The following is a 114,264-nucleotide window of genomic DNA, read 5'->3' as shown; positions in this document are numbered from 1 at the left end:
GTGGGTGCCGCTGGAGAACATGGAGGTCACCGGCAACACGGTGATCGACGCGTTGCTGTGGATGAAGGCGCACCTGGACGAAACCGGCTGGCAACCGCCGGCCGGCTCGCCGCTCGCGGCTCTGCCCCGGGAGGGGCGGCTGGTGTTGATCACCGGGCACCGCCGGGAGAACTTCGGCAAGGGCTTCGAACACATCTGCCAGGCCATCACCATCCTGGCCGACAAGTACCCCGAGGTGACTTTCGTCTACCCGGTACACCTCAACCCACAGGTGCAGCAGCCGGTGCATGCGCTGCTCGGCGGGCGCCGCAACATCCACCTGATTGCGCCGCTGGACTATCCGGCGTTCGTCTGGCTGATGGACCGTTCACACCTGATCCTCACCGACTCCGGCGGCATCCAGGAGGAAGCACCGTCACTTGGCAAGCCGGTGCTGGTGATGCGCCGCACCACCGAGCGGCCCTCGGCCGTGGCGGCGGGCACGGTGCGCCTGGTGGGTACCAGCGTGGCGGGCATCGTCAGCGAGACCAGCCTGTTGCTCGACGATGCCGAGGCGTACCAGCAGATGAGCCGGGCCAGCAACCCCTATGGCGATGGCCACGCCAGCGAGTACATCGCCGAGCACCTGGTTTTCTGGTTGAACGAGCAGTACGGGAATGCCGGTGCATGAGTCTGGAACTGGTCAATGTCCTGGTTTACGCCCTGTATGCCCTGAAAGTCCTCGCCACCGTGCTGGCCGTGCTGATGCTGGTATTTGGCCTGGATGACCTGTTCATCGACATCTTCTACTGGCTGCGCCTGCTGATCCGCCGCTACCGCATCTACGGCAAGTTCGAGCGCGCCGACGAGCAGCGCCTGTTCGAGAGGGCCGAGCAGCCGCTGGCGATCATGGTGCCGGCCTGGCAGGAGGTCGGCGTGGTCGGCGAGATGGCCCGTCTGGCGGCCTCGACCCTGGACTACGAGAACTACCAGATCTTCGTCGGCACCTACCCGAACGATCCGCAGACCCAGGCGGACGTGGATGCCGTGTGCCTGCACTATCCCAACGTGCACAAGGTGGTCTGCGCGCGACCGGGGCCGACCAGCAAGGCCGACTGCCTGAACAATGTGATCGACGCCATCCTGCGTTTCGAGGTGGATGCCCGGGTGCAGTTCGCCGGCTTCGTCATGCATGACGCCGAGGACGTTATCTCGCCGCTGGAGCTGCGCCTGTTCAACTACCTGCTCGGCGAGGGCAAGGACATGGTGCAGGTGCCGGTCTACCCCTTTGCCTCGGAGTTCGGCGGGATGACAGCCGGGCACTATGTCGACGAGTTCGCCGAGAGCCACGGCAAGGACGTGGTGGTGCGCGAGGCACTGACCGGCCAGGTGCCGAGCGCCGGGGTCGGCACCTGCTTCAGCCGCCGGGCGATCAGCGCCCTGCTGGAGGATGGCGACGGCATCGCCTTTGACGTGCAGAGCCTCACCGAGGACTACGACATCGGCTTTCGCCTCAACCAGAAGGGCATGACGACTATTTTCGCCCGTTATTCGGTGGAAGATCCGAAGCTGGCCCTGAACCGCAACTGGGCGCTGGGCATGGACCGCCATTTCGCCCAGGTGATCTGCGTACGCGAGCATTTTCCGCGCACCTTCCAGCACGCGGTGCGGCAGAAGTCGCGCTGGATCACCGGCATCGTCTTCCAGGGCACCACCAACCTCGGCTGGAGCTCCAGGCTGGCGCTCAACTACTTCCTCTGGCGAGATCGGCGCGGCCTGTTGGCCTTTGGGATGGGCTTTCTGGTCAACCTGCTGTTCCTCGTGCTGCTGGCCATGTCGCTGATCAGCCTGCTGGTGCCCGAGGCCTGGCACTTCCAGTCGATCATTACGCACAACCGCTTCCTATCGGCGTTACTGCTGATCAATGGCGTGTTGCTGGTCAACCGGCTGTTCCAGCGTTTCTGGTTCGTCAGCCGTTACTACGGCGTGGTCGAGGGGCTGCGCTCGGCACCGCGCATGGTGTGGAGCAACGTCGTCAACTTCTTCGCCAATCTCAAGGCGCTGCGCCAGGTCATCCAGGCCGGCGACTCGCGCCGCGTCGCCTGGGACAAGACCACCCACGAGTTCCCGACCATCGGTCGGGCGCAGCACGTGCCGTTGGGCCACCGGCTAGTCGAGCGGGGGTTGATCAGCGAGGCGCAGCTTGAAGCGGCGCTGACCAGTCCGATCCGCAACCATCTGGGCCGCGAACTGCTGCTGCGCGGGCTGATCGATAGTCAGCAATTGCTGCAGGAATTGGCCGAGCAATTGGACATGGAGGCGATGCCGCTCGACCCCTTTACCCTGACGCCCCAGCTCATCGCCCAGCTGCCGCGCAGGCTGGCGTTGCGCTACGCGGTGCTGCCGGTTGCGGAGGAGGGCGACTGTCTGGTGTTGGCCAGCGAGTGGCCGGTCGGCCAGGTTTCGCTCGGTGCCATCAGTCGCCAGCTACAGCGCCCGGTGCGCTGCTGTCTGGCGCCGCAGGGCCGGGTGGTGCTCGGTCTGCGCCACTGGTATCCCGGTCACCATCAAGCCGCTGAAGTCCGTGAGGTTTTGCAGATACTGGAGCGCCGCCATGAGGATGCCGTACTGATGGAGCGCATCTGTTTGCACCAGATACAGCTCGGCGAGCTGCTGCAGGTGCGCGGCCTGGTGCCGCCGTCGCTATTCCGGCAGGCCCTGATTGACTTCGACGCGGAACGCGCGCCCTTGGGCGAGCACCTGATCGCGCGTGGCCTGATCAGCCGGGAAGTGCTCGAGCAGGCCCTGCAGACGCAGGCCGCTGAGCAGCACGCGTCCTGGCTAATCGCTCGGGAGGCCGCATGAAGCGCTGGCTGGCCGGCACCCTGGCGATGATCCTGGCGGGAGCGGTGAACGGCGCTGGTTGGCCACTCAGCGACTTCCAGCAGTTCCGCAGCTTTCCCTACATGGACCGTGCCTACCGCGAGGCCGATCGGCAGAACTGGGCGGAAGTCGAGCGGCTGACGCGCTTCCTGCTCGGCAAGGTGCCGAACAACGGTGAGGCTCGCGCCCTGCTGGTGCGTGCGTTGCTCGAACAGAAGCGTTTTGCCGAGGGCGATGCGCTTGCCGGCGGGCTGGACTCAAACCGTCTGGAGGACCTGCGCCTGGCCTGGATCGCCGAGGATCCTCCAGGCCACGACCAGGTGGACGCCTGGCTGGCCAAGGCCGATTCGGTGGATCGCCAGCGCCTGTGGCGGGCCTACAGCCTGGCCTTGGCGCGGCGCGCCGGCCCGCAAGCGGCCCTGGACTGGTTGCGCCGGGTGCCGAATAGCGACGATGGCCTGGCCCTGCGCCAGGCCCGGGCGGTGCTGGCCGAGCAGTTGCAAGACAGCCAGACCACCATCGACGAACTGGCGCCGTTGGCCGCGCGCCGGGAACTGTCCGCCGCCAGTTGGCGACGGCTGGCCAATGCCTATGTGCAGCGCCTGGACGAGCGCGATCTCGAACAGTTGCTGCGCCAGGCGCCTTACGAGCGTGACGCCGTGACTGCTCGACGGGCGCTGGCCGAGCGCGCCATCGCCGCCGGCGACGCGGAGCTGGCTGGGCGCTGGCTGCAGAGGCTGCCGGCCGACGAACAAGATCTCCCAGCCGAGCGGCAGCGGTTGTGGGAACTGGCCCGGCAAAGCGGCGACAGCGCCCTGGCGCGGCGACTGAGCAACGAGCTGCAACACCCCTGTCTGGAGACCGCCGAGTGGCTGTCCGGCCATGACCGTGAGGAAGCGCTCGACCAGTTGCACGCCTGCAACCCGCAGGCCGACCCACAAACCTGGCTGGTCCTCGCCCAGCGCCTGCAGGCGGATGGTCTGCTCGAGCGCCAGCATCTGCCGGAGCCCTGGGACACGGCGCGGCGCGAGCGGCTACTGGAAGTCTGGCAGCAGCAGGGCCGCAGCGACCGCGCCCTGGCCTGGCTGGCCGCCCAGCCGCAGACCCCGGCGACCCTGCGCCGGCGCGCCGAGTTGCTGCAGCGCGAGGGTCGCGGTGGTGAGGCCGAGGCGTTGTGGGAGCGCAAGTACCGGCAGACCGGCAGTCTCGCGGCGCTCGATCAGGCCAGCTACCTGGCGCTGCGCGCCGGCCAGGACGCGCATGCGCAACGCCTGCTGGAAGGCGCCTTCGACCGCCATGCCGGGCGCCTGCCAGCAGCACCGCTGCAGCGGCTGGCCGGACTCTACGCCAAGGTCGACACGCCACTGGACGCGCCTCGCATCGAGCGCCTGCTGGCGCACGTTGACCCGGCCGCGCGGGCACAGCTGCTCGGTCGTCTGGCCGAGGCCGGGCGCTGCGACCTGGTGCGCCGGCAGATCCCGGAGCAACCGAGCGAAACCGGCGAGCTGCGCGCCCTCGGCCGCTGCTCCATGCCTGAGCGCCCCGGAGCGGCGGTGGTCTACTACCAGGCCGCGTTGCAGCGCGGCGACCGGGACAGCCGCCTGCCGCTGGCCTACGCCCTGGAGGCCGCGGGGGATGCGCCGGGCGCCTGGCGTCTCTGGCAGGGCTTCGGCGACCGCGAGCTGAACGACAACGCGCGCCTGACTGCCAGCCGCAGCGCCTTGGGTGCCGGCGACCCGCAGGCGGCCGAACGGCATTGGCAGCATGCCCGGCATGCCGCCGCCGACGACTGGGCGCTCGGTGCGGCCATCGCCACCGCTCAGGGCGACCCGCAGCTGGCCCTGCAGCGCCAGCGCGAAGCCCTGCAGCACCGGCCGCGTGCCGAGCATTACTACGTCGCCGCCAACCTTGCGCAACAGGCCGGCGACCCGGCGCAAGGCAACGCCTGGCTGGTCGAGGCGATGCGCCTGGCGCCGGACCAGCCGCGCTACCGCGCCGACTACGGCATGCGCCTGGCCGGTGCGCCGACCCCAGCGGAGCGGCGCCTGGCGATCCCCTACCTGGAGCAGGCCAGCCGCGACTACCCCGAGGATTACCGCCTCGCCGAGACCCTGGCCTGGCGCTACGCCGAAGCCGAGGACGGCACCGCCGCGCGCCGCGAGCTGCGCCGGGCGATCGACCTGGAGCAGCAGCCGGTGGCCGGCGCCGATGAGTACGGCAGCCTAGAGGCGCGCCGCTACCGCCAACGCCGCGCTCACCAGGCGCTGTCACAGCGCGACAACCTGACCTTGGCCAGCGTCTGGTCGCCGGCCGGGATCGCGACCTACAGCGTGCCGCTGCCCAACGACCAGACCGGCGAACGCCGCCGCGCCGCCGCGCAGAACGTGCAGCAGGCGATTTGGGATCACGCCCTTGGCGACGAGCCGAGCCGCGATGGCCGCAGTCTGTCGGTATATGGCCGGGTGCTGGCCGGTTCCGCCGGGCGCAAGCTCTACAATCAGTACCTCGGTGCCGGCGTCGGCCTGCGCTACAAACCGTTCGGCGACTACAACCTCAACCTGTACGGCGAGCTGTACAAGCAGAACCAGGACCCCAGCGAAGGCAACCCGGACGAGGTCTTTGCCGGCCAGCGCTGGAACACACTGTGGACGCCGAAGAAGTTCGAGCGCGAGATTCGCCAGCGTGACAAGTACTTCCAGACCTCCACCGACTATCTACTGCGCGCCAGCGCGTCGTTTCTCGATCAAGGCGATTACCGCAACGACTGGCGCGTCGACGAGAGCGACTGGAGCGAGCGCTCGCTCTATCTGGATGCCGCCTGGTGGACCAAGGCCGGCGACCATCAATGGCTGTCGCGCTTCCAGCAGGGGCATGCCTGGAAACTACCGGTCGACTCGCCGCAAACCCTGATGCCCTACGGCTTCGCCGAGTTCGCCACGCAGGACCCGGACAACGCTTGGCGCCAGGACCTGCGCAGCGGCGTCGGCCTGCGCTGGCAATACTGGTACGGCGACGACCGTTACAACGCCTACCGTGCCCACGTCACGGTGCGCAGCGAGTACCAGCTGGGGCTGGGCGGCAATCTCTATGAACGAGCCAATGGCTGGCTCCTGGGCGTCGAGGTGAGCTTCTGATGCGCCGACTACTGTTTGGCCTGACCCTACTGCTTGCGCTCGCCCAGGCGCGGGCCGAGGAGCACCTGTTCTACCAGCCGCTGAACGCGGATGCGGCGCTGTCCCAGGAAGACTGGACGCAGCTCTGGCAAGCCAGCGCCCAGCAGGGCGTGCGTACTCTGGTGGTGCAATGGAGCGCCTATGGCGATGCCGATTTCGGTGGCCACGACGGCTGGCTGGCTCAATCGTTGCGCGAGGCCCGGACTCAGGGCCTCGAGCTGGTGCTCGGGTTGTATATGGATCCGGACTATTACCAGCGTCTGAACGGACTCGACAGCGCCGGCCTGGCCTCCTACTGGCAGTACCAGCTCGGTCGCTCGCTGGCGCTGCAGCAACGCTTGCGTCAGGACTGGCAGCTGCCGGTGGCCGGCTGGTATCTGCCGCTGGAGCTGGACGATCTGAATTTCCATGCGCCGGAGCGGCGCCAGGCGCTGCACGCCCAGCTCAAGGACTTCGCCGGCCAGCTGGATGCGCCACTGCACCTGAGCGCCTTCACTGGTGGCCGGCTGGCGCCGCAGGTGTATGCCGGCTGGCTGGGCGGGCTGGGCGAGCTCGGCATCCAGGTCTGGTGGCAGGACGGCGCCGGCACCGCCCGCCTGGAGCCGCTGGTGCGCCAGGCCTACGAACGGGCGCTGCCGTGCACGGTCGGCGTGGTGCGCGAGGCGTTCCGCCAGACCAGCACGGAAGGACAGCCGTTCGCCGCGCAGCCCGCCAAACCCGGCGCCCTGGACACCGCTTGCCGGCGGGTCGCGGTGTTCGAGTTGCGCTATCGACCCTGGGGCGCGCGATTGCGCAAATGATGGGTATCGCTGCGCTCAGACTACGCGTCCCGACCCATCCTACGATCTGCTCCGGTATTCCCAAGCGGCGCGGGGAGCGATCGAGGCTTGCGTAGGGCGGGTGCAACCCGCGTGGCAGCTTCGGCAAGGCACAGCGCGGGTTGCACCCGCCCTACATACTCAACCCGTCCTACGGTCTACGGTCGCGAACAGCCGACGCTCTTGTAGGTTGGGTTGAGCGCAGCGATACCCAACACAGCCGTGTTCAGCCCAGGTTGCTTGCCTTGGCGGCCTGCGCCTCGGTCGGATAGAGGCTTTCCAGCAACTCGGCGAAATGCCGTTCGATCACCGGGCGTTTGAGTTTCTGGGTCGGCGTCAGCTCGTCCTCGTCCTGGCTGAGCAGGCGCGGCAGCAGGGCCCAGGCCTTGATCCGCTCGACCTGCGCCAGCTCGGCGTTGACCGCATCGATATGCGCCTGCAGCTCGGCCCGCAGCGCCGGCGCCTGCAGCCAGTCGGCATAGTCGCCGCCCAGCCTCTGGCGGCGTGCCCAAGCGGCCAGGCGCTCGGGATCGAGGGCGAGGAGGGCGGCGAGGTACTTGCGGCGGTCGCCATGCACTAGCGCCTGCTCGACCAGCGGCTGCTGCTTGAGGCGCGCCTCGATGGCGGTCGGCGCGATGTTCTTGCCGCCGGCGGTGATGATCAGCTCCTTCTTGCGTCCGGTCAGCCACAGGTAGCCGTCCGCGTCGATCCGGCCGAGGTCGCCGCTGCACAGCCAGCCGTCGGCGCTGAAGGTCTCGGCGGTCTTCTCCGGCTGGCCGAAATAGCCCTGGAACACCAAGGGCCCGCGCACCAGCACCTCGCCATCGTCGGCGATGCGCAGCTTGGTGCCCGGCAGCGCCTTGCCGACCGAGCCGGCCTTGGCGATACCGGCTTCGTTGCTGGTCAGGAAGGCGGTGGATTCCGACATGCCCCAGCCTTCACACAGCGGCAGGCCGAGCGCGGCGTAGAACTCCACCAAATGCGCATCCAGCGGCGCACCGCCGCCGACCAAGGTGCGGATGCGCGGGCCGAACAGCTTGCTGCGCACTGTATCGAGCACCAGACGGCGGGCCAGCCAGCCGCTCAGTGCGTTGCCCTGGCCGCGGGCGCGCCGTGCCCCGGTCGCTAAGGCCCAGTCGAACAGGCGCTGCTTGCCGGGCGGCAGGGCGGCGCGCTGGGCCATGACCGCGGCGTGGAACTTCTCGAACAGGCGCGGCACGCTGCCGAAGAAGTCCGGCTGCACCTCGGCGAGCGCCCGCTGGATGTCGTTGAGATCTGGCACATAGGCGGCCTGGGCGCCGGCCCAGAGGCGCTGGTAATGGCCGATCACCCGTTCGCCGACATGCGCCATGGGCAGGAAGGAAACGCTGGTATAGCGCCCGGTTGCTGCCTGGTACTGGCTGATGAAGGCCAGTAGATTACTGTGGCTGAGCATCGCCGCCTTCGGCTCGCCGGTGGTGCCGGAGGTGAACACCAGGTTGGCCAGCGCCTGTGGGCCGAGTGTCCGCCAGCGCTGTTCCACCTGCTCGGCGGGGATAGATTCGGCGCCGGCGCGGAACTGCTCGAGAGACACATGGCCGCTGCCGGCCAAGGCCTCGTCGATACACACCACGCTCAGGCCGTCTTCGTGCAACGGCAGGGCCTGGCTGGAGTGCTCGACGAACAGCAGGCGACAGCCGGCGCGTTGCAGTTGCTGCGCCGCCTGGTTGGGACTGAGGCTGGGATACAGGCCGACGCTGACCGCGCCGACGCTGAGGATGGCGAAATCCAGCAGGCTCCACTCGACGCGGGTGCGACTCCAGATCGCCACCCGGTCGCCGGGCTTTACGCCGTGGGCGATCAGGGCGCGGGCGAGCCGATTGGCTTGCGCGGCGACCTCGCCCCAGCTCAGGCTTTGCCAGCGGCCGTCGTTCAGGCGCTGTTGGGTGGCCGGCCAGTCCGGCGTGGTCGCCGCGCGCCAGGCGAGCAGGGCGGGGATGCTGGGCAGGTCGAGCGGTGGTTGCGGCAGTGCAGTCATCTAACACGCTCCTGTGTTTTTCCTCCCCTCGTCCTCCTTTCTTTTATTAAGCAGGGGGAGAGGGGCCGGGGGAGAGGGCGGCCTCTAAAGTGTGAAGAAGCTGGTTTCCCTCTCCCTAACCCTCTCCCACAAGTGGGAGAGGGGACTGTTCATGCGAAGTCCGGGCCCGTGTCGTTACGGGATCGGCTGCCCCGAGTCGCGCTCGCGCACCGCCTGATTGAAGCCGACTTCCTCGCAGCGCGCCTTGAAACGCACGCCTTCCGGGCTGTGGCGGGTGATGCCGTCGAACAGCGTGGCGAACATCTGCGTGCTCTCCAGGCCCATGTTGTGGAAGGACTGGTTGATCATCAGCTTCTGCATCATCAACTGGTTCTTGGGGATGCCCTGCATGCGCCCGACCAGCGCATCGACCGCGGCATCCAACTCGGCCAGCGGCACGCTCTGGTACACCAGGCCGAGGCGCTGGGCCTCGCGGCCGTCGATCAGGTCGCCGGTCAGCAGCATGCGCTTGGCCTTCTCGGCACCGAGGCGGTACACCCACATGGCCGTGGTCGGGCAGCCCCAGACCCGCGCCGGCGGGTAGCCGATCTGCGCCTCCTCGGCCATCACGATCAGGTCGCAGCACAGCGCGATGTCGCTGCCGCCGGCTACCGCCGGGCCGTTGACCTTAGCGATCACCGGCTTGTAGCTGCGGAACAGGCTCATGAACTGCTCGGTGTTCCGCTTCATCAGCGCGTAGTCGACCATCGGGTCCCAGGGCATTTCCTGGCTGCCGTACACGCCGCGCGGGTTCTCGGCGAAGAACTTGAGGTCGTAGCCGCTGCAGAAGCCCCGCCCGGCGCCGGTGAGGACGATCACATGCACGGCGTCGTCGGCATTGGCGCGCGCCACAGCGGCGGCGATGTCGTCGGGCATGCGGTCGTCGATGGCGTTGAGGCGCTCCGGGCGGTTGAGGGTGAGGGTGGCCACGCGGCCGGTGACGCTGTAGTGCACGGTGGATTCGGTCATGGTGGAAGGCTCCGGCGATTATTTTTGTGGTGCGGCTTGGCACCGCTGGATAAATAAGTAAACTGAATTCACTTTTGTTGTCTAGCAATTTATCGAGTGCAGCGATGGCCGATCTTTCCCCCAAAGCCCTGAAAACCCGTGCCGGCCTGCTGGATGCGGCCCGCAGCGAATTGTTGGAGCAGGGCGGCGGCCTGGAAGTCGGCCGGGTGGCCGAGCGTGCCGGGGTGTCGGTCGGGCTGATCTACCGCTACTTCAACTCGCGCGCCGGGCTGCTGGCGGCGGTGGCCGAGGACTTCTACGACCGCTACCAGGAACAGGTGATGGCCGCCGATCCTCTGCCGGATGCGGCCGACTGGTCCAGCCGCGAGGAGCAGCGCACCCGTCGTGCGGTGGACTTCGTCTACGCCGAGCCGCTGGCGCCGCTGGTGCTGGTCAGCCTGGCGCGCGAGCCGGAAGTCGCCGCGCTGGAGGCCCAGCGCACCGCCGAGAACGTCCGCCAGGGCGCCGACAACATCCGCCGCGGCCAGGCCGCCGGCCAGCTCAATGCCGGCCTCGACCCGGAGCTGGTGTCGGCGATGATCTTAGGCGGCATGCATCAGGCGCTGCTGGAGGCCCTGGCGCGGCCCCAGCGTCCTGTCGCCGACCACTTGGCGCGGCAGCTTTGGCACTTTATTCGCGGCGCCTTGGCGCCGTTGTAGCCCGGATGTAATCCGGGAAACGCAGGTGCCGGGTTTCCCGGATTACATCCGGGCTACGAACGGGCATGTCTGACCCGATCGCGAATGAATTCGCTCCTACATGAGCGGTATCGGCGAGCGGTTTGTAGGTTGGCGCTGAGCGCAGCGATGCCCAACGACTAATTGGCAGTAGCTACGAGGAGATCTTCATGCAGCATTCCACCCAGGTCGAACTGCTCAAACGCACCCTCGCCCTGATCGAGCAGGGCCAGACTGACTGCGCCCCGGCCCCCTCGGCGCTGCCGGTGGAGGTCTATCTGGATGCAGAGCGCTACCGCCGCGAGCGCGACGAAGTCCTCCGTCGCGAGCCGGTGCTGGTGGCGCGCTCCAGCGAGATTGCGGCCGGTCATTTCCTCACCCGCGAGCTGCTCGCGCCGCTGCTGCTGAGCCGCGACGAGCAGGGCCGCCTGCGTGGTTTCCTCAACGTCTGCAAGCATCGCGGCACCCAGTTGGTCGGCGAGGCCAGCGGCAAGAACCGGGTGTTCGTCTGCCCCTATCACGGCTGGGCCTACAACCCGGACGGCCAGCTGCGCGGCATTCCCCACGGCTATGGCTTCGAGGGCATCGCCCGCGCCTGCCTGAACCTCACCGAGGTGCCGGTGGCCGAGCGTTTCGGCGCGGTGTGGGCGCGCCTGTCGCCGGGGCCGGCGCTGGACCTGGACGCCTTCTTCGGCCCGCAGATCCTCGCCGACTTCGACAGCTTCGGCCTCGACGAGCATGTGATCTTCGACCCGCGCGACATCCGCCGGCCGGTGAACTGGAAGCTGACCATCGACACCTTCCTCGAGAACTACCACGTGCAGAAGGCCCACCAGGCCACCATCGACCACCTGTTCTGGCCCAACCTCGGGCTGTTCGAACGCTTCGGCCGGCACATCCGCAACTACTACGTGAAGCGCAATCTGCGCGACATCCTCGATCAGCCGGAAAGCGCCTGGAATCTGCGCCAGAACGGCAACCTGCTGTATTTCCTCTGGCCCAACACCCTGGTGCTGGTCGAGCCGGACCACATCGACTTCTCCAGCGTCTACCCCGACGGCCCACTGGCCACCCGGGTGCTCGGCCACACCCTGCTCAGCGAAGAGCCCGCTAGCGACAAGGCGCGTCGCTACTTCGAGAAGAACAACGAGATTCTCTATAGCGCCCTGGAAGAAGATTTCGCCCTGGCCGCGCGGGTGCAGACCGGCATCCAGGCCGGCGCCAGCGACCGCCTCTGGCACGGCCGCTTCGAGCCGGCGCTGAAGTGGTTCCATCAGAGCCTCGATGAGGCGCTGGACGATAGACGGGTGATCGATCTGTAACCGCCCGACCCGCGCAGGTGCGCGAGGCGGGTGAGGGAGATCAGAACGCCAGGCTGGCGCTCAGGTTGCCGCTCAGACCGCTGCTGTCGCCACCGTTGATGATGTTGACGTCGGCGCCGAGGCTGAGCGCCGAACGGCTGGCGGTGAGGTTGAAGCCGGCCTTGTACAGGTCGCGGCTGTCGAAGGCCGAGTCTTGGGCGATGCCGGTGTTCAGCAGGGTGCCTTCGCTGGTCACCCCAGCGTCGCCGAACAGGTGCTCGTAGCCGAGGCTGACGGTCGGCGTCACGGACCAGCCACTGAGGTGGCGAGGTGCGAAGCCAAGGTTGACGTCGCCGAGCAGGCTGCTGGCGGTCTCGCTGAGCGAGTCGACGTCGAGAGCCAGTTCGCTGCCGGTTTCCCGGAAACTGTCCAGTTGGATACGGCTGGCGCGCAGGCCGAGGCTCGGCTCGATGCGCAGCGATTCGATGTTGTGCACGTAGCCGAGACGGCCGGTGGCGCCATAGAAGTAGCCGTCGGTCTCGCCCTTGGCGCGGCCCAGACCGCCGCCGAGATCGCGCTTGCTGTCGTAGTCGACGTGGCCGGTGTCGAGTTGCAGGGCGGTGAAGGCGCCGCTGTCGAGGTTGTCGAAGCCGTAGCGCACGCCGCCGGTCAGGAACACCGTATCCGTATCGACGCTGCCGCTGGCCGCGCCGACCGAGCCGTTGCTGTAGCCGAAGCCCGCATAACCGCTGGTCTGGGCGTCGAAGCGTTGGGTCAGGCCGACCACCGTGCCGGTGCTGTGCTCGTTGCTGCTGGCTGCCTCGGCGGAGCCGTCGGTGCCCAGGTAGCCGGCCATGCCGGTCATCCACAGGTTCGCTTCGCCTTCGCCCAGGTGCTGGCCGCTGGCGTGTCCGCGTAGCGCGTCGTCGATGCGCTGCGCCTGGCGCAGCAGGTAGCTGCCGGCATCGGCATGCACCTGGCCGCCGACGGTCGATTCCACGCCGCCGAGGTTGCCGGCGTCGATGGCCGACTGCAGGTAGTAGTTGTAGGCAGAGGCGGTGCCGCCCAGCGCCGAGTCCTGTAGGGCTGCGAGTGCTGCGGCGCCGGCGGCGGCGTTGCCGCGCAGGCCGTTCTGCCCCGGCAGCAACTCGAAGCGCACCATCTTGCCGCGCAGGGCATAGAGGGTGGCCTGGTCCAGGCCCAGGCCTTCCTTCAGGTAGTTGTCCATGCTGCCGTAGCTGGCGACGATCTGGTCGAGGCCGGCCTGCAGGAAGCTGGCCTGGACGCCCAGCAACGGTGCGTAGATGGCGGCGGCCGAGGCGCCGTATTTCTTCGTCACGCCGTCCAGGGTCGCCTGCACCCGCTTGGCGGTATAGGCGTTGGTGGCCAGGTAGTCGTTCATGATCGTGGTTTTGTCGACGCCTGCGATGCTCTGCAGTAGCGCGGCAGTCCAGCCGGTGCGGTCCTTGCCGGCGGTGCAGTGGAACAGCGCCGGGTCTTCGCTGGCGGCCAGTTCACGCAATTCCCTGGCGAGCTCTGCACGGGCGTGGGGGTCGGCGACCATCTGGCGGTTCATGTCCTCCATTAGCTTCACGCTGTTAGTCGGACTCGTGAGGCTGAAGGAGCTGGTGTCGCCGGCGCCGATGACGTTGATGTTCAGGTAACGGGCGCCGGTGGGCATGGTATCTGGGGTTGCGGCGATTTCGGACGGAGTGCGCAGGTCGATGACCAGGCCGATGTTCAGGATGTTCAGGGTTGTTAGGTCGGCGGCATTCGGGGTCAGGGCGTTGGAGCGGTAGAACACGCCACCGCGCATGACGCCGCCATTCTGGGTGGTGTAGGCATTGGTGGTGCCGGCCACGTCGCGGAAGTTGTCGATGCTGGAGAGGACCGGCGTGGAAAGCGGCTGGCTGGCAGCGAAGGCGCAGCTGATGTTTAGGCACAGCACGGAAAGAGGGAAAAGCGTTCGAAGGGTCAAGATTATCGCCTTATTTTTCAATGGCTTTAATGGCGGCGAGATTTTGGCGATGGATCAGTGACGGTTTCGTTGCACGTGAATGAAGCCTTGATGGCAGCGAGGTGACGGCCGGAGGCGAACGGCTGCACTCAGATAAAACGATCAAAAAACCAACGAAACTGACTTTCGAGACAAAAAATCGAGCGACGGAGCTACTCAGCGGTTTTGCAGGCAGGTAAACTGCGCGCCGCTGTTCATTCCGGACGGCATGGGTTCCCTAACCCCATCCATCAAAAAGGCTACCGCCAATGACTCTGCTTTCCCCGCAACGCCGGCGTTTTGCGCTGAGCGCCCTGATTGCGTTCCACATCCTGATCATCATCGCCAGCAACTATCTGGTGCAGCTGCCGATCACCCTGTTCGGCTGGCACACCACCTGGGGCGCGTTCAGTTTTCCGTTCATCTTCCTGGCGACCGACCTGACCGTGCGTCTGCTCGGCAAAGGCCCGGCGCGTCAGGTGATCGCCCGCGTCATGCTGCCGGCGCTGGTGGTGTCCTATGTGATTTCGGTGCTGTTCCAGGAAGCCGAATTCCGCGGCCTGGGCTCGCTGCTGCAGTTCAACGAGTTCGTCTTGCGCATCTCGCTGGCCAGCTTCCTGGCCTACGTGCTCGGGCAACTGCTCGACATCCAGGTGTTCGACCGCCTGCGCAAGCTGCCGCAATGGTGGATCGCCCCGACCGCCTCGACCATCGTCGGCAACCTGATGGACACCTTCGTGTTCTTCTCGGTGGCGTTCTGGCACAGCAGCAACCCGTTCATGGCCGAGAATTGGGTGGAGATCGCCACCGTGGACTACGGCGTCAAACTGGCGGTCATGCTGATCCTTATGGTGCCGCTCTACGGCATTCTGCTGAACAGCCTGCTGCGTCTGCTCGCTGGGCGCGCGCCAGCCACGGCCTGACCGTCCCTCCAGCATTTAAGCGTGCACCGGCCTGAGAGGTTTCTCGTGGTTGGTGCAGGTGACGAAGGCTTGTGGCCTGGCCAGGTAAGCGATAGCGGCGCCGATGCTGCGTGACCTACCACGGCGCCAGGGTGCCGCGGATGAAGTTTGTAGGGCGTACTCGCGAAGCAGTACGCCTTGCCGGCGAGCCACTTGGCGGACTGTTCGCTTCGCTCCTGAGCGGCCGGGCTCCGGTCCGCCCTACGTCTGGGCCCGTGCCCGGATTGCAGCACGCGCAAGTTGACCCTGACCGAAGCGATACCCATAGCGAACGGGTATCGCGCTGCGTCCGGCGAACACGCAGCTCAACCCATCCTACGGGCCTGAAAGGCGGGCGCGACCGAATGTCGGTGGCTCCTTCATTTTCACTCTGAGCAGCCATGCGCAGGTGCGCAGTGACACGGGAGTACCGCCAGCCAATCCGCCACCACCCGCCAAGCCGTCGCCGCGGCGCGGCCAATGATTGAAACAACCGAGGTACCGATCAGTGCCTTGTGCGGTGATAGGGGCGGCATCCCCCTAGTTGTCGTGCAGAGGGTGATGATTCGCTTTAAATAAAAATAATTGCACTTATCCAGCATTATTATTCGTTGGATAGCGTCTGCGCTGCTCCGCCACAATGCCGCCTCACTTGCCAGACCCGCGTCGCAGAGCCTTTTGCGACGCCTTCGTCCCCGTGCCGTTGTCTTCTCCAATAGAACGCCGACGCATGCCAATGGAGGGCTGGCTAGCTCCCTTTGTGTGCGACGGAATGACCATGGCCAGTGCAGCACCACCGCTTACCTACAACTACGCGATCGTTCGCCAATTCACCTTGATGACCCTGATCTGGGGGATTCTCGGCATGTTTATGGGCGTGTTCATCGCCGCTCAATTGGTCTGGCCGGAGCTGAATTTCGGCCTGTCATGGACCAGCTTCGGCCGTATCCGCCCGATCCACACCAACCTGGTGATCTTCGCGTTCGGCGGCGGCGCCTTGTTCGCCACCTCGCTGTACGTGGTGCAGCGCACCAGTCGGGTGCGGCTGATTTCCGACAGTCTGGCCAAGTTCGTGTTCTGGGGTTGGCAGTCGGCGATCGTCGCACTGTTGATCAGCTATCCGCTGGGCATCACCACGTCCAAGGAATACGCCGAGATGGAGTGGCCGATTGCGCTGTGGGTGGCGATCGTCTGGGTCGCCTATGCCTACCTGTTCTTCGGCACCATCGCGCGGCGCAAGGTCCAGCATATCTATGTCGGCAACTGGTTCTACGGTGCGTTCATCGTGGTCACCGGTATGGTCCATGTGGTCAATCACATCGCCATTCCGGTCAGCCTGCTCAAGTCCTATTCGGTGTATTCCGGCGCCACCGACGCGATGATCCAGTGGTGGTACGGCCACAGCGTGGTCGGCTTCATCCTCTCGGTGGGCTTCCTCGGCATGATGTATTACTTCGTGCCCAAGCAGGCCGAGCGGCCGATCTACTCCTATCGGCTGTCCATCGTGCATTTCTGGTCGATCATCGCCCTGTACATCTGGGCCGGCCCGCACCACCTGCATTACACCGCGCTGCCGGACTGGGCGCAGAGCCTCGGCATGGCGATGTCGATGATCCTCCTGGCGCCGAGCTGGGGCGGCATGATCAACGGCATGATGACCCTCTCCGGTGCCTGGCATAAATTGCGCACCGACCCGATCCTGCGCTTCCTGGTCGTGTCCCTGGCGTTCTACGGCATGTCGACCTTCGAAGGTCCGATGATGGCGATCAAGACCGTCAACGCGCTGTCCCACTACACCGACTGGACCATCGGCCACGTGCACGCCGGGGCGCTCGGTTGGGTAGCGATGATTTCCATCGGCACGCTGTATCACATGATTCCCAAGCTCTACGGTCGCGAGCGGATGCACAGCCTCGGCTTGATCAACGCTCACTTCTGGCTGGCGACCATCGGTACCGTGCTGTACATCGCCGCGATGTGGGTCAACGGCATCACCCAGGGCCTGATGTGGCGGGCGATCAACGAGGACGGCACGCTGACTTACTCGTTCGTCGAAACACTACAAGCCAGCCATGCCGGTTATGTGGTGCGCCTGATCGGTGGCGCGACCTTTGCCAGCGGCATGCTGTTGATGGCCTGGAATACCTGGCGGACCATCCGCGTCGGCGAGCGCGACGTGCAGGGTCTGGTGCCTGCTTTAGCCTGAGGAGTTGCGGATGTTTGTCTTCGGCATAGTGGTGTTTTGCGTGGGGCTTTACGGCTGCATCGGCCTGCGCTCGGCAGATGACTTGGAGCAAGCGGCGCTGCAGCCGTTCGCCGATGACCCGCAGGCCGCGCGCAACATGAGCGCCGCCACCGGGCGGGTCTGCGCGCGGGTGATCACGCCGCAGAGCGAGTTCGCCTGCGAACGGCCAACGGGTCGACTGGATGCCTGAACGTTAACCATTTTTTCCATACCCAGGGATGGGAATCGTGTCTTACCCCAGGCACGCTTTAGGTCCGCGAGCTGTGTTGCGCGGACCTTCTTTATTTTCACTCTCGGTTGTTAATCTCAGCTTTTTAATTTGGTTATGTCCCAGTTGCGTGTCGAGACGTGCAGGCCCACTAGGTGATGCCTGCAGCAATGAGCCGTAGGGTGGGTTAGCCGTAGGCGTAACCCACCGACTCTGCTGGACACTGATGCTCAGCTCGGCACCGCTGGTGGGTTACGCCGCTACGCGGCTAACCCACCCTACAAAAGCGATGCGCAACACTTAACGAGCACATAGCCTTTAATTTCATCTTTCCAATCTCAGTGCCGGACCTCATGACGCAACGCCTTTCCTTGGCCAATTGGCTGCACAGCTTCAATCCTCCCGCCATGAATACTCGCCCGCGCGAATGGTTGCGTGCCGGGCTCGGCGCCGCGTTGGGTGTATTGCTGAGTACCTGGGTGTGCTACCAGTTGTTCGGCGCGCCGGTGGCCGCGCATCTGGTCGGCCCGCTGGGTGCTTCGGCGATCCTGTTGTTCGCGGTGTCTTCCGGTGCGCTGGCGCAACCCTGGTCGATTGTCGGCAGCTATCTGGTGGCGACTCTGGTGGCCCTGGCGCTGGTGCAGGTCGGCGGCGCTTCGTTGGTTACTGCGAGCCTGGCGGTCGGGGTTGCGCTGGCGCTGATGTGCCCGTTGCGCTGCCTGCATCCGCCCGGTGGCGCGGTGGCGTTTTGCGTGGCCATGGGCGGGCCGGACCTGGCCGAGATGGGCCTGCAGGTGCTCGCGCCGGTGATGCTCAATGCGCTATGCCTGCTGGCCTGCGCACTGCTCTACAACAACCTGACCCGCGTGCGTTACCCCAAGCCGCATGGCACGCCGGCTGCCGAGATGCATCACACCCAGGACGTGGCGCCGCAGGAGCGCGTCGGCATCACTTCGGCCGACCTCGACCAGGCGCTGGAGGATATCGGTGAGTTCGTCGACGTGACCCGCGAGGATCTTGAGCAGATCGTCCGCGCCACGGAAAAGTACGCTCTGCGGCGCAGCATGGGCGATATCCGCGCCGGGCAGATCATGTCCCGCGATGTGCAATGTGCGACGCCGGAAACCACTGTGGAGCAGGCCTTGCGCGTGCTCGAATACCATCACTTGAAGGCCTTGCCGGTGCTCGACGAGGAGCGCCGGTTAGTCGGTGTCGTCAGCCTGATCGACCTGCTCGGCCATTCGCGGCGCGCACCGCACTCGGACTTCCTCGGGCGCCTGGGACTGCGCCGCGATGTGCCGCTGAGCCGGGTGATGAGTCAACCGGTGACCTGGGTGGGTAGCGATGCGCATGTGGTCGAGCTGATTCCGCTGCTGTCCGAACAGGGCCTGCATTGCCTGCCGGTGCTGGAACAGGGCGAATTGGTGGGGATCGTCACGCAGACCGATCTGATCGCCGCGCTGCACCGCGATCTGATCGTGCATCTGGGGTAGGGCTAGCCAAAATAGGCAGCTGCCAGGCCACCAGCTGCACGGAAATGCTTTTTGAGGCTGGGGCGGCGACCGTTCCGTAGGCGCGGCGAAAGCTTTGTGTAGGAGCGGATTTATCCGCGATCAAGGTGTGGCCCTTGCGCGAATGAATTCGCTCCTACCGACCCGTGCGGCGAGTCTTATACGCGGTTGCTAGTGGCCTGTGCGGTTAATTGGTTATCTCAAGTTCGGATGACTGAGGCTCTGAGACAAGGCGCCGCGACGAGTCATAGCAAGGCTATGGCGAGGAGCGGTAGCGCAGTATCAGGGTCTCAGGCGCCGAAATTGACTAACTGAATTAACCAAACAGGCCACTAGATCACCGGGTCCCAGCGCTGCGACCAGTCGCTGTCGCTGCGCACCACTTCGCGCAGCAGTTGGAACGCCTGCTGCAACGCCGCCGAATCGCGCTCGCGGGAATACACCAGGTAGGTCGGGTAACTGAACTCCGGGGCCTTGGGCACGCGCTCCAGGACGCCGCTGTCCAGGTAGCTCTGCACCACGCGCGTGCGGAAGTAGCCGGCGCCGCCATGCTCAAGAATGTATTGCAGGGCCAGCGGGCCGAGGTTGAAGGTCAGGGCAGCCTTGGCTTTGTCCGGCAACGCCGCGTCGTGCTGACGGCGGAAGCCTTCGCCCCAGTCGATGTACACATAAGGCTCGGGGTTACCTGGCAAGCGGATCTGGATGAGTTTTTCCTCGAGCAATTCCTCCACCTGCATGCCGGGCCAGTAGGCCGGCTGGTAGACCAGCGCGGCGTCCAGCACGCCGAGTTCCAACTGGCGCAGCAGGCGCTGACCATCGCCAACTTCGGCGCGGATCGCGTGGCTGGGAATCTGCTCGCGCAGTACATGCACCCAACTGAGCATCAGCGGATTGCATAGGCTGACTTCGCCGCCCACATGCAGCACGTTGCGGTAGCCCTCGAGCAACGGCAGATCGCGCTGGGCGGCCTCCCAGGTTTGCACCAGCTGATTGGCATAGACGACGAACGCCTCGCCATCGGCGGTCAGCTTGGCACCCGCGCGGTTGCGTACGAACAGCTTGCAGTTGAGCTGGCTTTCGAGGTTCTGCACCCGCGCGGTGATGGCCGTCTGGGTGACATGCAAGCGCTCGGCAGCGGCGATGAAGCTGCCGCAGCGGGTGATTTCGAGGAAGGTGCGGGCGAGCTCGATATCCATGAGTTATCCGGGAGCGCGGAGGGACAGAGCGGCATTGTAAGGCCGAGGCTTGGGTTTCGCTGGTCGGCCCTTTCCCTCTCCCCCGGCCCCTTTCGACTTAGCGCCCTCCCATATATGGGCGAGGGCTAGGGTGGCGGTTGCGGTAGGGCGTACTCGCGTAGCAGTACGCCAATGTAGCGGCGGCAAGCACGGCGGCGGACTGTTCGCTGCGCTCCTGAGCGGCCGGCGTTCCGGTCCGTCCTACTGGGCCGGTGACAAACAATTCACAGCGCCCCAAACACCTTTTTCGCCAGACTGGTCGCCGCACCGGCTGGGTTTTGACGGATGCCGGCTTCCTGCTCGGCAATCATCTTGAACAAGCCGTCGAGGGCTTCTTCGGTCACGTAGTTCTCGATGCTGGAAGCCTTGGCATTGCCGACGCCGAACGCCGCCGCCTGACCGGCGAAGGCGTTGTACTGCTGCGCCAGGCCGACTTTGTCGGTGGCCTGTTTGACGATCGGCAGGAACTTGGCGCGAATCTGCTCGCGGCTGGTCTTGTTCAGGTATTGCGTGGCGGCGTCGTCCGGGCCGCTGAGGATGCCCTTGGCATCCTGCACGGTCATCTTCTTCACCGCGTCGACCAGCAGCGCCTGGGCCTGCGGCACGGCAGCCTCGGCGGCCTTGTTCATGCTGCTTTCCAGCTGTTCGACCTGCGCGCCCATGCCCATCAGCTTCATGGTCTTGGCGGCTTTGCCGAGGTTGCCTGGCAGCTCGATGCGCACCTCGGGGTTGTCGTTGAAACCACCGGGTTTACCCAGTTGCTGTACGGCGACTTTGGCGCCCTGGCTCAGTGCATCCTTGAGGCCGCCGCTGGCGTCGCTCTGGCTGAGATCGGTGAGTGACAGGGCAGAGACGTGGGCGGATAGGGCGAGGCTGGCGAATAGGGTGGCGAGGCGGAGCATGGGTGTTTTCCGTCGGGCGAGGGGAGTCGCGAGCTTACCCGAGCCGAGAAGGCGCGCCAAACCGCAGGGCGGGCGGCGGACTTGACTCTAGACCGAACGGTCTATAGATTTTTCGCCATGAACAAACCTACAGAACAACCCAATACCCGCGAGCGGCTGATCGCCGCCATGGCCGACGCGCTGCAGCGTCGCGGCCTGCATGGCGTGGGGGTGAACGAGGTGCTGGCCCAGGCCGGCGCGCCCAAGGGCGTGCTCTATCACCATTTCCCCGGCGGCAAGGTCGAGTTGGCGGTCGCGGCCATCCAGGCCGTGGTGGCGCACCTGCGCGCCACGCTCACGCAGTTGCAGGCCAGCCAGGGCGAGGCGTTGCAGGTGCTGCGCGTCTGGCTGGAGCAGGCACGCCGGCAACTCGAGCAGAGCGGCTTCGAGCGCGGCTGCCCGCTGGCCACCGTGGCGCTGGAGTCGGGTGCCGACGACCAGACCCTGCGCGCGGCCCTGGCCGCCGGCTTTGCCGAGATCCGCCAACTGCTGGCCGGTCTGCTGGGTCAGGCGGGCGTGCCGGAGGAGCGGGCTGGGGCGTTGGCCACGCTCACCGTCGCGGCCTATGAGGGAGCACTGCTGCAGGCGCGGGTCGCCGGCGACGGGCAGGCGCTACAAGTCACCATGAACCTGCTGCTGGAATGGATCGGCGGGGAAATCGAAGCAGTGGGAGTTACACGATGAACAGTATTGTGCAGGGCGAGGCCGTCACCTTGTTGGCGGCCGATGGCTACCGCATCGCCGCCACGCGCTTTGCCGCGCAGGGTCCGCGCAAGGGGCATCTGCTGATGGCCGGCGCCACCGGCGTGCCGCAGGGCTTCTACCGGCGCTTCGCCGAATACGCCAGCGCCCAGGGCTTCACGGTCATGACTCTGGACTATCGGGGCATAGGCCAGTCCGCGCCGGCCACGCTCAAGGGCTTCGAGATGGCCTACCTGGATTGGGCGCACCTCGACCTGGCCGCGGCGGTCGAGGCCATGGCCAGCGACGAGGTGCCGCTGTTCATGGTCGGCCATTCCTTCGGCGGCCACGCCTTCGGCCTGCTGCCCAACCATCACCGGGTGGCGCGTTTCTACACCTTCGCCACCGGCGCCGGCTGGCACGGCTGGATGCCGCCGCTGGAGCGCTGGCGCGTGCGCCTGATGTGGAGCCTGCTGCTCCCGCTGCTGGCCCGCCGGCACGGCTACATGCCGTGGAGCAAGTTGGGCATGGGCGAGGATCTGCCCCTCGGCGTGTACCGGCAGTGGCGGCACTGGTGCAGGTTTCCCCACTACTTCTTCGACGACCCGGCCATGGCCCATGTCGCCGAGCGGTTTGCTGCGGTGCGTACGCCGATCATCGCGGCCAACGCTCTGGACGACCTGTGGGCGCTGCCGCGCTCGCGCGACGCCTTTGTGCAGGCCTATTGCAATGCCCCGCTGCAGCGGCGGGACATCGACCCGCGCGACGGGCTCGGCGCGATCGGCCACATGGGCTATTTCCGCCAGCGTGCGCAGCCGTTGTGGGACGACGTGCTGGACTGGTTCCGCCAGCACGAGGTGCCGGCGCCGGGCTGATTCACCGGTGCAATAAAGAAGGGCCGCAACGAGCGGCCCTTTTACATGGCGACAGTCGATCTACACCGGTGCTTCGGCCGGCGCTTCCTCGCCGCGCTCCAGCGCTACCTGGCGGATCGACAGGCGGATCTCCGCCGGCAACACGCGCTTGGCCACGCCTTCCGCCACTTCGGGCAGTTGCGGGTGGTGGCTGAGCTTGCCGGCCTCATCACGGCGCAGCACGCCCTCGTCGAGCAGACTCTGGATAAAGTGACGGAACAGCGTTTTGTCGAAGAACTCGGGGGCGTTGAGGCCATGCAGGATCGACAGGCGCTGGGCCATCACCGTGCACAGATCCTCCAGCTCTTCAGCGCTGATCGCGTTCTGCCCGGCGTTGAGCAGCAGCGCGGTAGCCATGTAGAAGCGCTGCAAGGTCTGCACGATGGCGCGTGAGAGCAGGGTCAGCAGGACGAACTGCCGTGAGCTCGGTGCCGGGCGCACATACGCGTCGCCTTCGATTTTCAGCAGGCCACGCTCGACGAACGCGTTCAGCCACTGGTCGACCACCGCATCCAGCTCGTCCAGCGACCAGCGGATGAACAGCTCGGACTGCAGGTAGGGGTAGAGCGCGCGGGTGAAGCGCAGGATCTGTTCGCGGCTGATCCGCGCGCTGCTCTGGAAGAAGCTGGCGAGCAGCGCCGGCAGGGCGAAGATGTGCAGCACGTTGTTGCGGTAGTAGGTCATCAGGACGGCATTCTGCTCGTCCAGATAGAGGATCTTGCCGAGCGCGTCCTTTTGCTCCGAGACCAGCTGCATGCCTTTGACGTACTCGATCAGCGCCTTGCCATCACCCTCTGGCAAGGTGGTGTGCGGCGAGTAGGGTACTTGGCGTAGCAGGCTCTGATACAGGTCGAGCACGCGCACCAGGGCGCGTTCGTCGAGCGCCAGTTTAGCGGTGGAGAGCAGCGCCAAAGCCACCAGATTGACCGGGTTGACCGCCGCCGCCTCGTTGAGGTGCTGGGCCACGCATTCGGCAAGGCGACTGGTGGTCTCGTTCAGCCATTCCGGACGATATTGCGGCCCCAGCTCTTGCTCGCGCCAGCCGGGTTGCTGCTGATCGAGGAATTCGGCGAGGCGGATCGGTTCGCCGAAGTTGACCGCCACGGCACCGAAGCGCTGTTTGAGCGCGCCGATCACCTTGAACAGATCGAAGATCGATTCCTTCTTCTTCGCCGCGCCGCGTAGTTCGCCCAAATAGGTACGGCCTTCGAGCACGCGCTCGTAGCCGATATACACCGGCACGAAGACGATCGGCAGGCGGTTGGAACGCAGGAAGCTGCGCAGGGTGATTGCCAGCATGCCGGTCTTCGGCTGGAGCATGCGCCCGGTACGCGAGCGGCCGCCCTCGACGAAGTACTCGACCGGGAAGCCCTTGCTGAACAGGGTGTGCAGGTACTCGTTGAACACCGCGGTGTACAGCGGGTTGCCCTTGAAGGTGCGGCGCATGAAGAAGGCCCCGCCGCGGCGCAAGAGGCCACCGATCAGCGGCATGTTGAGGTTGATGCCGGCGGCGATGTGCGGCGGCGTCAGGCCGTTGCGAAACAGCAGGTAGGACAGCAGCAGGTAATCCATGTGGCTGCGGTGGCAGGGCACGTAGATCACCTCGTGGCCCTGGGCGATGTGCTGCACGCCGTCGAGGTTGTTGAGCTTGATGCCGTCGTAGATCTTGTTCCAGAACCAGCTGAGCACCACTTCGAGGAAACGCACCACAGTGTAGGCGTAGTCCGAGGCGATCTCGTTGCCGTAGCGCAGCGCCTGGGCCTCGGCCTTCTCCACCGAGATCTTCTCGCGCTCGACCTCGTCGGTGATCGCCTGGCGCACCAGCGGCGCATGGATCAGGCCCTTGACCAGGTTGCGCCGGTGCGACAGGTCGGGGCCGATCACCGCGGTCTTCTGATTGCGGAAATGCACGCGCAGGATGCGGTTGACCATGCGCAGCGTGCGCTCCTGGCCCTTGCCCTGTTCGACCAGCTCGCGCAGCTGGATAGGCGCGGCGAACTGCACGCGGGTCTTGCGCCCGAGGATGAGGATGTTGAGCAGCCGGCGCAGGCGTCCGGTGACCGCCCAGCTGTCGGCGAACAGCAGCTTCCACGGACTGGTCTCGCGGTCCGGCGATTGGCCCCAGAACACGCTGACCGGCACGATCTGCGCATCCTCGGCGCTCTGGTGGCCGATGGCCGTGACCAGGCGCACCAGGGTCGGCGAGGCGCCGCGCTTGTCCTGGCGGCCGAACCAATCGGGCTCGCGAGTGAGATAGAAGAACGCCGCCGGCTCCTGCAGGCCGCCGACCTCCACTGGCAGCACCGGCCGTGGCAGCCCGCTCTTGCTGCACTCGTGATCCAGCACTGCCAAGTCGCTGAGCGACGGCTGCTGCAGCACATAGAGCACTGGTTTGCTGCGGTCGAGTTTGAGGCTGAAGGCGGACTGATTGATGGTTTCCGAGCGCACCCAGAGGTACAGCAGGCGGCGTAGGGTGCCAAATACAAGGCGATGGAGCGGCGAACGGGTCATACGGAGGGTATCTGCGGCTGAAAATGGAACGAGCGTGCGCTCGGGCCGGCTAGTGTGACGGATTCACGCAGGCGCGGCAAAAGCCGCGGGCGGCGGTTGGTCGGATGCGCCGAGGAGTGGCGGTGGTTGGGCGACGGCAACTATCCTTTAATCCCAGCGCAGGCTGCTCACGTGGCCGAGCAACTGCACCAAGCGTGCCTTGAAGCCAATGGAGGTGGGTATGAAGAAGTTTTCCGGAGTCTGTTTGTTGACGGCCTTGATCGTTGGCAGCGTTCAGGCGCAGACGGTGGTACCGACTAAGGGGCAGAGTTCCCAGCAGGTGCAAGTGGACATGAGCGATTGCCAGAACATCGCCGCAAATGCGGCCAGCAGCACCCCGACCACCAGCAGCGCGCATGTCGGTGGACGGCTGCGCGGCGCGGCGGCAGGTGCCGCTGCTGGCGCGGTCGGCGCCGAAGTGCGCGGGCGGCAGCACGACGAGGTGTATGACCGGGTCGATGATGATGTGAAGCAGGATTACCGCCAGAACCGTGCGGGCGAAACCGCTGCGGCCGGCGCCGTGGTTGGCGGCATGCATCAGCGTCAAGAGCGCCGCCAGGATCGGCGCAGCCAGGAGCAGGCGGCCAGTTCGGCCAGTTCGACGGCCTATACCAGTTGCCTGCAAGGCCGTGGATATCAGGTCACGCCCTGAGTTTTGTTGGGCTCATGCCTTGGGCTGCAAGAGCCCAAGGCTGCGGGTGGCCTGTTTGGTTAATTCAGTTAGTCAATTTCGGCGTCTGAGGCCCTGATACTGCGTTACCGCTCCTCGCCATAGCCCTGCTATGACTCGTCGCGGCGCCTTGTCTCAGAGCCTCAGTCATCCGAACTTGAGGTAACCAATTAACCGCACAGGCCACTAGTGGTTGTGTAACTACCTGAATTTCCTACCCAGATCTGCAACTTCCAGAAACTTCGGCTGTCTTGCATAGCCGGGGCGCCTCTCCTTATAGTCCCCCGGCATTTTTCAAGACCCATCTCGCTGTGCTTAGAGCCTGTTTACGATCTCGTGCTAGGGCCAGACAAGCGGATCGTAGGCAAGCTCGTATGGGTGGCGAGTGGGTTTTTCATCGTGATGGTGAGAGACCATGATCGAAATAAAAAATCTAACGAAACGATTCGCTCAGCACATTGCGGTGGACAACCTGTCCTTCCGCGTTCAAGAAGGGGAAGTGTTGGGTTTTCTCGGCCCGAATGGCGCCGGTAAATCCACCACCATGAAGATGCTCACCGGCTTTCTGGCGCCGACTTCCGGCACTGCCAGCGTTCTCGGTTTCGACATCCAGAGCCAGACACTCAAAGCCCAGCAGCAGATCGGTTATTTGCCGGAAGGCGCGCCTTGCTATGGCGATATGACGGTGCGCGGCTTCCTCGAATTCATCGCCGAGATCCGCGGTTTCCGGGGCGCCGAGAAGCGCCGGCGGGTCGCCCTGGCGGTCGAGCGGGTGGAACTCGACAAGGTGCTCGAGCAATCCATCGAAACCCTGTCCAAGGGCTTCAAACGCCGCGTCGGTCTGGCTCAGGCGATTCTTCACGATCCCAAGGTGCTGATCCTCGACGAGCCCACCGATGGCCTCGATCCGAACCAGAAGCATCAGGTCCGCGGGCTGATTCAGAGCCTGGCCAAGGACAAGATCGTCATCATTTCCACGCACATCCTCGAAGAAGTCACCGCGGTGTGCACCCGTGCAGTAGTGATCGCCCAGGGCAAGCTGCTTGCCGATGGCACGCCGTTCGAGCTGGAAAGCCGCTCGCGCTACCACCAGGCCGTCACCCTGGTCGGCGCCGAAGCGCTCGATCAGGCCGCTCTTGGCGGTTTGCCGGGTGTCGCCGGGGTCGAGGTCAACGAGCTGGAACACAGCCTGACCGTGCTCGCCCAGCCGGGCCAGGTGATCTTCCCGCAGGTCAATGCGCTGATCGCTCAGCGGGGCTGGGCGGTGACCGAATTGAATGTGGAGTGTGGCCGCCTGGACGAAGTGTTCCGCAGCCTGACGCGGGGGGAGTTGGTATGAAGCAGTTACCGGTGGTCTTCAAACGCGAACTGGCGAGCTATTTCGCCACGCCGCTGGCCTATGTGTTCATCCTGATTTTCCTCGTGCTGTCCGGGGTGTTCACCTTCTACCTCGGCGGTTTCTTCGAGAGTGGTCAGGCCGATTTGTCGCCGTTCTTCAACTTCCATCCGTGGTTGTACCTGTTCCTGGTGCCGGCCATCGCCATGCGCCTGTGGGCCGAGGAGCGCAAGTCCGGCTCCATCGAACTGCTGATGACCCTGCCAATCACCCGCTTCGAGGCGGTGCTGGGCAAGTTCCTCGCCGCTTGGGTATTTGCCGGCCTGGCCTTGCTGCTGACCTTCCCGATGATCATCACCGTCAATTACCTGGGTGAGCCGGACAATGGCGCCATCGCCACCGGTTATCTGGGCAGCTGGCTGCTGGCCGGCTCGTACCTGGCCATCGGCTCGTGCATGTCGGCGCTGGCCAAGAACCAGGTGATCGCCTTCATCCTCGCCGTGAGCATGTGCTTCGTGTTCATCGTCAGCGGCTTCCCGATGGTGCTCGACAGCTTCAGCTGGGCGCCGCAATGGCTGGTGGACTCGGTGGCTTCGTTGAGCTTTCTGACCCGCTTCGACGCAATCAGCAAGGGCGTGATCGATCTGCGCGACCTGCTGTATTTCGTCAGCCTGATTACCGCTTGGCTGGCCGCCACCGCCGTGGTGGTTGACCTGAAGAAAGCCGACTGAGGATGCCCGTATGAAAAAGTTGATGTATTCCAGCGTCGGGCTGCTCGTGATTGCCCTGGCGTTTCTCGCGCTCAACATGTTCTCCAGCCTGGCGCTCACCGATGCGCGCCTGGACCTGACCGAACAGAAGCTCTACACCACCTCGGCCGGTACCAAGAAGATCCTTGCCGAGCTGGATGAGCCGATCAACCTGTACTTCTTCTACTCCGACAAGGCCACCAAGGATGTGGTGCAGCTGCGTAACTACGCGCGGCGCGTCGAAGAAATGCTCAAGGCCTACGAGCGTGAGGCCGACGGCAAGCTCAAGCTGCACATCATCGACCCCGAGCCGTTCTCGGAAGATGAAGACCGCGCCGCGCAGTTCGGTCTGCAGGCCGTACCGCTGAACCAGAGTGGCGATCAGGTGTACTTCGGCCTGGCTGGCACCAATTCGGTGGATGCCCGCCAGGTGATTCCGTTCTTCCCGCTCGATCACGAGGAATTCCTCGAATACGACATCAGCCGTCTGGTGCAGAGCCTGGCCAAACCGGAGCTGCCGACCATCGGCGTGCTCTCGACCCTGCAAATCAATGGCGGCTTCGACATGGCCGCGCGCCAGCCGACCTCGCCGTGGATGGTCATGGAAGACCTGCGCCAGCAGTTCAAGTTGGAAAGCCTCAAGCCGGATCTCGACCGCATTCCGGACACGGTGTCGGTACTGCTGCTGGTACACCCGAAAAACCTGCCGCAGCAAACCCTGTATGCGATCGACCAGTTCGTCCTGCGCGGCGGCAAGCTGCTGGTATTCGTCGATCCGTACAGCGAAGCCGACCACAGCACGCCGATGCCGGGTGACATGGGCGGGGAGGACAAGTCTTCCGATCTCGAGCCGCTGTTCAAGGCCTGGGGCCTGCGCCTGGTACCGGGCAAAGTGCTCGGCGACGGCTCTTACGCCATGTCGGTGAGCATGGGCCAGGGCCAACGCGCGGTACGCCATGCGGCTTGGTTGAATGTGCAGAAAAACGCCATCGACCAAACCGACGTGAGCACCGCCGGCCTGGAAAACATCACCGTGGCCACTGCGGGTATTCTGGAGCCGCTGGAAGGCAGCAAGACCCAGTTCACCCCGCTGATCCACAGCTCGGCGTATTCCATGCCGTTCGATGCGGCGCGTTTCACCGCGTTGAGCAACCCGGAAAGCCTGATCCGCGAGCTGCAACCGACCGGCGAGCGCTATGCCATCGCCGCGCGTATCAGCGGACCGGCGCAAAGCGCCTTCCCCAATGGCATCGAAGGTCAGAAAGATGGCCTCAAGGAAGCCGCCAGCATCAACGTGATCGCTGTCGCCGATACCGACATGCTCACCGACCGCATGTGGGTGCAGGTGCAGGAGATGTTCGGCCAGCGTGTGCCACAGCCGTGGGCCGACAACGGCACCTTCGCGATCAATGCGCTGGATAACCTGGCCGGTTCCGATGCGCTGATCAGCGTGCGGTCGCGTGGTCGCTTCAGCCGCCCGTTCACGGTGGTCGAAGAGCTGCAACGCGGTGCCGAGGTGCAGTTCCGCGAGAAGGAGGAGACGCTGCAAAAACGCCTCAGCGAAACCGAACAGCAACTCGCCACGCTGCAGCAGAAGCAGGACCCGAGCAAAACCCTGGAATTGACCCCCGAACAGCAAGCCACCGTGCAGCAGTTCATCCAGGAGCGGCTCACCCTGCGCAAGGAACTGCGCGAGGTGCGCTACCAGCTCAACGCCAACATCGAAGCGCTGGGCCGCACCCTGAAGTTCGCCAACATCGTGCTGGTGCCGCTGCTACTGACCCTTGGCGTGTTGGCGCTGGGCCTGTGGCGTCGTCGCCGGCACAGCTAAGGGAGGGGTGATATGAGCCGCAAATCGTTTCTGCTGCTGGCGCTGATCACCCTGGCGTTGGGCGTGGCGTACTTCTGGCTCCACGCCTCGCGGCCGGAGCCGACGGTCGCCCGCGAGCCTTTGCTGCCTACCTTGCAAGGCCGCTTGAGCGAGGTCGCTGCGCTGGAGGTAAGCAGTCCCGGGCAGCCGCTGGTACGCCTGGAACGTCGCGATAACGTCTGGCTGGTGCCGGCCAAGGCCGCTTATCCGGCCTCTGCGGCGGCAGTGAACAGCCTGTTGCGAGCGCTGGGCGAGGCCCGCAAGATCGAAGCGAAAACCCGCAACCCGCAGCTGCATGCACAACTCGGGCTAGTGGAGAAGGGCCCACAGCAAGCCGCGCGGATCAACCTGCAAGTGGCGGGTGGGCAACCTCTGGGGCTGCTGGTTGGCAAGCCGGCTCAGCAGGGCGAAGGGCAGCTGGTGCGCTTGGTCGGTGACGATCAGGTGTGGCTGATCGACAAGCCGATTAGCCTGCCGGTCGAAGAGCAGCAATGGCTGGATCGGCGCGTGGCGGCGATTCCGTTCGCCAGCATCAAGCGCATCACGGTGCGCTACGCCAATGGCGATCGCCTGAGCGTGTATCGCGACCAGGCCAGCGAGTCGAATTTCAAGGTCGACCCACTGCCCGCCGGCCAGCGACCGCCCTACGAGGCGGCGGCCAATGGCATGGCCAACCTGTTCGGTCGCCTGGAATTCGCCGATGCCGCGCCGTTGGCTCAGGTGCAGTTCAAAACCCCGGCATTGCTCGAGTTCGAGCTGGAGAGTTTCAGTGCCGGCCAACTGAGCGGTGCGCTGTATGCACAGGGCGAGCAGTTCTGGATGACGCTGTCCAAGCGCAGCGACTTCGATGCCGAGCAACTGCCAGCCAAAGCCGATTGGGCCTATCGAATCGAAACCGAGCAATACCGCGCGTTGGCCAAAACCCTCAAGGAAGTCCTCACCAAAAAGTGACAAAAAAAGCCTGCAGCGCTAGTGCTGCGGGCGTTACCGGCGGTCGGAAAAATTTCTTGGCAGGTTTTGCGCTTGCTTTATACTCCGATAGCGGTGTCTTTTGACTGCGTTATGCCTTTGTCTGCTTTAGCAGCGGGGCAGCGTCGTTACGGAGCCGTCGATACCTCGTCAGAGGCAATAACAAAAATGCGAGTTGGAGAGTGTTGTAATGGCTGATCGTGAAAGTGGGACCGTCAAATGGTTCAATGATGCCAAGGGCTATGGCTTCATTCAGCGTGAAAGTGGCGCTGACGTATTCGTTCACTACCGCGCCATTCGTGGCGAGGGTCATCGCTCACTGAGCGAGGGCGAGCGCGTCGAGTTCTCCGTTATCGATGGTCAGAAAGGCCCGCAGGCAGAAGACGTTTCCCGGACTTAATCGTTCGGAACAGCAAAAGGCCCGTCAATTGACGGGCCTTTTGCTTTCTGGGGTTTACCATGCGTAGGGCGGGTGCAACCCGCGTTGCATTCGGCGGGTTGCACCCGCCCTACGTCTAGCAGGCCGTTGAAAAACTACTGCGCTCGGCTATACCGCGTTGAAATCAGGCTCAAAATGCTCATTTACTACTCGTAAACTCGCTTTTTCGCCTGATTTATTCGCTGGCGCTCACCCTTCGGGCCAGCCTGCGGCTGTTACTCCCGTTGGTCGTTGCGCCTTGTCTAGCCTTCGCTCGTTACGTTTTTCAACGGCCTGCTTGATCAACTGGTGTGCCAGACGATTTCTTCTTCGCCATCGGCGCTGACGCGAATCCAGCGATCGGCGGTTTCCTCGCTTTCATCTTCCTGCCAACTGCCCGGCGCGCAGCGCACCTCCACGCCCAGCGCGGCGAAGGCCGCCCGGGCACACGCCAGATCGTCAGCCCACGGTGTATCGGCACTCTCCAGATACAGGCTGTGCCATTTGCCCACGGCCTTCGGCAGCCAGGTCAGGGGAATAAGTCCCGCCGCGCTGTCGACTTCGCACTTGTAGGTCTGGCCTTTTTGCCGCCATTCGGAGCACGGCCCGAGCGCCTGGCTCAGCCAGCCGGTGATGGCGGTGTGGTCGGCATCCTTGAGGTAGATCTCGATATCCGGTTGGCGCATCGCAGAGTTCCTGTCGCCGCAGCAAGTTAGGGGAGTTGAAAGCAATCGTAGCGTACCGCCACCGTGACCTCTAACGGCTGCTCAATCACCGCGGCACGCCGTTCGGCGCTGGCACGCCAGCCGTGTGGGGTCATCGCCAGCAGATCGGCGCGGGCTTGCGGGGTAGGCAGGGTGAGGTTGAAACGGAGGGTCTCGCTATGCGCCACATGCATGTCGGCGGGGATCAGGGCGAGATGCTTCTCGTCGTCATAGGCGCGCACTTCGTCATACAGGCGGCCACGCAGTTCGATCAGGTGTTCGCGGGTCGGGCCGACCCGCAGCAAGCAGCCGCCGGGACCGAGCAGGCGCCGCGCTTCGCTCCAGTCCAGTGGACTGAACACGCTGGCCAGCAGCTGGCAACTGGCGTCCGCCAGCGGAATCCGCGCCATGCTCGCCACCAGCCAGGCCAGTTGCGGTGCGCGCTTGCAGGCGCGCTTGACCGCCTCGCGGGAAATATCCAGCGCGTAGCCATCGGCCTGCGCCAGCGCCTGGGCAATTTGCGCGGTGTAATAGCCTTCGCCGCAGCCGATATCCAGCCAGGTCTGCGGGGCGCGCTCGGCGGCCAGGCCGGCCAGCCGGGCGGCGATCGGTGCGTAATGCCCGCCGTCCAGAAAGCGTCGGCGCGCCTCGACCATCGCCTGGTTGTCACCTGGATCGCGGCTGTTCTTGTGCTGCACCGGCAGCAGGTTGAAATAACCCTGGCGTGCCCGATCGAAACGGTGTCCGGCCGGGCAGCCCAGGCCGTTGTCCGCCAGGTTCAAGGCGGCGCCGCATAGCGGGCAGGTCAGCTGTTTCACGTCAGCAGGTGCTCGAGGGTCTGCTGATAGATGTCGGTGAGCACGTCCAGGTCGCTGGCCAGAATCCGCTCGTTGATCTGGTGGATGGTGGCGTTGACCGGGCCAAGCTCGACTACCTGGGTGCCCAGGGTGGCGATAAAGCGCCCATCCGAGGTGCCGCCGCTGGTCGATGGCTGGGTCTCACGACCGGTCACCGCCTTGATGCTGGCCGCTACCGCGTCGAGCAATTCGCCCGGCTCGGTGAGGAATGGCAGGCCGGACAGCGCCCAGTCAAGGTGATAGTCGAGGCCGTGCTTGTCGAATATGGCGGTCACCCGCTGCTGCAGGTCTTCCACGGTGGATTCAGTAGAGAAGCGGAAGTTGAACACTGCCTTCAGCTCGCCGGGGATCACATTGGTGGCGCCGGTGCCGGAGTTCAGGTTTGAGATCTGGAAGCTGGTCGGCGGGAAGAACGCATTGCCTTCGTCCCAATGCTCGGCGGCCAGTTCGGCGAGGGCCGGGGTGGCTAGGTGGATCGGGTTCTTCGCCAGGTGTGGATAGGCCACGTGGCCTTGCACACCGCGCACGGTGAGGGTACAGCCGAGCGAGCCGCGGCGACCGTTCTTCACCATGTCACCGACCAAGGTGGTGCTCGAGGGCTCGCCGACGATGCACCAGTCCAGCCGCTCGCCACGGGCGCGCAGGCGTTCGACCACGGCCTTGGTCCCGTGCTGGGCCGGACCTTCTTCGTCGCTGGTGATCAGGAAGGCGATCGCGCCCTGGTGTTCGGGATGGGTGGCGACGAAGCGCTCGACTGCGACGATCATCGACGCCAGGCTGCCCTTCATGTCCGCCGCACCGCGTCCGCAGAGCATGCCCTGCTCGTCGATCAAGGCCTCGAACGGCTGATGTTGCCAGGCCTCGCGCGGGCCGGTCGGGACCACGTCGGTATGTCCGGCGAAACACAGGACCGGCCCATTCTCTTCTGAGGCGCCGCCGCGACGAATCGCCCAGAAGTTGTCCACTTCTTCGATGCGCATCGCCTCGATCCGGAAACCGGCTGCCGCCAGGCGGCGCATCATCAGCTCCTGGCAGCCTTCATCGATCGGCGTGACAGACGGGCGGCGAATCAGGTCGCAGGCGAGTTCCAGGGTAGGAGAAAGGGTCGGGGAGAGGGCAGGCATCGCAGCTCCGGTGCTACAGGTGGCGAAAAGGCCGCCATGTTAATGCAAAACGGCGACCCTAAGGTCGCCGTTTGCTATTGCGCGGGGCGGTTCAGCGTAGCGCGGAGGGCGCTATCGCCTTGCCCTGTCAGGCCGGCACCTCGTCGGCAGTCGGCTCTTCCAGCGGCTTGGGCAGCGACGAGAGCATCGCCATGACCAGCGCGGCCAGATAAGGCAGCGATTGCACCAGCAGCATTGCCACCCAGAACTTCACGTCCGCGCTGGGGAAGCCCTGGACGACGCCGATGCCGATGGCCGCGCCCCACAGTAGCAACATGATGAACACTTCTTCGCGGGCCTCGGCCAGCGCCACCATGATGCCGTGGTTGGAGGCCATCTTCGGCGTGCGGAAGAACGGAATGGTCTTGGTGAACGTGCCGTACAGCACCGCCTTGGCGATGGTGTGCGACAAGGCCAGACCAGCCACCGCGGCGCAGAACGCGTCTTTGAGATTGACCCCGACCGCGCGCTGATAGAGGAACATGATCTTGCCGAACTTGAACAAGAACAGCGCCAGCGGCGGAATCGCGAAGATCAGCAGCGGCGGGTCGACCCGCGTCGGTACGATGATCATCGCCGCCGACCAGAGCAGCGCGCCGATGGTGAAGAAGATGTTCAGGCCGTCGGCAATCCACGGCAGCCAACCGGCGATGAAGTGATAGCGCTGGCCGCTCTTCAGCTCGCAATCCTTGCCAAGGAACAGGCTGCGGGCATGACCCTTCATGATCTGAATGGCGCCGTAGGCCCAGCGGAAGCGCTGTTTCTTGTAGTCGATGAAGGTATCCGGCATCAGTCCGCGACCAAAGCTGTCGTGGGCATAGGCGGCCGCATAGCCTTTCTCGAACACGCGCAGACCCAGTTCGGCGTCCTCGCAGATGGTCCAGTCGGCCCACTGCAGTTCGTCCATCACGGTGCGGCGGATCATGGTCATGGTGCCGTGCTGGATGATCGCGTTGCGATCGTTGCGGGTCACCATGCCGATATGGAAGAAACCCTTGTACTCGGCGTAGCAGAGCTTCTTGAAGGTGTTTTCCTCGCCGTCGCGGTAGTCCTGCGGCGATTGCACCACGGCGATCTTCGGATCGGCGAAGTGCGGCACCATGTGCTTGAGCCAGTTCTTGTTGACGCAGTAATCGGAGTCGATCACCGCGACCACTTCGGCGTCCGGCGCGGTGTGCGGCAGGATGTAGTTCAGCGCGCCACCCTTGAAACCGTGCAGTGGCGCGACGTGGAAGAACTTGAAGCGCGGGCCGAGCTGTTCGCAATAGGCCTTCACCGGTTCCCAGACAGCCGGGTCCTTGGTGTTGTTGTCGATAATCAGGACTTCGTAGTCCGGGTAATCGAGGGCGGCCAAGGCGTCGAGGGTCTGTTTGACCATCTCCGGCGGCTCGTTGTAGCAGGGCACATGCACCGAAACCTTGGGCCGATAAGCCGCATCGGCGAGCACGGGCATGAATGGCCGACGACGCGTGCGGGTCCACACGGTTTCCGCCAGCTCATGGGCTTCGGTGAGCAGGACGATGAACACGCCCAGCGCGCCGATACCCAGCAGGCCGCCGACGGTCAGGCTGAACCAGGTAGCGTATTGCTGGCTGTAGTCATAGCCGATCCACACCAGTACCGAGCCGCCGGCAAAGGCGACGAAGGTCAGGAAGGTGCGGCCGCGCTGACGCAGGGCGCTGCCGTCGATCAGCATCAGGGTCAGGGCGAGCAGGGCGAGAATCACCGAGCCGATGGCCAGTACGCGCCACTGCGGGATGGCCACCACCGGTCCTTCGAAGTTGAACTTCGCCTGGCGTTCGGCGTTGTAGACGCCCCAGTAGGCGCCGACCGAGCCTTCTTCGCTGGCTTTCCACGGCTGGTCGAAGGCTTCGATGACGAAGTAGTTGTAACCCTTGGAGTTCAGCGCGTGCACCAGGGTGCGCAGGTAGATGGCCTGATCCGCCTGGGTGGCATCGGCACCGCCGCGCATCCGGCCGTTGCTCGGCCAGCCCACTTCGGACAGCAGCAAAGGTTTCTTCGGGAACAGTTTTTTCAGGTCTTTGGCACGCTCGAGGACGAACTCGGTGGCGTCCTCCATCGGCACGAACTCCCAGTAGGGCAGCACGTGGGCGGCGATCAGGTCGACGTGCTTGGCCAGCTCCGGGTGATCCTGCCAGATGTGCCACTGCTCGGAAGTGGTGACCGGTACCTTGACGGCCGCGCGCACGCGGTCGAGGTAGGTGATCAGCTTTTCGGCGGTGATTTCGCGGCGGAACATCGCTTCGTTGCCGATCACCACACGAACCACGCTGCGCGAGTCGTTGGCGATTTCGATGGCTTTGGCGATTTCCCGCTCGTTGCGCTCCTCGTCCGGGCTGATCCACACGCCAAGCGTCACGCGCAGGCCGAACTCTTCGGCCAGGCGCGGGATGTCGGCGAGGGTGCCTTCGACTGAATAGGTGCGAATGCTGTCGGTCTGCTTGCTGACCAGTTCCAGATCCTGACGAATCTGTGCGTCGCTCGGGTACTGGTTCTTCTGCGGGTTCTGATTCAGCCGGAACGGCGAGAAGGAGAAGCCGGAAATTTGCTCGGGCCAGTCGGGCGCACTGACTGGTCGGTTGATGAGGGCCCAGAAACCGGTGAACAGCGCGGCGACTGCCACGAAGACCACGAGATTGAGTCCGAATTTACGCGATGACATAGACGTTTCAGGTTCCGATGCGTGGAACAACGGGGGGTGGCGCCAGCTGCAGGCTGGTCGGCGCGCATGCTACTCCGGCCCCTGACACCTGTATAGATTGGGCCGCGGGCCGACAAAACTTTGTCCCTTATCGTCGAGAGAAGTTCGTCGCCAGGCTGCTTTCGCTGGATTACAGGGCTCGCAGCAGGATTCGTTCGCAACGCGTCAGATCGAGCTCGGCCTGCTCGTCGAGGGTGGCCACGCCGTGGCGTTTCAACTGCGCGAGGATCTGCTCGATCGCCGCCGCATCCAGGCCCAATTCGCCCAGTTGGGTGGCGGCGCCCAAGCGGCGGAAGAAGTCGCGGGTGGCATTCAGAGCAGCATCGACACGCGCTTCGGGATCGCCACGGCTGAAATCCCAGACCCGCTCGGCGTATTGCAGCAGTTTGGCGTGGTAGGCCGCCCGGTATTCGCCCAGCAGCGCGGGAAAAATCACCGCCAGGGTTTGCGCATGGTCGATGTGATACAGCGCCGCCAGTTCCCGGCCGATCAGGTGGGTGGGTCGGTCTTGGGGCATGCCGCAGCCCAGCAGGCCGTTCATGGCCTGGTTGGCACAGAGCATCAGATTGGCCCGCGCGCCGTAGCTGGCCGGGCTGGCGAGGGCCAGCGGACCTTCCTCGATCAGCGTGCGCAACAGCGCTTCGGCGTAGCGATCCTGCAGCGGCGCATGGGCGGAGTAGGTCAGGTAGTACTCGAGGGTGTGCACGAAGGCATCGATGACGCCGTTGCTGATCAGCCGCGGCGGCAGGCTGAAGGTCGTGTTCGGATCGAGAATGGCGAAGCGTGGGCACAGCAGCGGGCTGGAGAAAGCCAACTTCTCCTGGCGCGCGGCATGGCTGACCAGGCCGCTGCCGTTGCTTTCCGAACCGGTCGCCGCCAGTGTCACCACGCAGCCCAACGGAAGCGCCGCGGTAATCGGGGTGCCGGTCAGTAACTCGAGGGGATCGCCGTCATGGCAGAGCGCGGCGGCGATGAATTTGCTGCCGTCAATCACCGAGCCGCCGCCAATCGCCAGGATGAAATCGCAGGCGCTGCTGCGTGCCTGTTCCAGACCGCGCAGCAGGGTGGCGAACTGTGGATTGGCCTCGATGCCGGCGAAGCGGCTGAGCCGATAGCCGCTCAGCGCATCCTGCACCTGCTGCCACACGCCATTCTGAAAAATGCTCGCGCCGCCATGGGTAACCAGGATCCGCGCGCTGGCCGGGATTTCCTCGCTCAGCCGGGCGATCTGCCCGGCGCCGAAGTGCAGGCGGGTGGGGTTGAAGAAGGTGAAGCTGCGCATGGCCACCTCCGGCGCGCTCGCCCGATGGTTGCGGTGCGCCTGTTTGCCTCTCCTGACTATAGCGCCGGGCTGGCCGGCAAGTGGGTTGGCGACGGGCTAGTCTCGTCGATAGGGCCGTTGGCTTTTATACTGCGCGCCCGTTTCCAGCCAGTGAGCCCTGTCATGCAGATCGACGAGCAGCGTTTTGGCGGCATCGCCCGACTCTATGGGCGCGCCGGCCTGCAGCGTTTGGCGGCGGCGCATGTCGCCGTGGTCGGCATCGGCGGCGTCGGTTCTTGGGCCGCCGAGGCGCTGGCGCGCAGCGGCGTCGGCGAGATCTCCCTGTTCGATCTGGATGATGTGTGCATCACCAACACCAACCGCCAGGTGCATGCGCTGGACGGCGCGGTAGGTCGAGCCAAGGTGGAAGCCATGGCCGAACGCATCCGCGCCATCAATCCGGCCTGTGTGGTGCATGCGGTCTCCGATTTCGTGACCCGCGAGACGATGGCCGAGTACATCACCGAGCAGCTCGACGCGGTGATCGACTGCATCGACAGCGTGGCGGCCAAGGCGGCGCTGATCTCCTGGTGCAAGCGGCGCAAGATCCAGATCGTCACCACCGGCGGCGCGGGCGGGCAGGTCGATCCGACGCAAATCCAGGTCGCCGACCTCAATAAGACCTTCAACGATCCGCTGGCCGCCAAGGTGCGTTCGACCTTGCGCCGCGATTACGGTTTCTCGCGCACCCCGGGCCGCACCTACAGCGTGCATTGTGTGTACTCCACCGAGCAGCTGCGCTATCCGCAGGCAGACGGCAGCGTGTGTCAGACCAAGGGCTTCGCCGGGGAAGGGGTCAAGCTCGACTGCGCCGGTGGTTTCGGCGCGGTGATGATGGTCACGGCGACGTTCGGCATGGTCGCCGCCGCACGGATCGTCGATAAATTGGTCGCCGGCGCGCGCCGCCCGGCCGAGCGCAAGAGCTAACGCAGGCACGCTGGCGTGTAGGAGCGAATTCATTCGCGATCCACGTGGCTCCTGCGAGCGATGATTGCGAATGAATTCGCTCCTACCTGCAGAACCGTAGCCCGGATGCAATCCGGGAGCTGGTGAGCTAGACGCCGCCCACCAGCTCGCGCATCCGCTGCAACACGGCATTCAGCCCATTGCTGCGCGAGGGCGAAAGCTGGCGACCCAGACCTAACTGGGCGAACCAGTCAGGCAAATCCAGCGCCTGCAGCTCTGGCCCAGGCAGCCCCTCGACGCGGACCAGCAAGAGCGCCAGCAGACCGCGCAGCAGACGGGCGTCACTGGCGGCGCGAAACTGCCAGTGTCCATCTTTCGCCGCGCCGACCAGCCAGACCAGGCTTTCGCAGCCGTGCACGCGGTTGGCCTCGCTGCGTTCGGCCTCGCTCAGTGGTTCGAGTCGTCCACCCCATTGCATTAGCAGCCGGGCGCGTTGTTCCCAGCCGGCCGCCTGGGTAAACGTCTCCAGCGCCTGGGCGGCGTGCGCCGACAGACTCATCGCAGCAACTCCAGGGCGCGATCGAAGGCGCTAAAGAAACGGTCGAGGTCGCTGGAGTCGTTGTACAGGCCTAGCGAGACGCGCACCGCGCCGCTCAGGCCGAGGCTTTTCAGCAGCGGCATGGCGCAGTGGTGACCGGTGCGCACGGCGATGCCCTGGTCGCTCAACAGATGCGCCAGATCGGCACTGTGCACGCCGTCGACGGTAAAGCTGGCCAGCGCCACTTGCGGCTCGCCGAGCAGACGAATGCCATCGCGTACCGCCAGGCCGGCCAGGAGCTTGTTGTGCAGCGCCGCCTCGTGGCCGGCGACGGCAGCTGGATCGAGACTGGTGAGGTAGTCCAGGGTCGCGCCTAGGCCGATTACGCCGGCGATCGGCGGCGTGCCGGCTTCGAAGCCGAGCGGTGCTGGGCGGAAGGTCGCGGCATGGTAGTCGGCGGCCTGCACCATCTCGCCACCAAACTGCCAATGCTGTAGGCGCTGCAAGGCATCGTCCCGCCCATAGAGCACGCCGACGCCCTCCGGGCCATAGAGTTTGTGCGCGGAGAACACATAGAAGTCGCAATCCAGCGCCGGCACCGCAGGGCGGCCATGCACCGCGCCTTGGGCACCGTCCACCACGCTCAGGGCGCCGCGCGCGCGGGCCATTGCCAGCAACTCGGGGAGCGGTTGCCAGCGGCCTAGCACGTTGGAGAGCTGGCTGATCGCCAACAGCCGGCAGCGTGGCCCGATCAGCTGTGCCGCCTGTTCGAGATCGATGCTGCCAGCTGCGTTCAGTGGTAGGACGCGCAGGTGCAAGCCCCGGCGCTGAGCCAGTTGTTGCCAGGGCAATAGATTTGCGTGGTGTTCCAGGGCGCTGATGACGATCTCGTCGCCCGGATGAAATTGCGTCTCCAGCCCATAGGCCAGCAGATTGATGGCTTCGGTGGTGCCGCGCGTGAAGAGAATTTGCGTCGGCGATTCGACCTGCAGCCACTGGGCGATCTTGCTGCGGGTGGTCTCGAAGGCCCACGTCGCCCGCTCGCCCGGAACGTGCTGGGCGCGATGCACGTTGGCCGCGCCGCTCATGTAATAGCCGAGCAGGGCGTCGAGCATGGCCTGCGGCTTCTGGCTGGTGGCGGCGCTGTCGAGATAGGTCTGGCCTTCTGCGTCGAGAGCCAGGATGCCGGGGAAATCGGCGCGCCAGGGGGAGTTCAGGGGCATTGCAGGCTCCCAGCGTAGGGCGTACTCGCCCGCTCGGGCAGTACGCCGTGGCGGACTGCCGCTGTGCGGCGCGACCACCCTACGACTATAGGATCAATTGTGCGCGTGCAGCGCTTCGTTGAGCTCGATCGCGGTTTTGTTGGTCTTGCACTCGACCGCGCCGTTTTGCGAGTTGCGACGGAACAGCAGATCCGTCTGACCAGCCACGTCGCGAGCCTTGACCACCTTGACCAGGTTGTTCTGCTCGTCGAGCAACGCAACCTTGGTACCGGCGGTGATGTACAGGCCTGCTTCGACGATGTTGCGATCGCCGAGTGGGATGCCGATACCGGCATTGGCGCCGATCAGGCAGCCTTCGCCCACGCTGATGACGATGTTGCCGCCACCGGACAGGGTACCCATGGTCGAGCAGCCGCCGCCCAGGTCGGAACCCTTGCCGACGAACACGCCAGCGGAGACGCGGCCTTCGATCATGCCTGGGCCTTCGGTGCCGGCGTTGAAGTTGACGAAACCTTCATGCATCACCGTGGTGCCTTCGCCGATGTAGGCGCCCAGGCGCACGCGAGCGCTGTCAGCCAGGCGTACGCCGCTCGGGACTACGTAGTCGGTCATTTTCGGGAACTTGTCCACCGAGAAGACTTCCAGCAGCTCGCCTTTCAGGCGCGCTTCCAGTTGGCGCTCGGCCAGTTCACCGAGGTCGATGGCGCCTTGGCTGGTCCAGGCGATGTTCGGCAGCAGCGGGAAGATGCCGGTGAGGTTCTGTCCGTGCGGCTTGACCAAGCGATGGGAGAGCAGGTGCAGCTTGAGATAGGCCTCGGGTGTGGAGGTCAACGCGGCGTCTTCGGCCAGCAGGGTGACGACCAGCGGGCGCTGGCTCTCGGCCAGACGGGTGAGCAGCGCGGCCTGGGTGGCATCGACGCCTTTCAGCGCGTCGGCCAATTCGGCGGCCTGGTTTTTGCTGATGGCGATGGCCTGGTTGCCGCCCTGGTAGTTGAGCTTGGTGGCGACTGCAGCGACCAGTTCGGCGGCCGGGTTGAGCAGCGGCTGTGCGTAGAAGACTTCCAGCCAGTTGCCCTGGCGATTCTGGGTGCCGACACCGAAGCCGATGCTGAAGAGGGAGGAGGTCATAGCGGTTTCCTTGTTACGAATGTGGGCGAGCGGGCTCAGGTGAGCGCGGCGGAATAAAGTTCGGGCTTGAAGCCGATCAAGGTCTTGTCGCCCAGATCGAGCACCGGACGCTTGATCATCGAGGGCTGAGCGAGCATCAGTTCGATGGCGCGGGCTTCATTCAGATCGGTCTTCTGCGCCTCGTCGAGCTTGCGGAAGGTAGTGCCAGCGCGGTTCAGCACGATTTGCCAGCCATGCTCGGCGCACCACTTCTGCAGGTTGGCTCGGTCGATCCCGGCCGCTTTGTAATCGTGAAAAGCATAAGCGGCGCCGTGCTCGTCGAGCCAGGTGCGGGCTTTTTTCATCGTGTCGCAGGCCTTGATGCCGTATAGGCACAAGGCTTGGCTGGGTTTGCTCACTCTGCAGGCTCTCCGCAAGCGATGGGGGCTGTTTGGGTGACTTGGGGCCGGCAATTATGCCATGCCGACCGATTGCAGCGGTGGTTGACGGTGTTGGGGCGGATTGTCGGCGAGTTGGTGTCAGGCGGGCAGGTGAATCCACGCTTTGATCGAAGCCGGCCACTGGTGCGTTGTGTTACCGCGCGTTGCGAAATAGAGAGCTGCGCGTGGGCCGGCAGGCTGGTAATGCAAAACTACCAAGTCGCCCCAGTCGGTCAAATGCTCGACTGGGGCGAGTCTGAATCAGCCGCTGATGAACTGACGAATGCGTTGGGCCGCTTCCACGCACTCGGCCAGTGGCGCGACCAGGGCCATGCGCACACGACCGGCGCCGGGGTTGAAGCCGTTGACCTCGCGGGACAGGTAGGAGCCGGGCACTACGGTGACGTGCTCGCTGGCGAACAGCTCGCGGGTGAAGGTGGCGTCGTCCATCGGCGTTTTCGCCCAGAGATAGAAGCCGCCGTCCGGGCGTTGCACGTCCATCACCGGCGCGAGGATATCCAGCACGGCGTCGAACTTTTCGCGATACAGGGTGCGGTTGGCGCGCACGTGAACCTCATCATTCCAGGCCGCGACGCTGGCCAACTGGGTCTGCACGGGCATCGCGCAACCGTGATAGGTGCGATACAGCAGGAAGGCTTTGAGAATCTCGGCATCACCGGCCACGAAGCCGGAGCGCAGGCCGGGCAGGTTGGAGCGCTTAGACAGGCTGTGAAACACCACGCAGCGCTTGAAGTCGCTACAGCCCAGAGCGGCGCAGGCGCTCAGCAGGCCGGCCGGCGGGTTCTGCTCGTCGAAATACAGCTCGCTGTAGCACTCGTCGGCAGCGATCACGAAATCATACTGGTCGGCCAGGGTGATCAGCTTCTTCAAGGTTTCCAGCGGGATCAGCGCGCCGGTGGGGTTGCCTGGCGAACAGAGGAAGAGGATCTGCGTGCGCTGCCAGGTTTCGGCGCTCACCGCGTCGAAGTCCGGATTGAAGCCGTTTTCGGCCAGGCATGGCAGGTAATGCGGCTCGGCGCCGGCGAGCAAGGCCGCGCCTTCGTAGATTTGGTAGAAGGGGTTGGGGCTGACCACCAGACCCTGGCGCTCGCGGTCCACCACGGTCTGGGTGAAGGCGAACAATGCCTCGCGGGTGCCATTGACCGGCAGCACATGGCGCGCCGCATCCAGCCAACCGGCCGGTACATTGAAGCGACGCTCGCACCAGTGGGCGATGGCTTCGCGCAGCGCCGGCAGGCCGAGCGTCGTCGGGTACACGGCGAGCTGTTCGAGGTTGGCGCTCAAGGTTTCGCCAACGAAGCTCGGCGAGCGGTGCTTCGGTTCGCCGATGGACAGGGCGATGGCTGACTTGCCTTGAGGCGGTTGAACGCCGCCGAGCAGGGCGCGCAGTTTCTCGAAGGGGTAGGGCTGCAGGTGGGCGAGTGCTGGGTTCATGATTATCTCTTGCGTAATCCGGCCACGCCCCGGAGGGCGCGGTCTGTGAGGCTCAAATACTGATGCGGCTGATTTCGCTGGCGGTATCGCGGGTCGGCGACAGTTGTTCGACGATCGCCTGTTGCAGGCGGGCGCACAGCTCTGGATCGGACAGCGGCTGGTTGCGGGCGTCGGTGACGAAGAACACGTCCTCGATGCGCTCACCCAGGGTGGCGATCTTGGCGTTCTGCAGCGACAGATCGAAATCCAGGAAAATCTTGCCGATCCGTGCCAGCAGGCCGGGGCGGTCCGGGGCGATGATTTCCAGCATGGTCACCGGGCGCTGCGCATCGTTGGAGATGGTCACTTGCGGGGCGAAGGTGAAATGCTTGAGCTGCCGCGGCACCCGGCGCTGGATGATCGCCGGATAGTTGTCGGGGTTTTCCAGTGCTGCGACCAATCCCTGGCGAATTTCCTTGATACGCGCCGGATTGTCGCCAATCGAGCCGCCATCGGCGTCCAACACTATGTAGGTGTCGAGGGTGAACTGGCTGCTGGAGGTGATGACCCGGGCGTCGTGGATGTTCAGGTTGAGCTGGTCCATGGCGGCCACGGTCACGGCGAAGAAGTCGTGCTGATCCGGTGCATAGATGAAGATCTGCGTGCCGCCCTCGAATTCGCGTTGGGTGGTTTCCTTGATCAGCACCAGTGGTTCGCTGCGCTTGCCATGCTGCAGGATGGCGTCGGTGTGCCAGGCCACGTCGGCGGCGGTATGCCGCAGGAAATAGTCATCGCCCAACTGAGTCCAGAGCTGTTCGGCGTCATCCGGGTCGGTGCCGGCGCGCACCAGGATGTCCAGGGCGGCGCTTTGGGTCTGGCGAATCTGCTCTTCACGATCCAGCGGATTCTCCAGGCCACGGCGCAGAGCGCGCTTGGTCTCGGTGAAGAGCTGGCGCAACAGGCTGGCACGCCAGGAGTTCCACAGGCTCGGGTTGGTGGCGTTGATGTCGGCGACGGTCAGCACGTAGAGGTAGTCGAGGTGCGCTTGATCGCCGACCAGTTGGGCGAAATCGTGGATCACCTGCGGGTCGGACAGGTCTTTGCGCTGTGCGGTGGTCGACATCACCAGGTGGTTCTGCACCAGCCAGACGATCAATCGGCTGTCCCAGGCGGGCAGTTGATGGCGTCGGCAGAAGGTCTCGGCATCCACGGCGCCCAGTTCGGAGTGGTCGCCACCCCGGCCTTTACCGATGTCATGGTAGAGGCCGGCGAGATAGATCAGCTCGGGCTTGGGCAGCTTGTCCATGACCTTGCTGGCCAGCGGAAACTTCTCCGCCAGCTCCGGCCACTTGAGCTTGCGCAGATGCTTGATCAAGTTGAGCGTGTGCGCATCGACCGTATAGATATGGAACAGGTCATGCTGCATCTGCCCGACGATATAGCCGAACTCCGGCAGGTAGCGGCCGAGGATGCCGTAGCGGTTCATCCGGCGCAGATTGCGGTGGATGCCTTGTTCGGACTTGAACAGCTCGATGAACAGGCTGGTGTTGCGGATGTCGCCGCGGAACTCGTCGTCGATCAAATGCCGATGATCGCGCAACAGGCGAATGGTATCGGCACGAACCCCTTTGATCTCGGGGTTCTGGGCCATCAACACGAAGATCTCCATGATCGCGAATGGGGTGCGCTTGAAGACCTGCGGGTGGACCACCTCTATATAGTCGTCGCGAATCTGAAAACGGCTATTCAGTGGTCGGACCTGACTGGCGTCGCCGGCGCCGAGAATGGCTTCCTCGAAGTGCAGGACGATCAGTTCGCTCAGCTCGGCGATGCTCATCACCGTGCGGTAATACTTCTGCATGAAGCGCTCAATGGCCAACTTGGCATCGTTGTCTTCAAAGCCGAGCAGGCCGGCGATACTGCGCTGGTAATCGAACAGCAGGCGGTCTTCCGCGCGACCGGCGAGCATGTGCAAGGCGTAGCGCACCTTCCAGAGAAACTCCTGGGAGGAGGCGAGCAGGGCGTATTCGCTTTCCAGCAGGAAGCCCTGGCCGACCATCGCATGCAGATTGAGCGTGCCGAAGTGGCGGCGGGCGACCCAGAGAATGGTCTGGATATCGCGCAAGCCGCCCGGCGAGCCTTTGACGTTGGGCTCGAGGTTGTATTCGGTGTCGTTGTATTTGGCGTGACGCGTGCGTTGTTCTTTGCGCTTGGCCAGATAGAAGTGCTTGCTCGGCCACATCTGCTCGGTACTGGTGACCTCGATCATGCGCTGGCGCAGATGCTCGGGCCCAGCAATGGTGCGGCTTTCCATCAGGTTGGTGATCACCGTCAGGTCGGCGCGCGCCTCTTGGACGCATTCGTTCACCGAACGCACGCTTTGGCCAACTTCCAGGCCGATGTCCCAGAGCAGGGTAAGGAAGCGTTCGATCGGCTCGCGGAAGGTTTCGTGATCGGCGCTGTCGAGCAGGATCAGCAGGTCGATGTCCGAATAAGGGTGCAGCTCGCCACGGCCATAGCCGCCGACTGCCAGCAAGGCGATATCGGCGTCCTCGCACCAGTCGAGGCGTGCCCAGGCCTCGCGCAGTATCTGGTCGGTGAACCAAGCGCGATCTTCCACCAGGCGGCGAATGTCGCGACCGTGGTGGAAGCGCGCATCGAGCACTTCATGGGCGCCGCGGATGGCTTTCTTGAAGGCGGCGATGGGGCTGGATTTCAACGCCAACTCGGCCTGGAACTGCCCGCGATCGAACAACTCGGGATCCACCTGCGGCATACGGCCTTCCTTAACGATGACTATCTGTTCGGGTTGGCGATCGAGACCTAGACGGCCTGGTTGGCCGAGGTGCGGGCGATGCTGTCATCGCTGCGCAAAGTGAAGATCTCGTAGCCGTCAGCGGTGACCAGTACGGTATGTTCCCATTGTGCGGAAAGTTTGCGGTCCTTGGTGATGGCGGTCCAGCCGTCACCCAGCAGGCGGGTTTCCGCACGGCCCTGGTTGATCATCGGCTCGATGGTGAAGGTCATGCCTTCCTTGAGTTCCATGCCGGTGCCGGCGCGGCCGTAGTGCAGCACTTGCGGCTCTTCATGGAACACCGCGCCGATGCCATGACCACAATATTCGCGAACCACCGAGAAACCGTTCTTCTCGGCGTGCTTCTGGATCACTTCGCCGATGTCGCCCAGGCGCGTGCCGGGACGGACCAGTTCGATACCCTTGTACATGCATTCCTGGGTGACTTTGGCCAGGCGCTCGGCCCACTCAGGCACTTTGCCAACCATGTACATCTTACTGGTGTCGCCGTGATAGCCATTCTTGATCACGGTGACGTCGATGTTCAGTACATCGCCATCTTTCAGTGGCTTGTCATTAGGAATGCCATGGCAAACCACATGATTGATCGAGGTGCAGATCGACTTGGGAAAGCCTTTGTAATTGAGTGGTGCTGGGATGGCTTGCTGGACGTTGACGATATAGTCGTGGCAGATGCGGTCCAGTTCGTCGGTCGTGACGCCAGGTCTGACGTGCTCACCGATCATTTCCAGCACTTCGGCGGCCAGACGGCCGGCGATGCGCATTTTCTCAATTTCCTCGGGCGTCTTGATGGTGACGGTCATGCTGACTCTCTCGGTGCGTCTGGGCGCAAGGCTGAAAACGGGAAGTCGCGATTCTACCGCATTCCGATTGGAAGCTGCAGGCGGTGACCTGGTGTTACGGCAAAGCCAAGCTCGGCTTCCTGCATCCGGCTTAGTGTGATATAAAATGCGCCGCTTTCTGGGCTGCACGTCCTGGAAGCCTAACCCGCACACGTATCGACACGTTGACCTGGGTGCCCTTGGCTAGAGCCATGGGTTGGTCATCGGGATGCGTGGAGGCCTAACCCGACTTACTTAAGGAACAATCATGTCCCAAGTCAATATGCGCGATATGCTGAAGGCCGGTGTGCACTTCGGTCACCAGACCCGTTACTGGAACCCGAAAATGGGCAAGTACATTTTCGGCGCGCGCAACAAGATCCATATCATCAACCTCGAAAAAACCCTGCCGATGTTCAACGAAGCGCTGTCCTTCGTTGAGAAGCTGGCTGCCGGCAAGAACAAAATTCTGTTCGTTGGCACCAAGCGTTCCGCTGGCAAGATCGTTCGCGAAGAAGCTGCTCGTTGCAACTCGCCGTTCGTCGATCACCGCTGGTTGGGCGGCATGCTCACCAACTACAAAACCATCCGCGCTTCCATCAAGCGTCTGCGTGATTTGGAAGTTCAGTCTCAGGACGGCACTTTCACCAAGCTGACCAAGAAAGAAGCCCTGATGCGTACTCGCGATCTGGAAAAACTGGATCGCAGCCTGGGTGGTATCAAGGACATGGGCGGTCTTCCGGACGCGCTGTTCGTGATCGACGTTGACCACGAGCGCATTGCTATCACCGAAGCCAACAAACTGGGTATCCCGGTTATCGGTATCGTCGATACCAACAGCAGCCCGGAAGGCGTTGACTACATCATCCCGGGTAACGACGACGCCATTCGCGCCATCCAGTTGTACATGGGTGCCATGGCTGACGCCGTTGTACGTGGTCGCGGCAACGCCGGCGGCGGCACCGACGAGTTCGTCGAAGAAGCTCCGTCCGCTGAAGCAGCTGAAGGCTGAGTCGACGCCTTCTAGCGCGTCACTCGGTACGCAAAAAGGGGGCTAGGCCCCCTTTTTGCCTCCTTAAGAATTGAACGCCTGGTTCGCCGGGTGGACTGGTTGAAGACCTATCCAAGAGGATTTCAAGATGGCAGAGATTACTGCAGCCCTGGTTAAAGAACTGCGCGAGCGCACTGGCGAAGGCATGATGGATTGCAAGAAGGCCTTGACCAAGGCTGGCGGCGACATCGAAAAAGCCATTGATGATATGCGTGCCTCGGGGGCCATCAAGGCCGCCAAGAAGGCTGGCAACATCGCTGCCGAAGGCGCCATCGCAATCAAGGACGACGGCAAATCTGCTGTTCTGCTCGAAGTTAACTCGCAGACTGACTTCCTGGCTCTGCAGGACGACTTCAAAGCCTTCGTCGCAGCTAGCGTCGACAAGGCTTTCGCTGACAAGCTGACCACCGTTGAGCCGCTGATCGAAGCGCGTGAAGCGGATCGTCTGGTTCTGGTCGGCAAGACCGGCGAGAACGTCAACATTCGTCGCTTGGCTCGTGTTGAAGGCGATGTACTGGGTTCCTACCTGCACGGCAATAAGATTGGCGTGGTTGTAGCCCTGAAGGGCGGTACTGTCGAGCTGGCCAAAGACATCGCGATGCACGTGGCTGCCAGCAACCCAGAGTTCCTGGTGCCGAGCCAAGTCTCTCCAGAGGCCATCGAGCGCGAGAAAAACGTGTTCATGTCCCTGAACGAAGACAAGATGAAGGGCAAGCCTGCTGAAATCGTCGAGAAGATGATTGCTGGCCGTATCACCAAGTTCCTGGCCGAGGCCAGTCTGGTTGAGCAAGCGTTCGTCAAGGATCCGGAAATCACCGTAGGTGCTCTGGCCAAGAAAGGCGGTGCAGAAATCGTTTCCTTTACCCGCTTCGCGGTTGGTGAAGGCATCGAGAAGCCGGTTGACAACTTTGCTGACGAAGTTGCTGCTCAAGTGGCTGCTGCCAGCAAGCAATAAGACGGTTTTACTGTCGCATCAAAGAGGCTGCCCGCTAACGCGTGCAGCCTCTTTTGCAAAGCGCGGGAGCTAAATACCGCCGCGCTGCATCAAATTACCTGGCGGCGCTCTGGTCGCCCGGTGACAATACGAAGCCCCCCGGGTTTCCCAGAACAACGCCGCAGGAGAGATACGCAATGGCTCAGCAGGTGAGTGGTCGTCAACCTCGCTATAAACGCATTCTGCTCAAACTAAGCGGCGAAGCCTTGATGGGCTCGGAAGAATTCGGTATCGATCCCAAAGTGCTGGATCGTATGGCCTTGGAAGTCGGCCAATTGGTTGGCATCGGCGTGCAGGTCGGCCTGGTGATCGGTGGCGGCAACCTGTTCCGTGGCGCCGCGCTGAGCGCTGCGGGCATGGATCGGGTTACTGGCGACCATATGGGCATGCTGGCTACGGTAATGAACGCCCTGGCCATGCGCGACGCCCTGGAGCGTTCGAATATTCCAGCCATCGTCATGTCCGCTATCTCGATGGTCGGCGTTACCGACCATTACGATCGCCGCAAGGCCATGCGCCACCTGAAGACCGGTGAAGTGGTGATTTTCGCTGCAGGCACGGGTAATCCCTTCTTTACTACCGATTCCGCTGCGTGCTTGCGCGCTATCGAGATTGACGCCGACATGGTCCTCAAGGCGACCAAGGTCGATGGTGTCTATACCGCTGATCCGTTCAAGGATCCGCATGCGGAGAAGTTCGACCGCTTGACCTATGACGAAGTGCTGGATCGCAAGCTGGGTGTGATGGATCTGACGGCCATCTGCCTGTGTCGCGATCACTCCATGCCGTTGCGGGTTTTTAATATGAATAAACCGGGCGCCCTGCTGAATGTTGTAGTCGGCGGCGCTGAAGGAACTTTGATCGAGGAGGGTGAGCAATGATCAACGAGATCAAGCAAGACGCGCAGGAGCGCATGAAGAAATCGGTCGAATCGCTGGATCATGCGTTCGCCAAGATTCGTACGGGCCGAGCTCATCCAAGTATTCTCGACAGCGTCATGGTGTCGTACTACGGCACCGATACACCGCTACGGCAGGTTGCTAACGTGGTCGCCGAGGATTCTCGAACCCTGGCGCTTACCGTGTTTGACCGCAGCATGATCCAGGCAGTTGAGAAGGCGATCATGACCTCCGATCTGGGCCTGAATCCAGCCACAGCGGGCACCACTATTCGTGTGCCGATGCCGGCGCTGACTGAGGAAACCCGTAAAGGTTTCACCAAGCAGGCGCGCCAAGAGGCGGAAAGCGCCCGTGTGGCGTTGCGCAATATTCGCCGTGACGCTTTGGCGCAGCTGAAAGACCTGGTTAAGGAAAAGGAAATCAGCGAAGACGACGAGCGTCGTGGTGCAGACGACGTGCAGAAGATCACTGATAAGTTCGTTGCCGAAGTCGACAAGGCTCTGGAAAACAAAGAAACGGATCTGATGGCTGTTTGACGAGCCTTCTGCCCATGAACAAGACGGACAAAAAGGCCGCTAAGAGCATGCCGCAGCATGTAGCCATCATCATGGATGGCAACAATCGCTGGGCGAAAAAACGCCTCTTGCCGGGAGTCGCCGGGCATAAGGCAGGCGTCGATGCGGTGCGGGCGGTCATCGAGGTGTGTGCCGAAGAAGGTGTCGAGGTGCTGACCTTGTTCGCCTTCTCCAGTGAAAACTGGCAGCGCCCCGCAGAAGAAGTCAGCGCCTTGATGGAGCTTTTTCTCCGAGCCTTGCGGCGAGAGGTCAAGCGGCTCAAGGCGAACGGCATAAGTCTGCGGATTATCGGTGATCGTTCGCGCTTTCATGCGGAGTTGCAGGCCGCTATGGCTGAGGCCGAGGCCTCTACAGCGGGCGAAGCCCGTTTCATCCTGCAAATTGCCGCCAATTATGGCGGCCAGTGGGACATCGTTCAGGCTGCTCAACAGCTTGCGTTAGAGGTCCAGGCAGGACGGCTGCAGCCGGAAGACGTGACCGCGCAGGCATTGCAGGGCCTACTTTCAACGGCTGGCCTGCCGCTGCCCGATCTTTGCATCCGCACCGGGGGCGAGCACCGCATCAGCAATTTCCTGTTGTGGCAGCTGGCCTATTCCGAGCTGTATTTCTCCGACCTGCTCTGGCCGGACTTCAAACACGAGGCCATGCGCAAGGCGCTGGCCAATTACGCTACCCGCCAACGCCGCTTCGGCAAGACCAGTGAGCAGGTGGAAGCCGAGGCACGGGCTAAATGTTGAAGCAGCGCATCATCACCGCCTTGATTCTGTTGCCCATCGCTTTGGGCGGTTTTTTCCTGCTGGACGGGGCGAGCTTTGCGCTGTTCATCGGCGCGGTGGTGACGCTCGGTGCCTGGGAGTGGGCGCGCTTGGCTGGTTTCACTAGTCAGCTGGCGCGTATCGCCTACGCCGGGTTGGTCGCCGCTTCGATCTTGCTGCTGTATCTGGCTCGCGGGCAAATGCCGTGGCTGGCGGGGCTGGTGTTACTGGCGGCCTTGCTGTGGTGGCTGGCGGCCATTCTATTGGTGTTGGGTTATCCGGCGAGCAGCCGTTATTGGGCAAGCATGCCGAGCAAGGTCGTTATTGGCCTGTTGATTCTGTTGCCGGCCTGGCAGGGCTTGGTGCTGTTCAAGGAGTGGCCGCTGGCTAACTGGCTGATCGTCGCCGTGATGGTGCTGGTGTGGGCGGCCGATATCGGTGCCTATTTTTCCGGCAAAGCATTTGGGCGCCGCAAACTCGCTCCGCAGGTCAGTCCTGGGAAAAGTTGGGAAGGCTTGATTGGCGGCTTGCTGGTGAGCTTGTTGATCGTGGTGGCGGTCGGTTGTTATCGCGACTGGGCCGCGCAGGATTTCATCTTCGGTTTGCTTGGCGCGGCGGCGGTCGTGCTGATTTCAGTGGTTGGTGATCTGACCGAAAGTATGTTCAAGCGCCAGGCTGGGGTGAAAGACAGTAGTCATCTGCTGCCGGGACATGGCGGTGTGCTCGATCGAATCGACAGCCTGACAGCGGCCATTCCAGTTTTTGCGATGCTGCTTTGGGCTGCAGGCTGGGGCGCGCTGTGAGCGTTATCCAGCAAGTTACCGTGCTGGGCGCCACAGGTTCGATTGGACTCAGCACGTTAGACGTTATCGCTCGTCACCCCCAGCGTTACCAGGTTTTCGCGCTTACCGGGTTTTCCCGTCTGACGGAACTGGCGACCTTGTGTATCCGGCATGAGCCACGGTATGCGGTGGTGCCGGATGCGGCAGCGGCTCGCGAGCTTCTGCGGCAGCTGGCCGGCGCCGATCTCAGTACTCAAGTGCTCGTCGGCGAGGCGGGGCTGTGTGCGGTGGCGGCGGATCCCGAAGTCGACACGGTAATGGCGGCGATCGTCGGTGCTGCCGGGCTGAAGCCGACCTTGGCAGCGGTAGAGGCGGGCAAGAAAGTATTGCTGGCAAACAAGGAGGCCTTGGTGATGTCCGGCGCCTTGTTCATGCAGGCGGTGCGCAAAAGCAACGCCGTACTGTTGCCGATCGATAGCGAGCACAACGCAATTTTCCAATGCCTGCCGGTGGACTACGCCCGCGGTTTAGCCCATGGCGGGGTGCGTCGCATTCTCCTGACCGCGTCCGGCGGGCCGTTTCGGCAGACTCCCTTGGCGGCGTTGGCCGATGTGTCGCCGGAACAAGCGTGCGCGCATCCGAACTGGTCGATGGGGCGGAAGATTTCAGTCGACTCGGCCAGCATGATGAACAAGGGGCTGGAACTGATCGAAGCATGCTGGCTGTTTGATGCGCGGCCGGCACAGATTGAAATCGTGATTCATCCGCAAAGCGTTATTCATTCCCTGGTCGATTATGTGGATGGTTCCGTGCTCGCCCAGTTGGGTAATCCGGATATGCGTACACCGATCAGTCACGCCCTGGCCTGGCCTGAGCGTATCGATTCAGGCGTTGCGCCGCTCGATCTCTTCGCTATTGGTCGATTGGATTTCAGTCCGCCGGATGAGGAACGTTTTCCCTGCCTGCGCCTGGCGCGCCAGGCCGCAGAAGCAGGCGGAACTCGACCAAGCATGCTCAATGCTGCCAACGAAGTAGCGGTGGCGGCGTTCCTTGAGCGGCGCATCCGCTTTACCGAGATCGCGAGTATTATCGACGATGTATTGAGTCTCGAAGCACCCGGTCAGGCATCGGATCTCGATGTCGTGCTGGCGGCAGATCAGGATGCGCGGATATCCGCTGGGCTATGGCTTGAGCGTCGTGGACGCTAGCGTAGGAGGGCAAAAATGAACACGCTTTACATGGTGCTGGGCCTCCTCGTTGCGCTCGGAGTGTTGGTGACTTTTCACGAGTTCGGACACTTTTGGGTCGCCCGTCGTTGCGGCGTCAAAGTGCTGCGCTTTTCAGTGGGGTTTGGCACGCCGTTGCTCCGTTGGCATGATCGGCGCGGTACCGAGTTTGTGGTTGCGGCCATTCCGCTGGGCGGCTACGTGAAAATGTTGGACGAGCGCGAAGCCGAAGTCCCAGCTGAGTTGCTCGATCAGACGTTCAACCGCAAAACCGTCCTCCAGCGGATCGCGATTGTTTCCGCTGGCCCGATTGCCAACTTTTTACTGGCGTTGGTGTTCTTTTGGCTGCTGGCGATGCTGGGCAGCCAACAAGTGCGTCCAGTCATCGGTGCCATCGAGGCTGGCAGTCTCGCTGAGCGCGCGGGCCTCATGGCAGGCCAGGAAATCGTGGCAGTCAACGGTGAGTCGACACCTGGCTGGGCCGCAGTCAACTTACAGATGGTTCGTCGTCTTGGTGAAAGCGGCACGCTCGATGTCTCAGTGCGTGAAGCGGGCTCCACTGTCGATAGCGCGCATCAGGTGCTGCTGAGCGATTGGCTAAAGGGTGTCGATGAGCCCGATCCGATCTCGTCCCTGGGGATTCGCCCCTGGCGGCCACAGGTTCCGCCGGTTCTGGCGCAGTTGGATCCCGAAGGTCCGGCGCAGGCCGCTGGCCTGCAAATCGGCGACCATCTTTTGAGTCTTGACGGCGTTGCGCTACGCGATTGGCAGCAGCTGGTCGACAACGTTCGTGGTCGCCCGGGTGACGCCATTTCACTGCGCGTTGAGCGCGCCGGTCAGCAGCAAGACATTCGTCTGACTTTGGCCGCGCGCGGCAAGGGTGAGGCACGTAGCGGCTACCTGGGGGCCGGAGTGCAAGGGGTTGATTGGCCGCCGGAAATGCTTCGCGAGGTCAGCTTCGGCCCGCTCGATGCGCTTGGCGAGGGTTTCCGGCGCACTTGGACCATGAGCGTCTTGACCCTTGATTCACTTAAGAAAATGCTCTTTGGCGAGCTCTCGGTAAAAAACTTGAGCGGGCCGATAACCATTGCTAAAGTGGCGGGCGCTTCAGCCCAGTCCGGCTTGGGGGACTTTCTTAATTTCCTAGCCTATCTGAGCATTAGCTTGGGGGTTCTGAATCTATTGCCGATCCCCGTCTTAGATGGGGGGCATTTGCTCTTCTATATGATCGAATGGGTGCGTGGGCGCCCATTGTCCGAGCGCGTACAGGGTTGGGGGATGCAGATCGGCATTAGTTTGGTCTTGGGGGTGATGTTGCTCGCCTTTGTCAATGATCTGAGTCGACTGTAAAACTTCTGAATAACAAATCTGTCGCTTTGCGGCAGATTTTTTTATCGCCAGTTGGAATAAGAAAGGACTTCATGAAACGTCTGCTGCTGCCTGTGGTGCTAGCCACATTGATGATCGCCGAAGTTCACGCCGAGTCCTTCACCATTTCCGATATTCGCGTCAATGGCCTGCAGCGGGTATCCGCCGGCAGCGTATTCGGCGCCTTGCCGCTTAACGTTGGTGATAATGCCGATGACCGCGAGCTGGTCGAAGCAACGCGTGCGCTGTTCAAGACGGGCTTCTTCCAAGATATCCAGCTCGGCCGTGAAGGTAATGTACTGGTCATTACCGTGATCGAACGCCCATCCATTTCGAGTATCGAGATTGAGGGCAACAAGGCGATCACTACCGAAGACCTGCTCAAGGGTCTGAATCAATCGGGTTTGTCAGAAGGCGAGATCTTCCAACGCGCTACTTTGGAAGGCGTGCGCAACGAGCTGCAGCGCCAGTATGTTGCCCAAGGTCGCTATTCTGCCGGTATTGAAACGGAAGTGATTCCCCAGCCGCGTAACCGCGTGGCGCTGAAGATCAATATCAATGAAGGTACGGTCGCCGCTATCCAGCACATCAACGTGGTGGGTAACACCGTTTTCGCGGAGCAGGATCTGATTGATCTGTTCGAGTTGAAGACCAGTAACTGGCTGTCTTTCTTTAAAAATGACGACAAGTATGCCCGTGAGAAACTTTCCGGCGACTTGGAGCGCCTGCGCTCCTACTACCTTGATCGTGGTTATATCAACATGGATATTTCCTCGACGCAGGTATCCATTACTCCCGACAAGAAACATGTCTACATCACCGTCAACGTGGATGAAGGACAAAAATACAGCGTTCGCGAGGTTAAGCTTTCTGGTGACCTGAAAGTGCCTGAGGAGGAAGTCAAATCCCTGCTGCTGGTTAAGCAAGGTCAGGTCTTCTCGCGCAAAGTGATGACCACTACTTCTGAGCTCATCACCCGCCGCCTGGGTAACGAGGGCTATACCTTTGCCAACGTCAACGGCGTCCCCGAGGCGCATGATGACGATCATACTGTTTCGATCACCTTTGTCGTTGATCCGGGCAAGCGCGCTTACGTCAATCGCATCAACTTCCGCGGTAACACCAAGACCGAAGATGAAGTGCTGCGTCGCGAGATGCGCCAAATGGAAGGCGGCTGGGCTTCTACCTATTTGATCGACCAATCGAAGACGCGCCTCGAACGTTTGGGTTACTTCAAAGAAGTCAACGTTGAAACTCCGCAGGTCGCCGGTACCGATGACCAGGTCGATGTCAATTACAGCGTTGAAGAGCAGCCGTCCGGTTCCATTACTGCCAGCGTGGGTTTTGCCCAGAACGCCGGTCTGATCCTCGGCGGCTCCATTAGCCAGAACAACTTCCTCGGCACGGGTAACAAAGTCAGCATCGGCTTGACACGTAGCGAATACCAGAGCCGCTATAACTTCGGCTACGTTGACCCCTATTGGACAGTCGACGGTGTAAGCCTGGGTTACAACGCCTTCTACCGCGCTACCGATTACGACGACCTGGATGTCGATGTATCCAGCTATGCGGTTGACAGTTATGGTTTGGGTATGAGTATCGGTTATCCGATCAGCGAAACCTCGCGCCTGACCTATGGCCTGACCGTTCAGCAGGACGACATTAATACCGGCGTCTACACCGTCGACGAAATCATGGATTTCATCGATCAGGAAGGCGACAACTACCTAAACTTCAAAGGCTCGATCGGCTGGTCTGAGTCGACGCTGAACAAAGGCGTGATGGCAACGCGCGGTCACTCGCAGAGTCTGGTGCTCGAAACGACCTTGCCGGGTAGCGATCTGTCGTTCTACAAGCTGGATTATCGTGGCCAGATCTTCAAGCCGCTAACTCAGCAAACGGCGCTGCGTTTTCATACCGAGCTTGGTTATGGCGACAGCTACGGCTCGACCTCCGAGCTACCGTTCTACGAGCATTACTACGCAGGTGGCTTCAACTCGGTGCGCGGCTTCGAGGACAGCAGCCTCGGCCCGCGCGGCACCCCGAGCAAGGTGACGGTGGTTGATCCTGCGACCAATAATGTTGTGGTCGTGGACGGTCCGGGCGCCGATGGTCGGTTTACCGATCCGGATCAGGACCCGTTGCCGTTCGGTGGTAACGTGATGATCCAGGGTGGCGTGGAGTACCTGTTCCCGATGCCATTCGTGAAGGACCAGCGTCAACTGCGTACAGTGTTGTTCTGGGACGTCGGTAATGTGTTCGACACCAACTGCACCACGGAGCAAAAGAACAACAAGGCCAACGACTCGAGCTGCGATGTCGACTTTAACAACCTGGCCAGCTCTGTGGGTGTGGGTTTGACTTGGATTACCGCGCTGGGTCCGCTGAGTTTCAGTTTGGCCATGCCGGTCAAGAAGCCGGACGAGGCGGATACCCAGGTATTCCAGTTCTCTCTTGGCCAGACTTTCTAATCAATCGTTTACTGATAACGACAACAATATTTGCAGGGGTGCATTGTGCGTAAGTTGACTCAACTGGTTTTGTTGGCCGCCGCTCTTGTAGCGACTCCGGCTTTCGCTGAGATGAAAATCGCCGTATTGAATTATCAAATGGCTCTGTTGGAGTCTGATGCGGCGAAGCGTTACGCCGTTGATGCCGAAAAGAAATTCGGCCCTCAATTGAACAAGCTGAAGACCCTGGAAAGCGATGCCAAGCGCATTCAAGATCGCCTGGTCAAAGAAGGCGAGAAACTTTCCCAGGCTGATCGTGAGCGCATGGAACTTGAGTTCAAGCAAAAAGCCCGTGACTTCCAGTTTCAATCCAAAGAGCTAAACGAAGCCAAGGCGGTCGCCGACCGTGAAATGCTGAAAAAACTCAAGCCAAACCTCGACAAGGCCGTTGAAGAAGTCATTAAGAAAGGCGGCTTCGATATGGTCCTCGAGCGTGGCGCGGTGGTTGATGTCAAGCCTCAGTACGACATCACTCGGCAAGTCATCGAGCGCATGAATCAGCTGCGTTGATCATGACCATCCCGACTTTTACTCTTGGCCAGCTGGCTGAGCGTCTCGACGCCACACTGCGTGGTGATCCAGAGAAAGTGATCGGCGGGCTGGCTACGCTGCAGGAGGCTGAGCCGCATCAGCTGAGCTTCCTGGCCAATCCGCAATATCGCAAATATCTGGCTGTTACCAAGGCGGGTGCGGTGCTGCTGGCGCCTACGGATGCCGACGCCTATGCCGGTGATGCGTTGCTGGTTGCCAATCCCTATCTAGCCTACGCACAACTTTCCCATCTGTTCGATCGCAAGCCGCAGGCCACTGCTGGTCAGGTGCATCCGACCGCCGTCATCGCTGCCGATGCCGTCGTCGATCCAGCTGCCAGCGTAGGTGCGTATGCCGTGATTGAAAGCGGAGCGCAGATTGCGAGCGGCACTACGATCGGTGCGCATTGCTTTATTGGCGCGCGCACGATTATCGGCGAAGGCGGCTGGTTGGCACCGCGTGTCACGCTTTTTCACGATGTGAAAATCGGTAAGCGCGTGGTGATTCAGTCGGGTGCGGTGATCGGCGGTGAAGGATTCGGCTTCGCCAACGAGAAAGGCATTTGGCAGAAAATTGCCCAAATTGGCGGTGTGACCCTCGGTGATGACGTGGAGGTCGGTTCCAACACCACCATCGACCGCGGCGCATTGGCCGATACCCTGATTGGTAATGGCGTGAAGTTGGATAACCAGATCATGATCGCCCACAACGTGCAGGTTGGCGACCATACGGCGATGGCCGCTTGCGTCGGGATCTCCGGCAGCACCAAGATTGGTAAGCACTGCATGCTTGCCGGTGGCGTGGGATTGGTAGGCCATATCGATATTTGCGACGGTGTATTCATCACCGGTATGACCATGGTCACTCGCTCGATCACCGAGCCGGGGGCCTACTCCTCGGGAACCGCCATGCAGCCGGCTGCCGAGTGGAAGAAAAGCGTGGCGCGGATCCGCCAGCTGGACGATATGGCGCGCCGTCTGCAGCAAATGGAAAAGCGCCTAGCAGCCGTGACCCCGGCCGGGGATGCTTCATCTGATGCCTGATGCGTACTGAACGCGTCTCCTATCTTTATTACAGGCTCCCCCGAACATGATGGACATTAACGAAATTCGCGAATACCTGCCGCATCGCTACCCGTTCCTGCTAGTGGATCGTGTGGTTGAGCTGGATATCGCTGAACTCAAAAGCATTCGCGCTTACAAGAATGTCAGCATCAACGAGCCTTTCTTCAACGGTCATTTCCCTGAGCACCCGATTATGCCGGGCGTGCTGATCATCGAGGCGATGGCACAGGCCGCCGGTATCCTTGGTTTCAAGATGCTCGACGTGAAACCGGCCGATGGCACCCTTTATTATTTTGTCGGCTCCGACAAACTGCGTTTCCGCCAGCCGGTGACGCCGGGCGATCAGCTGATCCTCGAGGCCAAGTTTCTCAGTAGCAAGCGCAGCATCTGGAAGTTCGAGTGCCGCGCAAGCGTTGACGGGAAAGAGGTGTGCTCAGCCGAAATTACCTGTGCGGAACGCAAACTATGAGTTTGATTGACCCTCGCGCAATCATCGATCCGACGGCGAAGCTGGCGGATGGTGTCGAAATCGGCCCTTGGTCGATCATCGGCGCTGATGTGGAAGTAGGCGAGGGTACAGTGGTCGGCCCGCATGTGGTGATCAAAGGCCCGACCAAGATAGGCAAGCACAATCGTATCTATCAGTTTTCCTCTGTTGGGGAAGACACACCTGATCTGAAATACAAGGGCGAAGCCACGCGCCTGGTGATCGGTGATCACAATGTGATTCGTGAAGGCGTGACCATTCATCGCGGGACCATCCAGGACCGCGCGGAAACCACTCTCGGCGATCACAACTTGATCATGGCTTATGCCCATATCGGGCATGACAGTGTGATCGGCAACCACTGCATTTTGGTCAACAACACCGCTCTGGCCGGCCACGTGCACGTCGACGACTGGGCCATTCTGTCCGGCTACACATTGGTACATCAGTTTTGCCGCATCGGTGCACACAGCTTTTCCGGCATGGGCACCGCCATCGGCAAGGATGTGCCCGCGTATGTCACGGTGTTCGGCAATCCGGCTGAGGCACGCAGCATGAACTTCGAAGGCATGCGCCGGCGGGGTTTCAGTGACGATGCGATTCAGGCTCTCCGTCGAGCCTACAAAGTGGTGTATCGGCAAGGTCTGACCGTGGATAAGGCGCTCGCCGAGCTCGCTGAGTCCGCAGCGCAATACCCTGAGGTTGGCGTATTCGTCGACTCCATTCAGGCTTCTTCGCGCGGCATTACGCGCTGATCCCATGTCCCAGATATTGCGCGTAGCGCTGGTAGCGGGCGAGGCTTCCGGCGACATTCTCGGTGCCGGGCTGATGCGGGCGCTCAAAAGCCAACATCCCGCAGTCGAGTTCATTGGGGTTGGCGGTCCGCTGATGCAGGCTGAAGGTCTGACCTCCTATTTCCCCATGGAGCGCCTGTCGGTAATGGGCTTGGTGGAAGTGTTGGGTCGTCTGCCGGAGTTGCTGGCTCGCCGCAAACGCCTGATTCGAACCCTGATTGATGCCAAGCCGGATGTATTCATCGGCATCGACGCACCAGATTTCAATCTCGATCTAGAACTGAAGCTCCGCCAGGCGGGCATCAAGACTGTGCATTACGTCAGCCCGTCGGTGTGGGCTTGGCGGCAGAAGCGGGTCCTGAAAATCCGCGATGCCTGCGACCTGATGCTCACGCTGTTTCCATTCGAGGCACAGTTCTACGTCGAAAAGAATGTGCCGGTGTGCTTTGTCGGTCATCCGCTGGCGGATGCAATCCCCCTCGAGGCGGATCGGCAAGCCGCTCGCGCAGCACTGGGCCTACCGAAGGACGGTCAGGTGGTCGCACTGATGCCTGGCAGCCGAGGTGGCGAAGTGGCCCGTCTGGGCGGCCTGTTCCTCGATGCGGCCGAACGGCTGCGAGCTATGCGTCCTGGCGTTCATTTCCTTCTGCCGTGCGCGAATGCCGAGCGCCGTCAGCAGCTGGAAGCCTTATTGGCGGGGCGCAATTTGCCGCTGAGTCTGCTCAATGGTCGCTCGCACGATGCGCTGGCGGCCTGCGACGCGGTTCTGATCGCCTCTGGCACGGCGACTCTGGAGGCCCTCCTGTACAAGCGGCCAATGGTCGTCGCCTACCGCGTAGCCTCGTTGACCTACCGGATTCTCAAGCGGTTGGTGAAGAGTCCGTACATTTCCCTGCCTAACCTGCTCGCCCAGCGCCTGCTGGTGCCTGAGCTGATCCAGGACGAAGCCACCGCCGACGCATTGGCGCAGAAATTGTCGCCGTTGCTCGATGGCGGGCATGCGCAGACCGAAGGCTTCGATGCGATTCATCGCACATTGCGCCAAGATGCCTCGAATACGGCCGCCACGGCGGTGCTGGCGTTGATCGAGACGCGTTGATGCAACTGGGCCTGGATTTCTCCTTGGTTGAAGAGTTAGTCGCCGGCGTCGATGAGGTCGGTCGCGGTCCGTTGTGCGGCGCGGTGGTGACAGCTGCGGTCATTCTCGATCCGCGCCGGCCCATCAAGGGCCTGAACGACTCGAAAAAGCTCACCCAGACGCGCCGCGAGAGTCTCTTCGATGAGATTCAGGAGAAGGCTCTGGCCTGGTGCATCGCTCGCGCCGAGGTCGAGGAAATCGATCGCCTGAACATCCTCCACGCCACCATGCTGGCCATGCAGCGCGCAGTTGAAGGCTTGAGCGTTCTGCCACGCTTGGCGCTGATCGATGGCAACCGTTGTCCCAAACTCAAGGTGCCCAGTGCAGCGGTGATCCAAGGTGACGCTCAGGTTCCGGCAATTGCCGCCGCCTCGATTCTCGCCAAAGTCAGCCGCGACCGCGAAATGCATGCCATGGACATTTGCTATCCCGGTTACGGCCTCGCTAAGCACAAAGGCTATCCCACGCCGATGCATCTCGAAGCCCTGCTGCGCTTGGGCCCCAGCCCCATTCATCGGCGCTCGTTTGCCCCGGTGCGTCGCTTGCTCGAAGGCGACTTCCCAAAAACTGGCGCCGAGGATCTGGCTGTCGTTGGGGAGTTGGGCGATTAATCCGATTCGTCAGTGCGGCGGGCGGCGTTCTATCCATTGGCCAGGAAGCGGCAATCGGTAAGGCGCAGGCTAAGTGCCAGGCTGTCGTTTCGGACCAGGCCCGGTACAATCCGGGCCTTGTCGTTTTCGCGTTTTGCATAGGATTGTCATGACTGTCGCCTTCATCCATTTGCGTGTGCATACCGAATACTCCCTGGTCGATGGCCTGGTGCGGGTCAAGCCGCTGATCAAGGCTGTGGCTGGGGCGGGGATGCCGGCGGTGGCGGTGACCGATCAGAGCAACATGTGTTCGCTGGTGAAGTTCTACAAGGCGGCAATGGGCGGCGCGGTCAAGCCGATTTGCGGCGCCGATATCTGGCTGGCCAGTGATGATGAAGACGGCCCGCTGAGCCGCCTAACCCTGCTGGCGATGAACGCACGGGGATATCGCAACCTCACCGAGCTGATCTCCCGTGGCTGGAGCGATGGTCAGCGCAATGAATTGGTGATCATCGAACGAGCCTGGGTGAAAGAGGCCGCCGACGGCCTGATCGCCCTGTCCGGTGCCAAGGAAGGGGAGATCGGTCAGGCGCTGCTGAATGGCGATCATGACGTCGCCGCACGGTTGCTCGACGAATGGCAAGGCGTGTTCCCGGATCGTTTCTATCTGGAAGTGCAGCGCACCAGCCGGGTCAACGACGAAGAATATCTGCACGCCGCTGTAGCCCTGGCCGAGCGCGCCGGTGCGGCGCTGGTGGCCACCAACGATGTGCGCTTCCTCAAGCAGGGCGACTTCGAGGCCCATGAGACGCGGGTGTGTATCGGCGAAGGCCGCGCCCTGGATGACCCGCGCCGTCTGCGCAACTACTCCGATCAGCAATACCTGAAGTCGCCGGCAGAAATGGCCGAGCTGTTCAGCGATTTGCCAGAAGCCTTAACCAACACGGTCGAGATCGCCAAGCGCTGCAATATCGAAGTGCAACTGGGCAAGCACTTCCTCCCCGATTTCCCGGTGCCGGCCGGCATGACCATCGACGAGTACTTCCGCCAGGTCTCCTTCGATGGCCTTGAGGAGCGTCTGCAGGTATTGCTGCCCCAGGACACCCCGGACTACGAGGCGAAGAAGCAGGTCTACGTCGATCGGCTGAATTTCGAGCTGGATATCATCATCCAGATGGGCTTCCCCGGTTATTTCCTGATCGTGATGGACTTTATCCAGTGGGCCAAGAGCAACGGCGTACCTGTTGGCCCGGGCCGGGGTTCGGGTGCCGGCTCGCTGGTGGCCTATGTGCAGAAGATCACCGACCTCGACCCGCTGGCCTATGACCTGCTGTTCGAGCGCTTCCTGAATCCCGAGCGGGTTTCCATGCCCGACTTCGACGTCGACTTCTGCATGGATGGCCGCGACCGGGTTATCGACTACGTGGCTGAGAAATACGGCCGCAATGCTGTGAGCCAGATCATCACCTTCGGCACCATGGCCGCCAAGGCGGTGGTGCGCGACGTGGCGCGGGTGCAGGGCAAGTCCTACGGCCTGGCCGACCGTCTGTCGAAGATGATTCCCTTCGAAGTCGGCATGACCCTGGAAAAAGCTTTCGAGATGGAGGAGCCGTTGCGTGACTTCCTCAAGATCGACGAGGAAGCAGCGGAAATCTGGGAAATGTCCCTCAAGCTCGAAGGCATTACCCGCGGTACCGGCAAACACGCGGGGGGCGTGGTCATCGCGCCGACCAAACTCACCGACTTCTCGCCGATTGCCTGTGATGATGAAGGCGGTGGCCTGGTCACCCAGTTCGACAAGGACGATGTCGAGGCGGCCGGTCTGGTCAAGTTCGACTTCCTCGGCCTGCGCACCCTGACCATCATCAAATGGGCCATGGAGACGATCAACCGCGAACAGGCCAAGAAAGGCCTGCCCGACCTGAACATCGATTTCATTCCGCTGGATGACAAATCCACCTACGCGATGCTGCAGAAGGCCGAGACCACGGCGGTATTCCAGCTTGAATCGCGCGGCATGAAGGAGCTGATCAAGAAGCTCAAGCCGGACTGCCTGGAAGACATGATCGCCCTGGTGGCGCTGTTCCGCCCGGGTCCGTTGCAGTCAGGCATGGTGGATGACTTCATCAACCGTAAACACGGTCGCGCCGAGCTCTCTTACCCGCATCCGGACTACCAGTACGCCGGCCTGGAGCCCGTGCTCAAGCCGACCTACGGGATCATCCTGTATCAGGAACAGGTGATGCAGATTGCCCAGGTCATGGCCGGCTACACCCTGGGCGGCGCCGACATGCTGCGTCGGGCGATGGGTAAGAAGAAGCCTGAGGAGATGGCCAAGCAGCGCGGCGGGTTCATCGAAGGTTGCGCGAATAACAACATCGATGCCGATCTCGCCGGCAACATCTTCGACCTAGTGGAGAAGTTCGCCGGTTACGGCTTCAACAAATCGCACTCGGCCGCTTATGGTCTGGTGTCCTACCAGACCGCCTGGTTGAAGGCGCACCACCCGTCGCCGTTCATGGCCGCGGTGTTGTCTGCGGATATGCACAACACAGAGAAGGTCGTCACCCTGATCGAAGAGTGCCGCAGCATGAAGCTGCGCATCCTCGCGCCGGACGTGAACAGTTCCGAGTTCAAATTCACCGTCGATGACGACGGCCGCATCATCTATGGGCTCGGCGCCATCAAGGGCGTCGGTGAGGGCCCGGTGGAAGCGCTCGTCGAATGCCGGCAAGGCGGGCCGTTCAAGGATCTGTTCGATTTTTGTGCACGGGTCGACCTCAAACGCATCAACAAACGCACCCTCGAAGCGCTGATTCGCGGCGGCGCGCTGGATCGCCTCGGCCCTTACTTCCATGACGAAGTGAAGGCCTATCAAGCCAACATCGACCGCAATCGAGCGGTCCTGCTCGCGGCCATGGAAGAAGCGGTGCAAGCGGCCGAGCAGACTGCCCGCAGCCATGACAGCGGGCATATGGACTTGTTCGGCGGGCTGTTTTCCGAGCCCGAGGCGGACGTCTACGCCAACCATCGCAATGCTCGCGAGCTGTCCCTGAAAGAGCGTTTGAAGGGTGAGAAAGACACCCTCGGCCTGTACCTGACCGGCCACCCGATCGACGAGTACGAGGGTGAAGTACGACGCTTCGCTCGTCAGCGTATCGTCGAACTGAAGCCGGCGCGTGACACCCAGACCATCGCCGGGCTGATCGTCAACCTGCGGGTGATGAAGAACAAAAAGGGCGACAAGATGGGTTTCATCACCCTCGACGACCGCTCGGGGCGGATCGAAGCGTCGCTGTTCTCCGAGGCGTTCGCCAATGCTCAGGCGTTGCTGCAAACCGATTCGCTGGTGGTCGTCGAGGGCGAGGTCAGCAATGACGAGTTTTCCGGTGGCCTGCGCCTGCGCGCCAAGCGGGTGATGAGCCTGGAAGAAGCGCGTACCGGCCTGGCGGAAAGCCTGCGGCTGCGGATTCAAGCCGACGCGCTAAAGGGTGATCGGCTGCGCTGGTTGGGCGAATTGTGCCGCCGTCATCGTGGCGCCTGTCCGCTGACTCTGGATTACACCGGCAGCGAGGCCAAGGCCTTGCTGCAGTTCGGCGACGACTGGCGGATTGATCCAGCCGACACTTTGATTCAGGCATTGCGTGACCAGTTCGGGCGCGACAACGTCTTCCTGCACTACCGCTGAGTTTGCAGCGCTTTTAGTTGCTATCAGCCGCGAATTTCTGGCAGTGCACCGGAAACGGTTTGCTGCCTCAATGTAGTCTCGACCTGAGTGCGTCCTATCCCGTAAGGTAGGGCGCGAAACGGAATCAGCCGCCCGGCCGCCTGGCCGTCGACGCAAGACGGATGCCTATGAACCCGAACTTCCTCGATTTCGAACAGCCAATCGCCGACCTGCAAGCCAAGATCGAAGAATTGCGCTTGGTTGGAAATGACAACTCGCTGAACATCGGCGACGAAATCGCCCGCCTGCAGGACAAGAGCAATACGCTTACCGCGAGCATTTTCAGCAATTTGACCAGTTGGCAGATCTCCAAGCTGGCTCGCCACCCACGGCGCCCTTATACCCTCGATTACATCCAGCACATCTTCACCGAGTTCGAAGAGTTGCACGGCGATCGGCATTTCTCCGATGACCCGGCGATTGTCGGGGGCATTGCTCGTTTGGACGACCAGCCGGTGATGATCATCGGCCATCAGAAAGGTCGTGAGGTGCGCGAAAAGGTACGCCGCAACTTCGGCATGCCGCGTCCGGAAGGTTATCGCAAAGCCTGCCGCCTGATGGAAATGGCCGAACGCTTCAAAATGCCGATCCTGACGTTTATCGACACGCCGGGTGCCTATCCCGGCATCGATGCGGAAGAGCGTGGGCAGAGCGAGGCAATCGCCTGGAACCTGCGCGTCATGGCGCGTCTGAAGACGCCGATCATCGCCACTGTCATCGGAGAGGGTGGCTCCGGCGGCGCGCTGGCCATTGGTGTCTGCGATCAACTGAACATGTTGCAGTACTCGACCTATGCGGTGATTTCGCCGGAAGGCTGCGCTTCGATTCTCTGGCGTACCGCCGATAAAGCGCCAGAAGCGGCCGAGGCGATGGGTGTGACTGCCAATCGTCTGAAAGAACTGGGCATTGTCGACAAGATCATCGAAGAACCGCTGGGTGGTGCGCATAACGCGCCGGCAGTGATTGCCGCCAGCATTCGTCAGGAGCTGATCAGTCAGCTGAAGGGCTTGAAGAAGCTCGATAGCGACAAGCTGTTGGCGCGCCGTTACGAGCGCTTGATGAGCTACGGCGTGGCCTGATCCACATCGTGCCGAGCAGAACAGCGGGCCCTTTGGGCCCGTTGTTGCTTTAAGCTTGCCGAATGACTTCTTTACTTTCCCGGCTGCTCACCGCGTTGGCTCCTTGGCGTACCGCGCCAGCCTGGTATGTCGCCTATTCCGGCGGCCTGGACTCCACGGTTCTGCTGCATCTCCTCGCCACGCTTGCTCGGCGGGAAACCCTACCGCCACTGTCTGCCATTCATGTCCATCACGGCCTGCAAGCCGCGGCGGATGCCTGGCCGGAGCATTGTCGGCAGCAGTGCGCCGAACTCGGCGTGTCGCTGTCGGTGCGCCACGTGCAGGTCGCCGGTGGCGCCAGCCTCGAGCGCGCGGCACGGGAGGCGCGCTATGCCGCGCTGGCGGCTTGCCTCGGGGCGGGAGAGGTGCTGCTGACCGCCCAGCATCGCGATGATCAGGCTGAGACGCTACTGTTCCGCTTGCTGCGCGGTGCTGGCGTGCGCGGCCTAATGGGTATGCCGCAGAGTCGCGTGCTGGGTCAGGGCATTCTGCTACGGCCCTTGCTGAATTGTTCGCGCGCCGAGCTGGAGGCTTATGCCGGCGAACATGGGCTGCGCTGGGTGGAAGATCCGTCCAATCGCGATAGCCGCCTGGCGCGCAACTATCTTCGCCATCAGATAATGCCTCGACTACTGGAGTATTGGCCGCAGACCGCCCGTAACCTCGCGCGTAGCGCCGAGCATCTGCGTGAAGCGCAGCAGCTGCTAGACGAGCTGGCGGAGCAGGATCTGCTCGCCGCGCAATCGGCATCGCTGTTTCCTTGGCTGAACATTTCCTCGCTGGAACTGGCGCCCTTATTGAGCCTGTCGTCGGCTCGTCAGCGAAATGCTTTGCGGCACTGGCTGGTGGCGCTGACCCCTTTGCCCGATAGCGATCATTGGGCGGGCTGGGAGGATCTTCGCGATGCGACCAATGACGCTCAGCCGGTCTGGCGACTGGGGCAAGGCGAGTTGCAGCGCGCTGGTGGACGGCTGTGGTGGGTGAGTGGCGGTTGGCTGCAGGTGCCGACGGTCGGCGCGCCTTGGCATGATCCGGCGCAGGCTTTGACGCTTCCCGGCAATGGACTGCTGCAGATCGACGGCGTCGCGCCGCAGGGTCCGCTGGAGGTGCGCTATCGCCAGGGCGGTGAACTGATGCGGCTGGCCGCTCGCGGCCATCGTGACCTCAAACGCTTGCTCAATGAAATCGCGCTACCGGGTTTCGTCCGTGGGCGCCTTCCGCTGCTCTATCGCGGTGATGAACTCATTGCCGTGGCCAACCTGCCGGTGCTGGATGGGCGGCCGGAGGAGGGCTGGAAATTGCGCTGGCAGGTACCGACGAATGACCGAGGTTTGAGCTGAAAGTCGCTTTCCGGTAGACTACGCTCCCGTCTACTAGAGCTCTGCGGATTCCTTCGGAATCGGCGGGGCTTTCATTTTTCAAGCAGCGTTATCAGCGCTGCAAGTACTGACTGGGATGGCTCTGGCCGTCCTTCGCTTCCCCGGCGGCGCAGACCGCTTAAACAGACTTCTAGGGTTCTTCATGACGCGCTACATATTCGTCACGGGTGGTGTTGTTTCTTCATTGGGGAAAGGCATCGCCTCGGCTTCATTGGCGGCTATCCTGGAGGCGCGGGGCCTGAAGGTCACGATGCTCAAGCTCGATCCCTATATCAACGTCGATCCGGGCACCATGAGCCCGTTCCAGCACGGTGAAGTGTTCGTCACCCATGACGGCGCCGAGACCGACCTGGATCTGGGGCACTACGAGCGGTTCATCCGCACGACGATGACCAAGGGCAACAACTTCACCACCGGCCGCGTCTACGAAGACGTGCTGCGCAAAGAACGCCGTGGCGACTACCTGGGCGCGACCATCCAGGTCATCCCGCATATCACCGACGAGATCAAACGCCGCATCATCAAAGGTGCAGGCGATGCCGACGTGGCGATGGTGGAAATCGGTGGCACCGTGGGTGACATCGAATCGCAACCGTTCCTCGAAGCGATCCGTCAGTTGCGCGTGGAAGTCGGCGCCAAACGCGCCATGTTGATGCACTTGACCCTGGTGCCGTATATCGCCACCGCGGGCGAGACCAAGACCAAGCCGACCCAGCATTCGGTCAAGGAGTTGCGCTCCATCGGCTTGCAGCCGGACGTGCTGATCTGCCGCTCCGACCATGAAGTCGACCTGTCCTCGCGGCGTAAGATCGCGCTCTTCACCAATGTCGAAGAGCGCGCGGTCATTGGCCTGGAAGACGTCGATACCATCTACAAGATCCCGTCCGTGCTGCATGCCCAAGGCCTGGATGACTTCGTCGTCGAACGCTTCGGTCTGGAATGCGGGCCGGCTGATTTGTCCGAGTGGGAGCGCGTGGTCGATGCCAAGCTGAACCCGGAGAAAGAAGTCACCATCGCCATGGTCGGCAAATACATGGAGCTGCTGGATGCCTACAAGTCGCTGATCGAAGCGATGAGTCACGCCGGTATTCAGAACCGCACCAAGGTCAACCTGCGCTATATCGACTCGGAAGACATCGAGAACCAAGGCACCTCGCGGCTGGAAGGCGTCGATGCCATTCTGGTGCCGGGCGGCTTTGGTCTGCGTGGTGTGGAAGGCAAGATCGCCACGGTTAAGTTCGCGCGCGAGAACAAGATTCCCTACCTGGGCATCTGCCTCGGCATGCAGGTCGCGGTCATTGAGTTCGCCCGCAACGTGCTGGGCTGGAGCGACGCCAACTCCACCGAGTTCGACCAGAACAGCCAGCATCCGGTGGTCGGCCTGATCACCGAATGGCAGGACGCGACCGGCGCCACCGAAGTGCGCACTGAGGCCTCCGATCTAGGCGGCACCATGCGTTTGGGCGCCCAGGAGTGCCAGCTTGAAGCCGGCACCCGTGTGCACGATTGCTACCGCAAGGATGTCATCGTCGAGCGTCATCGCCATCGCTACGAAGTGAACAACAACCTGCTTCCACAACTGCAGGCCGCCGGCCTGAAAGTCTCCGGTCGTTCCGGTGATGGCGCGCTGGTCGAGGTTATCGAAGCGGCCGATCATCCGTGGTTTGTCGCTTGCCAGTTCCACCCGGAGTTCACCTCCACCCCGCGTGATGGCCATCCGCTGTTCAGTGGCTTCGTCAACGCCGCTTTGGCGCAGAAAGCGAAGAAGGCCTAAGCGCATGACTCAGAAGATCATCCGCGTTGGCGGTATCGAGATCGCCAACGACAAGCCGTTCGTGCTGTTCGGCGGCATCAACGTTCTTGAGTCGCGCGACCTGGCGATGAAAGCCTGCGAAGAGTACGTTCGGGTCACCGACAAGCTGGGCATCCCGTACGTCTTCAAGGCCAGCTTCGACAAGGCCAACCGCTCCTCGATCACCTCCTTCCGCGGCCCGGGCCTGGAAGAGGGCATGAGGATCTTCGAGGAAGTGAAGAAGACCTTCGGCGTGCCGGTGATTACCGATGTCCACGAGCCGTATCAGGCCGCTCCAGTAGCTGAGGTGTGCGACATCATCCAGCTGCCAGCTTTCCTTTCGCGGCAAACCGATCTGGTCGTGGCGATGGCCAAGACCGGTGCGGTGATCAATATCAAAAAAGCCCAGTTTCTCGCGCCGCAGGAGATGAAACACATCCTCAGCAAGTGCGTGGAGGCCGGCAACGACCAGCTGATTCTTTGCGAGCGGGGCTCCAGCTTCGGCTACAACAACCTGGTAGTCGATATGCTCGGCTTCGGCATCATGAAGCAGTTCAACTACCCGGTATTCTTCGACGTTACCCACGCCCTGCAAATGCCGGGCGGGCGCGCCGATTCTGCAGGGGGCCGCCGTGCCCAGGTCACCGATCTGGCCAAGGCCGGCATGAGTCAGGGGCTGGCGGGTCTATTCCTCGAAGCCCATCCCGATCCGGACAACGCCAAGTGCGATGGTCCGTGCGCCTTGCGTCTGGACAAGCTGGAGGCTTTCCTCAGCCAGCTCAAACAGCTGGATGATCTGGTCAAGAGTTTTCCGCCGATTGAGACTGCCTGAGCCAGCAATTCTTCGGTAAAGTGCCGCTCGGCATAAACTGACTGATTGGTCAGATCTTCTTTTCTTGCTGTCCGTCGCATCGGCTGGACAGCAATGTGTTCGTCAACTGTTGGAGTGCTAACAAGAATGGCAAAGATCGTCGACATCAAGGGTCGTGAGGTTCTCGACTCCCGTGGCAACCCCACTGTGGAAGCCGATGTAATCCTCGACAACGGCATCGTTGGCAGCGCCTGTGCGCCGTCCGGTGCTTCCACCGGTTCCCGCGAAGCGCTGGAACTGCGTGATGGCGACAAGAGCCGTTACCTGGGCAAGGGCGTGCTGAAAGCCGTAGGCAATATCAATGGCCCGATCCGCGACCTGCTGCTGGGCAAAGATGCCCGCGAGCAGAAAGCCCTCGACCAGGCGATGATCGATCTGGACGGTACCGAGAACAAAGGCAAGCTGGGCGCCAACGCCATCCTCGCCGTGTCCCTGGCCGCCGCCAAGGCTGCCGCTCAGGCCAAAGGTGTACCGCTGTACGCGCACATCGCCGACCTCAATGGCACCCCGGGCGTTTACTCCATGCCGGTGCCGATGATGAACATCATCAACGGCGGCGAGCACGCTGATAACAACGTCGACATCCAGGAGTTCATGGTTCAGCCGGTGGGCGCCAAGACCTTCTCCGATGCCTTGCGCATGGGCACCGAGATTTTCCATCACTTGAAAGCCGTCCTCAAAGCCCGCGGCTTGAGCACCTCGGTGGGTGACGAAGGTGGTTTCGCGCCGAACCTGGCTTCCAACGAAGACGCGCTGGCCGCCATTGCCGAAGCCGTGGCCAATGCCGGCTACAAACTGGGCGACGACGTCACCCTAGCTCTGGATTGTGCTTCCTCGGAGTTCTTCGAAGACGGCAAGTACGACCTGGCCGGTGAGGGCAAAGTGTTCGACGCCAGCGGTTTTGCCGATTACCTGGCGGGCCTGTCTCAGCGTTACCCGATCATCTCCATCGAAGACGGCATGGACGAGTCCGACTGGGCCGGCTGGAAAGTCCTCACCGATAAAATCGGTGAAAAAGTTCAGCTGGTTGGCGACGACCTGTTCGTGACCAACACCAAGATCCTTAAGCGCGGCATCGACGAGTCCATCGGTAACTCGATCCTGATCAAGTTCAACCAGATCGGTTCGCTGACCGAAACCCTGGAAGCCATCCAGATGGCCAAGGCCGCCGGCTACACCGCGGTGATTTCGCACCGCTCCGGTGAAACCGAGGACAGCACCATCGCTGACCTGGCAGTCGGTACCGCCGCTGGCCAGATCAAGACTGGCTCGCTGTGCCGCTCCGACCGCGTATCCAAGTACAACCAATTGCTGCGCATCGAAGAGCAGCTGGGCGAAAAAGCGCCTTATCGTGGTCGTGCCGAGTTCCGCGGCTAAGCCGGGAATGGTAAAAGGGCAGCGCAAGCTGCCCTTTTTCTATGGATATGTCTGCCTCGATGCGTAGTTCCTACTGGTTGTTCGTCATGCTGATCCTGATTCTCGCGGGATTGCAGTACCGTCTCTGGGTGGGCGATGGCAGCCTTGCTCAAGTCACTAGCCTGCAGCGGCAGATTGCCGAGCAGCAGGGCGAGAACGAACGTCTGCTGGAGCGTAATCGCATCCTCGAAGCGGAAGTGATGGAGCTGAAGAAGGGTATGGAGACCGTTGAAGAGCGTGCCCGTCACGAGCTGGGCATGGTCAAGGACGGCGAAACCCTTTACCAGATTACCGAATGAATACCGCCTCATTGCCGGCGTTCTGGGTCGTCATTCCGGCGGCCGGGATTGGCACTCGCATGCGCGCCGATCGGCCCAAGCAGTATCTCGAACTGGCCGGCCGGACCATTCTGGAACACACCCTCAATTGCTTTCTCGATCACCCACGGCTGAAGCGCCTGGTGATCAGCTTGGCTGTCGATGATCCCTATTGGCCGACCCTGTCGTGTGCCGCCGACCCGCGTATTGAGCGCGCGGATGGTGGCGCTGAGCGGGCTGACTCAGTGCTCAATGCCTTGCTGCGCCTTGGCGAACTGGGTGCGCAAAGCCACGACTGGGTGCTGGTGCATGATGCCGCGCGCCCCAATCTGTCGCCGTTCGATCTGGACTTGCTGCTCGCTGAGTTGGCTAACGATCCAGTCGGTGGGCTGCTCGCGGTGCCGGCAAAAGACACGCTCAAGCGCGCCGGCGCCGATGGCCGGGTGCGGGAGACGGTCGATCGCAGTGTGATCTGGCAGGCCTATACCCCGCAGATGTTCCGCTTCGGAGCTTTGCATCGGGCACTGGCCGACGCCCTTGTGGCTGACGTCGCGATCACCGATGAGGCCTCTGCCCTGGAGTGGGCCGGCCAGGCGCCGCGACTCATTGAGGGTCGTGCCGATAACCTGAAAATCACCCGTCCGGAAGATCTCGACTGGCTGCGTCTGCGCTGGTCTGGCAAGCGTTAACGCCTGGCGCACCTCACTCGTAGGATGGGTTGAGCAAAGCGATACCCATCATAAGCGGCGCCGTCATTCCAGCCGATATTCCACCTGCTGCGCCAGGCCACTCTTCAAGGCATCCACCAATTGCCTGACCTTCGGCGATAAATGCCGTTGCTGCGGATATAGCGCCCAGACGGCGGTGTTGGGCGGTTGATGTTGTTCCAGTAGCGACACCAGCGCGCCGCTGCGCAGATGCTCGAGCACGTAATAATCTGGCAGCTGACACAGGCCGAAGCCGCGCAAGGCGGCGTCCAATACCGCCTGGCCGCTGTTACAGCGCCAATTGCCCTGCACCCTAAGCGACAGTTCGCGGCTTTCCTGACGGAAATCCCATTGATCGGAACTACCGATCAGGCAGTTGTGCTGGGCCACTTCCGAGAGGCTGTGCGGGCGGCCATAGCGCTCCAGATACTCCGGTGCCGCACACAAATACATAACGCGCGGGGCGAGGTGGGCGGCGACCAGTCGCGAGTCCTGCAGGCGGCCCAGGCGGATGGCCAGATCCAGACCCTCATGGACCAGGTCCAAGGTCCGGTTACTCAGCTCGATCTCGACCCGCAATTGCGGATGGCTGGCCATGAACTGGTTTACCAGCGGCACGATAAAGCGCTCGCCATAAGCCACTGCGCAGGTCATGCGCAGCAGCCCTTTGGGCTCGCTGCCCAGATCACTGACTGCCCGCAGCGCCTCCTCACGTGCGTCGAGCAAGCGCTGGCAATGTTGCAGAAACGTTTGCCCGGCCTCGGTCAGCGCGACCTTGCGGGTACTGCGATAGAACAGCCGCGTCTGCAGGCGCTCTTCGAGGCGCGCGACCTGGCGGCTGATATGCGAGGACGATAACCCGAGGCGCTCAGCGGCGGCAGTGAACTGGCCGGATTCAGCCACGGCGACGAACTCGTCCAATCCTTCCCAACGGCTCATTGATTATCCCTAGATAGCAATAATGTTTTTTTTTGCGCCTGATTATTTACGAAAACCAGGTCGACTACACTTTCCGCCAGCTTTATTTCCCAATCGTTGGAGAAAAAATGATGATCAAGTCCCGCGCCGCCGTCGCCTTCGGCCCTAACCAGCCCCTACAAGTCGTCGAAGTGGACGTTGCGCCGCCGCAAGCTGGGGAGGTGTTGGTGCGTATCGTCGCCAGTGGGGTTTGCCACACTGACGCCTATACCTTGTCCGGCGCTGACTCTGAAGGTGTATTTCCCTCGATTCTCGGCCACGAAGGCGGCGGCATCGTTGAAGCGATTGGCGAGGGTGTGACGTCTGTGGCGGTCGGTGATCATGTGATTCCGCTGTACACCGCCGAATGCCGCGAGTGCAAATTCTGTAAATCCGGCAAAACCAACCTGTGCCAGAAAATCCGCGCCACGCAAGGCAAGGGCCTGATGCCGGATGGCACCACGCGCTTCTCCTATAACGGCCAACCGATCTATCACTACATGGGCTGCTCGACGTTCTCCGAATACACCGTGTTGCCAGAAATCTCCCTGGCGAAGATTCCCCAGGACGCGCCGCTGGAAAAGGTCTGTTTGCTCGGTTGCGGGGTCACCACCGGGATCGGCGCGGTGCTCAATACCGCTAAGGTGGAGGAGGGTGCCACGGTGGCGATCTTCGGCCTCGGTGGCATCGGTCTGGCGGCGATCATCGGCGCGAAGATGGCCAAGGCTTCGCGAATCATCGCCATCGATATCAATCCGGCCAAATTCGAGGTTGCCAGGGAATTGGGCGCCACTGATTTCGTCAATCCGAAGGAGCACAGCAAGCCGATTCAAGAGGTCATCGTCGAGATGACCGACGGCGGCGTCGACTACAGCTTCGAGTGCGTCGGCAACGTGCAGCTGATGCGCGCCGCGCTGGAATGCGCGCATAAGGGCTGGGGTGAGTCGGTGATCATCGGCGTTGCCGGGGCCGGTGAGGAAATCAGCACCCGTCCGTTCCAGCTGGTGACTGGCCGGGTCTGGCGCGGGTCGGCGTTCGGCGGCGTGCGCGGGCGCACCGAGCTGCCGAGCTATGTGGAAAAAGCGCAGAGCGGCGAGATCCCGCTGGATACGTTCATCACCCACACCATGGGCCTGGAGCGCATCAACGAGGCGTTCGACCTGATGCATGAGGGCAAGAGCATCCGTAGCGTGATCCACTTTTAACCCGGAGATCGGTATGAGCCTGGAGAACCTTTCCTGCCAGAAGAGCTTCGGCGGCTGGCACAAACGCTATCGGCACCGTTCGAGCAGCCTCAATTGCGACATGGTATTTGCCGTCTATCTGCCTCCGCAGGCCGAGCAGGGCGGTAAATTGCCTGTCCTGTACTGGCTGTCGGGGCTTACCTGCACCGACGAGAACTTCATGCAGAAGGCCGGCGCGCAACGCCTGGCCGCTGAGCTGGGGTTGATCATCGTGGCGCCGGATACCAGTCCGCGCGGCCCGGATGTGCCGGGTGATCCGGACGGTGCCTGGGATTTCGGCCTGGGCGCGGGTTTTTATCTGAACGCCACGCAGGAGCCATGGGCGCGCCACTACCGGATGTATGACTATGTGGTTGACGAACTACCGGCGTTGATCGAAGCGAATTTTCCGGTCTCGCAACGTCGCGGCATCAGCGGCCACTCGATGGGTGGTCACGGGGCGCTGGTGTGCGCGTTGCGCAATCCCGGGCGCTATGCCTCGGTGTCGGCGTTGGCGCCGATCAGCAATCCGATGAACTGCCCCTGGGGGGAGAAGGCATTTAGTCGCTATCTCGGTGAGGATCGCTCGCGGTGGCGGGAGTGGGATGCCAGCGTGTTGCTGGCCGAGGCCCGGGAGAAACTGCCGCTGCTGGTCGATCAGGGGGATCGTGACGACTTCCTCGTCAATCAACTCAAGCCCGAAGCCTTGCAAGCGGCCGCCCAGGCGGCGGGGCATCCGCTGACCTTGCGTCTGCAGCCAGGCTATGACCACAGCTATTACTTCATTGGCAGTTTCATCGATGACCATTTGCGCCATCATGCGGCGGCGCTGCAAGGCTAAGCCCGGACAAAGCAGGTAGAATTACGCCCTGACTTTTGCAGGGCGTTGTTCTTTATGCGTATCGGTCATGGCTATGACGTACACCGCTTCGGCGAGGGCGATTTTATTACCCTGGGTGGCGTGCGAATTCCCCACAAATTCGGGCTGATTGCCCACTCCGACGGTGACGTGCTGCTGCATGCGTTGAGCGATGCGTTGCTCGGAGCGGCGGCGCTGGGGGATATTGGCAAACATTTTCCGGATACCGATCCGACCTTCAAGGGCGCCGACAGCCGCGCCCTGCTGCGTCATGTGGTGGGGTTGATCCAGGCGAAAGGCTGGCGGGTCGGCAACGTCGACGCGACTATCGTTGCCCAAGCACCGAAGATGGCCCCGTACATCGATACCATGCGCACATTGATTGCCGCCGACCTGCAGGTTGAGCTGGATGCGGTCAACGTCAAGGCCACCACCACTGAAAAGCTTGGCTTCACCGGCCGTGAAGAGGGGATTGCCGTGCATGCCGTCGCCTTGTTGAGAACCCTATGAACGAACTCGAATTGCTCGGCCCGCGGGCTTACGGGGATGCCCCCGGCCGCGCTGTGCTGAAGGCCACGGCGGAAGATTTTCAGGTCGACGAAGTGCTCGACATTCCGCTCTCCGGCACCGGCGAGCACCTCTGGCTGTGGGTTGAAAAGCGCGGCTTGAATACCGAGGAGGCGGCGCGACGCTTGGCGCGTGCCGCCGGGGTATCGCAGCGCAACATCAGTTATGCCGGATTGAAAGATCGCCAGGCCCTGACCCGCCAGTGGTTCAGTCTGCATCTGCCCGGCAAGGCCGATCCCGATCTATCGGCAGCTGAAAATCCCAGCTTGAGCATCCTTAAAGTCGTCCGCCATTCGCGCAAGCTGCAACGCGGAGCACACGCCGCCAACGGCTTCACCTTGCGATTGACCGAGCTCAGCGGTGATCGCGACGCGTTGGATGAGCGTCTGCGGCAGATTCAGGCGGGCGGGATACCGAATTATTTTGGCTTGCAGCGCTTCGGTTTTGACGGCGGCAATGTCGTCGATGCGCGTGGTTTTGCCCAGCGCCACGAACTCCCCGAGCAGCGCAATCTGCGCTCACGCCTGCTCTCGGCTGCGCGTAGCTATCTGTTCAATCGTGTGCTGGCCGCGCGGGTTGCCGATGGCAGTTGGAATCAAGCGCGGCTGGGTGATCTTCTGGCCTTTACCGACAGCCGCAGCTTCTTCATGGCGGGCGAAGCCGAATGCACTGATCCGCGTCTGGCGATTCTCGATCTGCATCCGACCGGGCCGTTGTGGGGCTTGGGCGAGTCGCCGGCAGCCAATCTCAGCCAAACGCTGGAGCAATCGGTAGCTGATAGCGAGCCTGCGCTGCGCGACTGGCTGGTCGAAGCGGGCATGGCGCACGAACGGCGTATCCTGCGCCTCCCCATTGCTGGTTTGACGTGGCATTATCCCGAGCCTGATGTGTTGCAACTCGAATTCGTCCTGCCGGCCGGATGTTTCGCCACTGCTTTGGTGCGCGAAATAGTCGATCTGCCGTCGGTGGGGCAGACGGAAAATTCATGCGTATTTTGATCTCCAACGATGACGGGGTGAACGCTCCCGGTCTCGCCGCTTTGCATGCTGCGCTCGAAGGCTATGCCGAGTGTTCGGTGATTGCTCCGGACCAGGACAAGAGCGGCGCCAGCAGCTCTCTGACCCTGGATCGGCCGCTGCACCCGCAACGCCTGAGCAATGGTTTTATCAGCCTCAACGGCACGCCCACTGACTGCGTGCATCTCGGCCTCAACGGCTTGCTGGAGCAGACGCAGGATATGGTCGTCTCGGGCATCAATCTGGGTGCCAACCTGGGTGATGACGTGCTCTATTCCGGCACGGTGGCGGCAGCGGTGGAAGGGCGTTTCCTGGCGCGGACTGCGCTCGCCATTTCGCTGCTCTCACGTCTGCCCGACAATCTGCCCACGGCGGCGCATTTCGCGCGTTTGCTAGTGACGGCCCATGAACAGCTCGATTTGCCACCGCGTACCGTTTTGAATGTCAATGTGCCCAATCTGCCGCTGGAGCATATCCGCGGCATCCGCTTGACCCGCCTCGGCCATCGCGCTCGTGCGGCGGCGCCGGTCAAGGTGGTCAATCCGCGCGGCAAGGAAGGCTATTGGATAAGCATCGCTGGGGATGCCGAGGACGGAGGTCCGGGCACTGATTTTCATGCGGTGATGCAAGGCTACGTATCGGTTACGCCGCTGCAGCTTGATCGCACCTATAACGAAGCATTCAGCAGTATGGATACCTGGTTGGAGGGCCTGCTCTGATGGCCCGTGAGCAGGACGATTTGCAACGCCGTGGTATTGGAATGACTTCGCAGCGTACCCGCGAACGGTTGATTCAGCGGCTCTATGATGAGGGTCTGTCGAACCCTCGCGTGCTCGAAGTGATTCGTCGAACGCCGCGCCATCTGTTCGTCGATGAGGCCTTGGCCCATCGTGCGTATGAGGACACCGCGCTACCGATCGGTCATAACCAGACGATCTCCCAACCTTACATGGTCGGGCGAATGACCGAGCTGCTGCTGTCGGCCGGCCCGCTGGATAAAGTCCTGGAAATCGGTACAGGGTCTGGTTATCAAACCGCAGTGCTGGCGCAACTGGTGGAGCGAGTGTTTTCAGTTGAACGCATTCAGGTCCTGCAGGATCGCGCCAAAGAGCGGCTGGTCGAACTCAATTTGCGCAATGTGGTGTTTCGCTGGGGAGATGGCTGGCAGGGTTGGGCCGCATTGGCTCCCTACAATGGCATCATTGTTACGGCCGCTGCTGCGGAGGTGCCTCAAGCACTGCTCGATCAACTCGCACCGGGTGGCCGTCTGGTGATTCCGGTAGGCGCCGGGGATGTCCAGCAACTGCAGTTGATCATCCGTGAAGAACAAGGTTTTTCACGGCATGTATTGGATGCGGTGCGCTTTGTGCCTTTACTTAACGGGCCGACTGTTTGAAGGTGATGTCAGGGTTCTGGCTGTGCCTGATCGATAGCAACGTGGCAATTTCCGTCGTGTCGTTGAGTTTGAAGTTTCCACTTGGTAGTCACCAGAAAGGGAGAGTTGGGTGAGTCTCACAGTCATTCAGCAGCGGATTCGCATCGTTACTGCACGCAGTGCTCTGAGTGGCCTGGCTTTGGTGATTTTGCTGAGCGGCTGCAGTTCTTCGCCCAGTAATGTGCAGGTCGTTGAACGTGGTAATAATCGAGCCACTGCAGCCCCCTCTCGGCCGGCGATGACTAGCGGGCAATACGTAGTGCAGCGCGGCGATACGCTCTATTCCATTGCCTTCCGCTATGGATGGGATTGGAAAGCGCTGGCTGCGCGCAACAATATTCCCCAGCCATACACCATCCATGTTGGCCAAGCGATTCGCTTTGATGGTCGCTCACAATCATCCTCTGCGGTCGCCGTTGTGAAGCCAGCGGCAAGGCAGACTCCAGCACCGGTTTCGCCTTTGCCGCCAAGCCGTCCAGCGGTAGCCCAAGCGCCTGTCGTGGTCGCTCCGGCACAAACGCCTGTGCAGTCCGTGACTCGTTCTGCCTCCGGTTGGGCATGGCCTGCAGCCGGTAATTTGATCGGTCGTTTCTCCTCAAACGGTAGTTTGAATAAAGGAATTGATATCGCAGGGGAATTAGGCCAGCCTGTTTTGGCTGCGTCTGATGGTTCTGTGGTGTACGCCGGGAGTGGTTTACGGGGCTACGGTGAGTTGGTAATCATCAAACACAGTGATACCTACGTGAGTGCCTACGGTCATAACCGCAGGTTGTTGGTTCGGGAGGGACAGCAGGTCAAAGTCGGACAGACAATTGCCGAAATGGGCTCGACAGGAGCTGACCGGGTGAAACTCCACTTCGAGATTCGCCGCCAAGGTAAACCTGTAGATCCTCTGCAATACCTGCCTAATCGTTGATTTGTTGCTCAGGCTGTTCCTTCACGTAGGAGGACGAACTCAGGGGATGCCATGGAGGCGCCACCGGAGTTCGCGGTTGAACTCAGCAAGGGACCTACAACAATGGCACTCAACAAAGAAGCGCCGGAGTTTGACTATGACGATGACGTTCTCCTCATGGAGCCTGCCCTTGTCTTAGACGAAGTGTTGAGCGAGGAGCCAGAAGCTCCTGTCAAACGCGCCAAGCCAAAAGGCGCTACAGCACTGAAACAACACAAGTACATCGATTACACCCGCGCTCTAGATGCAACCCAGTTGTACCTCAACGAAATTGGTTTTTCCCCACTGCTAACTCCGGAAGAAGAAGTCTACTTTGCGCGCCTGGCGCAAAAAGGCGATCCGGCTGGCCGCAAACGCATGATCGAAAGCAATCTTCGATTAGTGGTAAAAATCGCGCGCCGCTATGTCAATCGAGGATTATCCCTGCTCGACCTGATCGAAGAGGGCAATCTGGGTCTGATTCGCGCCGTAGAGAAATTCGATCCAGAGCGTGGCTTCCGTTTTTCTACCTACGCGACTTGGTGGATACGGCAGACTATTGAGCGGGCGATCATGAACCAGACCCGCACGATTCGATTGCCGATCCATGTGGTTAAAGAACTCAATATCTACTTACGGGCCGCCCGCGAACTAACTCAGAAGCTCGATCACGAACCCTCCGCTGAAGAAATCGCCAATCTGCTGGAAAAACCAGTGGCGGAGGTCAAGCGCATGCTCGGCCTAAATGAGCGTGTTTCGTCCGTAGACGTGTCGCTTGGCCCTGACTCCGATAAAACATTGCTCGATACCCTGACGGATGACCGTCCGACTGATCCATGTGAGTTGTTGCAGGATGACGACCTGTCGCAAAGCATCGATCAATGGTTATCCGAACTTACTGATAAACAGCGTGAAGTGGTAGTGCGACGTTTTGGTCTGCGTGGCCATGAAAGCTGCACCTTGGAAGAGGTCGGGCAGGAAATTGGTTTGACCCGTGAGCGTGTACGACAAATCCAGGTGGAGGCATTGAAGCGTCTGCGTGAGATTTTTGAAAAAAATGGTTTGTCGAGTGATGCGTTGTTCCAGTAACTACGCCCCATAAAAAACCGGCCGAGGCCGGTTTTTTTATGTCTTTCGTGTAAGCCATTGCTTACAAAGTGTGTAAGAAAAAGTAGCTTATGTGTGCCAGAAAGTCGCCGATTTTGAAAGATTGCCTTAGTAACTAACTGAATTTTATGAAAATACTAAATATGCAATTTAGCAATAATGCTTATCGTTGATTTCTAGGGGGCTTGCTCGAAGTCTACTAAAGACTAATATCACCACTGTGTCGAAGGATCGGCACAGGCCGCCAAGGATGGAGGTCAGGAAATCGCAGGATGCGATTCATCAGGATGATGAGTCCGGAAATAAAGGGACTAGGGACAAAAGAGTGGGCGGGTCAAACCGCCCCTTTTTTTGTCTGCCAAAAAGCAAAAGGCCCGCATTTGCGGGCCTTTGTATGCACTGGACGCTCTTAACGTTCCAGATACTGCATTTTATCTTTTACGCCATCCCATTCTTCGGCATCGGCCAGAGAATCCTTCTTCTCCGTGATATTGGGCCAGACCTCGGCCAAATCGGCGTTCAGCGTAATGAATTCCTGCATGTCTTCAGGCACTTCATCTTCGGAGAAAATGGCTTGGGCCGGGCATTCAGGCTCGCAAAGCGCACAGTCAATGCACTCGTCTGGATGAATGACCAGAAAGTTCGGGCCTTCGTAGAAGCAGTCCACCGGACAAACTTCTACGCAGTCGGTGTATTTGCATTTGATGCAGTTGTCGGTGACGACGAAGGTCATTTCTAGTTCTCTCCTCAGGCGACTGGGGGGCTCCGGATACGGAAAGAAGCCCCTCTGCTCGGGGAATTATATAAGCGCGGCGCCAGGCTAATAGGCCGTCGCTACCCAAAGCGCGCGGGATTCTATCAGCTTGTGCGACACAGGCGTTAGATTCGTCTCTTCCATGCGTATAGCAACTCCAGTGCTTGCCGTGGTGTCAGATCATCCGGATGGACTCTGTGCAACTCGTCCAATACAGGGTGGGGCAGGCTGGCGAAGAGGTCGCTTTGCATCGGCGGAGCCGGCTGGCCAATGACGGCGCGCGGCAGCTCATGCGGCAGGCTGGTCGCCTCAAGACGGGCCAAGTGCTCGCGTGCACGCAATATGACTTCAGCGGGTACGCCGGCCAATTGCGCTACCGCCAGCCCATAGCTTTGGCTGGCTGGCCCCGGCAGCACGTGGTGAAGGAAGACGATGCGCTCGTTGTGCTCGGTCGCATTGAGATGCACGTTAGCGACGTTCGGTTGGTTTTCTGGAAGAACCGTCAGCTCGAAATAGTGCGTGGCGAACAACGTCCAGGCGCGCAAACCGGCCAGCTGCTCCGCGGCCGCCCAGGCTAACGACAGACCGTCAAACGTACTGGTGCCACGGCCAACCTCATCCATCAGGACCAGGCTGTGAGCGCTGGCGTTATGAAGGATGTTGGCGGTTTCGCTCATTTCCACCATGAAGGTCGAACGACCCCCAGCGAGGTCATCGCTGGAGCCGATACGGGTGAAGATACGATCGACCAGCGACAGCTCGCAGCTCGCCGCGGGCACGAAGCTGCCGATATGGGCGAGCAATACGATCAGTGCGGTCTGGCGCATATACGTGGATTTACCACCCATGTTCGGGCCGGTAATGATCAGCATGCGGGTCGCATCGTCCAGCGCCAGATCGTTGGCAACGAACGGGGTAGTGAGGACTTGTTCCACCACCGGATGACGACCCTGCTCGATACGCAGGCAGGGTTCGTCGATGAAGCGTGGTCGATTGAGATCGAGATTTAGCGCTCGCTCAGCCAGGTTGCTCAATACGTCCAGTTCGGCAAGCGCGGCGGCTGTGTCTTGTAACGGCGCCAGCTGGCCGATCAATAGCTCGAGCAGTTCGTCATAGAGCAATTTCTCGCGCGCCAGGGCACGACTCTTGGCTGACAGCGCTTTGTCCTCAAAGGTTTTCAGCTCGGGAGTGATGAAGCGCTCGGCGCCTTTGAGGGTTTGCCGACGGATGTAGTCGGCTGGCGCCTGTTCGGCTTGCTTGCTGGGTAGCTCGATGAAATACCCGTGCACACGGTTGTAGCCCACCTTGAGGTTGGCCAGGCCGGTACGAGCTTTTTCACGAGCCTCCAAGTCGATGAGAAATTGGCCGGCGTTCTCGCTGATCGACAGCAAGTCATCCAGCTCGGCGTCATAACCGACCTTGAGAACGCCACCATCGCGAATCACCGCCGGTGGGTTGTCGTTGATCGCCCGCTGCAGTAGCTCCGCCAGCTCCGGGTAGGTGCGGATATTTACTGCCAGTTCGCCAAGATGCGGTGCTTCCAATTCAGTCATCGCGCGCTGCAGTTCGGGCAGCGCGGACAACGCGTCGCGCAGGCGTGCGAGGTCGCGCGGGCGCGCATTGCGTAGGCCGATGCGGGCGAGGATGCGTTCGATATCGCCGATTTCTTTCAATTGCGGTTGGATGATCTCGAAGCGATAGCGCTCCAGTACGCAGCTAATCGCTTGCTGGCGCGCTTCAAGCACTTCACGTTGGCGCAGTGGGCGGTTCAGCCAGCGGGTCAACAGGCGGCTGCCCATGGCGGTCTGGCAGCGATCCATGACCGACTGCAGGGTATTGTCGCGGCCGCCAGCCAGATTGGTATCCAGCTCCAGATTGCGCCGGCTGGCGCCATCGAGGATTACAGTGTCGTCGATACGCTCATGACGCAGGCTGCGTAGATGCGGTAGAGCGGTGCGCTGAGTTTCCTTGGCATAGCCCAGCAGACAGCCGGCGGCGCCAATGGCCAGGCTGAGGTTTTCACAGCCGAACCCCTTGAGATCTTGCGTGGCGAATTGTTGGCAGAGGCTTTTGCGCCCGCTGTCGCGCTCGAAGTCCCAGGGCGCACGACGGCGCACGCCACGACGTTTCTCCGCCGGCAGACCTTGCGGCCAGTCATCGGGGATCAAGAGTTCCGCGGGGTTGAGCCGTTCCAGTTCGGCCAGCAGGTTTTCCCAGCCCGACAGCTCCTGCACGCTAAAACGGCCGCTGGTGATATCCAGCGAAGCCAGGCCGAACAAGCGTTCATCTCCGAGCACTGCCGCCAGCAGGTTGTCGCGCCGCTCATCGAGCAGCGCTTCATCGCTGACCGTGCCGGGCGTAATGATGCGCACCACTTGGCGATCAACAGGACCTTTGCTGGTCGCCGGATCGCCAATTTGTTCGCAAATGACCACGGACTCGCCGAGCTTGACCAGCTTGGCCAGATAACCTTCGGCCGCATGGTAGGGAATCCCGCACATGGGGATTGCCTGGCCGGCGGATTGGCCGCGGGCGGTGAGCGTGATGTCGAGCAGCGCCGCAGCCTTCTTGGCGTCCTCATAGAAAATTTCGTAGAAGTCGCCCATGCGATAGAACATCAGCTGGTCCGGATGCTGGTTCTTCAACTTCCAGTACTGTTGCATCATTGGGGTGTGGGCTGAGAGGTCGCTCATCGGTCTGGCTGTCCGGTTTAAATCGCAAAAGCGCCTAGTGTACGGTATCCCTATAGTCGCCTTTAACCCCGGAGATGGCCTTGGAACAGATAACCCGTCTCGCCGCTCAGTTGGGCGAATGCTTGCAGTCGATCGGCGCTCAGGTCAGTACCGCCGAGTCCTGCACCGGCGGCGGAATTGCCGAGGCGATCACGCGGATTTCCGGCAGCTCGGCGTGGTTCGAGGCGGGCTACGTGACCTATTCGAATGTCCAGAAAACCGCTCAATTGCAGGTACCCGTCGAGTTTTTCGGACAAGTCGGAGCGGTCAGCCGTGAAGTCGTGGAAGCCATGGTCTGTGGTGCCCAGCGGCATAGCGAAGCGCGCTTTGCGGTAGCAGTCAGCGGGGTTGCAGGACCAGATGGCGGTTCGCCGGACAAGCCGGTAGGCACCGTCTGGCTGGCCTGGGGCGATGGCCAGAGGGTGATCAGTGAGCGTCGCTGGTTTGCTGGCGACCGCGAGCAAGTGCGCCGACAAACGGTTGAGACCGCTCTAGCGGGGCTCCTCAGCTTGGTGCGTGGAGAAAATCCTATTCAGGGGTAGGCGACCGGACTTGCCCTGTGGAATAATACTGGCTACTTATACAGTTGTTGGCGGCCGCCAGGCCCTCTTGATCACGTGAGGATTCAATGGACGAGAATAAGAAGCGCGCTTTGGCTGCAGCCCTGGGCCAGATCGAAAAACAATTCGGCAAAGGCGCAGTCATGCGCATGGGCGATCATGAGCGCCAAGCCATTCCGGCTATCTCTACCGGCTCGCTCGGCTTGGATATCGCCCTGGGTATCGGCGGTTTGCCAAAAGGCCGGATCGTGGAGATCTATGGCCCGGAATCATCGGGCAAAACCACCTTGACCCTGTCGGTCATTGCTGAGGCGCAGAAGCTGGGTGCTACTTGCGCCTTCGTCGATGCCGAGCATGCGCTGGACCCGGACTATGCGGCCAAACTGGGCGTCAACGTTGACGACCTGCTGGTATCGCAGCCAGACACGGGCGAACAGGCCTTGGAAATCACCGACATGCTGGTGCGTTCCAACGCTGTCGACGTCGTCATCGTCGACTCGGTTGCCGCGCTGGTGCCGAAAGCTGAAATCGAAGGTGAAATGGGCGACATGCACGTGGGCTTGCAAGCTCGCTTGATGAGCCAGGCACTGCGCAAAATCACCGGTAACATCAAGAATGCCAACTGCCTGGTGATTTTCATCAACCAGATCCGCATGAAGATCGGCGTGATGTTCGGCAGCCCTGAAACCACCACCGGCGGCAATGCGTTGAAGTTCTACGCCTCGGTACGTCTGGACATTCGCCGTACTGGTGCAGTGAAGGACGGCGATGAGGTCACCGGCAGCGAAACCCGCGTCAAAGTGGTGAAAAACAAAGTCGCACCACCTTTCCGGCAGGCCGAATTCCAGATCATGTACGGCAAAGGTATCTATCGCACCGGCGAGATCATCGACCTGGGCGTACAGCTCGGTCTGGTGGAGAAATCTGGCGCCTGGTACAGCTACCAAGGCGGCAAGATCGGTCAAGGCAAGGCCAACGCAGCCAAGTACATGGAAGACAATCCGGAAGTGGGTGCCACTGTCGAGCGGCAGATTCGCGAGAAGCTGCTGAGCAATGCGCCGGCTGCCGCGGCTAGCGCCAGCACGGCCGACGATCTGGCCGACATCGACGCCTGATCCTGCACTATGGCCGCCGTACTCGATACCCTTGCAGCAGTACGGCGGACTGCCATGGATTTGCTCGCGCGCCGTGAACACGGGCGCGTCGAGCTCGCCCGCAAATTGCGCCAACGTGGCGCCCCCGCCGAATTGATCGAGTCTGCCCTTGAGCGTCTGGCTGAAGAAGGGCTGCTCTCGGAAACTCGCTATGTGGAAAGCTTCATTCGCCAACGCGCGAATGCGGGCTATGGCCCGTTACGGATTCGTGAGGAGCTGAGCCAGCGTGGCTTGCCCCGTGAGGCCATCGAAAATGCCTTGCGTGACAGCGGTTTCGATTGGCAAGAGCAGCTACTTGAACTCTGGCAACGCAGATTTTCTGGCGAATTGCCTACCGATGCCCGCGAGCGCGGTAGGCAGGGGCGCTTTCTCAGCTATCGCGGTTACTCGCTGGAAGCGATCGGTCGGCTACTAAGCGGTCGTCGCAATACCTGAAATCGCCAGCAGCACCCACCGTCGCCATCCTTATAAGCGCGCAGCCTTAAGCCATGCGAGGTGCATGGCTGCAGTCGGTAAGGAGATTGGCGGCTGAGGCGAGGAGTTAGGCCCAGCTTTGCGGCAAGTTGATGAAGTTCAGCAGTTCGCGCAGACGGCCATGATCCCGCCCGTTGAAGATAAAGGTCAGACGTTGCAGCTGCTTAAGCTCCGGTTCATCGCCTTCCGCCTCCAGGGCGGGGTGCTGTTCGAAGCTGCCGCTTTTACATAGATCAATGAACTCGCGTTGCAGCTGATTCAGCGCCACCTCATTTAAGGGGTGGTTGAGGCGGATCACATACAGGCCCTTGAGCCAGCGGCTGGAGTGGAAGTTGCTGTAGAACTGGGCGATCTCGTCCGCCGCCTCCTCGGCGCTATGTACCAGGCGCATCAGCTGAATGTCGCTTGGCCGGATGTAGAGGTTGTTCTCCAGTTGGCGGTGGATAAAGTCCAGGGCGTCTTGCCAGTAACTACCACCCGGCTCATCGAGCAGGACCACTGGAACAATCGGGCTCTTGCCGGTCTGGATCAACGTCAGCACTTCGAGTGCTTCATCCAGCGTGCCGAAACCGCCGGGGCAAAGCACCAATGCATCGGCTTCCTTGACGAAGAACAGCTTGCGCAGAAAGAAGAAATGGAACGACAGCAGATTCTCGCTGCCCGCCATGGTCGCGTTGGCGCCTTGCTCGAAGGGCAGGGTGATGTTGAAGCCCAGACTGTTTTCCCGCCCGGCTCCCTCGTGGGCGGCGGCCATGATGCCTCCTCCGCCACCGGTTACCACCATCAAGTCATAACGGGTGAGAGTCGCGCCCAAGTCACGGGCCAGGGTGTAGAGCGGATGGCCGGGAGGCGTGCGCGCTGAGCCAAAGACCGTGACCTTGCGCCGCCGCTTGAATTGCTCAAGGCTGCTAAAGGCATGCTCCATTTCGCGCAGGGTTTGCAGCATGATCTTGGCGTCCCAGCGGTTGCGGTCGGCCTGCGCCATGCGGATGACGGTGACCAGCATCTCTCGGTAAAGCGTACGATTGAGGCTGGTGTTTGGAGTGATAAGGCCGACCAGTTCGTCGACCTTGCTGGCGAGGTCGATACCACTGGTTTGGAAGTGGCGGGATAAGTAGTCGTCCGGTTCATAAGGCATTTAACGTCTCCTTGTGTTGCGGAACCTGGCCTACGCAGATTGGCTTGGCGGGCACTGCCGATTCGCCTGGCGCGGGCCGATCTGGATTTCGTCGAAAGGTGAGCGGTACTCCTTATCCTGGGGGGATCGTCAAGCGGTGGGGCCGGACTCATTAAGACCGGCAACTTCTTACTGTGCTTCTGTCCAAGTAAAGCTCAGGGCGGTGCTGGGAAGGCTTCGCCCGTCTTAATTATTCAAACCAACCAATATTCATTTCAGGCCGCAATCGGCCTTGCTGAAGCGCTCAGTGGCGACCGGGCGATTGGTCTTGTATTCGGTGAACTGATATCGCAACACCGCCCCACGTGCCAGCAACTGACGAAAGCCGGTGTTGCGGCAGACGCTGCCGGCAAGCTGGGCGCGAACGGTGTCGGGGTTGGCGCGCATCTGCGCAGCGTGCTCTGCGCGGACGCTGAGATGATTAACCAGCTCGTTGCTATCTACCGTATAGCCCTGATCGAGGATGTCCTCATTGATTGCGCGCGGTGTGCCGACGCTACTGTCCTTGGCCACCGTGTCCAGCATCTTGCCCAACTCGTAGTCCTTCAGGCTGGCCGCCTGCGCAGTGGGCAGGGCCAGGCAGAGGGCTAGGGCGGGAGCAATAAAACGCAGCATGGAGTTCTCCTGAAAACGATATTGATATGAGCTGCCCGCCATTGTGCGGACCTGCGCGGCGGATGTCGCCTGCGTCGAAGCTCTGACCGTAAATCGCGACCGGTGTTACCCGCGTCACCCTCGGAGGTACGCTGTGCTGTACCGGCTGTTAGACTGCCGGCCCATTTCGCCAGCCGACCGTCATGCATTCGCTATCGCTACCACCCGCTCGACCCGCCGCCGATCACGCAGTCGCTCGTTTACGCGCGCAACGGTTGGCGCGCAGCAGCAAGCCGTTTGTTGCGCGCGGGTCGCGTGCCGAGCGCTGCGCTGGCTGCCGGGTGATCGCCAGCCATTGCCTATGTGACTTGCGTCCTCGGGTTTCCGCCGAGTCGGGCGTCTGCCTGCTGATGCATGACGTCGAAGCGCTCAAACCGACCAACACGGGCTGGCTCATCGCTGATGTCGTCGAGCGTACCAGCGCCTTCGGCTGGACGCGCACTGACGTCGAGGCGGGCTTGCTCGAGCAGCTCGCCGACCCGCGCTGGCAACCCTATGTGGTCTTTCCCGGCGAATATGCCGCGCCACATCGGGTGGTCAGCGAAGTGCAAGTGGAGGAGGGCAAGCGGCCGCTGTTCATTTTGCTCGATGCTACCTGGACCGAAGCGCGGAAGATGTTCCGCAAAAGCCCCTATCTCGACCAGTTGCCGGTGCTGGGTCTGCTACCGGAGCAGCTGTCGCGCTACCGCCTGCGCCGCTCCAAACGCGACGACCATCTGTGCACCGCGGAAGTCGCCGCCTTGTGTCTGGAGTTGGCCGGCGATCAGCAGGCGGCTCAAGCATTGGACGCCTACCTCGATGTATTTACCGCTCATTACCTGGGCGCCAAGCGGCACTTGCCGGTGGATTTGCAAGACGAACTGCATCGGCGCCTGCAAGCCTTCCGCTAATGCGCGTCAGGCGGCCTGCGCCTCGTCTTTGCGCGGCCACAATTGGGCGATGAGCATGCCGGTGAACATCAGCGCACAACCCAAATAGCCGCGCATGTGCAGCGATTCACCGAGGAACAAGGCGCCAGCGATAGCGGCAAACACGGCTTCGAGTGACAGGATGATCGCCGCGTGCGAGGCAATTGCGTGACGCTGGGCGACCACCTGCAGGGTGTAACCGATGCCCGCCGAGATCAGTCCGCCATACAGAATCGCGGGCCCGGCTTTGAGGATCATGTCCCAGCGGATATCTTCGAATACCACCGCCAGTAGCAGGCTGATCACGGCGCACACCAGGAACTGAATGATGGTCAGGCGGATCGGGTCATAGCGCCGGGCGAACGCGCCCACCAGCAAGACATGCGCACCCCAGACGAAGGCGCCGGCCAGTTGCAGCCAGTCGCCAGAAGCCACATGGAAGTTCTCGCCGACACTCAGCAAGAACATGCCGACTACCGCCAGAATTGCCCCGAGCCAAGTGCCCATGCCGGTGCGATGACCGAGCAGCAGGCCGAGCAACGGCACGACAATCACATACAGCCCGGTGATGAATCCCGAATTGGTCACGCTAGTGAACAGCAAGCCAACCTGCTGCAGATTGACGCCTATGGCCAAGGCCAGCCCCATCAAGCCACCGCCGATCCACAGGCCGCGATTGATGGGTTGTTGCTCCCCGGAGTTAGAGCGAAGCAGCAACAGCGGCAGCAGCGCCAGCATGCCGAGGCCCATACGTAGGCCGGAGAATAGCAGCGGACCGATATGGTCCATGCCGACCCGTTGAGCGACGAAGGCGCTGCCCCAGATCATTGCAGTGAGCAACATTAATAGGTCGGCGCGCAGAGCCTGGTTTCGCATGGTGGGATCTCGGCTGGAAAAGCCGCAAACTGTGCCGCAAAGCAACCAACTTGACCACCCTGGCAGCTCTCGGCATGCTGAGCGCCGCCTCCGGCCCATTACAACTAAAACAGGATCTGCCATGGCCGCTTATGAAATCCTGATCGCCGATGACCACCCTCTGTTTCGTAGTGCCCTGCAGCAAGCCCTGACGCTTGGCCTTGGTGCTGGGGTGCGCTTGGTCGAAGCAGCCAGCATCGCCGAGCTCGAGGCGTGCCTCGGCGAGAAAAGCGATTGGGATCTAGTTCTGCTCGATTTGAATATGCCAGGGGCTTACGGCTTTTCCGGATTGGTCCTGCTGCGTGGGCAATACCCGCAAATTCCTGTGGTGATGATCTCGGCACAGGAAGAGGCTGCGGTCGTGGCGCGCGCGCGGGAGTTCGGCGCCAGCGGCTTCATTCCCAAGTCCAGCCCGTTGGAAACCATTCAGCAGGCGGTCCGCGAAGTGCTCGATGGCGATACCTGGTGGCCGCTGCAAACCCAGGCGGTAGCCGGCGTTTCCGAGGAAGCGAAGGCCGCCAGCGCTGGACTCGCCAGTCTGACGCCCCAACAGTTTCGTGTGCTGACGATGGTTTGCGATGGGCTGCTGAACAAGCAGATCGCTTACGAATTGAAGGTTTCCGAGGCGACCATCAAGGCGCACGTGACGGCAATTTTCCGCAAGCTGGGGGTGCGCACCCGCACTCAGGCGGCCTTGCTGTTGCAACAAATGGAATCCATTCCGGCCAGTTAAGGCGGCGGATTTTCACGCATTTTTGACCGCGCCCGAGCTAGTTTGCGGCGCCCTTCAATTGGTAGTTGCGTTCTATGTCGCCCTTCAAAGGCCAAACCGGTCTGAAACGAGTTCTCAATGCCGCCGGCTATTCGATGGCTGGGCTGCGTGCCGCCTTCATCGGCGAAGCCGCGTTCCGCCAGTTGGTGCTGCTCAATGTGGTGCTGATTCCGTTGGCCTTCTATTTCCAGGTCAGCCGCGTCGAGCGGGCCCTGATGATTGCCGTGTGTTTGCTGGCGTTGATCGTCGAGTTGTTCAACTCGGCGGTGGAGGCGGCCATCGATCGCATTTCGCTGGATCTTCATCCGCTGTCCAAGAATGCCAAGGACATGGGCAGCGCCGCCCAGTTTGTCGCGCTGAGTCTGATCGTCGCGGTGTGGGCGGTGATCCTGCTCGGTTGAAGCTCTCCAATCGCGTAGCCAAATGTCAGGCCAGCGTCGGCAACACAATCGCATCGCTACGCGTCACCCCGGCGGTCAATTCGCGGCATAGCTCGAGAAATTCGCGCATTGCGGCGGTCTGGTACTTCTGCTTGTGCCAGATGAAATAGAACTGCCGGGTCAGGTCCAGCGCTGGGGTCTCCACCGCCACCAGGCTGCCGCGGCGAAAGGCATCGCGCAGCGCCAGGCGGGAAATACAGCCAATACCTAGGCCTGACTCCACCGCGCGTTTGATCGCCTCGGTGTGCTCCAGCTCGAGGCGGATGTTGAGCGCCGTGCGATGGTGGCGCATGGCGTGATCGAAGGTCAGGCGCGTGCCGGAGCCCTGTTCACGGAGAATCCATGCTTCCCGGGTCAACTCATCGAGACTGGCCTGACCGCGGCTTGCCAAGGGATGCTGCGGCGCGCAGAACACCACCAGCTCGTCCTCGACCCACGGTTGCACTTCGATTTCCGGGTGCTGGCAGTCGCCTTCGATCAGACCTAGATCCAGTTCGTAATGGGCGATTTGCTGGACGATATTCATGGTGTTCTGCACATGCAGGCGCACCCGGCATTCGGGATGCCGCTGCATAAAACTGCCAATCAGCAGGGTCGCCAAATAATTGCCGACGGTCAGCGTGGCGCCGACGTCCAGGGAGCCGAAGCCGCTCTTGCCGTTCAACATGCGTTCGATTTCTTTGGCCTGATCAAGTAGCGCCACTGCTTGCGGCAGCAGCTGGCGACCCAGGGCATTGAGACTCAGGCGCTTGCCGGCGCGATCGAACAGTTGGCAGTCGGATTGGCGCTCTAACTCGGTCAGCGAGGTACTCGCCGCTGACTGCGACAGCGCCAGGGACTGCGCCGCACGGGAGACGCTTTCCTGTTGGGCGATGGCAACAAACACCTGAAGTTGTCTGAGAGTGAATCGCATATCTATATAACCGATAACCTATATCTTAATAATCCACTTAACAGATATTCTGCGCGCCATTAGAATTCCGCGCCATAGCCCTTTTCGGGTGTTCGTGTTTTTGCCGAGGAAGCCCGCATGAGCAATCTGAACGTAGAGCGTGTGCTCAGCGTCCACCACTGGAACGATACCCTGTTCAGCTTCAAGTGCACCCGTGACCCGGGTCTGCGCTTCGAAAACGGCCAGTTCGTGATGATTGGCCTGCAACAGGAAACTGGCCGCCCGCTGATGCGTGCCTACTCCATTGCCAGCCCGAACTACGTCGAGCATCTGGAGTTCTTCAGCATCAAGGTGCCGGATGGTCCGCTGACTTCCCAGCTGCAACACCTCAAGGAAGGCGACGAGATCGTCATCAGCAAGAAGCCCACCGGCACCCTGGTGCTGGATGACCTGCTGCCCGGCAAGCACTTGTACCTGCTCAGCACCGGCACTGGCCTGGCGCCGTTCATGAGCGTGATCCAGGACCCGGAAACCTATGAGCGTTTCGAGAAGGTCATCCTGGTTCATGGCGTACGCTACGTGAATGAAGTCGCCTACCGCGAGTTCATCACCGAGCATCTGCCGCAGAACGAATTCTTCGGCGACGCGCTGAAAGACAAACTGATCTACTACCCGACCGTGACCCGCGAGCCGTTCGAGAACCAGGGTCGTCTGACCGACCTGATGCGCAGCGGCAAACTGTTCGAGGACATCGGCCTGCCGCCGATCAATCCGCAGGACGACCGTGCGATGATCTGCGGCAGCCCGAGCATGCTCGACGAGACCAGCGAAGTGCTCAATAGCTTCGGCCTGAAGATCTCCGCGCGCATGGGCGAGCCGGGTGACTACCTGATCGAACGCGCCTTCGTCGAGAAGTAAGCGCCAGCGCTGTATCCCAAAGCCCGCCCATCGGCGGGCTTTTTCTTGCCGCTGCCTCAGTTCTGGCTGAAGCGCTGGCCCGATAGCGCCGGATGGTAGAGCGGCTGGATCTTGTTGCCGGCCGGATCGAGCAGATGGAAGCTCCAGGCGCCGTCGCCATGAGCGAACGGCCGGTCGAGCAGGGTCACGTCGCGGGCTTGCAGATAGTCGTACCAGGCCTGCAGCTCCTCCCGGCTGTCGACGACGAAGCCGTAGTGGTCGACAGCCTGCACGCCGCTGCTTTCGGCGTAGGCGCGGCCGAGGGAGAGGTTGTCGTTACCGCAGGTGAGGTAGACCAGGTCTTCGTTGGCGCGGTTGAGCACCTGCATGCCGAGCACGTCGACATAGAAGCGTTCGCAGGCTTCCAGATTGGGCACCAACAGCGCCAAGTGGCGCAGGCCATTGAGGCGGCCGGGACGATTGGGCATTATCAATACTCCAGTTTGTATACAATCTGTCGCGACTATAGGACAAAAAGGAGTCCGCTGTGTACTGCCTGCTGCTCAAAACCCAACTCAAACCCGCCAGCCTCGAGGCCTTCATGGCCGCCATGCGGATCAATGCCGCCGCCTCGGTGCGTGACGAGCCGGGCTGTCTGGTTTTCGACGTGCTGCAGGATCGCAGCGACCCCGATCTGGTCTGGTTGTACGAGGTCTACGTCGATGAGGCGGCCTTCGAGGCGCACATGCGCACCCCGCACTTCCTCGCCAGCCGGCCGCTGGTTGAGCCGTTGATCCTCAGTCAGGAGGCCATCGAGGGCGATATGCTGGTGCGTGGCTGAACGCGGGGCGCCGGCAGAGAACCGCTTGGCTAGTGGATTACGCCCGCGCGCCCGAGGGCCGGCTTCGCCGCCGCAGCCGATACCGCATGCTGGCGAGCTACGCCGGCGTGACTTCGAGTACCGTGATCCGTCCCGTCTCCGGGTAGTGCCAGCGCACATCCACGTCCCACAGGCGCGCACCGTAGCGCCGCTCGGGTTCTGGCTTCTGATACGCCGGGCGCGGGTCCTGGGCCAGGCATTGCTCGATCAGCGCCACCAGCGGTTCGCCGAGGCGCTCGCCATGCGCCTGGGCCTCAGCCAGCGCGGTTGTGCTCCAGTCCACCGCGATCAGCGCCGGCGCCTGCTCGGCGATGCCGTTGTGTGCGCCGGCGAGGCAGTCGGCATAGGGCACATAGGGCTTGATATCCAGCACCGGCGTGCCGTCCAGCAGGTCGATGCCGGATAGCCACAGACGCCCCGGCTCGACCTTGTCCAGGCGTACCACCGATTGACCGATGCCATTGGGGCGGTGCGTCGAGCGCGTGGCGAACACCCCCAGCGACTGATTGCCGCCCAGCCGCGGCGGGCGCACCTTGAGGCGCGGTTTGTCTTCCAAGGCCTGATGAAAGACGAAGAGCAGCCAGACATGGCTGACCTGTTCCAGCCCCTGCACGGCTTCGCCCTGATCGTATGGCGCGAGCAGTTCCAGCACGCCGCGTGCAGCGGGTGCCAGTTGCGGTTGGCGCGGGATGGCGAATTTCTCCTTGAAGCAGGAGCGCACGAAACCGATGGGGGCGACGGAGTAGGACATGGCGGCGTTGTCAGCAGGGAAACGCCGCCATGCTAACCGATTAGAGGCTGAAACCACCGTCGATAGGGATGATATTGCCGGTCATGTAAGCGCCAGCGGTGCTCGCCAGGCTGATTGCCAGCGCGGCCATCTCATCCTCACGTCCCCAGCGCTTCATGGGGATATGCGCGCAATCCTCGGCCATCGCCTCGGCATTCTGCGTGATATACCGGGTCATCTTGCTCGGGAAACGTCCGGGGGCGATTACGTTGACGTTGATGTGTTCGCTCGCCAGCTCGCGCGCCAGCAGACGCGACAGCTGATGCAATGCCGCCTTGCTCGGCCCGTAGGCATACGCCTGTTCACCAAAGGAAGAGATCGCAGCGACCGAACCGATATTGATGATGCGCGCCGGGCTTTGTGCATTGCCGGCTTTGCGTAACAGCGGCAGTAGCAGTTGAATGCAGCTGAACACTGAGGTGACGTTGAGCTGCATGACCTTTTCCCAGCCTTGCACCGGATAGCTTTCCAGCGGAGCGCCCCAGGTGGTGCCGGCGTTGTTGACGAGGATGTCGAGCTGCCCGATCTGCTCCGCAAGCTGCGCTGCCAACGCTTGCACGCCTTCCTCGCTGGCGAGGTTGGCGGCGATCCCATGGCATTCGCCCAAGGCGCTGAGCTCCGCGGCGGTTTCTGCGCAGGCCTGCGCGTCACGGGCGCAGACATAGACTTTGGCGCCGGCTTCGACAAAGCCTTTGGCAATCATCTTGCCGATACCGCGGGTGCCGCCGGTGATCAGCGCGGTGCGGCCTTGGAGGGAGAAGTACGGGTGCATGGCGAGTCCTCATGACAGTGGTGGCACTACCCTAAACGGCTGCGCCCGCCAAAGGAGGCACTATTGCGCTCGGGAATGCCTTGCCATGAGGAGAAATCGTCGGTCAGTCGCGAACCCGATGGGTCAGACCTTTGAGGAAGTTGCGCAGCACTTGATCGCCACAGGTGCGGTAGTTGCTGTGACCGAACTTGCGAAACAGCGCGCTCAGCTCCGGTCGCGAGATTGGCAGGTCTACCGCCTGGAGCAAGCCGAGGATGTCGTCTTCTTTCAATTCGAACGCCACGCGCAGCTTCTTCAGCACCACGTTATTGGTCAGCGGCAATTCGATCGGCGGCGTCGGGCGGCTTTCGTCCTTACCCCGGCGGTGAATCACCAAGCCATCGAGGAAATGCGCCAACACCTCGTCGTCACAGGGCGCAAAGCCTTCTTCGTCTTCCTTCTTCAGGTACGCGTCGACCTCGCTCTTGGTGACGTCGTAATTGGCCAGCTTGAGGATTTCCACGACCTTGGCATCGCTGAGATCGAGCATGTAGCGCACGCTGCGCAAAACATCGTTGTTGAGCATTTCGATAATTCCAGATGAAACAGGCAATGAGGGGGAGGGGGACTAGAAACGCTCGCCGGCGGGCAGATAGCGCCATTGGCCAGGCGGAACCTTGCCCATAGACACGCCGCCGATACGGATGCGCTTCATGCTGATCATTGTCAGGCCGACGGCCTCACACATGGCGACAAGCAGCCCCGGTTGAGGATTCTTCAAGGCGAAGCGCAGGCGGGTTTCGTTCTGCCAGCTGACTTTCGCCGGCGGCAACTCCTGACCCTTATGCTTCAGCCCACGCTTCAGGCGTTCGAGACCATTGGCGGCAATCGTGCCGCTGACCTCGACCACGTACTCCTGTTCGAGCTTGCTGGCGTCGTCGTTCAGCTTGCGCAAGATGCGCCAGTCCTGGGTGAGCACCACCAGACCACCGGCCTGCGCTTGCAGCGGCAGCGCAGTGGTCAGGCGAGCGAAATGACCTTGTAGCGGACGGATGCCCGATTGGTCGTCGGCCCAGCGGTCGGCGAGCGCCAGCATGGCCTGAACGGAGCCGCCCTTGCCGCCGGGCGCCTGATGCGCCAGCAGCGTCACTGGTTCCAGCGCAGTTGCCGTGGCCCCGGGCAGCAATACGACGGTCTGGCCCTGCACCTTGAACTGCGGCTCTTCAACCACATGGCCGTCGACCGTCACCCAGCCGCCTTCAATGTACAGCTCCGCCTCGCGACGCGAGCAGCCAGTCAGTTCGATGACACATTTGGACAGGCGCAAAGGTTCGGACATGAAGACGACAACCGCAGAGTGAGAAGGCGGCCATTGTAAGCGCATCGCGGCCGTAGCTGGGGGGTGAGCGATAAACCGGGGCGTACGGCGGAATCATCCTGCGCGCGAACCAGCGGCACCAGACAAACCTGCGCAGGTGCCGCCTAGTCTTTAGCCACCTGCTCCAGGGTATTTTTCATGGCCAACAGGCCCTGTTCAATCATCGCCTCGATGGCCGGCGCCATTTCATTCGGCAACAAGTCGGCAATCCACACTAGGCGACAGCGCTGCGCGCCATCGGCAAAGACCTGCACCGAGGCGTTGTGATGGGAGAGTTGGCCATCGACGACAGCCCAGACTAGGCGCTGATCCGCGTCATTCACGTCGACAATCAGCTCGCGCGCGACCAACCCGTTGGCGAATGTGACGATCCGCACACCACCCTCCAGGTGGCAGTCCGTGACGAAACCGACTACCAGCCGAGTATGCAAGGCGCCGACATCACGAACGGCGTCCCACAGTTGCTCTGCAGAAACATTGAAGGAAACTTCTTTGCGAATGGAGGCCATGGCTAGATACCTGCTGCGATAGCGGAGAGGCTTGACGTCAGATCGGTCGATTACAGCCTAGTAGCCCATGCCGGACTCCCGGCGGGCCGCAGGTCGGAATGAGTGCTCGATGAAGGGGCGGCGTCAGCCGGGCCGGGCAGGGTGGGGCGGTGGGGAGTGACGGGGCCTAACGATTGAGAATGGGGGGGGGGCGCCAGTTGGTTGACCTTCCGCGGCTGACGGATCACGCGTGTGTCTAACGTCAGCTCAAGGGAAGGGTAAGGCGCATCTAGCGCAGCGCCTATTCGGTTGGAGGAAACTCTGGATAGCTGGGAAGCTGATCGGCCACGTGTAACCAAGGCAGGCGCCTGGATTCCCAATAGTGAAAGGTAGGCGGAACCAGGGTTGGATCATCCAGGCTACCGATCGTGATATCGATCAGCCCCGGAATGTACTCCGCCGTGAAGCATATCTGCGTGCCGCAGCGAGAGCAGAAGCCGCGCTGGGCACCGGGCGATGACTCATAGATCGAAGGCGAGCCGGTGAGAAAGGACACCTTTAGCCGTTCATACATTGCCCAAGCAACCGCTGGCGCCGCGTTGGCACGCCGACACATCGAGCAATGACAGAGCGCCGCCATCACCGGCTCACCTTCGATGCGGTAGCGAACCGCTCCGCATTGACAACCACCTTCAACTTCAAGCGTTTGATCGGGCATGGCTCCTCCTAGTGGCGCCTAACGTTTGAAATGAGTGGCGGCCGTAAACAACAATCCGAGCGTGCTACGGATGCCGGCTCGATGGAAAGGTTAGCTTCCTTGCGTACGTTCTCTCGGGATGGAGTACGTGCCCACGGCATGGGCAACGGGTACCTCCATTCCTTCCGAATAAAAGCTACCTTGCCGATCGCCAAGGACTTGCCGACCTTCATGAGTGCGCATACGCCGTTGGCCGAAGGCTTGCGTAGGAAGTTGATGCTCAAGCTGGTGGTCACTGCCAGGGGAACAATGCCGATTTCCCCCAGGATAGCGACATACAAAGCCACATCAGCCACTGCCAATTGCCGACCGACTCGACCGTGCATTTGGTTTGCGGAAGCTCGGTGGCCAGGAAACTTGCGATCTCAGCCTTGGATGGCATACGGCTCTCCAGTGAAATCTTATGTTTATATTCGTGGGTAATGCCACTCGGTGTATGCGGGGCGATTCACACACAGAATACCGTAACAGCCATTATATAGAGATACCTTGCGCTTAAGATGCGTATATCAGCTCTCAGAAGAAATGGTTGGGTCTTGACTGGATTCAGCGGCTAGCTTCAATCGGTCAGCTTTACTAATGTATTTAGACTTACTTTTTGGTGCCAATTTGGCACTAGCTTTTTTGGCATGAGCCTTTAATAGCTGATTTATTTTTTTACGCCGATTCATGTTTTATACTCAACTTGTAAATACTTTAATAATATCAGCTTAAACTATTGAGCCAGATCCTGCCGCGCGCCATTAGTGCATAACGTTAGGTTAAGGGGCGGGCTGCCCGTCCCAGCGAACGAAGTGAGCGATTTGTTAGGCGCTTGCATTGTGACGCTTTGAACTGCCCAAACGGTTGCCAATAACGAGTAGCGCCCAGCTCGCGATAAGAAAGGTTGCGGTGATGCCCAGCGAGTACGCGGCCACGGCACCATAGCCACCGACATTTGCTGGATTGAGGAATGGATACGGGTACCAGCCAGTGCTTGCGCCGCGAACCAAGACGTACACGAGATACGCAGTTGGGAACACCAAGGTAATGAGCATGTGCTTTGGACGCAGCTTGGTGGCTGGGGGTGCTGCCAGCCAATTGAGGACGACAGCCACTGGCATGAGGTAGTGGAGGACGAAGTTGACCCAAGGAAGCAATGCGCCGAGATCTACGTTCCTGAGCAGTATGGCGAAGACGAGACCCACGACGACCATGTTGACGGTCGACGCGTACTTGGCAAGTTCTTGGGAACTGCTTCTGTTCAAGAACACGCTGAGAAGTAGGATCAGAGCGGCGAAGATGTTGGATAGGTTCGTGAAGTAGCTGAAGAAGTTCAGCACGCTGTAGGACGCAGCAACATGAAGGATCAGTTGTTGGCCAATGGCTACTAGCGTAAGCACAGCAAGGATCAGGCGAGTAAGTGTGAGCATAAGCGGCCGAGTGAGTGCCTAACGTTTGGTTAAGGGGCGGGCTTTAGCCCGTCCCGAGTGAGCGAAGCGAACGACTTGAACCACTTGTTAGGCATGCCTACTGTATTGCTTGAGCAGTGAATGAATGCTGCCGGCTTCAAGCATTACCTTGGGTAATGCTTGAATAAATAGGTCTGCCCCTTCGTAGAATGAGGCGGCCACCTTCATGGTTTCCATTGCGTCTAAATTGGTAATTGTTTCATATTGGAGCATTGCGTCAGCATCTCTGTGTGCAATTGTGGCATGCCTAGCGTGCGCCAATAGTTGTTTTGCTTTGGAGTGTGCCTTGTTGATTTTTCGAAATGCCTCTGTCATTTCCTCTCTTAGCTCTTGGCTAATGCTCGCAGCCTCATATGCTTCTCGTAGCTTATTTGCGGGCGCAACCTTAGCCATGTCCCACTCATGTATGACTAACAACATGATGCGCAAAGAGAGATTTCTTTTCCATGCGTCGGGGTGAGATAGGGCATCTACCTTAACAGCTTGAATGTCTTTCTCTGCAATAAGAAAGAAAAGAGAGAGATTGAAGAATACTTTCAGCGACTCAAATTTGCTTGCATTTAGCTTCTTGAGTTCTTTAATTGTGGTATCTAGTGCTGATGTTAATGCAGCTGATCGCTTTCTTTCCTGATATGTAAGTTTTGCGCGGAGATATACTCTTAGAGTACTTTCGACGTAAGGTCGGGAGATTCGGATTGCTTTTATCGCAAACCATCGATTTATAACCGGTTGTGGCTGCTCTAGTAGCTTTCTCTTTTGTTTTCTAGGCACCATTTTCTCTTTTGCCTAACGATTAAGCTAAGGGGCCGCGGAACGCGGTCCCAGCGAACGAAGTGAGCGATTTGAGCGCATTGTTAGGTGACTCACCGGCACACCCCTTTACCTTTCTTGGTTTATTTCAAAGCGTGTGTTGCACGCAGCACACTCATAAGTATGTGTGTGCTCTGAAACTGTACCATCGCGCCGAACATAAGCTCTTGAACGCATTTCATTTCTTGGGATATTTCGAAGATTGCCTTGGCAGATTGGGCAGAACTGAATATCAGGTTGCGGTCCTGGCAGATTGGCCACTGAGTTCTCCTTGTGTGTTACCTAACGCCTGAATTAAGCCGACCCGCGAAGCGGGTTCGGCTTGAATGAATTGTTAGGCGCCACCCTGCGACGCCGGCACACGATGGTCAGCCGATGTAAGAAAAAACTGCGAAATCGAAGCCATTGAACTGGAACTCGGCGACCTCATGCATTCCCATACGGGCATGCGCTCTTAGCGATGCCTCGTTATCGCGGCGTATAAACAAGATGCCTTCACGGCCTGGCTCCAAGGCTCGCAGTTCTTTGAACATAGCTTGCGCCATTCCCTTTCCGCGCTCCTCTGCGCCGACGCAGATGGGGCCATAGACATAGGCATTTGGCGCACCTTGGTATGCAGTGAACATTGCCTGGACTATAGGCAGATCGGCGTTCATTGCCCTCGTAGTCGTCATGAGAAAGCCGGTAACAAGTCCGTCGCGCCGCGCGACGATCAGCGGCATGTCACGCATCATTGAGGCCACTCTGGAACGCGACAGACTCGCCGACAGGGCGCCGCCCCGGTCGATCTGATTTTCCGCTTGAAGCTCAAGAATCCCGTCAAGGTCGGCGGCCGTCGCCTTGCCCACAATTGCCCGAGCGTCCGTCATTTAGGTGTGACTCCTAGTTGCTTTGAATCAAGGCCGAGTCGCCTCGCAAGTGTGCTTGTGGCGCCTAACGTCTGAGTTAAGCTGCGCCGCAGAGCGGCGTCGGCTTGGACGAATTGTTAGGTCCACTGCTACGTCGGGACGCGAACCATGAAGTTAGTTACACCTGCTAGAAGCTGTTCTACTTGTTCAGCGGTATAAGCGTTGTAGTTTCCATGTGCGGCGTTGTTTCGCAAATCCAGCCAGGCCGTAATTTGCTTCTGATCGAGCTTCGAGTATGCAGTCGAAGCGGTCAGTTTAGCATTGAGACGATCAGCCTTTTTGGGCACTTGCTTACCATTCTTCTGTTCATCGATCGGTATCGCGTGCTTGTTGCACAGTTGCCGAAAGTGTTCTTCGAGAACGCTTCCACCCATGACCGCAGCAGGATCCTTGTAGCCGGACTCGAGTAGATGCTCCGCCATTTCGAGAAAATCGGCGAAAACCTCCGCGGCAACCAAGCCTCGAACAGTAAACAACCAGCCGCCGGCGATCTCATCGCGAATAGTTTGGACGATGGCTAGCCCATTCTCCGCGTTGTAGAACCAGCTGTCATTAGTGCTGATTTCAAACTCTGCGAAATGCGGATGGTCGCGGCTGTAGACGCGATCGATAAACGAGAGTGCCGCTGCGCGGAAACCTTTCATCGGGGCGCTTTCAACCGCGTCTGATCCATATCCCGAAGAATGTCGCGTGGCAACTACCTGTTGCCCCATGACTATTAGCTGGTCAGCTCGCGCAACGATTGCATCAAGGCTCATTGAAATTCCCCATGTGGGCCTAACGATTAAGCTAAGGGGCCGGCTTTAGCCGGTCCCAGCGAACGAAGTGAGCGCTTTGAGCGCATTGTTAGGTGCCTAACTTTGGGTGCCAAGAAATATGGATACTCCTAGCACTAATAGGAATATAGCAATATACCTAATTCGAACGGCACCAACAGACCAAAAAAGGAAAAAATGGCCTAGCATGCAGGACAGTTGAAACATAACACCGTACATCCCAGCATCTGTGCCGGGAGTGATCATTGACATCAGAAACGATATTGCCGGATAGGCGGTGAGTAGCATTAAGAAAAGCAGGTTGAACGTAAATCGTTGCTTTCTTGTAAATCGCTGAAATACACCGATTTCTAGATTTTTCACTGATTCCATGTAAGCACCTAACGTTCAGGTTAAGGGGCCGCGGAACGCGGTCCCGAGCGAGCGCAGCGAGCGGCCTTGAACCGCTAGTTAGGCGAAGATGCCCGGGCCGACGAGTTGTTGATTGCGGCACGATGGCCGAGCCGCTGCGAACTTTCAAGCACGTACTGCATAGCAGGAAAACACTTGTGCACGGCGCGTGTGCGCCAGCCAGGGCGGCGACGGGGCGATAGCCCGCACGACGATCACGGCGAGTTTGCCGGCCGCGCGGTAGATGCGGAATAAATACTGAGAGTGCGGTGACTAACCCAACTTCCATGTTTTGCACCGAGTCCAAAAGTTACTGACGCCTAACTATAAATAGACACCAATTGGTGCAATAACGCTTTCACGGGTTTGGCGGATAACATTCCTTGTCCTATTCACTAACCCCATCTAGGCTGCGTGTCGTAGCGGTCGGGTGACTGTATAAGGGAGTTATACACCATGGATGGAAAGCCTAAGCTGCTCGATCAAGTGCGGGAGCAGATTCGTTTGAAACACTACTCGATTCGCACGGAGCGAGTCTATTGCGAGTGGGTCAAGCGATTCATTCGATTTCATAAATATCGTCATCCTGTCGAAATGGAGGCGATTGAGGTAGAGGCGTTTCTTTCCGATCTCGCCATTCGTGGCAATGTGTCTGCGTCGACGCAAAATCAGGCACTGGCTGCATTGATGTTTCTTTATAAACAAGTCCTGAAGCTCAACTTGCCCTGGCTCGGTGAGGTCGTGAGGGCCAAGAAACCTGTGCGCTTGCCTGTGGTGCTGAGTGTTGGCGAAGTACAACAGGTGTTATCGCAGTTGCAGGGCGAACTGTGGTTGATTGCGAGTTTGTTGTATGGCTCAGGCATGCGGTTGATGGAGGTAATGCGGTTACGGGTTAAAGATGTCGACTTCTCCCGGCAGGAGATCTTGATTCGTGACGGGAAGGGTATGAAAGATCGGGTAACCGTATTGCCAGAACGTCTGCAGCCCGCATTGAAGCAACATTTGGCGGTGATCAAAGCTACTCATCAGGTGGAGCTACAGGCGGGGCGCGGAGACGTGTATTTGCCGTTCGCATTGGAGCGCAAATATCCAAAAGCTCCGTGGGAGTGGGCTTGGCAGTATGTGTTTCCAGCGTCGGGGCTATCGCTCGATCCACGCAGTGGCAAGACTCGCCGTCATCACGTGGACGAGAAGAGGGTGCAGCGAGCATTCAAGGCTGCGGTCGGGGCGGCGGGCATCGAGAAGTTGGCAACCCCGCATACGCTGCGTCACTGCTTTGCCACTCATTTGCTGGAGCGGGGTCAGGACATCCGTACGGTGCAGGAACTGCTGGGGCACGCCGATGTTAAAACGACCATGATCTATACCCATGTGCTCAATCGCGGCGGCTTGGGTGTCCGAAGTCCGCTGGATCACTGAGGGATGTTTGCGCCTGATGGGATCGGTGCGGATAAGTCGCAGAGCAACGCGTATTTCGGATATATAGCTTCTATATTCATTCAGACACGCCTTCCTCCCTTGTGTAGCCGACTCGGCCGGAGCAGGATGCGCCGACTATTTTCAGGACAGGAATGAGCCTTGATGTCGAATGCCGCCGTAGGCACCGCTGAGCAACACTCCGAAACCCATGCACGTTCTGGCGTTGGCCTGTTGGTGGCCGCCGTCGGGGTGGTGTATGGCGATATCGGCACCAGCCCGCTGTACACCATGAAGGAAGTGTTCATTGGCGGTTATGGCGTGCCGGTGAGCCATGACGGCATCCTCGGCGTGCTCTCGCTGATCTTCTGGTCGCTGATCTGGGTGGTGTCGATCAAGTACGTGCTGTTCGTGATGCGCGCCGACAACCAGGGCGAGGGCGGGGTGATGGCGCTGACCACTCTGGCTTTGCGCGCCGCCCAGGAGTACCCACGGCTACGCACGGTGCTGGTGATCTTCGGCCTGATCGGCGCGGCGCTGTTCTATGGCGACAGCATGATCACCCCGGCGATTTCCGTACTGTCGGCGGTCGAGGGCCTGGAGATCGCCTTCGACGGCATCGAGCACTGGGTGGTACCGCTATCGCTGATCGTGCTGGTCGGCCTGTTCCTGATCCAGAAGCACGGCACCGAGCGGATCGGCACGCTGTTCGGTCCGGTGATGGTGTTGTGGTTCCTGGCCCTGGCGGCATTGGGGCTGTATGGCATCTGGCAACAGCCTGAAGTGCTGAAGGCGGTGAACCCGGTGTGGGCGGTGAACTTTTTCATCGCCCATCCGGGTATTGGCGTGGCGATTCTCGGTGCCGTGGTGCTGGCGCTGACCGGCGCCGAGGCGCTGTATGCCGACATGGGCCACTTCGGCCGTAAACCGATCGCCCGCGCCTGGTTCATTCTGGTGCTGCCGGCGCTGCTGCTGAACTACTTCGGCCAGGGCGCGATGATCCTGGTCAACCCCGAGGCCGCGCGCAATCCGTTCTACCTGCTGGCGCCGGACTGGGCGCTGCTGCCGCTGGTGGGGCTGGCGACCATGGCCACGGTGATCGCCTCCCAGGCGGTGATCTCCGGGGCCTTCTCGCTGACCCAGCAGGCCATCCAGCTCGGCTATGTGCCGCGGATGGTCATCCAGCACACCTCGCGGCACGAGCAGGGACAGATCTATATCGCCGCGGTGAACTGGGCGCTGATGATCGCGGTGGTCCTGCTGGTGCTCGGTTTCGAGTCGTCCGGCGCACTGGCTGCGGCCTACGGGGTGGCGGTGACCGGCACCATGCTGTGCACCACGGTGCTGATGGGCGTGGTGATGCTGCTGCTGTGGAAATGGCCGCCGCTGCTGGCGGTGCCGCTGGTGCTCGGTTTCCTCGTGGTCGATAGCCTGTTCTTCGCCGCCAATCTGCCCAAGGTCGTCCAGGGCGGGGCGTTCCCGGTGCTGGCGGGGATCGCGCTGTTCATCCTGATGACCACCTGGAAGCGCGGCCGTCAGCTGCTGGTGGAGCATCTCGACGAAGTGGCGCTGTCGCTGCCAATCTTCATCGGCAGCCTGCGCAGCGATCCGCCGCACCGGGTCAAGGGCACGGCGGTGTTTCTTTCCGCGCGGCCGGATGCGGTGCCGCATGCCTTGCTGCATAACCTCCTGCATAACCAGGTGCTGCACGAGCAGGTGGTGCTGCTCACGGTGATCAGCCAGGACACGCCGCGGGTGGCGGAGGATCGGCGGTTTGCGGTGGACGCCTATGGCGATGGGTTCTTCCGGGTGACGCTGTACTTCGGCTTCATGGAAGAGCCCGACGTTCCCGCCGCGCTCGGCCTCTGCCACCTCAGCGAGCTGGACTTCAGCCCGATGCGCACCACCTATTTCCTCAGTCGGGAAACCATCATTCCGTCGAAAGTGGTCGGGATGGCGCGCTGGCGCGAGGTGTTGTTCGCCTTCCTGCTGAAGAACGCCAACGGCAATCTGCGCTACTTCAATCTGCCGTTGAACCGGGTGATCGAGCTGGGAACCCAGGTCGAAATCTAATTTTCGAAGCAGTCAGTCCACGGCGCGATTCCACACGGAATTCGCGCCGTTTTCTTTTCTGCGGAAGGCTCAGCTGCGCTTGGGCAGCATGCGGGTGAGCGTGTTGTCACGGCTGATGAAGTGGTGGAACAGCCCGGCTGCGGCGTGCAGGCCGATCAGCCAGTAGCCGATGGTGCCGGCCAGTTCATGCAGCTCCTTGATCTGCTCGGCCAACGGCGGATTCTTGCCGATCAGGGCCGGCAATTGCAGGCCGAAGAAGGGGATGGGCTTGGCGGCGGCACTGAGGATCAGCCAGCCGGCCAGCGGTGCGCCGATCATCAGGGCGTACAGGGCCAGATGCATGACTGTTGCCAGGCCATTCTGCCAGCCTGGCAAGGCCGGTTCGATGCGGGGGTTGGGCGCGATCAGGCGTGCGAACAAGCGCAGCCAGACCAACGCAAAAACGCTCAAGCCGAGCATGAAGTGCCATTGCTTGAGCAGCTCGCGGGTTTCGCTGCCTTTGGGGAAGTTGCCCTTCAGTTCGATGCAGGCATACACGCCGGCGATCAGCACGAGCATCAGCCAGTGCAGGGCGATGGACAGGCTCCCATAGCGGGAGGAGGTATTTTTCCAGCTCATCACGGCTCCTTTATTTCCGCTCTATCGGGCGGGTACTTGCCGAGCTTAACCGCTGACGCCGGAGTTTTCCTGGTTGACCTGAGCGGGGGTAGAGTCGCCTTGGCGTTGCCGTACGGCTTGTAGCAGGCGTTCAGCAAGGGCTGGGTAGTTCTCGTCGAAGTGGTGGCCGCCGGGCAGCTGCAAGCGTTCGCCCTCCGCGTCCGGCTGCGTGCAGCCGCTTTCCTCGGCTTCCTTCGCACCGTATACGCACAGCACTTTGGCGGTCGGTAGTTTGTTCAGTTCTGGCCCGGTACTGGCCTCTTGGCCGGCCTTGCCGAGCCAGCCCTGCACTTCGATCTCAAAGCTGCCGCTGCGCGCCAGGGCGAGCAGCAGAAGGGCGTCTACTTGCTGCTGATCGGCGGCCGGCAGTTGGTTGTAGAACGCCGGCAGTACATCGGCGCCGAACGAATAACCGGCCAGCACGAAGCGCTTGGCGCCCCACTGTTCGCGGTAGGTTTTCATCAGCTGGCTGATATCGGCGGCGCCTTGAACGGGGCTTTTGTGCTGCCAGAAGTAACGCAGCGCATCGATGCCCACCACCGAGTAGCCCCGCTGGGCCATTTGTTCTGCCACACCGCGATCCAGATCGCGCCAGCCACCATCGCCGGAATAGAACAGGGTGACGGTTTCCACCGGTTTGTTGGCCGGCACCTCGATCACCGGTAGAGCCTCGCCTGCGCCTTGCAGTAAGGCCTGCGACTGCTGGGCAAGCAGCTGCGGCAGCGTCGTGTCGTAATCGCTGATGCGGGTGCTGGCGTTGTTCTGATTGCGGGCGAAGGCGGCGCTGGCGGCGTCGGGGTTGTCGTTCCAGGCGATGCTCCAGTGGCCGTGCGCGGCTTGCTGCGGCAGCGCCGTGGGGCAATCGGGGTGTTGCAGGTCGAAGTCGATGGACAGGGCGTTTGCCTGGTCGCTGGTCTGGCCGGCGAGCCAGCGCCAGGCGAATGCCGCGCCCGGGCCGATCCCGGCAATTAACTGCGGCGCGCCGCCCAGCACGCGGCTGGCGGCTTGCAGACGGTGCTGTTGTGCAGGGCAATCGTTGGCCGGCAACTCGATCTGCAATAGACGCGCATTGCCGCGTTCGGCCAGCGCGAGCAGTTCGACATCGCTCAGCTGTTGCGCACCATTCACCGCCAGGAGCACTCGGGTCTTCGGTGCGTTGGCCGGCGTGGCGAGAGTCGCCGTGCTGCCGTCGGGCAATTTTTGCTGGGCGATCCGTGCGTGGGTGGTCGGGCGGCTCCAGAGCAGTAGGGCGGCGCCCAGGATAAGCACGATGAGGATAACCAGCAGATGTCGCCAATTGTGTTTGAGCATGGGAGCCTCAGCGTTTGACCAGGCCAGTCAGGCCGCCGGCGATCAACGCGGCGGTGTCGGCCAGCGCCACCAGTGGATCAAGCCCGGCGGGAACGGTCATGTAGCGCGGTTCCCAGGTCGGCTGGAACTTGTCCTTGAAGCGGCGCAGGCCCTGGAAATTGTAGAGCTGCTCGCCGCGGCGGAACACCAATGAGCCAAGACGCTGGGTCAGCGGTGCGCCGCGCCGTGGTTGCAGGCCGGAGAGCGGCACCATGCCCAGGCTGAAACGCGCATAGCCTTGCGTCTTGAAGTTTAGAATCAGGCCGAGCATGAGAAATTCCATGGTCAGTTTCGGCGCCTCAGGGTGCGCGCGCATCAGGTCGAGGCTGGCGAGCTCCAGGCTGTCAGTCTCCAGCAAATTGGCGAACGCCACGGCACGTCCCTCGAAGCGCACTACGGCGATGCGGAAGTGCTGCAGGTAGTCGGGGTTGAAACGACCCAGGGAAAAGCCTTTCTCGCGAACGTTTTTGCCGGTCAGCCAGGCGTCCGAGATGGCTTGCAGTTCGTCTAGCGGCGCTTGGCCGGCGGCGTGGATTTCCAGCGCCAAACCGTCGCGCTGGCCACGGTTCCAAGTGTAGCGCAGGTCTTTCATCTCCTTGCCCTTGGCTTCCAGGTCGAAGCGCTTGAGGTCGACGCGGGCTTCCTCACCGAGCTTCACAGCGCTGAGGCCGATGTCCATGTAGAACGGCAGGTTCTCCGCGCGCACCTGGTAGAACACCGGGCGGGCATGATGCAGGTCGCACAGATCACGGAACTGCCAGATCAGTTCGGCGCGCTGCAAGGCCGGGCCGATCGGATCGTACAGCGCAATCATGCTGCGCCCGCGGCGCGCGTACATGAGAAAGGCATCTTCGCCTTGCTCGCCACGATGAAATAGCAGGGCCTTGTCGCCGGTGAGCGCCAGGCCGCCGCCCGGCTGATCGGAAGCTTTGAGGATGCTGGCAGCGCGCGCCAGTTGTTCGCAGTTCGGGACGGCGATGGTGGGAGGCGCGGCGCGCAGCAGCCAGGTCAGCGCCAGCACCGCCAACAGCACGGCGCTGCCCAATGCGGCGCGCAAGGCGCGCGGTGCGTCGGCATCCAAAGCGAACTGCCACCACAGTTCATGGTTGTACGGCACATCCTGATAGGCGAACAGCAGCAGCCATACCGATGCGGCCAACACGCAGAGACTGGCGCCTACGTACAGCCAGGAGAAGGGCAGTTCCAGCAAGCGGCTAGGCCGGTAGAACGAGCCGCGGAACAGCGCTAGCAGTGAGGCGGTGAGTGTCAGCAGGCTGGCTTCTTCCCAATCGAAGCCTTTCAGCAGCGACAGCAGGGCGCCCACCAACAGCAGAATCAGCGTCAGCGCCCAGGCGGCAGAAAGGCGCCGGCGCAGGCCTTGGGCGAGTAACAGGCAGAGCACGCCGATCAGGCTAGCGCCAAGGTGCGAGGCATCGATCAAGCGATGCGGAATCAGGAAGCCGATGTGTTCGAGGCGCGTATCGATCGAAGGCGTGGCACCGGAAAACAGCAGCACCATGCCGGAGAGGAATACCAGCAACGACAGCACGGGGGCGCCCAAGCCAGACGCCACACGGAGCGGCGCCGCCATGAAGCGTCGCGCCTCGACCAGCAGGAGTAACAGACATGCCAGCAGCATCGGCGCCAGCACGTAGATCAGTCGATACAACAGCAAGGCGGCGGCGAGGGGCGCAGCGCCAATCTGCGAACCGAACGCGGCGAGGATGATCGCCTCGAACACCCCGACGCCGCCGGGCACATGACTGAGCTCGCCAGCCGCCAATGCCAGTAGATAGATCAGCATGAACACGCCAAATGCCGGCGCGGTCGGCAGCAGTAGGTAGAGCACGGTGGCCGCGGCGGCGACGTCCAGGGCGGTGATCAGCAGCTGCAGGGTGGTGAGTTTCCAGCCAGGGAGGCGAAAGCTGTGGCGGCCGAAAGCCACCATCAGGTTTTTCGCCATCGGTTGTTCGGCAAGTCGATGGCGCCAGATCACCCACGCCAGCGCGATATAGAGAATCACCACCGCCCCGGCGGTGGCGGCCAACAGCGGGCGGGATAGGTGCAGCGCGTTGGCTGCATCAGATAAATCGCTGAGCGTCGCCAGCGCCGCCAACAGCGGTAGCGCGCAGCCCAGCGACAGACTGGCGAACAGCGTCATTCGCGTTACGTCGCCGGCGCCCAAGCCATGCCGGGCATACAGGCGATAACGCACCGAGCCGCCGGACAGCCACGACAAACCCACCGCATTGCCGATTGCGAATGCGTTGAAACCACCGAACGCCAGCGCGCCCACTGGCAACTGGACATCTGCGTAGCGACTCGCCGACCACTCGTACCCGAGCAGAATCAGGAAGCCAACAATGGTTGCCAGCAGCGCCCCGATCAGCGCGCGTGCTGGGATGTTTAGCAATGACTCACGTAACGCATCGGGATCGAGTTCGTCGAGCAGATGTCGGCAAGCGATCAGCGCCATCACGAAGAGCAGCAGCGTGACGGCTAGGCCGATGGGTTGACGGTAAGTGCTGATGCGCTCGAACCAGCGTAGCCGTGTGGGATGAACAGGGGAGGCGGGAGCGGCGTGAGGCGGGGAGGGCGGAGCGCGCATAAATAACCTCAGTGATGGTGCGCCACAGAGTGGGGGCGAAACATCCAGTTACCAATAGCGAGATGCAAATAAAACTGTGCTCGTCGATCCGATCTGCGGCTGAGCGAGGTAATCATGTCTGGCAGTGTAGAGGGCGGGCACGGGTGGCCTGGGTCAGCTACCGCAGAACGCGGCGCGCGGGGTTTTCCAAATGCCAGATAGCAGAAGGCCCCGATTGCCAGTGACAATCGAGGCCTTTGCTTGAATTGGTTGCGGGAGCTGGATTTGAACCAACGACCTTCGGGTTATGAGCCCGACGAGCTACCAGACTGCTCCATCCCGCGCCGCCAATTCTACACCTGAGCGCGGTCCTGTCAACCGCTATTTGCTTTTTGGATCAAAGGCTTAGCGATAAAACAAAAATGGCAGAAAACAAAAAGGCCACTCGTTTGAGTGGCCTTCTTGTGAAATGGTTGCGGGAGCTGGATTTGAACCAACGACCTTCGGGTTATGAGCCCGACGAGCTACCAGACTGCTCCATCCCGCGCCGCACATTCTACAGCCGAAGAAGCTTGTGTCAACCAGGGATTTTGAAAAACTGTTTTCGCTCAGGCATTTAGCGCTGTTCGGATGGTACTCTTGGGTACTCCAGGCCATGCTGCGCGGGGCTTTGCAGGTTATTTAAATTAAATGGCCGGCAACTCGCTCGCCGGCTCGACCCGGTCGTAAATGCGGGTATCCGCTTGGCCGGCGGAGCGCACTGGTTCTCATAGCCTGTAAACAGGGTTGCATGCGCAAGATCATCCACATCGACGCCGATTGTTTTTACGCCGCCATCGAGATGCGTGACGATCCGCGCCTGGCCAATAGGCCAATGGCGGTCGGCGGGGCGGCGGATCGGCGGGGGGTGATCGCGACCTGCAACTATGAGGCCCGCGCTTATGGCGTGCGCTCGGCGATGCCGTCGGGCCAGGCACTCAAGCTGTGTCCGGACCTGTTGATCGTGCGCCCACGGATGGAGATCTATAAGGAGGTGTCCCGCGAGATCCATGGGATTTTCCGCGAGTACACCGATCTGATCGAGCCGCTGTCGCTCGACGAAGCCTATCTGGATGTCACGGACAGCCCGCATTTCGCTGGCAGCGCCACGCGTATCGCCCAGGATATCCGCCGCCGCGTGGCGCTGCAGTTGCACATCACCGTGTCCGCTGGCGTGGCGCCGAGCAAGTTTCTGGCGAAGATTGCCAGTGATTGGAAGAAGCCCAACGGGCTGTTCGTGATTACCCCCGATCAGGTCGAGGAGTTCGTGGCGGCGCTGCCGGTAAGCAAGCTGCACGGGGTGGGCAAGGTGACCGCCGACAAGCTGGGGCGCCTAGGCATTCATTCCTGTCTGGACCTGCGCGAGTGGAACAAGCTGGCGCTGGCTCGTGAGTTCGGCAGTTTCGGCGAGCGGCTGTGGAATCTGTCGCGCGGCATCGACGAGCGCCATGTGCAGGTCGATAGCCGGCGCCAGTCGGTCAGCGTGGAAACCACTTACGACCAGGATTTACCCGATCTCGAGGCCTGCTTGGCACATCTGCCTGGATTGTTGGAGGAGCTGGGTGGGCGTGTGGCCCGGCTGGACAGCAGCTATCGGGCGGATAAACCTTTCGTAAAGATCAAATTCCACGACTTTAGCCAGACCACGCTCGAGCAGGCTGGCGCCGCCCGCGACCTGGACAGCTACCGGCAGTTGCTGAGCACGGCTTTTGCCCGGGGCGGCAAACCGGTGCGTTTGCTGGGGGTCGGCGTGCGGCTGGTCGATCTGCGTGGCGTCAGCGAACAGCTGGAGCTGTTCGCGCGCTAGGGCACGTGCTCAGTCTTGACCCGGCCACAGGCGCATGGCGTCGCCTTGCGCCGGCCACAGGCGCAGGCCTTGGCTTTCCGAATAGTCCCAGCGCTGGATGGTGGCGAGCATCTCGAGAAAGCGCTGCTCCTGTTCCATCAACGCCGGCGCGCACATCTTGCGGGTACTGCCGGCCTGATCGAAGCTGAGTCGGTCGCCGTCCAGATGGTAGGTGGCGAACCAGTGGTTGCAGCCTGCGTTGCCGTAGGCGCGGCCATCCTTATCCAGTGTGAGGGTCAGGTGGCTGCGGTCGATCAACGGGCGTTTACCCAGCCATTCCACCTGATAGGTAGTTTGTTGCTCCAGAGCTGGCGGGGTCGCCGCGCAGCCCAGTAGGCCGATGCTAAGAATACCGAGCGCCAGAGTGCGGTTCATGTGGTCTCCTTCTGGCAGCGCGGGCACAGGTGGCGGCCGTCGCGGTTCTGCCAGTGCAGTTCTTGGATGCGCGCTTCGGCGGCTGGGGCTTGGGCGGATTTGCCCAGGCTGGAGTCGACGGCAAATTCGAAGTCCAGTGGCGTGTCGCAGCCATCGCAGCGCACTTGCCAGGTGAGGATAGCCAGTTCGCGGAAAACCGGCCCCTGCGCGACTGCGACCCACTGGCCGGGCGGATTGATCAGATGGCGGACCTTTTCCACCGTCAGGCGCATGCACAGGTCGCGGCTGCCCTTGAGCGTGACCAACAGAATGTCGCCGCTTTGCACCGAACCACCGTTGCCAGTGACTTGGTAACGCCCCGGCACCAGAGCGCGACATTCGGTCAGGGTATGTTGCGGGTTGAGCAGGTTGTAGCGGAAATCATGTTCGGCCATGGCGGCGGAGCTCGGCGGCAATCAATAAGCTGCGCATCTTACTACGCCTTCGCCGCTTGGCCGACTTTGCGACGGCCCGGCGATCCGGCGGCCCAGCGGTCCTGGCGCCGCCGCCTCATATCGACCGGAAAATGCTCTAGCAGGCCGTTGAAAAACTACTGCGCTCGGCTATCCCGCGTTGAAATCAGGCTCAAAATGCTCATTTACCACTCGTAAACTGCGCTTTTTCGCCTAACTCCGCCTTGTCTAGCCTTCGCTCGCTACGTTTTTCAACGGTCTGCTAGGCGTCGATTCTCGTCTCGGCGGCCAGACGGACAATTGCTGAATCCAGCTCGTCGAGGGCTAGGTTGGCGGCCGGATCGCTTTGTTTGAGCAGGGTTTCGCTGCGCTGGCAGGCGGCGCGCAATTGC

103 protein-coding genes, 2 tRNA genes and 3 pseudogenes (2 of these 108 cut by a window edge) are annotated in these 114,264 nt (G+C 61.6%); 61 read left to right on the top strand and 47 right to left on the bottom strand.

The genetic code is table 11. From position 1 onward, the window contains the following. The 4 genes in view from wecB to NVV93_RS14070 are tightly spaced (each overlapping or abutting the next) and all read left to right on the top strand, a layout consistent with a single transcriptional unit that may run on beyond the window. Positions 1-670: the 3' portion of a non-hydrolyzing UDP-N-acetylglucosamine 2-epimerase gene (gene wecB, locus NVV93_RS14085; RefSeq protein ID WP_258251261.1), read on the top strand. The gene continues 482 nt to the left of window position 1, outside the view; 670 of the gene's 1,152 nt are visible here — the last part of the coding sequence; its start codon lies beyond the left edge, outside the window; the stop codon is at positions 668-670. Then, positions 667-2,844 carry a glycosyl transferase family protein gene (locus NVV93_RS14080; RefSeq protein ID WP_258251260.1) on the top strand — a complete coding sequence of 726 codons (2,178 nt, stop codon included), beginning with the start codon at positions 667-669 and terminating at the stop codon, positions 2,842-2,844. The genes wecB and NVV93_RS14080 overlap by 4 nt, the downstream gene beginning before the upstream one ends. Then, positions 2,841-5,996, top strand: a complete 3,156-nt coding sequence (locus NVV93_RS14075) for a phage receptor (protein WP_375162890.1) — start codon at positions 2,841-2,843, stop codon at positions 5,994-5,996. Before NVV93_RS14080 ends, NVV93_RS14075 begins: the two co-directional genes overlap by 4 nt. Beyond that, positions 5,996-6,835 carry a DUF4434 family protein gene (locus tag NVV93_RS14070; RefSeq protein ID WP_258251259.1) on the top strand — a complete coding sequence of 280 codons (840 nt, stop codon included), beginning with the start codon at positions 5,996-5,998 and terminating at the stop codon, positions 6,833-6,835. The genes NVV93_RS14075 and NVV93_RS14070 overlap by 1 nt, the downstream gene beginning before the upstream one ends. Before the next feature lie 244 nt (positions 6,836-7,079). Here the strand turns inward: NVV93_RS14070 and NVV93_RS14065 are convergent, their stop codons facing one another. Together NVV93_RS14065 and NVV93_RS14060 are read right to left on the bottom strand one after the other, a co-directional pair. After that, positions 7,080-8,870, bottom strand: a complete 1,791-nt coding sequence (locus NVV93_RS14065) for a long-chain fatty acid--CoA ligase (protein ID WP_258251258.1) — start codon at positions 8,868-8,870, stop codon at positions 7,080-7,082. A 174-nt stretch (positions 8,871-9,044) separates the two neighbouring features. Beyond that, positions 9,045-9,878 (bottom strand): crotonase/enoyl-CoA hydratase family protein, encoded by an 834-nt coding sequence (locus tag NVV93_RS14060; protein ID WP_258251257.1) that lies wholly within the window; start codon positions 9,876-9,878, stop codon positions 9,045-9,047. 104 nt (positions 9,879-9,982) lie between these two features. Here NVV93_RS14060 and NVV93_RS14055 point away from each other — a divergent pair, with 104 nt between their 5' ends. Next, the gene (locus NVV93_RS14055; protein ID WP_258251256.1) at positions 9,983-10,576 is read left to right on the top strand and encodes a TetR/AcrR family transcriptional regulator; all 594 of its coding nucleotides are present in this window, start codon (positions 9,983-9,985) and stop codon (positions 10,574-10,576) included. Positions 10,577-10,764: 188 nt separating this feature from the next. Further along, positions 10,765-11,916: an aromatic ring-hydroxylating dioxygenase subunit alpha gene (locus NVV93_RS14050; protein ID WP_258251255.1), complete on the top strand. Its 1,152-nt coding sequence runs from the start codon at positions 10,765-10,767 to the stop codon at positions 11,914-11,916. 40 nt (positions 11,917-11,956) lie between these two features. Here NVV93_RS14050 and NVV93_RS14045 read toward each other — a convergent pair whose 3' ends face one another. After that, positions 11,957-13,873, bottom strand: a complete 1,917-nt coding sequence (locus NVV93_RS14045; protein ID WP_258251254.1) for a tyrosine-protein phosphatase — start codon at positions 13,871-13,873, stop codon at positions 11,957-11,959. A gap of 287 nt (positions 13,874-14,160) precedes the next feature. Here NVV93_RS14045 and NVV93_RS14040 point away from each other — a divergent pair, with 287 nt between their 5' ends. The 4 genes from NVV93_RS14040 (at position 14,161) to NVV93_RS14025 (ending at position 18,778) form a co-directional block, all read left to right on the top strand. Next, positions 14,161-14,814 (top strand): 7-cyano-7-deazaguanine/7-aminomethyl-7-deazaguanine transporter, encoded by a 654-nt coding sequence (locus NVV93_RS14040; protein WP_258251253.1) that lies wholly within the window; start codon positions 14,161-14,163, stop codon positions 14,812-14,814. A 796-nt stretch (positions 14,815-15,610) separates the two neighbouring features. Next, on the top strand, positions 15,611-17,038 hold the full coding sequence (gene ccoN / locus NVV93_RS14035) for a cytochrome-c oxidase, cbb3-type subunit I (protein ID WP_258251252.1): 1,428 nt from the start codon (positions 15,611-15,613) through the stop codon (positions 17,036-17,038). Positions 17,039-17,048: 10 nt separating this feature from the next. Beyond that, positions 17,049-17,267, top strand: a complete 219-nt coding sequence (locus NVV93_RS14030; RefSeq protein WP_258251251.1) for a hypothetical protein — start codon at positions 17,049-17,051, stop codon at positions 17,265-17,267. Between the two features lie 371 nt (positions 17,268-17,638). After that, on the top strand, positions 17,639-18,778 hold the full coding sequence (locus tag NVV93_RS14025; protein ID WP_258251250.1) for an HPP family protein: 1,140 nt from the start codon (positions 17,639-17,641) through the stop codon (positions 18,776-18,778). A gap of 350 nt (positions 18,779-19,128) precedes the next feature. On the opposite strand, the gene NVV93_RS14020 is transcribed toward NVV93_RS14025, so the two are convergent. Next, on the bottom strand, positions 19,129-19,992 hold the full coding sequence (locus NVV93_RS14020) for a LysR family transcriptional regulator (RefSeq protein ID WP_258251249.1): 864 nt from the start codon (positions 19,990-19,992) through the stop codon (positions 19,129-19,131). A 263-nt stretch (positions 19,993-20,255) separates the two neighbouring features. Continuing rightward, on the bottom strand, positions 20,256-20,933 hold the full coding sequence (locus tag NVV93_RS14015) for a DUF4197 domain-containing protein (protein ID WP_258251248.1): 678 nt from the start codon (positions 20,931-20,933) through the stop codon (positions 20,256-20,258). 117 nt (positions 20,934-21,050) lie between these two features. Here NVV93_RS14015 and NVV93_RS14010 point away from each other — a divergent pair, with 117 nt between their 5' ends. Next, on the top strand, positions 21,051-21,656 hold the full coding sequence (locus NVV93_RS14010) for a TetR/AcrR family transcriptional regulator (RefSeq protein WP_258251247.1): 606 nt from the start codon (positions 21,051-21,053) through the stop codon (positions 21,654-21,656). After that, entirely contained in the window at positions 21,653-22,528 is an 876-nt protein-coding gene (locus NVV93_RS14005; RefSeq protein ID WP_258251246.1) for an alpha/beta fold hydrolase, read from the top strand. The genes NVV93_RS14010 and NVV93_RS14005 overlap by 4 nt, the downstream gene beginning before the upstream one ends. 60 nt (positions 22,529-22,588) lie before the next feature. Here the strand turns inward: NVV93_RS14005 and plsB are convergent, their stop codons facing one another. After that, positions 22,589-25,078 carry a glycerol-3-phosphate 1-O-acyltransferase PlsB gene (plsB, locus tag NVV93_RS14000; protein WP_258251245.1) on the bottom strand — a complete coding sequence of 830 codons (2,490 nt, stop codon included), beginning with the start codon at positions 25,076-25,078 and terminating at the stop codon, positions 22,589-22,591. Positions 25,079-25,298: 220 nt separating this feature from the next. On the opposite strand from plsB, the gene NVV93_RS13995 reads away from it, so the two are divergent. From NVV93_RS13995 to NVV93_RS13970, 6 genes are all read left to right on the top strand, one after another. Continuing rightward, positions 25,299-25,769 (top strand): YMGG-like glycine zipper-containing protein, encoded by a 471-nt coding sequence (locus NVV93_RS13995; protein WP_258251244.1) that lies wholly within the window; start codon positions 25,299-25,301, stop codon positions 25,767-25,769. Positions 25,770-26,202: 433 nt separating this feature from the next. Continuing rightward, the gene (locus tag NVV93_RS13990) at positions 26,203-27,126 is read left to right on the top strand and encodes an ABC transporter ATP-binding protein (protein WP_258251243.1); all 924 of its coding nucleotides are present in this window, start codon (positions 26,203-26,205) and stop codon (positions 27,124-27,126) included. After that, positions 27,123-27,854 (top strand): ABC transporter permease subunit, encoded by a 732-nt coding sequence (locus NVV93_RS13985; RefSeq protein ID WP_258251242.1) that lies wholly within the window; start codon positions 27,123-27,125, stop codon positions 27,852-27,854. Before NVV93_RS13990 ends, NVV93_RS13985 begins: the two co-directional genes overlap by 4 nt. A 10-nt stretch (positions 27,855-27,864) precedes the next feature. Then, complete coding sequence (locus NVV93_RS13980) at positions 27,865-29,703, top strand: Gldg family protein (protein ID WP_258251241.1); 1,839 nt, start codon at positions 27,865-27,867, stop codon at positions 29,701-29,703. Positions 29,704-29,715: 12 nt separating this feature from the next. Continuing rightward, positions 29,716-30,693, top strand: a complete 978-nt coding sequence (locus NVV93_RS13975; protein ID WP_258251240.1) for a DUF4340 domain-containing protein — start codon at positions 29,716-29,718, stop codon at positions 30,691-30,693. A 208-nt stretch (positions 30,694-30,901) separates the two neighbouring features. Further along, complete coding sequence (locus NVV93_RS13970; protein ID WP_258251239.1) at positions 30,902-31,111, top strand: cold shock domain-containing protein; 210 nt, start codon at positions 30,902-30,904, stop codon at positions 31,109-31,111. 320 nt (positions 31,112-31,431) lie between these two features. Here the strand turns inward: NVV93_RS13970 and NVV93_RS13965 are convergent, their stop codons facing one another. The 5 genes from NVV93_RS13965 to NVV93_RS13945 all read right to left on the bottom strand — a co-directional run bounded on the left by NVV93_RS13965 (position 31,432) and on the right by NVV93_RS13945 (position 37,857). Further along, positions 31,432-31,815 (bottom strand): hypothetical protein, encoded by a 384-nt coding sequence (locus tag NVV93_RS13965; protein ID WP_258251238.1) that lies wholly within the window; start codon positions 31,813-31,815, stop codon positions 31,432-31,434. A 26-nt stretch (positions 31,816-31,841) separates the two neighbouring features. Then, positions 31,842-32,651, bottom strand: a complete 810-nt coding sequence (locus NVV93_RS13960; protein WP_375162889.1) for a putative RNA methyltransferase — start codon at positions 32,649-32,651, stop codon at positions 31,842-31,844. Continuing rightward, the gene (dapE, locus tag NVV93_RS13955; RefSeq protein WP_258251237.1) at positions 32,648-33,814 is read right to left on the bottom strand and encodes a succinyl-diaminopimelate desuccinylase; all 1,167 of its coding nucleotides are present in this window, start codon (positions 33,812-33,814) and stop codon (positions 32,648-32,650) included. The genes NVV93_RS13960 and dapE overlap by 4 nt, the downstream gene beginning before the upstream one ends. Positions 33,815-33,941: 127 nt before the next feature. Then, positions 33,942-36,536 (bottom strand): glycosyltransferase, encoded by a 2,595-nt coding sequence (locus NVV93_RS13950; protein ID WP_258251236.1) that lies wholly within the window; start codon positions 36,534-36,536, stop codon positions 33,942-33,944. Between the two features lie 169 nt (positions 36,537-36,705). After that, positions 36,706-37,857: an iron-containing alcohol dehydrogenase gene (locus tag NVV93_RS13945; protein ID WP_258251235.1), complete on the bottom strand. Its 1,152-nt coding sequence runs from the start codon at positions 37,855-37,857 to the stop codon at positions 36,706-36,708. A 162-nt stretch (positions 37,858-38,019) separates the two neighbouring features. Here NVV93_RS13945 and tcdA point away from each other — a divergent pair, with 162 nt between their 5' ends. Next, entirely contained in the window at positions 38,020-38,823 is an 804-nt protein-coding gene (gene tcdA / locus NVV93_RS13940) for a tRNA cyclic N6-threonylcarbamoyladenosine(37) synthase TcdA (RefSeq protein ID WP_258251234.1), read from the top strand. A gap of 127 nt (positions 38,824-38,950) precedes the next feature. Here tcdA and NVV93_RS13935 read toward each other — a convergent pair whose 3' ends face one another. The 7 genes from NVV93_RS13935 to map all read right to left on the bottom strand — a co-directional run bounded on the left by NVV93_RS13935 (position 38,951) and on the right by map (position 47,162). Further along, positions 38,951-39,361, bottom strand: a complete 411-nt coding sequence (locus tag NVV93_RS13935; protein ID WP_258251233.1) for a SufE family protein — start codon at positions 39,359-39,361, stop codon at positions 38,951-38,953. Continuing rightward, complete coding sequence (locus tag NVV93_RS13930) at positions 39,358-40,563, bottom strand: aminotransferase class V-fold PLP-dependent enzyme (RefSeq protein WP_258251232.1); 1,206 nt, start codon at positions 40,561-40,563, stop codon at positions 39,358-39,360. The genes NVV93_RS13935 and NVV93_RS13930 overlap by 4 nt, the downstream gene beginning before the upstream one ends. Positions 40,564-40,656: 93 nt before the next feature. Then, positions 40,657-41,691, bottom strand: a complete 1,035-nt coding sequence (dapD, locus tag NVV93_RS13925; RefSeq protein WP_258251231.1) for a 2,3,4,5-tetrahydropyridine-2,6-dicarboxylate N-succinyltransferase — start codon at positions 41,689-41,691, stop codon at positions 40,657-40,659. A 35-nt stretch (positions 41,692-41,726) separates the two neighbouring features. Further along, positions 41,727-42,035 carry an arsenate reductase gene (locus NVV93_RS13920; RefSeq protein WP_258254373.1) on the bottom strand — a complete coding sequence of 103 codons (309 nt, stop codon included), beginning with the start codon at positions 42,033-42,035 and terminating at the stop codon, positions 41,727-41,729. A gap of 336 nt (positions 42,036-42,371) precedes the next feature. Beyond that, on the bottom strand, positions 42,372-43,565 hold the full coding sequence (gene dapC / locus NVV93_RS13915) for a succinyldiaminopimelate transaminase (protein ID WP_258251230.1): 1,194 nt from the start codon (positions 43,563-43,565) through the stop codon (positions 42,372-42,374). Between the two features lie 52 nt (positions 43,566-43,617). Further along, a complete protein-coding gene (locus tag NVV93_RS13910; RefSeq protein WP_258251229.1) occupies positions 43,618-46,320 on the bottom strand; it encodes a [protein-PII] uridylyltransferase in 2,703 nt (900 codons plus the stop codon). A gap of 47 nt (positions 46,321-46,367) precedes the next feature. Further along, entirely contained in the window at positions 46,368-47,162 is a 795-nt protein-coding gene (map, locus tag NVV93_RS13905; RefSeq protein ID WP_258251228.1) for a type I methionyl aminopeptidase, read from the bottom strand. A 286-nt stretch (positions 47,163-47,448) separates the two neighbouring features. Here map and rpsB point away from each other — a divergent pair, with 286 nt between their 5' ends. From rpsB to ispD, 23 genes are all read left to right on the top strand, one after another. After that, entirely contained in the window at positions 47,449-48,192 is a 744-nt protein-coding gene (rpsB, locus tag NVV93_RS13900) for a 30S ribosomal protein S2 (protein ID WP_258251227.1), read from the top strand. A gap of 127 nt (positions 48,193-48,319) precedes the next feature. Continuing rightward, entirely contained in the window at positions 48,320-49,186 is an 867-nt protein-coding gene (gene tsf, locus NVV93_RS13895; RefSeq protein ID WP_258251226.1) for a translation elongation factor Ts, read from the top strand. A 176-nt stretch (positions 49,187-49,362) separates the two neighbouring features. Then, positions 49,363-50,106, top strand: coding sequence for a UMP kinase (pyrH, locus tag NVV93_RS13890; RefSeq protein ID WP_258251225.1), 744 nt, complete (start codon positions 49,363-49,365; stop codon positions 50,104-50,106). Beyond that, on the top strand, positions 50,103-50,660 hold the full coding sequence (frr, locus tag NVV93_RS13885; protein ID WP_258251224.1) for a ribosome recycling factor: 558 nt from the start codon (positions 50,103-50,105) through the stop codon (positions 50,658-50,660). The genes pyrH and frr overlap by 4 nt, the downstream gene beginning before the upstream one ends. A 14-nt stretch (positions 50,661-50,674) precedes the next feature. Beyond that, entirely contained in the window at positions 50,675-51,436 is a 762-nt protein-coding gene (gene uppS, locus NVV93_RS13880; RefSeq protein WP_258251223.1) for a polyprenyl diphosphate synthase, read from the top strand. Beyond that, positions 51,430-52,257 (top strand): phosphatidate cytidylyltransferase, encoded by an 828-nt coding sequence (locus NVV93_RS13875; protein ID WP_258251222.1) that lies wholly within the window; start codon positions 51,430-51,432, stop codon positions 52,255-52,257. Before uppS ends, NVV93_RS13875 begins: the two co-directional genes overlap by 7 nt. Further along, positions 52,254-53,444, top strand: a complete 1,191-nt coding sequence (gene ispC / locus NVV93_RS13870) for a 1-deoxy-D-xylulose-5-phosphate reductoisomerase (RefSeq protein WP_258251221.1) — start codon at positions 52,254-52,256, stop codon at positions 53,442-53,444. Before NVV93_RS13875 ends, ispC begins: the two co-directional genes overlap by 4 nt. A gap of 15 nt (positions 53,445-53,459) precedes the next feature. After that, positions 53,460-54,812 carry a sigma E protease regulator RseP gene (rseP, locus tag NVV93_RS13865; RefSeq protein ID WP_258251220.1) on the top strand — a complete coding sequence of 451 codons (1,353 nt, stop codon included), beginning with the start codon at positions 53,460-53,462 and terminating at the stop codon, positions 54,810-54,812. A 71-nt stretch (positions 54,813-54,883) separates the two neighbouring features. Then, positions 54,884-57,301 (top strand): outer membrane protein assembly factor BamA, encoded by a 2,418-nt coding sequence (gene bamA / locus NVV93_RS13860; RefSeq protein ID WP_258251219.1) that lies wholly within the window; start codon positions 54,884-54,886, stop codon positions 57,299-57,301. Positions 57,302-57,346: 45 nt separating this feature from the next. After that, the gene (locus tag NVV93_RS13855) at positions 57,347-57,850 is read left to right on the top strand and encodes an OmpH family outer membrane protein (RefSeq protein ID WP_258251218.1); all 504 of its coding nucleotides are present in this window, start codon (positions 57,347-57,349) and stop codon (positions 57,848-57,850) included. A 2-nt stretch (positions 57,851-57,852) separates the two neighbouring features. Next, positions 57,853-58,914 (top strand): UDP-3-O-(3-hydroxymyristoyl)glucosamine N-acyltransferase, encoded by a 1,062-nt coding sequence (gene lpxD, locus NVV93_RS13850; RefSeq protein WP_375162888.1) that lies wholly within the window; start codon positions 57,853-57,855, stop codon positions 58,912-58,914. Positions 58,915-58,960: 46 nt separating this feature from the next. Next, the gene (gene fabZ / locus NVV93_RS13845; protein WP_258251217.1) at positions 58,961-59,404 is read left to right on the top strand and encodes a 3-hydroxyacyl-ACP dehydratase FabZ; all 444 of its coding nucleotides are present in this window, start codon (positions 58,961-58,963) and stop codon (positions 59,402-59,404) included. After that, positions 59,401-60,177 carry an acyl-ACP--UDP-N-acetylglucosamine O-acyltransferase gene (lpxA, locus tag NVV93_RS13840; protein ID WP_258251216.1) on the top strand — a complete coding sequence of 259 codons (777 nt, stop codon included), beginning with the start codon at positions 59,401-59,403 and terminating at the stop codon, positions 60,175-60,177. Before fabZ ends, lpxA begins: the two co-directional genes overlap by 4 nt. Before the next feature lie 4 nt (positions 60,178-60,181). After that, entirely contained in the window at positions 60,182-61,315 is a 1,134-nt protein-coding gene (gene lpxB, locus NVV93_RS13835) for a lipid-A-disaccharide synthase (RefSeq protein ID WP_258251215.1), read from the top strand. Then, a complete protein-coding gene (gene rnhB, locus NVV93_RS13830) occupies positions 61,315-61,965 on the top strand; it encodes a ribonuclease HII (RefSeq protein WP_258251214.1) in 651 nt (216 codons plus the stop codon). The genes lpxB and rnhB overlap by 1 nt, the downstream gene beginning before the upstream one ends. Before the next feature lie 148 nt (positions 61,966-62,113). Next, complete coding sequence (gene dnaE, locus NVV93_RS13825; RefSeq protein ID WP_258251213.1) at positions 62,114-65,632, top strand: DNA polymerase III subunit alpha; 3,519 nt, start codon at positions 62,114-62,116, stop codon at positions 65,630-65,632. Positions 65,633-65,799: 167 nt separating this feature from the next. Beyond that, positions 65,800-66,750 (top strand): acetyl-CoA carboxylase carboxyl transferase subunit alpha, encoded by a 951-nt coding sequence (gene accA / locus NVV93_RS13820; protein ID WP_258251212.1) that lies wholly within the window; start codon positions 65,800-65,802, stop codon positions 66,748-66,750. Positions 66,751-66,812: 62 nt separating this feature from the next. Further along, a complete protein-coding gene (gene tilS, locus NVV93_RS13815; protein ID WP_258251211.1) occupies positions 66,813-68,129 on the top strand; it encodes a tRNA lysidine(34) synthetase TilS in 1,317 nt (438 codons plus the stop codon). A gap of 181 nt (positions 68,130-68,310) precedes the next feature. After that, the gene (locus tag NVV93_RS13810) at positions 68,311-69,942 is read left to right on the top strand and encodes a CTP synthase (RefSeq protein WP_258251210.1); all 1,632 of its coding nucleotides are present in this window, start codon (positions 68,311-68,313) and stop codon (positions 69,940-69,942) included. Positions 69,943-69,946: 4 nt separating this feature from the next. Further along, positions 69,947-70,792 (top strand): 3-deoxy-8-phosphooctulonate synthase, encoded by an 846-nt coding sequence (kdsA, locus tag NVV93_RS13805; RefSeq protein WP_258251209.1) that lies wholly within the window; start codon positions 69,947-69,949, stop codon positions 70,790-70,792. A gap of 126 nt (positions 70,793-70,918) precedes the next feature. Then, positions 70,919-72,208, top strand: a complete 1,290-nt coding sequence (eno, locus tag NVV93_RS13800) for a phosphopyruvate hydratase (protein WP_258251208.1) — start codon at positions 70,919-70,921, stop codon at positions 72,206-72,208. A gap of 59 nt (positions 72,209-72,267) precedes the next feature. After that, positions 72,268-72,546: a cell division protein FtsB gene (gene ftsB / locus NVV93_RS13795; protein WP_258251207.1), complete on the top strand. Its 279-nt coding sequence runs from the start codon at positions 72,268-72,270 to the stop codon at positions 72,544-72,546. Beyond that, on the top strand, positions 72,543-73,253 hold the full coding sequence (gene ispD / locus NVV93_RS13790; protein ID WP_258251206.1) for a 2-C-methyl-D-erythritol 4-phosphate cytidylyltransferase: 711 nt from the start codon (positions 72,543-72,545) through the stop codon (positions 73,251-73,253). The genes ftsB and ispD overlap by 4 nt, the downstream gene beginning before the upstream one ends. Positions 73,254-73,316: 63 nt before the next feature. Here ispD and NVV93_RS13785 read toward each other — a convergent pair whose 3' ends face one another. Further along, positions 73,317-74,210 (bottom strand): LysR substrate-binding domain-containing protein, encoded by an 894-nt coding sequence (locus tag NVV93_RS13785; protein WP_258251205.1) that lies wholly within the window; start codon positions 74,208-74,210, stop codon positions 73,317-73,319. Positions 74,211-74,320: 110 nt separating this feature from the next. On the opposite strand from NVV93_RS13785, the gene NVV93_RS13780 reads away from it, so the two are divergent. The 8 genes from NVV93_RS13780 (at position 74,321) to rpoS (ending at position 81,351) form a co-directional block, all read left to right on the top strand. Then, on the top strand, positions 74,321-75,433 hold the full coding sequence (locus NVV93_RS13780; protein ID WP_258251204.1) for an S-(hydroxymethyl)glutathione dehydrogenase/class III alcohol dehydrogenase: 1,113 nt from the start codon (positions 74,321-74,323) through the stop codon (positions 75,431-75,433). Positions 75,434-75,440: 7 nt separating this feature from the next. Further along, a complete protein-coding gene (gene fghA, locus NVV93_RS13775) occupies positions 75,441-76,292 on the top strand; it encodes an S-formylglutathione hydrolase (RefSeq protein ID WP_258254371.1) in 852 nt (283 codons plus the stop codon). A gap of 54 nt (positions 76,293-76,346) precedes the next feature. Further along, positions 76,347-76,820 carry a 2-C-methyl-D-erythritol 2,4-cyclodiphosphate synthase gene (gene ispF, locus NVV93_RS13770; RefSeq protein WP_258251203.1) on the top strand — a complete coding sequence of 158 codons (474 nt, stop codon included), beginning with the start codon at positions 76,347-76,349 and terminating at the stop codon, positions 76,818-76,820. Further along, positions 76,817-77,875, top strand: a complete 1,059-nt coding sequence (gene truD / locus NVV93_RS13765; RefSeq protein WP_258251202.1) for a tRNA pseudouridine(13) synthase TruD — start codon at positions 76,817-76,819, stop codon at positions 77,873-77,875. Before ispF ends, truD begins: the two co-directional genes overlap by 4 nt. Beyond that, positions 77,863-78,612, top strand: a complete 750-nt coding sequence (gene surE, locus NVV93_RS13760) for a 5'/3'-nucleotidase SurE (protein ID WP_258251201.1) — start codon at positions 77,863-77,865, stop codon at positions 78,610-78,612. Before truD ends, surE begins: the two co-directional genes overlap by 13 nt. Positions 78,613-78,653: 41 nt before the next feature. Then, complete coding sequence (locus NVV93_RS13755; RefSeq protein ID WP_258254370.1) at positions 78,654-79,289, top strand: protein-L-isoaspartate(D-aspartate) O-methyltransferase; 636 nt, start codon at positions 78,654-78,656, stop codon at positions 79,287-79,289. 109 nt (positions 79,290-79,398) lie between these two features. After that, positions 79,399-80,244, top strand: a complete 846-nt coding sequence (locus NVV93_RS13750) for a peptidoglycan DD-metalloendopeptidase family protein (RefSeq protein WP_258251200.1) — start codon at positions 79,399-79,401, stop codon at positions 80,242-80,244. 102 nt (positions 80,245-80,346) lie between these two features. Continuing rightward, a complete protein-coding gene (gene rpoS, locus NVV93_RS13745; RefSeq protein ID WP_258251199.1) occupies positions 80,347-81,351 on the top strand; it encodes an RNA polymerase sigma factor RpoS in 1,005 nt (334 codons plus the stop codon). Positions 81,352-81,778: 427 nt separating this feature from the next. Here the strand turns inward: rpoS and fdxA are convergent, their stop codons facing one another. Continuing rightward, positions 81,779-82,102: a ferredoxin FdxA gene (fdxA, locus tag NVV93_RS13740; protein WP_258251198.1), complete on the bottom strand. Its 324-nt coding sequence runs from the start codon at positions 82,100-82,102 to the stop codon at positions 81,779-81,781. Between the two features lie 146 nt (positions 82,103-82,248). Continuing rightward, positions 82,249-84,816, bottom strand: a complete 2,568-nt coding sequence (gene mutS, locus NVV93_RS13735; protein ID WP_258251197.1) for a DNA mismatch repair protein MutS — start codon at positions 84,814-84,816, stop codon at positions 82,249-82,251. Between the two features lie 74 nt (positions 84,817-84,890). Here mutS and NVV93_RS13730 point away from each other — a divergent pair, with 74 nt between their 5' ends. The 3 genes from NVV93_RS13730 to recX all read left to right on the top strand — a co-directional run bounded on the left by NVV93_RS13730 (position 84,891) and on the right by recX (position 87,004). Further along, complete coding sequence (locus NVV93_RS13730) at positions 84,891-85,397, top strand: CinA family protein (RefSeq protein WP_258251196.1); 507 nt, start codon at positions 84,891-84,893, stop codon at positions 85,395-85,397. Between the two features lie 86 nt (positions 85,398-85,483). Next, on the top strand, positions 85,484-86,530 hold the full coding sequence (gene recA / locus NVV93_RS13725; RefSeq protein WP_258251195.1) for a recombinase RecA: 1,047 nt from the start codon (positions 85,484-85,486) through the stop codon (positions 86,528-86,530). Between the two features lie 9 nt (positions 86,531-86,539). After that, positions 86,540-87,004 (top strand): recombination regulator RecX, encoded by a 465-nt coding sequence (recX, locus tag NVV93_RS13720; protein WP_258251194.1) that lies wholly within the window; start codon positions 86,540-86,542, stop codon positions 87,002-87,004. A gap of 106 nt (positions 87,005-87,110) precedes the next feature. On the opposite strand, the gene NVV93_RS13715 is transcribed toward recX, so the two are convergent. Both NVV93_RS13715 and NVV93_RS13710 read right to left on the bottom strand, forming a co-directional pair. Continuing rightward, positions 87,111-88,181 (bottom strand): LOG family protein, encoded by a 1,071-nt coding sequence (locus NVV93_RS13715; protein ID WP_258251193.1) that lies wholly within the window; start codon positions 88,179-88,181, stop codon positions 87,111-87,113. Between the two features lie 249 nt (positions 88,182-88,430). Continuing rightward, positions 88,431-88,835, bottom strand: a complete 405-nt coding sequence (locus NVV93_RS13710; RefSeq protein WP_258251192.1) for a quorum-sensing-regulated virulence factor family protein — start codon at positions 88,833-88,835, stop codon at positions 88,431-88,433. 182 nt (positions 88,836-89,017) lie between these two features. Here NVV93_RS13710 and NVV93_RS13705 point away from each other — a divergent pair, with 182 nt between their 5' ends. Continuing rightward, positions 89,018-89,764, top strand: a complete 747-nt coding sequence (locus tag NVV93_RS13705) for a tRNA-uridine aminocarboxypropyltransferase (protein WP_258251191.1) — start codon at positions 89,018-89,020, stop codon at positions 89,762-89,764. A gap of 6 nt (positions 89,765-89,770) precedes the next feature. On the opposite strand, the gene NVV93_RS13700 is transcribed toward NVV93_RS13705, so the two are convergent. After that, a complete protein-coding gene (locus tag NVV93_RS13700) occupies positions 89,771-90,658 on the bottom strand; it encodes a DMT family transporter (RefSeq protein WP_258251190.1) in 888 nt (295 codons plus the stop codon). A 121-nt stretch (positions 90,659-90,779) separates the two neighbouring features. Between NVV93_RS13700 and erdR the strand changes: the two genes are divergently transcribed. Then, positions 90,780-91,430, top strand: a complete 651-nt coding sequence (erdR, locus tag NVV93_RS13695) for a response regulator transcription factor ErdR (protein WP_258251189.1) — start codon at positions 90,780-90,782, stop codon at positions 91,428-91,430. 74 nt (positions 91,431-91,504) lie between these two features. Then, entirely contained in the window at positions 91,505-91,870 is a 366-nt protein-coding gene (locus NVV93_RS13690) for a diacylglycerol kinase (RefSeq protein WP_258251188.1), read from the top strand. Between the two features lie 25 nt (positions 91,871-91,895). On the opposite strand, the gene NVV93_RS13685 is transcribed toward NVV93_RS13690, so the two are convergent. Then, on the bottom strand, positions 91,896-92,822 hold the full coding sequence (locus tag NVV93_RS13685; RefSeq protein ID WP_258251187.1) for a LysR family transcriptional regulator: 927 nt from the start codon (positions 92,820-92,822) through the stop codon (positions 91,896-91,898). A 117-nt stretch (positions 92,823-92,939) separates the two neighbouring features. Here NVV93_RS13685 and fpr point away from each other — a divergent pair, with 117 nt between their 5' ends. Then, on the top strand, positions 92,940-93,719 hold the full coding sequence (fpr, locus tag NVV93_RS13680; RefSeq protein WP_258251186.1) for a ferredoxin-NADP reductase: 780 nt from the start codon (positions 92,940-92,942) through the stop codon (positions 93,717-93,719). A 56-nt stretch (positions 93,720-93,775) separates the two neighbouring features. On the opposite strand, the gene NVV93_RS13675 is transcribed toward fpr, so the two are convergent. Further along, on the bottom strand, positions 93,776-94,186 hold the full coding sequence (locus tag NVV93_RS13675) for a VOC family protein (RefSeq protein ID WP_258251185.1): 411 nt from the start codon (positions 94,184-94,186) through the stop codon (positions 93,776-93,778). Between the two features lie 59 nt (positions 94,187-94,245). Between NVV93_RS13675 and NVV93_RS13670 the strand changes: the two genes are divergently transcribed. After that, the gene (locus tag NVV93_RS13670) at positions 94,246-94,539 is read left to right on the top strand and encodes a putative quinol monooxygenase (RefSeq protein ID WP_258251184.1); all 294 of its coding nucleotides are present in this window, start codon (positions 94,246-94,248) and stop codon (positions 94,537-94,539) included. 97 nt (positions 94,540-94,636) lie between these two features. Here the strand turns inward: NVV93_RS13670 and tsaA are convergent, their stop codons facing one another. The 13 genes and pseudogenes from tsaA to NVV93_RS13615 form a co-directional block, all read right to left on the bottom strand. Beyond that, complete coding sequence (gene tsaA / locus NVV93_RS13665; protein ID WP_258251183.1) at positions 94,637-95,329, bottom strand: tRNA (N6-threonylcarbamoyladenosine(37)-N6)-methyltransferase TrmO; 693 nt, start codon at positions 95,327-95,329, stop codon at positions 94,637-94,639. A 40-nt stretch (positions 95,330-95,369) separates the two neighbouring features. Further along, positions 95,370-96,140, bottom strand: a complete 771-nt coding sequence (locus NVV93_RS13660; RefSeq protein ID WP_258251182.1) for an SDR family oxidoreductase — start codon at positions 96,138-96,140, stop codon at positions 95,370-95,372. Between the two features lie 103 nt (positions 96,141-96,243). After that, positions 96,244-96,705 carry a DUF1456 family protein gene (locus NVV93_RS13655; protein WP_258251181.1) on the bottom strand — a complete coding sequence of 154 codons (462 nt, stop codon included), beginning with the start codon at positions 96,703-96,705 and terminating at the stop codon, positions 96,244-96,246. Positions 96,706-96,747: 42 nt separating this feature from the next. Continuing rightward, positions 96,748-97,176, bottom strand: a pseudogene (locus NVV93_RS20190) (RNA-binding protein); the annotation flags it as partial. A 77-nt stretch (positions 97,177-97,253) separates the two neighbouring features. Then, positions 97,254-97,458, bottom strand: a pseudogene (locus NVV93_RS20185) (S4 domain-containing protein); the annotation flags it as partial. Positions 97,459-97,601: 143 nt separating this feature from the next. Further along, on the bottom strand, positions 97,602-98,006 hold the full coding sequence (locus NVV93_RS13645; RefSeq protein ID WP_258251179.1) for an SRPBCC family protein: 405 nt from the start codon (positions 98,004-98,006) through the stop codon (positions 97,602-97,604). Positions 98,007-98,286: 280 nt separating this feature from the next. Then, complete coding sequence (locus tag NVV93_RS13640; RefSeq protein WP_258251178.1) at positions 98,287-98,703, bottom strand: GFA family protein; 417 nt, start codon at positions 98,701-98,703, stop codon at positions 98,287-98,289. A gap of 90 nt (positions 98,704-98,793) precedes the next feature. After that, positions 98,794-99,124: pseudogene (locus NVV93_RS20100) on the bottom strand (PaaI family thioesterase). 127 nt (positions 99,125-99,251) lie between these two features. Beyond that, positions 99,252-99,413, bottom strand: a complete 162-nt coding sequence (locus tag NVV93_RS13635) for a DUF2986 domain-containing protein (RefSeq protein ID WP_258251177.1) — start codon at positions 99,411-99,413, stop codon at positions 99,252-99,254. 135 nt (positions 99,414-99,548) lie between these two features. Further along, entirely contained in the window at positions 99,549-100,154 is a 606-nt protein-coding gene (locus tag NVV93_RS13630; RefSeq protein WP_258251176.1) for a Pr6Pr family membrane protein, read from the bottom strand. Between the two features lie 87 nt (positions 100,155-100,241). Beyond that, positions 100,242-100,964 (bottom strand): hypothetical protein, encoded by a 723-nt coding sequence (locus tag NVV93_RS13625; protein WP_258251175.1) that lies wholly within the window; start codon positions 100,962-100,964, stop codon positions 100,242-100,244. Between the two features lie 407 nt (positions 100,965-101,371). Continuing rightward, a complete protein-coding gene (locus NVV93_RS13620; RefSeq protein WP_258251174.1) occupies positions 101,372-101,872 on the bottom strand; it encodes a GNAT family N-acetyltransferase in 501 nt (166 codons plus the stop codon). A gap of 128 nt (positions 101,873-102,000) precedes the next feature. Continuing rightward, a complete protein-coding gene (locus NVV93_RS13615; RefSeq protein WP_258251173.1) occupies positions 102,001-102,669 on the bottom strand; it encodes a HEPN domain-containing protein in 669 nt (222 codons plus the stop codon). An 864-nt stretch (positions 102,670-103,533) separates the two neighbouring features. Between NVV93_RS13615 and NVV93_RS13610 the strand changes: the two genes are divergently transcribed. Beyond that, positions 103,534-104,496, top strand: a complete 963-nt coding sequence (locus NVV93_RS13610) for an integron integrase (RefSeq protein ID WP_258251172.1) — start codon at positions 103,534-103,536, stop codon at positions 104,494-104,496. 162 nt (positions 104,497-104,658) lie between these two features. Further along, complete coding sequence (locus NVV93_RS13605) at positions 104,659-106,566, top strand: potassium transporter Kup (protein WP_258251171.1); 1,908 nt, start codon at positions 104,659-104,661, stop codon at positions 106,564-106,566. A gap of 69 nt (positions 106,567-106,635) precedes the next feature. On the opposite strand, the gene NVV93_RS13600 is transcribed toward NVV93_RS13605, so the two are convergent. The 5 genes from NVV93_RS13600 to NVV93_RS13580 form a co-directional block, all read right to left on the bottom strand. After that, the gene (locus NVV93_RS13600) at positions 106,636-107,184 is read right to left on the bottom strand and encodes a cytochrome b (protein WP_258251170.1); all 549 of its coding nucleotides are present in this window, start codon (positions 107,182-107,184) and stop codon (positions 106,636-106,638) included. Between the two features lie 45 nt (positions 107,185-107,229). After that, complete coding sequence (locus NVV93_RS13595; RefSeq protein WP_258251169.1) at positions 107,230-108,534, bottom strand: virulence factor family protein; 1,305 nt, start codon at positions 108,532-108,534, stop codon at positions 107,230-107,232. Positions 108,535-108,541: 7 nt separating this feature from the next. Next, positions 108,542-111,181 (bottom strand): bifunctional lysylphosphatidylglycerol flippase/synthetase MprF, encoded by a 2,640-nt coding sequence (gene mprF / locus NVV93_RS13590; protein WP_258251168.1) that lies wholly within the window; start codon positions 111,179-111,181, stop codon positions 108,542-108,544. A 246-nt stretch (positions 111,182-111,427) separates the two neighbouring features. After that, positions 111,428-111,504, bottom strand: a tRNA-Met gene (locus tag NVV93_RS13585). Between the two features lie 126 nt (positions 111,505-111,630). Next, a tRNA-Met gene (locus NVV93_RS13580) sits at positions 111,631-111,707 on the bottom strand. A gap of 243 nt (positions 111,708-111,950) precedes the next feature. Here NVV93_RS13580 and dinB point away from each other — a divergent pair. Then, positions 111,951-113,006 carry a DNA polymerase IV gene (gene dinB, locus NVV93_RS13575; protein ID WP_258251167.1) on the top strand — a complete coding sequence of 352 codons (1,056 nt, stop codon included), beginning with the start codon at positions 111,951-111,953 and terminating at the stop codon, positions 113,004-113,006. Positions 113,007-113,015: 9 nt separating this feature from the next. On the opposite strand, the gene NVV93_RS13570 is transcribed toward dinB, so the two are convergent. The 3 genes from NVV93_RS13570 to NVV93_RS13560 form a co-directional block, all read right to left on the bottom strand. Beyond that, positions 113,016-113,420, bottom strand: coding sequence for an META domain-containing protein (locus NVV93_RS13570; protein WP_258251166.1), 405 nt, complete (start codon positions 113,418-113,420; stop codon positions 113,016-113,018). Beyond that, positions 113,417-113,854, bottom strand: a complete 438-nt coding sequence (locus NVV93_RS13565) for a hypothetical protein (RefSeq protein ID WP_258251165.1) — start codon at positions 113,852-113,854, stop codon at positions 113,417-113,419. Before NVV93_RS13565 ends, NVV93_RS13570 begins: the two co-directional genes overlap by 4 nt. Before the next feature lie 280 nt (positions 113,855-114,134). Then, positions 114,135-114,264, bottom strand: partial view of an ATP-binding protein gene (locus tag NVV93_RS13560; RefSeq protein ID WP_258251164.1) — the end only. 2,618 nt of this gene lie beyond the right edge of the window; the window shows 130 of its 2,748 coding nt (coding positions 2,619-2,748); its start codon lies off the right edge, out of view; the stop codon is at positions 114,135-114,137.

Source organism: Pseudomonas sp. LS44, from assembly GCF_024730785.1.
Lineage (GTDB): Bacteria > Pseudomonadota > Gammaproteobacteria > Pseudomonadales > Pseudomonadaceae > Aquipseudomonas.
The sequence above is the reverse complement of the archived record's forward strand: the minus strand, read 5'-3'. Positions and strand labels throughout refer to the sequence as shown.

Coding starts and splice junctions, on each gene's coding strand:
- NVV93_RS14080 (WP_258251260.1), top strand. CDS start 667: ATGAGTCTGGAACTGGTCAATGTCCTGGTTTACGCCCTGTATGCCCTG.
- NVV93_RS14075 (WP_375162890.1), top strand. CDS start 2,841: ATGAAGCGCTGGCTGGCCGGCACCCTGGCGATGATCCTGGCGGGAGCG.
- NVV93_RS14070 (WP_258251259.1), top strand. CDS start 5,996: ATGCGCCGACTACTGTTTGGCCTGACCCTACTGCTTGCGCTCGCCCAG.
- NVV93_RS14065 (WP_258251258.1), bottom strand. CDS start 8,870: ATGACTGCACTGCCGCAACCACCGCTCGACCTGCCCAGCATCCCCGCC.
- NVV93_RS14060 (WP_258251257.1), bottom strand. CDS start 9,878: ATGACCGAATCCACCGTGCACTACAGCGTCACCGGCCGCGTGGCCACC.
- NVV93_RS14055 (WP_258251256.1), top strand. CDS start 9,983: ATGGCCGATCTTTCCCCCAAAGCCCTGAAAACCCGTGCCGGCCTGCTG.
- NVV93_RS14050 (WP_258251255.1), top strand. CDS start 10,765: ATGCAGCATTCCACCCAGGTCGAACTGCTCAAACGCACCCTCGCCCTG.
- NVV93_RS14040 (WP_258251253.1), top strand. CDS start 14,161: ATGACTCTGCTTTCCCCGCAACGCCGGCGTTTTGCGCTGAGCGCCCTG.
- ccoN (WP_258251252.1), top strand. CDS start 15,611: ATGGCCAGTGCAGCACCACCGCTTACCTACAACTACGCGATCGTTCGC.
- NVV93_RS14030 (WP_258251251.1), top strand. CDS start 17,049: ATGTTTGTCTTCGGCATAGTGGTGTTTTGCGTGGGGCTTTACGGCTGC.
- NVV93_RS14025 (WP_258251250.1), top strand. CDS start 17,639: ATGACGCAACGCCTTTCCTTGGCCAATTGGCTGCACAGCTTCAATCCT.
- NVV93_RS14020 (WP_258251249.1), bottom strand. CDS start 19,992: ATGGATATCGAGCTCGCCCGCACCTTCCTCGAAATCACCCGCTGCGGC.
- NVV93_RS14015 (WP_258251248.1), bottom strand. CDS start 20,933: ATGCTCCGCCTCGCCACCCTATTCGCCAGCCTCGCCCTATCCGCCCAC.
- NVV93_RS14010 (WP_258251247.1), top strand. CDS start 21,051: ATGAACAAACCTACAGAACAACCCAATACCCGCGAGCGGCTGATCGCC.
- NVV93_RS14005 (WP_258251246.1), top strand. CDS start 21,653: ATGAACAGTATTGTGCAGGGCGAGGCCGTCACCTTGTTGGCGGCCGAT.
- plsB (WP_258251245.1), bottom strand. CDS start 25,078: ATGACCCGTTCGCCGCTCCATCGCCTTGTATTTGGCACCCTACGCCGC.
- NVV93_RS13995 (WP_258251244.1), top strand. CDS start 25,299: ATGAAGAAGTTTTCCGGAGTCTGTTTGTTGACGGCCTTGATCGTTGGC.
- NVV93_RS13990 (WP_258251243.1), top strand. CDS start 26,203: ATGATCGAAATAAAAAATCTAACGAAACGATTCGCTCAGCACATTGCG.
- NVV93_RS13985 (WP_258251242.1), top strand. CDS start 27,123: ATGAAGCAGTTACCGGTGGTCTTCAAACGCGAACTGGCGAGCTATTTC.
- NVV93_RS13980 (WP_258251241.1), top strand. CDS start 27,865: ATGAAAAAGTTGATGTATTCCAGCGTCGGGCTGCTCGTGATTGCCCTG.
- NVV93_RS13975 (WP_258251240.1), top strand. CDS start 29,716: ATGAGCCGCAAATCGTTTCTGCTGCTGGCGCTGATCACCCTGGCGTTG.
- NVV93_RS13970 (WP_258251239.1), top strand. CDS start 30,902: ATGGCTGATCGTGAAAGTGGGACCGTCAAATGGTTCAATGATGCCAAG.
- NVV93_RS13965 (WP_258251238.1), bottom strand. CDS start 31,815: ATGCGCCAACCGGATATCGAGATCTACCTCAAGGATGCCGACCACACC.
- dapE (WP_258251237.1), bottom strand. CDS start 33,814: ATGCCTGCCCTCTCCCCGACCCTTTCTCCTACCCTGGAACTCGCCTGC.
- NVV93_RS13950 (WP_258251236.1), bottom strand. CDS start 36,536: ATGTCATCGCGTAAATTCGGACTCAATCTCGTGGTCTTCGTGGCAGTC.
- NVV93_RS13945 (WP_258251235.1), bottom strand. CDS start 37,857: ATGCGCAGCTTCACCTTCTTCAACCCCACCCGCCTGCACTTCGGCGCC.
- tcdA (WP_258251234.1), top strand. CDS start 38,020: ATGCAGATCGACGAGCAGCGTTTTGGCGGCATCGCCCGACTCTATGGG.
- NVV93_RS13935 (WP_258251233.1), bottom strand. CDS start 39,361: ATGAGTCTGTCGGCGCACGCCGCCCAGGCGCTGGAGACGTTTACCCAG.
- NVV93_RS13930 (WP_258251232.1), bottom strand. CDS start 40,563: ATGCCCCTGAACTCCCCCTGGCGCGCCGATTTCCCCGGCATCCTGGCT.
- dapD (WP_258251231.1), bottom strand. CDS start 41,691: ATGACCTCCTCCCTCTTCAGCATCGGCTTCGGTGTCGGCACCCAGAAT.
- NVV93_RS13920 (WP_258254373.1), bottom strand. CDS start 42,035: ATGAAAAAAGCCCGCACCTGGCTCGACGAGCACGGCGCCGCTTATGCT.
- dapC (WP_258251230.1), bottom strand. CDS start 43,565: ATGAACCCAGCACTCGCCCACCTGCAGCCCTACCCCTTCGAGAAACTG.
- NVV93_RS13910 (WP_258251229.1), bottom strand. CDS start 46,320: ATGCCGCAGGTGGATCCCGAGTTGTTCGATCGCGGGCAGTTCCAGGCC.
- map (WP_258251228.1), bottom strand. CDS start 47,162: ATGACCGTCACCATCAAGACGCCCGAGGAAATTGAGAAAATGCGCATC.
- rpsB (WP_258251227.1), top strand. CDS start 47,449: ATGTCCCAAGTCAATATGCGCGATATGCTGAAGGCCGGTGTGCACTTC.
- tsf (WP_258251226.1), top strand. CDS start 48,320: ATGGCAGAGATTACTGCAGCCCTGGTTAAAGAACTGCGCGAGCGCACT.
- pyrH (WP_258251225.1), top strand. CDS start 49,363: ATGGCTCAGCAGGTGAGTGGTCGTCAACCTCGCTATAAACGCATTCTG.
- frr (WP_258251224.1), top strand. CDS start 50,103: ATGATCAACGAGATCAAGCAAGACGCGCAGGAGCGCATGAAGAAATCG.
- uppS (WP_258251223.1), top strand. CDS start 50,675: ATGAACAAGACGGACAAAAAGGCCGCTAAGAGCATGCCGCAGCATGTA.
- NVV93_RS13875 (WP_258251222.1), top strand. CDS start 51,430: ATGTTGAAGCAGCGCATCATCACCGCCTTGATTCTGTTGCCCATCGCT.
- rseP (WP_258251220.1), top strand. CDS start 53,460: ATGAACACGCTTTACATGGTGCTGGGCCTCCTCGTTGCGCTCGGAGTG.
- bamA (WP_258251219.1), top strand. CDS start 54,884: ATGAAACGTCTGCTGCTGCCTGTGGTGCTAGCCACATTGATGATCGCC.
- lpxD (WP_375162888.1), top strand. CDS start 57,853: ATGACCATCCCGACTTTTACTCTTGGCCAGCTGGCTGAGCGTCTCGAC.
- fabZ (WP_258251217.1), top strand. CDS start 58,961: ATGATGGACATTAACGAAATTCGCGAATACCTGCCGCATCGCTACCCG.
- lpxA (WP_258251216.1), top strand. CDS start 59,401: ATGAGTTTGATTGACCCTCGCGCAATCATCGATCCGACGGCGAAGCTG.
- lpxB (WP_258251215.1), top strand. CDS start 60,182: ATGTCCCAGATATTGCGCGTAGCGCTGGTAGCGGGCGAGGCTTCCGGC.
- rnhB (WP_258251214.1), top strand. CDS start 61,315: ATGCAACTGGGCCTGGATTTCTCCTTGGTTGAAGAGTTAGTCGCCGGC.
- dnaE (WP_258251213.1), top strand. CDS start 62,114: ATGACTGTCGCCTTCATCCATTTGCGTGTGCATACCGAATACTCCCTG.
- accA (WP_258251212.1), top strand. CDS start 65,800: ATGAACCCGAACTTCCTCGATTTCGAACAGCCAATCGCCGACCTGCAA.
- tilS (WP_258251211.1), top strand. CDS start 66,813: ATGACTTCTTTACTTTCCCGGCTGCTCACCGCGTTGGCTCCTTGGCGT.
- NVV93_RS13810 (WP_258251210.1), top strand. CDS start 68,311: ATGACGCGCTACATATTCGTCACGGGTGGTGTTGTTTCTTCATTGGGG.
- kdsA (WP_258251209.1), top strand. CDS start 69,947: ATGACTCAGAAGATCATCCGCGTTGGCGGTATCGAGATCGCCAACGAC.
- eno (WP_258251208.1), top strand. CDS start 70,919: ATGGCAAAGATCGTCGACATCAAGGGTCGTGAGGTTCTCGACTCCCGT.
- ftsB (WP_258251207.1), top strand. CDS start 72,268: ATGCGTAGTTCCTACTGGTTGTTCGTCATGCTGATCCTGATTCTCGCG.
- ispD (WP_258251206.1), top strand. CDS start 72,543: ATGAATACCGCCTCATTGCCGGCGTTCTGGGTCGTCATTCCGGCGGCC.
- NVV93_RS13785 (WP_258251205.1), bottom strand. CDS start 74,210: ATGAGCCGTTGGGAAGGATTGGACGAGTTCGTCGCCGTGGCTGAATCC.
- NVV93_RS13780 (WP_258251204.1), top strand. CDS start 74,321: ATGATCAAGTCCCGCGCCGCCGTCGCCTTCGGCCCTAACCAGCCCCTA.
- ispF (WP_258251203.1), top strand. CDS start 76,347: ATGCGTATCGGTCATGGCTATGACGTACACCGCTTCGGCGAGGGCGAT.
- truD (WP_258251202.1), top strand. CDS start 76,817: ATGAACGAACTCGAATTGCTCGGCCCGCGGGCTTACGGGGATGCCCCC.
- surE (WP_258251201.1), top strand. CDS start 77,863: ATGCGTATTTTGATCTCCAACGATGACGGGGTGAACGCTCCCGGTCTC.
- NVV93_RS13755 (WP_258254370.1), top strand. CDS start 78,654: ATGACTTCGCAGCGTACCCGCGAACGGTTGATTCAGCGGCTCTATGAT.
- rpoS (WP_258251199.1), top strand. CDS start 80,347: ATGGCACTCAACAAAGAAGCGCCGGAGTTTGACTATGACGATGACGTT.
- fdxA (WP_258251198.1), bottom strand. CDS start 82,102: ATGACCTTCGTCGTCACCGACAACTGCATCAAATGCAAATACACCGAC.
- mutS (WP_258251197.1), bottom strand. CDS start 84,816: ATGAGCGACCTCTCAGCCCACACCCCAATGATGCAACAGTACTGGAAG.
- NVV93_RS13730 (WP_258251196.1), top strand. CDS start 84,891: ATGGCCTTGGAACAGATAACCCGTCTCGCCGCTCAGTTGGGCGAATGC.
- recA (WP_258251195.1), top strand. CDS start 85,484: ATGGACGAGAATAAGAAGCGCGCTTTGGCTGCAGCCCTGGGCCAGATC.
- recX (WP_258251194.1), top strand. CDS start 86,540: ATGGCCGCCGTACTCGATACCCTTGCAGCAGTACGGCGGACTGCCATG.
- NVV93_RS13715 (WP_258251193.1), bottom strand. CDS start 88,181: ATGCCTTATGAACCGGACGACTACTTATCCCGCCACTTCCAAACCAGT.
- NVV93_RS13710 (WP_258251192.1), bottom strand. CDS start 88,835: ATGCTGCGTTTTATTGCTCCCGCCCTAGCCCTCTGCCTGGCCCTGCCC.
- NVV93_RS13705 (WP_258251191.1), top strand. CDS start 89,018: ATGCATTCGCTATCGCTACCACCCGCTCGACCCGCCGCCGATCACGCA.
- NVV93_RS13700 (WP_258251190.1), bottom strand. CDS start 90,658: ATGCGAAACCAGGCTCTGCGCGCCGACCTATTAATGTTGCTCACTGCA.
- erdR (WP_258251189.1), top strand. CDS start 90,780: ATGGCCGCTTATGAAATCCTGATCGCCGATGACCACCCTCTGTTTCGT.
- NVV93_RS13690 (WP_258251188.1), top strand. CDS start 91,505: ATGTCGCCCTTCAAAGGCCAAACCGGTCTGAAACGAGTTCTCAATGCC.
- NVV93_RS13685 (WP_258251187.1), bottom strand. CDS start 92,822: ATGCGATTCACTCTCAGACAACTTCAGGTGTTTGTTGCCATCGCCCAA.
- fpr (WP_258251186.1), top strand. CDS start 92,940: ATGAGCAATCTGAACGTAGAGCGTGTGCTCAGCGTCCACCACTGGAAC.
- NVV93_RS13675 (WP_258251185.1), bottom strand. CDS start 94,186: ATGCCCAATCGTCCCGGCCGCCTCAATGGCCTGCGCCACTTGGCGCTG.
- tsaA (WP_258251183.1), bottom strand. CDS start 95,329: ATGTCCTACTCCGTCGCCCCCATCGGTTTCGTGCGCTCCTGCTTCAAG.
- NVV93_RS13660 (WP_258251182.1), bottom strand. CDS start 96,140: ATGCACCCGTACTTCTCCCTCCAAGGCCGCACCGCGCTGATCACCGGC.
- NVV93_RS13655 (WP_258251181.1), bottom strand. CDS start 96,705: ATGCTCAACAACGATGTTTTGCGCAGCGTGCGCTACATGCTCGATCTC.
- NVV93_RS13645 (WP_258251179.1), bottom strand. CDS start 98,006: ATGGCCTCCATTCGCAAAGAAGTTTCCTTCAATGTTTCTGCAGAGCAA.
- NVV93_RS13640 (WP_258251178.1), bottom strand. CDS start 98,703: ATGCCCGATCAAACGCTTGAAGTTGAAGGTGGTTGTCAATGCGGAGCG.
- NVV93_RS13635 (WP_258251177.1), bottom strand. CDS start 99,413: ATGAATCGGCGTAAAAAAATAAATCAGCTATTAAAGGCTCATGCCAAA.
- NVV93_RS13630 (WP_258251176.1), bottom strand. CDS start 100,154: ATGCTCACACTTACTCGCCTGATCCTTGCTGTGCTTACGCTAGTAGCC.
- NVV93_RS13620 (WP_258251174.1), bottom strand. CDS start 101,872: ATGACGGACGCTCGGGCAATTGTGGGCAAGGCGACGGCCGCCGACCTT.
- NVV93_RS13615 (WP_258251173.1), bottom strand. CDS start 102,669: ATGAGCCTTGATGCAATCGTTGCGCGAGCTGACCAGCTAATAGTCATG.
- NVV93_RS13610 (WP_258251172.1), top strand. CDS start 103,534: ATGGATGGAAAGCCTAAGCTGCTCGATCAAGTGCGGGAGCAGATTCGT.
- NVV93_RS13605 (WP_258251171.1), top strand. CDS start 104,659: ATGTCGAATGCCGCCGTAGGCACCGCTGAGCAACACTCCGAAACCCAT.
- NVV93_RS13600 (WP_258251170.1), bottom strand. CDS start 107,184: ATGAGCTGGAAAAATACCTCCTCCCGCTATGGGAGCCTGTCCATCGCC.
- NVV93_RS13595 (WP_258251169.1), bottom strand. CDS start 108,534: ATGCTCAAACACAATTGGCGACATCTGCTGGTTATCCTCATCGTGCTT.
- mprF (WP_258251168.1), bottom strand. CDS start 111,181: ATGCGCGCTCCGCCCTCCCCGCCTCACGCCGCTCCCGCCTCCCCTGTT.
- dinB (WP_258251167.1), top strand. CDS start 111,951: ATGCGCAAGATCATCCACATCGACGCCGATTGTTTTTACGCCGCCATC.
- NVV93_RS13570 (WP_258251166.1), bottom strand. CDS start 113,420: ATGAACCGCACTCTGGCGCTCGGTATTCTTAGCATCGGCCTACTGGGC.
- NVV93_RS13565 (WP_258251165.1), bottom strand. CDS start 113,854: ATGGCCGAACATGATTTCCGCTACAACCTGCTCAACCCGCAACATACC.